General features: G+C 62.6%; 99 protein-coding genes and 1 pseudogene (2 of these 100 cut by a window edge). 41 read left to right on the forward strand and 59 right to left on the reverse strand.

Features of this window, described 5'->3' with window-relative positions:
* The 7 genes from EJ079_RS25565 to EJ079_RS25595 all read left to right on the forward strand — a co-directional run.
* A protein-coding gene (locus tag EJ079_RS25565; RefSeq protein WP_127810494.1) for an SRPBCC domain-containing protein crosses the window boundary here: on the forward strand, positions 1-437 show its 3' portion. 55 nt of this gene lie to the left of the window's left edge; the window shows 437 of its 492 coding nt (coding positions 56-492); its start codon lies beyond the left edge, outside the window; the stop codon is at positions 435-437.
* A gap of 24 nt (positions 438-461) precedes the next feature.
* Positions 462-1,067: an ATP-dependent Clp protease proteolytic subunit gene (locus EJ079_RS25570; protein ID WP_127270740.1), complete on the forward strand. Its 606-nt coding sequence runs from the start codon at positions 462-464 to the stop codon at positions 1,065-1,067.
* Between the two features lie 92 nt (positions 1,068-1,159).
* The gene (locus tag EJ079_RS25575) at positions 1,160-1,456 is read left to right on the forward strand and encodes a hypothetical protein (RefSeq protein WP_127810495.1); all 297 of its coding nucleotides are present in this window, start codon (positions 1,160-1,162) and stop codon (positions 1,454-1,456) included.
* A 712-nt stretch (positions 1,457-2,168) separates the two neighbouring features.
* Positions 2,169-5,090, forward strand: coding sequence for an excinuclease ABC subunit UvrA (gene uvrA / locus EJ079_RS25580; RefSeq protein ID WP_127810496.1), 2,922 nt, complete (start codon positions 2,169-2,171; stop codon positions 5,088-5,090).
* A gap of 29 nt (positions 5,091-5,119) precedes the next feature.
* Entirely contained in the window at positions 5,120-5,590 is a 471-nt protein-coding gene (locus EJ079_RS25585) for a GNAT family N-acetyltransferase (RefSeq protein ID WP_127810497.1), read from the forward strand.
* Positions 5,591-5,613: 23 nt separating this feature from the next.
* Entirely contained in the window at positions 5,614-6,435 is an 822-nt protein-coding gene (locus tag EJ079_RS25590; protein WP_127810498.1) for a DUF72 domain-containing protein, read from the forward strand.
* Between the two features lie 115 nt (positions 6,436-6,550).
* Positions 6,551-7,702 carry a GGDEF domain-containing protein gene (locus EJ079_RS25595; RefSeq protein WP_127810499.1) on the forward strand — a complete coding sequence of 384 codons (1,152 nt, stop codon included), beginning with the start codon at positions 6,551-6,553 and terminating at the stop codon, positions 7,700-7,702.
* 49 nt (positions 7,703-7,751) lie between these two features.
* On the opposite strand, the gene EJ079_RS25600 is transcribed toward EJ079_RS25595, so the two are convergent.
* From EJ079_RS25600 to urtA, 6 genes are all read right to left on the reverse strand, one after another.
* The gene (locus EJ079_RS25600; protein ID WP_081738697.1) at positions 7,752-7,928 is read right to left on the reverse strand and encodes a hypothetical protein; all 177 of its coding nucleotides are present in this window, start codon (positions 7,926-7,928) and stop codon (positions 7,752-7,754) included.
* A gap of 271 nt (positions 7,929-8,199) precedes the next feature.
* Positions 8,200-8,895, reverse strand: coding sequence for an urea ABC transporter ATP-binding subunit UrtE (urtE, locus tag EJ079_RS25605; RefSeq protein ID WP_127810500.1), 696 nt, complete (start codon positions 8,893-8,895; stop codon positions 8,200-8,202).
* Between the two features lie 69 nt (positions 8,896-8,964).
* The gene (urtD, locus tag EJ079_RS25610; RefSeq protein ID WP_127271299.1) at positions 8,965-9,711 is read right to left on the reverse strand and encodes an urea ABC transporter ATP-binding protein UrtD; all 747 of its coding nucleotides are present in this window, start codon (positions 9,709-9,711) and stop codon (positions 8,965-8,967) included.
* A 6-nt stretch (positions 9,712-9,717) separates the two neighbouring features.
* Complete coding sequence (urtC, locus tag EJ079_RS25615; protein ID WP_127810501.1) at positions 9,718-10,950, reverse strand: urea ABC transporter permease subunit UrtC; 1,233 nt, start codon at positions 10,948-10,950, stop codon at positions 9,718-9,720.
* Entirely contained in the window at positions 10,947-12,560 is a 1,614-nt protein-coding gene (gene urtB, locus EJ079_RS25620; RefSeq protein WP_127271301.1) for an urea ABC transporter permease subunit UrtB, read from the reverse strand. Before urtB ends, urtC begins: the two co-directional genes overlap by 4 nt.
* A 108-nt stretch (positions 12,561-12,668) precedes the next feature.
* The gene (urtA, locus tag EJ079_RS25625; protein ID WP_027036733.1) at positions 12,669-13,979 is read right to left on the reverse strand and encodes an urea ABC transporter substrate-binding protein; all 1,311 of its coding nucleotides are present in this window, start codon (positions 13,977-13,979) and stop codon (positions 12,669-12,671) included.
* 309 nt (positions 13,980-14,288) lie between these two features.
* On the opposite strand from urtA, the gene EJ079_RS25630 reads away from it, so the two are divergent.
* Positions 14,289-14,702: a hypothetical protein gene (locus EJ079_RS25630; RefSeq protein WP_127810502.1), complete on the forward strand. Its 414-nt coding sequence runs from the start codon at positions 14,289-14,291 to the stop codon at positions 14,700-14,702.
* A gap of 63 nt (positions 14,703-14,765) precedes the next feature.
* On the opposite strand, the gene EJ079_RS25635 is transcribed toward EJ079_RS25630, so the two are convergent.
* The 3 genes from EJ079_RS25635 to EJ079_RS25645 form a co-directional block, all read right to left on the reverse strand.
* Positions 14,766-16,337, reverse strand: coding sequence for a GMC family oxidoreductase (locus tag EJ079_RS25635; RefSeq protein WP_127810503.1), 1,572 nt, complete (start codon positions 16,335-16,337; stop codon positions 14,766-14,768).
* Positions 16,338-16,383: 46 nt separating this feature from the next.
* Entirely contained in the window at positions 16,384-16,914 is a 531-nt protein-coding gene (locus EJ079_RS25640; protein WP_127810504.1) for a gluconate 2-dehydrogenase subunit 3 family protein, read from the reverse strand.
* Between the two features lie 87 nt (positions 16,915-17,001).
* A complete protein-coding gene (locus EJ079_RS25645; RefSeq protein WP_127271303.1) occupies positions 17,002-17,397 on the reverse strand; it encodes a VOC family protein in 396 nt (131 codons plus the stop codon).
* 208 nt (positions 17,398-17,605) lie between these two features.
* Between EJ079_RS25645 and EJ079_RS25650 the strand changes: the two genes are divergently transcribed.
* Positions 17,606-17,911, forward strand: coding sequence for a ribbon-helix-helix domain-containing protein (locus EJ079_RS25650; RefSeq protein ID WP_127268969.1), 306 nt, complete (start codon positions 17,606-17,608; stop codon positions 17,909-17,911).
* On the opposite strand, the gene EJ079_RS25655 is transcribed toward EJ079_RS25650, so the two are convergent.
* Together EJ079_RS25655 and EJ079_RS25660 are read right to left on the reverse strand one after the other, a co-directional pair.
* Complete coding sequence (locus tag EJ079_RS25655) at positions 17,908-18,618, reverse strand: purine-nucleoside phosphorylase (protein ID WP_127810505.1); 711 nt, start codon at positions 18,616-18,618, stop codon at positions 17,908-17,910. The genes EJ079_RS25650 and EJ079_RS25655 overlap by 4 nt on opposite strands.
* Positions 18,619-18,704: 86 nt before the next feature.
* A complete protein-coding gene (locus tag EJ079_RS25660) occupies positions 18,705-21,278 on the reverse strand; it encodes an ATP-binding protein (RefSeq protein WP_127810506.1) in 2,574 nt (857 codons plus the stop codon).
* Positions 21,279-21,501: 223 nt separating this feature from the next.
* Here EJ079_RS25660 and EJ079_RS25665 point away from each other — a divergent pair, with 223 nt between their 5' ends.
* Positions 21,502-22,245 carry a flagellar biosynthetic protein FliO gene (locus EJ079_RS25665; protein ID WP_127810507.1) on the forward strand — a complete coding sequence of 248 codons (744 nt, stop codon included), beginning with the start codon at positions 21,502-21,504 and terminating at the stop codon, positions 22,243-22,245.
* A gap of 204 nt (positions 22,246-22,449) precedes the next feature.
* Here the strand turns inward: EJ079_RS25665 and dksA are convergent, their stop codons facing one another.
* The gene (gene dksA, locus EJ079_RS25670; RefSeq protein WP_013531862.1) at positions 22,450-22,866 is read right to left on the reverse strand and encodes an RNA polymerase-binding protein DksA; all 417 of its coding nucleotides are present in this window, start codon (positions 22,864-22,866) and stop codon (positions 22,450-22,452) included.
* A gap of 329 nt (positions 22,867-23,195) precedes the next feature.
* Here dksA and EJ079_RS25675 point away from each other — a divergent pair, with 329 nt between their 5' ends.
* The 4 genes from EJ079_RS25675 to EJ079_RS25690 all read left to right on the forward strand — a co-directional run bounded on the left by EJ079_RS25675 (position 23,196) and on the right by EJ079_RS25690 (position 27,018).
* Complete coding sequence (locus EJ079_RS25675) at positions 23,196-23,699, forward strand: histidine phosphatase family protein (protein ID WP_127810508.1); 504 nt, start codon at positions 23,196-23,198, stop codon at positions 23,697-23,699.
* A gap of 63 nt (positions 23,700-23,762) precedes the next feature.
* Entirely contained in the window at positions 23,763-25,241 is a 1,479-nt protein-coding gene (locus EJ079_RS25680; protein ID WP_127810509.1) for a YcjX family protein, read from the forward strand.
* On the forward strand, positions 25,238-26,329 hold the full coding sequence (locus EJ079_RS25685; protein WP_127810510.1) for a YcjF family protein: 1,092 nt from the start codon (positions 25,238-25,240) through the stop codon (positions 26,327-26,329). Before EJ079_RS25680 ends, EJ079_RS25685 begins: the two co-directional genes overlap by 4 nt.
* A gap of 134 nt (positions 26,330-26,463) precedes the next feature.
* Positions 26,464-27,018, forward strand: a complete 555-nt coding sequence (locus EJ079_RS25690; RefSeq protein WP_127398986.1) for a hypothetical protein — start codon at positions 26,464-26,466, stop codon at positions 27,016-27,018.
* Between the two features lie 93 nt (positions 27,019-27,111).
* Here the strand turns inward: EJ079_RS25690 and EJ079_RS25695 are convergent, their stop codons facing one another.
* The 3 genes from EJ079_RS25695 to EJ079_RS25705 form a co-directional block, all read right to left on the reverse strand.
* Positions 27,112-27,378, reverse strand: a complete 267-nt coding sequence (locus tag EJ079_RS25695) for a hypothetical protein (protein WP_127271315.1) — start codon at positions 27,376-27,378, stop codon at positions 27,112-27,114.
* 182 nt (positions 27,379-27,560) lie between these two features.
* Positions 27,561-28,769, reverse strand: coding sequence for an MFS transporter (locus tag EJ079_RS25700; RefSeq protein ID WP_127810511.1), 1,209 nt, complete (start codon positions 28,767-28,769; stop codon positions 27,561-27,563).
* A gap of 60 nt (positions 28,770-28,829) precedes the next feature.
* On the reverse strand, positions 28,830-29,819 hold the full coding sequence (locus tag EJ079_RS25705) for an AraC family transcriptional regulator (RefSeq protein WP_174800327.1): 990 nt from the start codon (positions 29,817-29,819) through the stop codon (positions 28,830-28,832).
* 160 nt (positions 29,820-29,979) lie between these two features.
* Here EJ079_RS25705 and EJ079_RS25710 point away from each other — a divergent pair, with 160 nt between their 5' ends.
* Positions 29,980-31,815 (forward strand): monovalent cation:proton antiporter-2 (CPA2) family protein, encoded by a 1,836-nt coding sequence (locus tag EJ079_RS25710; protein WP_127810513.1) that lies wholly within the window; start codon positions 29,980-29,982, stop codon positions 31,813-31,815.
* 14 nt (positions 31,816-31,829) lie between these two features.
* Positions 31,830-32,375, forward strand: coding sequence for a DUF924 family protein (locus EJ079_RS25715; protein WP_127272684.1), 546 nt, complete (start codon positions 31,830-31,832; stop codon positions 32,373-32,375).
* A 154-nt stretch (positions 32,376-32,529) separates the two neighbouring features.
* On the opposite strand, the gene folK is transcribed toward EJ079_RS25715, so the two are convergent.
* Genes folK through folP form a run of 3 tightly spaced genes read right to left on the reverse strand, consistent with a single transcriptional unit; the run spans position 32,530 to position 34,240 of the window.
* Positions 32,530-33,042, reverse strand: a complete 513-nt coding sequence (gene folK / locus EJ079_RS25720) for a 2-amino-4-hydroxy-6-hydroxymethyldihydropteridine diphosphokinase (protein ID WP_127272685.1) — start codon at positions 33,040-33,042, stop codon at positions 32,530-32,532.
* Positions 33,026-33,385, reverse strand: coding sequence for a dihydroneopterin aldolase (gene folB, locus EJ079_RS25725; protein WP_023813034.1), 360 nt, complete (start codon positions 33,383-33,385; stop codon positions 33,026-33,028). Before folB ends, folK begins: the two co-directional genes overlap by 17 nt.
* Before the next feature lie 3 nt (positions 33,386-33,388).
* Positions 33,389-34,240 carry a dihydropteroate synthase gene (gene folP, locus EJ079_RS25730; RefSeq protein WP_127810514.1) on the reverse strand — a complete coding sequence of 284 codons (852 nt, stop codon included), beginning with the start codon at positions 34,238-34,240 and terminating at the stop codon, positions 33,389-33,391.
* A gap of 124 nt (positions 34,241-34,364) precedes the next feature.
* On the opposite strand from folP, the gene EJ079_RS25735 reads away from it, so the two are divergent.
* Both EJ079_RS25735 and EJ079_RS25740 read left to right on the forward strand, forming a co-directional pair.
* Positions 34,365-35,003: a DUF922 domain-containing protein gene (locus EJ079_RS25735; protein WP_245481734.1), complete on the forward strand. Its 639-nt coding sequence runs from the start codon at positions 34,365-34,367 to the stop codon at positions 35,001-35,003.
* Between the two features lie 204 nt (positions 35,004-35,207).
* Positions 35,208-36,689 (forward strand): MDR family MFS transporter, encoded by a 1,482-nt coding sequence (locus EJ079_RS25740; protein ID WP_127810515.1) that lies wholly within the window; start codon positions 35,208-35,210, stop codon positions 36,687-36,689.
* 3 nt (positions 36,690-36,692) lie between these two features.
* On the opposite strand, the gene EJ079_RS25745 is transcribed toward EJ079_RS25740, so the two are convergent.
* The 3 genes from EJ079_RS25745 to EJ079_RS25755 all read right to left on the reverse strand — a co-directional run bounded on the left by EJ079_RS25745 (position 36,693) and on the right by EJ079_RS25755 (position 38,717).
* Positions 36,693-37,721, reverse strand: a complete 1,029-nt coding sequence (locus EJ079_RS25745) for an NAD(P)/FAD-dependent oxidoreductase (RefSeq protein WP_127269545.1) — start codon at positions 37,719-37,721, stop codon at positions 36,693-36,695.
* Between the two features lie 195 nt (positions 37,722-37,916).
* The gene (locus tag EJ079_RS25750) at positions 37,917-38,237 is read right to left on the reverse strand and encodes a 2Fe-2S iron-sulfur cluster-binding protein (protein WP_056582251.1); all 321 of its coding nucleotides are present in this window, start codon (positions 38,235-38,237) and stop codon (positions 37,917-37,919) included.
* Positions 38,238-38,348: 111 nt separating this feature from the next.
* Positions 38,349-38,717 (reverse strand): Hpt domain-containing protein, encoded by a 369-nt coding sequence (locus EJ079_RS25755; protein ID WP_127269546.1) that lies wholly within the window; start codon positions 38,715-38,717, stop codon positions 38,349-38,351.
* Between the two features lie 272 nt (positions 38,718-38,989).
* On the opposite strand from EJ079_RS25755, the gene EJ079_RS25760 reads away from it, so the two are divergent.
* Positions 38,990-45,298 carry a kinesin gene (locus EJ079_RS25760; protein ID WP_127810516.1) on the forward strand — a complete coding sequence of 2,103 codons (6,309 nt, stop codon included), beginning with the start codon at positions 38,990-38,992 and terminating at the stop codon, positions 45,296-45,298.
* Positions 45,299-45,583: 285 nt separating this feature from the next.
* On the opposite strand, the gene EJ079_RS25770 is transcribed toward EJ079_RS25760, so the two are convergent.
* Genes EJ079_RS25770 through EJ079_RS25785 form a run of 4 tightly spaced genes read right to left on the reverse strand, consistent with a single transcriptional unit; the run spans position 45,584 to position 49,670 of the window.
* Positions 45,584-46,291: an ABC-type transport auxiliary lipoprotein family protein gene (locus EJ079_RS25770; RefSeq protein WP_127810517.1), complete on the reverse strand. Its 708-nt coding sequence runs from the start codon at positions 46,289-46,291 to the stop codon at positions 45,584-45,586.
* Positions 46,272-47,645, reverse strand: coding sequence for an MlaD family protein (locus EJ079_RS25775; protein WP_127810518.1), 1,374 nt, complete (start codon positions 47,643-47,645; stop codon positions 46,272-46,274). Before EJ079_RS25775 ends, EJ079_RS25770 begins: the two co-directional genes overlap by 20 nt.
* Before the next feature lie 14 nt (positions 47,646-47,659).
* Positions 47,660-48,481 carry an ABC transporter ATP-binding protein gene (locus tag EJ079_RS25780; RefSeq protein WP_127810519.1) on the reverse strand — a complete coding sequence of 274 codons (822 nt, stop codon included), beginning with the start codon at positions 48,479-48,481 and terminating at the stop codon, positions 47,660-47,662.
* A 1-nt stretch (position 48,482) separates the two neighbouring features.
* On the reverse strand, positions 48,483-49,670 hold the full coding sequence (locus tag EJ079_RS25785; RefSeq protein ID WP_023810578.1) for an ABC transporter permease: 1,188 nt from the start codon (positions 49,668-49,670) through the stop codon (positions 48,483-48,485).
* A gap of 76 nt (positions 49,671-49,746) precedes the next feature.
* On the opposite strand from EJ079_RS25785, the gene dgcA reads away from it, so the two are divergent.
* On the forward strand, positions 49,747-50,730 hold the full coding sequence (dgcA, locus tag EJ079_RS25790; protein WP_127810520.1) for an N-acetyl-D-Glu racemase DgcA: 984 nt from the start codon (positions 49,747-49,749) through the stop codon (positions 50,728-50,730).
* On the opposite strand, the gene EJ079_RS25795 is transcribed toward dgcA, so the two are convergent.
* On the reverse strand, positions 50,701-51,915 hold the full coding sequence (locus tag EJ079_RS25795; protein ID WP_127810521.1) for an MFS transporter: 1,215 nt from the start codon (positions 51,913-51,915) through the stop codon (positions 50,701-50,703). The two genes, dgcA and EJ079_RS25795, sit on opposite strands and share 30 nt — an antisense overlap.
* Positions 51,916-52,039: 124 nt before the next feature.
* Positions 52,040-52,855 carry a UDP-2,3-diacylglucosamine diphosphatase gene (locus EJ079_RS25800; protein ID WP_127399074.1) on the reverse strand — a complete coding sequence of 272 codons (816 nt, stop codon included), beginning with the start codon at positions 52,853-52,855 and terminating at the stop codon, positions 52,040-52,042.
* A 118-nt stretch (positions 52,856-52,973) separates the two neighbouring features.
* Between EJ079_RS25800 and EJ079_RS25805 the strand changes: the two genes are divergently transcribed.
* The 3 genes from EJ079_RS25805 to EJ079_RS25815 all read left to right on the forward strand — a co-directional run bounded on the left by EJ079_RS25805 (position 52,974) and on the right by EJ079_RS25815 (position 57,557).
* Positions 52,974-53,753 (forward strand): SDR family oxidoreductase, encoded by a 780-nt coding sequence (locus EJ079_RS25805; RefSeq protein ID WP_127810522.1) that lies wholly within the window; start codon positions 52,974-52,976, stop codon positions 53,751-53,753.
* 176 nt (positions 53,754-53,929) lie between these two features.
* Positions 53,930-56,254 (forward strand): NADP-dependent malic enzyme, encoded by a 2,325-nt coding sequence (locus tag EJ079_RS25810; protein ID WP_127810523.1) that lies wholly within the window; start codon positions 53,930-53,932, stop codon positions 56,252-56,254.
* An 88-nt stretch (positions 56,255-56,342) separates the two neighbouring features.
* Positions 56,343-57,557, forward strand: coding sequence for a DUF2865 domain-containing protein (locus EJ079_RS25815; RefSeq protein WP_127810524.1), 1,215 nt, complete (start codon positions 56,343-56,345; stop codon positions 57,555-57,557).
* Here the strand turns inward: EJ079_RS25815 and gltX are convergent.
* The 6 genes from gltX to EJ079_RS25845 form a co-directional block, all read right to left on the reverse strand.
* A complete protein-coding gene (gene gltX / locus EJ079_RS25820; protein WP_127810525.1) occupies positions 57,475-58,848 on the reverse strand; it encodes a glutamate--tRNA ligase in 1,374 nt (457 codons plus the stop codon). The genes EJ079_RS25815 and gltX overlap by 83 nt on opposite strands.
* A 335-nt stretch (positions 58,849-59,183) precedes the next feature.
* Positions 59,184-60,371, reverse strand: coding sequence for a hypothetical protein (locus EJ079_RS25825; RefSeq protein WP_245481735.1), 1,188 nt, complete (start codon positions 60,369-60,371; stop codon positions 59,184-59,186).
* Between the two features lie 249 nt (positions 60,372-60,620).
* Complete coding sequence (locus tag EJ079_RS25830) at positions 60,621-62,426, reverse strand: ABC transporter ATP-binding protein (protein WP_127810526.1); 1,806 nt, start codon at positions 62,424-62,426, stop codon at positions 60,621-60,623.
* 378 nt (positions 62,427-62,804) lie between these two features.
* On the reverse strand, positions 62,805-63,215 hold the full coding sequence (locus EJ079_RS25835; protein WP_127268639.1) for a GNAT family N-acetyltransferase: 411 nt from the start codon (positions 63,213-63,215) through the stop codon (positions 62,805-62,807).
* Between the two features lie 39 nt (positions 63,216-63,254).
* Positions 63,255-64,931, reverse strand: a complete 1,677-nt coding sequence (locus tag EJ079_RS25840; RefSeq protein ID WP_127327284.1) for an NAD+ synthase — start codon at positions 64,929-64,931, stop codon at positions 63,255-63,257.
* Between the two features lie 130 nt (positions 64,932-65,061).
* A complete protein-coding gene (locus EJ079_RS25845; protein ID WP_127810527.1) occupies positions 65,062-65,778 on the reverse strand; it encodes a DNA-3-methyladenine glycosylase I in 717 nt (238 codons plus the stop codon).
* 92 nt (positions 65,779-65,870) lie between these two features.
* On the opposite strand from EJ079_RS25845, the gene EJ079_RS25850 reads away from it, so the two are divergent.
* On the forward strand, positions 65,871-66,434 hold the full coding sequence (locus tag EJ079_RS25850) for a DUF1003 domain-containing protein (RefSeq protein WP_127810528.1): 564 nt from the start codon (positions 65,871-65,873) through the stop codon (positions 66,432-66,434).
* Complete coding sequence (locus EJ079_RS25855; protein WP_127810529.1) at positions 66,431-67,018, forward strand: DedA family protein; 588 nt, start codon at positions 66,431-66,433, stop codon at positions 67,016-67,018. The genes EJ079_RS25850 and EJ079_RS25855 overlap by 4 nt, the downstream gene beginning before the upstream one ends.
* Positions 67,019-67,021: 3 nt before the next feature.
* Here the strand turns inward: EJ079_RS25855 and EJ079_RS25860 are convergent, their stop codons facing one another.
* From EJ079_RS25860 to EJ079_RS25870, 3 genes are all read right to left on the reverse strand, one after another.
* On the reverse strand, positions 67,022-67,609 hold the full coding sequence (locus tag EJ079_RS25860) for a hemerythrin domain-containing protein (RefSeq protein WP_127810530.1): 588 nt from the start codon (positions 67,607-67,609) through the stop codon (positions 67,022-67,024).
* A 40-nt stretch (positions 67,610-67,649) separates the two neighbouring features.
* Positions 67,650-68,009: a diacylglycerol kinase gene (locus EJ079_RS25865; RefSeq protein ID WP_127810531.1), complete on the reverse strand. Its 360-nt coding sequence runs from the start codon at positions 68,007-68,009 to the stop codon at positions 67,650-67,652.
* Positions 68,010-68,090: 81 nt separating this feature from the next.
* Positions 68,091-68,507, reverse strand: a complete 417-nt coding sequence (locus EJ079_RS25870; protein WP_127810532.1) for a GFA family protein — start codon at positions 68,505-68,507, stop codon at positions 68,091-68,093.
* Positions 68,508-68,913: 406 nt separating this feature from the next.
* Between EJ079_RS25870 and EJ079_RS25875 the strand changes: the two genes are divergently transcribed.
* From EJ079_RS25875 to EJ079_RS25885, 3 genes are all read left to right on the forward strand, one after another.
* Entirely contained in the window at positions 68,914-69,984 is a 1,071-nt protein-coding gene (locus EJ079_RS25875; protein ID WP_127810533.1) for a diguanylate cyclase, read from the forward strand.
* A 99-nt stretch (positions 69,985-70,083) separates the two neighbouring features.
* Complete coding sequence (locus EJ079_RS25880; protein WP_127810534.1) at positions 70,084-70,458, forward strand: MbcA/ParS/Xre antitoxin family protein; 375 nt, start codon at positions 70,084-70,086, stop codon at positions 70,456-70,458.
* Positions 70,418-71,185, forward strand: coding sequence for an RES family NAD+ phosphorylase (locus tag EJ079_RS25885; RefSeq protein WP_127810535.1), 768 nt, complete (start codon positions 70,418-70,420; stop codon positions 71,183-71,185). The genes EJ079_RS25880 and EJ079_RS25885 overlap by 41 nt, the downstream gene beginning before the upstream one ends.
* Positions 71,186-71,251: 66 nt before the next feature.
* On the opposite strand, the gene EJ079_RS25890 is transcribed toward EJ079_RS25885, so the two are convergent.
* The 3 genes from EJ079_RS25890 to EJ079_RS25900 form a co-directional block, all read right to left on the reverse strand.
* A complete protein-coding gene (locus EJ079_RS25890) occupies positions 71,252-72,625 on the reverse strand; it encodes a 3-deoxy-7-phosphoheptulonate synthase class II (protein ID WP_127272015.1) in 1,374 nt (457 codons plus the stop codon).
* 136 nt (positions 72,626-72,761) lie between these two features.
* A complete protein-coding gene (gene mfd / locus EJ079_RS25895; protein ID WP_127810536.1) occupies positions 72,762-76,259 on the reverse strand; it encodes a transcription-repair coupling factor in 3,498 nt (1,165 codons plus the stop codon).
* Positions 76,260-76,346: 87 nt separating this feature from the next.
* Positions 76,347-76,634, reverse strand: coding sequence for a succinate dehydrogenase assembly factor 2 (locus tag EJ079_RS25900; protein ID WP_127810537.1), 288 nt, complete (start codon positions 76,632-76,634; stop codon positions 76,347-76,349).
* A 92-nt stretch (positions 76,635-76,726) separates the two neighbouring features.
* Between EJ079_RS25900 and recG the strand changes: the two genes are divergently transcribed.
* A complete protein-coding gene (gene recG / locus EJ079_RS25905) occupies positions 76,727-78,835 on the forward strand; it encodes an ATP-dependent DNA helicase RecG (protein WP_127810538.1) in 2,109 nt (702 codons plus the stop codon).
* On the opposite strand, the gene EJ079_RS25910 is transcribed toward recG, so the two are convergent.
* From EJ079_RS25910 to EJ079_RS25930, 6 genes are all read right to left on the reverse strand, one after another.
* Entirely contained in the window at positions 78,787-79,542 is a 756-nt protein-coding gene (locus EJ079_RS25910) for a DUF502 domain-containing protein (RefSeq protein WP_027036784.1), read from the reverse strand. The genes recG and EJ079_RS25910 overlap by 49 nt on opposite strands.
* A 226-nt stretch (positions 79,543-79,768) precedes the next feature.
* Entirely contained in the window at positions 79,769-81,592 is a 1,824-nt protein-coding gene (gene glmS / locus EJ079_RS25915; protein WP_127810539.1) for a glutamine--fructose-6-phosphate transaminase (isomerizing), read from the reverse strand.
* A gap of 177 nt (positions 81,593-81,769) precedes the next feature.
* Positions 81,770-83,128 carry a bifunctional UDP-N-acetylglucosamine diphosphorylase/glucosamine-1-phosphate N-acetyltransferase GlmU gene (glmU, locus tag EJ079_RS25920; RefSeq protein ID WP_127810540.1) on the reverse strand — a complete coding sequence of 453 codons (1,359 nt, stop codon included), beginning with the start codon at positions 83,126-83,128 and terminating at the stop codon, positions 81,770-81,772.
* Between the two features lie 121 nt (positions 83,129-83,249).
* Entirely contained in the window at positions 83,250-83,393 is a 144-nt protein-coding gene (locus EJ079_RS34010) for a hypothetical protein (RefSeq protein ID WP_245481736.1), read from the reverse strand.
* Entirely contained in the window at positions 83,390-83,713 is a 324-nt protein-coding gene (locus EJ079_RS25925) for a nuclear transport factor 2 family protein (RefSeq protein ID WP_245481737.1), read from the reverse strand. Before EJ079_RS25925 ends, EJ079_RS34010 begins: the two co-directional genes overlap by 4 nt.
* 79 nt (positions 83,714-83,792) lie before the next feature.
* Positions 83,793-84,539 carry a cytochrome c biogenesis CcdA family protein gene (locus EJ079_RS25930; RefSeq protein ID WP_127379876.1) on the reverse strand — a complete coding sequence of 249 codons (747 nt, stop codon included), beginning with the start codon at positions 84,537-84,539 and terminating at the stop codon, positions 83,793-83,795.
* Between the two features lie 173 nt (positions 84,540-84,712).
* Here EJ079_RS25930 and EJ079_RS25935 point away from each other — a divergent pair, with 173 nt between their 5' ends.
* From EJ079_RS25935 to rpmG, 8 genes are all read left to right on the forward strand, one after another.
* Positions 84,713-85,090, forward strand: a complete 378-nt coding sequence (locus EJ079_RS25935) for a hypothetical protein (RefSeq protein WP_127810541.1) — start codon at positions 84,713-84,715, stop codon at positions 85,088-85,090.
* Between the two features lie 368 nt (positions 85,091-85,458).
* The gene (gene topA / locus EJ079_RS25940; RefSeq protein WP_127810542.1) at positions 85,459-88,095 is read left to right on the forward strand and encodes a type I DNA topoisomerase; all 2,637 of its coding nucleotides are present in this window, start codon (positions 85,459-85,461) and stop codon (positions 88,093-88,095) included.
* Between the two features lie 6 nt (positions 88,096-88,101).
* Complete coding sequence (gene rnr, locus EJ079_RS25945; RefSeq protein WP_127810543.1) at positions 88,102-90,420, forward strand: ribonuclease R; 2,319 nt, start codon at positions 88,102-88,104, stop codon at positions 90,418-90,420.
* An 11-nt stretch (positions 90,421-90,431) separates the two neighbouring features.
* Positions 90,432-90,866 (forward strand): DUF983 domain-containing protein, encoded by a 435-nt coding sequence (locus EJ079_RS25950; RefSeq protein WP_174800363.1) that lies wholly within the window; start codon positions 90,432-90,434, stop codon positions 90,864-90,866.
* An 86-nt stretch (positions 90,867-90,952) separates the two neighbouring features.
* Positions 90,953-91,693 (forward strand): NUDIX domain-containing protein, encoded by a 741-nt coding sequence (locus EJ079_RS25955; protein WP_127810544.1) that lies wholly within the window; start codon positions 90,953-90,955, stop codon positions 91,691-91,693.
* Between the two features lie 88 nt (positions 91,694-91,781).
* On the forward strand, positions 91,782-92,960 hold the full coding sequence (locus EJ079_RS25960; RefSeq protein WP_023810543.1) for an MFS transporter: 1,179 nt from the start codon (positions 91,782-91,784) through the stop codon (positions 92,958-92,960).
* 110 nt (positions 92,961-93,070) lie between these two features.
* A complete protein-coding gene (locus tag EJ079_RS25965; protein ID WP_127810545.1) occupies positions 93,071-93,529 on the forward strand; it encodes a hypothetical protein in 459 nt (152 codons plus the stop codon).
* A 153-nt stretch (positions 93,530-93,682) separates the two neighbouring features.
* Positions 93,683-93,850: a 50S ribosomal protein L33 gene (gene rpmG, locus EJ079_RS25970; protein WP_006201775.1), complete on the forward strand. Its 168-nt coding sequence runs from the start codon at positions 93,683-93,685 to the stop codon at positions 93,848-93,850.
* Positions 93,851-94,957: 1,107 nt separating this feature from the next.
* Here rpmG and ugpC read toward each other — a convergent pair.
* From ugpC to EJ079_RS26030, 9 genes are all read right to left on the reverse strand, one after another.
* Positions 94,958-96,019, reverse strand: coding sequence for a sn-glycerol-3-phosphate ABC transporter ATP-binding protein UgpC (gene ugpC / locus EJ079_RS25985; RefSeq protein ID WP_127810546.1), 1,062 nt, complete (start codon positions 96,017-96,019; stop codon positions 94,958-94,960).
* 4 nt (positions 96,020-96,023) lie between these two features.
* Positions 96,024-96,872: a carbohydrate ABC transporter permease gene (locus tag EJ079_RS25990; protein ID WP_127396861.1), complete on the reverse strand. Its 849-nt coding sequence runs from the start codon at positions 96,870-96,872 to the stop codon at positions 96,024-96,026.
* Entirely contained in the window at positions 96,872-97,795 is a 924-nt protein-coding gene (locus EJ079_RS25995; protein ID WP_127810547.1) for a sugar ABC transporter permease, read from the reverse strand. The genes EJ079_RS25990 and EJ079_RS25995 overlap by 1 nt, the downstream gene beginning before the upstream one ends.
* 182 nt (positions 97,796-97,977) lie before the next feature.
* Positions 97,978-99,255 carry a sugar ABC transporter substrate-binding protein gene (locus tag EJ079_RS26000; protein ID WP_127270754.1) on the reverse strand — a complete coding sequence of 426 codons (1,278 nt, stop codon included), beginning with the start codon at positions 99,253-99,255 and terminating at the stop codon, positions 97,978-97,980.
* A 29-nt stretch (positions 99,256-99,284) separates the two neighbouring features.
* A complete protein-coding gene (locus tag EJ079_RS26005) occupies positions 99,285-100,472 on the reverse strand; it encodes a PLP-dependent transferase (protein WP_127810548.1) in 1,188 nt (395 codons plus the stop codon).
* On the reverse strand, positions 100,469-101,203 hold the full coding sequence (locus tag EJ079_RS26010) for a FadR/GntR family transcriptional regulator (RefSeq protein WP_027036801.1): 735 nt from the start codon (positions 101,201-101,203) through the stop codon (positions 100,469-100,471). Before EJ079_RS26010 ends, EJ079_RS26005 begins: the two co-directional genes overlap by 4 nt.
* A gap of 139 nt (positions 101,204-101,342) precedes the next feature.
* Complete coding sequence (locus tag EJ079_RS26015; protein ID WP_127810549.1) at positions 101,343-102,815, reverse strand: FAD-dependent monooxygenase; 1,473 nt, start codon at positions 102,813-102,815, stop codon at positions 101,343-101,345.
* A 493-nt stretch (positions 102,816-103,308) separates the two neighbouring features.
* The gene (locus EJ079_RS26025; RefSeq protein WP_023810534.1) at positions 103,309-104,682 is read right to left on the reverse strand and encodes a PleD family two-component system response regulator; all 1,374 of its coding nucleotides are present in this window, start codon (positions 104,680-104,682) and stop codon (positions 103,309-103,311) included.
* Positions 104,683-104,715: 33 nt separating this feature from the next.
* Entirely contained in the window at positions 104,716-105,087 is a 372-nt protein-coding gene (locus EJ079_RS26030) for a response regulator (RefSeq protein WP_013531932.1), read from the reverse strand.
* A 246-nt stretch (positions 105,088-105,333) separates the two neighbouring features.
* On the opposite strand from EJ079_RS26030, the gene EJ079_RS26035 reads away from it, so the two are divergent.
* Together EJ079_RS26035 and EJ079_RS26040 are read left to right on the forward strand one after the other, a co-directional pair.
* A complete protein-coding gene (locus tag EJ079_RS26035; RefSeq protein WP_024503583.1) occupies positions 105,334-105,633 on the forward strand; it encodes a DUF3572 domain-containing protein in 300 nt (99 codons plus the stop codon).
* On the forward strand, positions 105,630-106,283 hold the full coding sequence (locus EJ079_RS26040) for a hypothetical protein (RefSeq protein WP_127398788.1): 654 nt from the start codon (positions 105,630-105,632) through the stop codon (positions 106,281-106,283). The genes EJ079_RS26035 and EJ079_RS26040 overlap by 4 nt, the downstream gene beginning before the upstream one ends.
* 16 nt (positions 106,284-106,299) lie before the next feature.
* Here the strand turns inward: EJ079_RS26040 and EJ079_RS26045 are convergent, their stop codons facing one another.
* Both EJ079_RS26045 and EJ079_RS26050 read right to left on the reverse strand, forming a co-directional pair.
* On the reverse strand, positions 106,300-107,823 hold the full coding sequence (locus EJ079_RS26045) for a hypothetical protein (RefSeq protein ID WP_127810550.1): 1,524 nt from the start codon (positions 107,821-107,823) through the stop codon (positions 106,300-106,302).
* A gap of 171 nt (positions 107,824-107,994) precedes the next feature.
* Positions 107,995-108,569, reverse strand: a pseudogene (locus EJ079_RS26050) (GNAT family N-acetyltransferase).
* Positions 108,570-108,634: 65 nt separating this feature from the next.
* Between EJ079_RS26050 and EJ079_RS26055 the strand changes: the two are divergent.
* A complete protein-coding gene (locus EJ079_RS26055; RefSeq protein ID WP_127396905.1) occupies positions 108,635-109,963 on the forward strand; it encodes a DNA polymerase IV in 1,329 nt (442 codons plus the stop codon).
* Here the strand turns inward: EJ079_RS26055 and EJ079_RS26060 are convergent.
* Positions 109,960-110,466, reverse strand: coding sequence for a hypothetical protein (locus EJ079_RS26060; protein WP_127396906.1), 507 nt, complete (start codon positions 110,464-110,466; stop codon positions 109,960-109,962). The two genes, EJ079_RS26055 and EJ079_RS26060, sit on opposite strands and share 4 nt — an antisense overlap.
* Before the next feature lie 197 nt (positions 110,467-110,663).
* Between EJ079_RS26060 and EJ079_RS26065 the strand changes: the two genes are divergently transcribed.
* Entirely contained in the window at positions 110,664-111,545 is an 882-nt protein-coding gene (locus tag EJ079_RS26065) for a DMT family transporter (RefSeq protein ID WP_127269138.1), read from the forward strand.
* 10 nt (positions 111,546-111,555) lie between these two features.
* Here the strand turns inward: EJ079_RS26065 and EJ079_RS26070 are convergent, their stop codons facing one another.
* Both EJ079_RS26070 and dnaE read right to left on the reverse strand, forming a co-directional pair.
* A complete protein-coding gene (locus EJ079_RS26070; RefSeq protein ID WP_127270750.1) occupies positions 111,556-112,359 on the reverse strand; it encodes a potassium channel family protein in 804 nt (267 codons plus the stop codon).
* Between the two features lie 67 nt (positions 112,360-112,426).
* Positions 112,427-115,343, reverse strand: the 3' portion of a protein-coding gene (gene dnaE / locus EJ079_RS26075) for a DNA polymerase III subunit alpha (protein ID WP_127810551.1). 611 nt of this gene lie beyond the right edge of the window; the window shows 2,917 of its 3,528 coding nt (coding positions 612-3,528); the start codon falls outside the window, past its right edge — the gene reads right to left on this strand; its stop codon occupies positions 112,427-112,429.

The raw sequence follows: 115,343 nt of genomic DNA on the forward strand, positions 1-115,343 counted from the left end.
TCGAGTTCGAGTACGAGCTTGCCGAGCCGCCGGAAAAGGTCTGGCGGGCCCTGACCGTACCGGAATTGCTGGCCGCCTGGATGATGCCGAACGACATCAGCCCCGAGATCGGCAACCGTTTTGCCTTCGCCGGACCGGACACGCCGATCGAATGCGAAATCCTCGACGCCGAACCCGAGAAGCTGCTGCGCTATTCCTGGCGGGAGCAGCCGGGCGACGCCGCCAGGCAGGGGCCGCTCGACAGTACCGTCACCTTCACACTTGCCCGAACCGTTTCCGGCGGCACGCATCTGCGCATCGTCCATGACGGCTTTGCCCGCAAGACCATGCCTGCCGTCGCCATGGCAGGCGCCGGCTGCCGGGTTTCGCTCGGTGCGAACAGGTCATCTAAGCCAATCGCCGCAAACACGCCTCGCCTCCTGCTTCGCGCGGCCTGAAAACAAAACGGACGGAGAGAGACAATGAGCGGTGTTGCCAGTCTGGTGCCGATGGTCATCGAGCAATCGAGCCGCGGCGAACGTGCCTTCGACATCTTTTCGCGGCTGCTGCGCGAGCGCATCATCTTCATCAATGGCGAGATCAACGATGACATCTCGGCGCTGGTCTGCGCGCAGCTTTTGTCGCTGGAATCGGACAATCCCGACAAGGAGATCTCGCTCTACATCAACTCGCCGGGCGGCGTGGTGACCAGCGGATTCGCCATCTACGATACGATGCAATATATCAGCTGCCCGGTGTCCACCGTATGCATGGGCTTTGCCGCCTCGATGGGCTCGTTCCTGCTGATGGCAGGCACACCGGGGCGTCGGATTTCCCTGCCGAATGCCACCATCCTGCTGCATCAGCCGCTGGGCGGGTTCCAAGGCCAAGCCTCCGACATCCAGCGCCATGCCGAGCGCATCGGCCGGACGAAACGGCACATGGCCGAACTTTACGCGCAGCATTGCGGCCGCAGCTATGAAGAGGTGGAACGCACGCTCGACCGCGACCACTTCATGACCGCCCGCGAGGCCCAGTCCTGGGGCATCGTCGACCATGTTTTCGACACGCGAAAGAAAGCGGCGTAAGCCAGGGTCGGATCGGAGACCGTCCGGCAGTTAGTCGAAGATTTGACGATGCCGGTCTGGTTCCATCGGCGACGCGCCACTATAGTCCTGCGATGACCGACACTCATCAGTCCAGATCATTGCACCGCGTCATCGCCGTTGTAGCGCTCGCCATTGCGGGCCTCATCAGCGGCGCGGCACTTGCCGACGACAGTTCGTCGTCGACGCAAAAAAGCGCCCTTCCCGGCGTAACCGGCGACTACCGCATCGCCAAGCCGGCTCCCGAGCCGGACGATGCGCTGCCAGCCGGCGAGAACGGTACATTCAAGATCGGCGATACCGATGTCAGGATTTCCGGCAGCATCACCGTCGATGTCGGCGCCGGCTCGATCGGGCCGCCGCGCCACTGACAGCGCGTGTCGCGCTGCGCCTGTCGCCCACAAGACAATCCGCACATGAAAACGGCCCCGCCGTGCTTTGCGCAAACGGACGGGGCCTTTTTGGATCTCAAATCCAATTTTACCGGGAGTGTACTGCCGGCGTTTGATTTCGGATGCACCGCGGCATTCAGCCGACGATCCGACTAGTAGTCTCTGATTTTTACGAGAGATGGCAGGTCACGGTTTGCCGGCTGGCGAAAACGCTGAACCCTGGCACTTATGCCTGCCTCGGCTCCAGTGACAACTGGAACCCTGGGGGACGATCCGGTGGCGTCATAGCTCCGCTCCTCTGTCCGTTGCGATTGTTGTCAATTCGAAGCACAAATCGCAAATGCCTGCGGCGTCTCGCAGGCCACCTTTGGGCGGCGAGGCCATCGAAAGACGGCCGGCTTCGTTGACTGCTGGAGACTGCTCCCCTCAGTTGGTGGCGTCAACCATCAATAGCCGGTTACCGAAAAATGTGATCGCCGGGAGGTTACGTGCAAGTCAGTTTTTGCACAGCTTTGTCAGGAGCGTGTTCGGCCTTTGTTCTTTCCGCTTGCCCGTTCACGCGAAAGACGCTTAAACGCTCTCGTCGGGAATTGTGGCGTATCTCGACGTGGCGGCAAAACTACCTACATAGGGGATGGCCGGGAAAACCCGCCATTCCAGGAAATTCCAGATTCTGAGGCGGCGACCGGCTATGGCCGACCATAAATATCTTTCCATTCGCGGGGCGCGCGAACACAATCTGAAGAATGTCGATCTCGACTTGCCGCGTGACAGCCTGATTGTCATGACCGGCCTGTCGGGGTCCGGCAAGTCATCGCTGGCCTTCGACACGATCTATGCCGAGGGCCAGCGCCGCTACGTCGAAAGCCTGTCGGCCTACGCGCGGCAATTCCTTGAGATGATGCAGAAGCCTGACGTCGACCAGATCGACGGCCTGTCGCCCGCCATTTCCATCGAGCAGAAGACCACCTCGAAGAACCCGCGTTCGACGGTCGGCACCGTCACCGAGATCTACGACTATATGCGGCTGCTTTTTGCGCGCGTCGGCATACCCTATTCGCCGGCCACCGGCCTGCCGATCGAGAGCCAGACGGTTTCGCAGATGGTCGACCGCGTGCTGGCGATCGAGGAAGGCACGCGCCTGTTCATCCTGGCGCCGATGGTGCGCGGCCGCAAAGGCGAGTACCGCAAGGAATTGCTGGAACTGCAGAAGAAGGGCTTTCAACGCGTCAAGGTCGACGGCGTCTTCTATGAGATCGCCGACGTGCCGGCGCTGGACAAGAAGTACAAGCATGACCTCGACGTCGTCGTCGACCGCATCGTCGTGCGCGGCGATCTGGCGACGCGGCTCGCCGATTCCATCGAAACGGCGCTGAAGCTGGCCGATGGGCTGGCGGTCGCCGAATTCGCCGACAAGCCGCTCGATTCCAGCCAGACCGGCGAGGATTCGGTCAACAAGTCGAAGAACGAGACGCATGAGCGCATCCTGTTCTCGGAAAAGTTCGCTTGCCCGGTCTCCGGCTTCACCATTCCGGAAATCGAACCGCGCCTGTTCTCGTTCAACAACCCGTTCGGCGCCTGCCCGACCTGTGACGGTCTCGGCAGCCAGCGCGCCATCGATGGCAATCTGATCGTGCCGGACGAGAACATCTCGCTGCGCGACGGCGCCGTCAGCCCGTGGGCGAAATCGACTTCCCCCTATTACGCGCAAACGCTGGGAGCGCTGGGCAAGGCCTATGGCTTCAAGCTTGGCGACAAGTTCAAGGATTTGTCCGAAGAGGCCAAGGAAGCTATCCTGCACGGCACGGGTGAGCGCGAAATCACCTTCCAGTATGATGACGGCCTGCGCTCCTACAAGACCACCAAGACCTTTGAAGGCGTCATTCCCAATCTCGAGCGGCGCTGGAAAGAGACCGAATCCGCCTGGATGCGTGAAGAGATCGAGCGCTTCATGTCGGCCACGCCCTGCCCGGCCTGCAAGGGTTATCGGCTGAAGCCCGAGTCGCTGGCGGTGAAAATCGCCGGCAGGCACATCGGCGAAGTCACCGAGCTTTCCATTCGCAAGGCCGACCAGTGGTTCACTGACCTGCCGGCGTCGCTCAACGACAAGCAGAACGAGATCGCGGTGCGCGTCTTGAAGGAAATCCGCGAGCGGCTGCGCTTCCTCAACGATGTCGGGCTCGACTATCTGACGCTGTCGCGCAATTCCGGCACGCTGTCGGGCGGCGAGAGCCAGCGCATCCGGCTGGCATCGCAGATCGGCTCCGGTCTCACCGGCGTGCTCTATGTGCTGGACGAACCGTCGATCGGCCTGCATCAGCGCGACAATGCCCGCCTCCTCGATACGCTGAAGCACCTGCGCGATATCGGCAACACGGTGATCGTCGTCGAGCATGACGAGGACGCCATCCTGCATGCCGACTATGTCGTCGACATGGGTCCGGCCGCCGGCATCCATGGCGGCGAGATCATCGCCCAGGGCACGCCGCAGCAGGTAATGGCCAATCCCAATTCGATCACCGGCAAATATCTGTCCGGCGCGCTCGAAGTGGCGACGCCCGGCGTGCGGCGTGAAGCGAAGAAGAACCGCCGCCTGAAGATCGTCGGCGCGCGCGGCAACAATCTGAAGAACGTCACCGCCGAAATCCCGCTCGGCACCTTCACCGCCGTCACCGGCGTGTCGGGCGGCGGCAAGTCGACCTTCCTGATCGAAACCCTGTTCAAGGCTGCCTCGCGCCGCATCATGGGCTCGCGCGAGCACCCGGCCGACCACGACCGCATCGAGGGCCTCGAATTCCTCGACAAGGTCATCGACATCGACCAGTCGCCCATTGGCAGGACCCCGCGTTCGAATCCCGCCACCTATACAGGCGCTTTCACACCGATCCGCGATTGGTTCGCGGGCCTGCCGGAAGCCAAGGCGCGCGGCTATCAGCCCGGACGTTTTTCGTTCAACGTCAAGGGCGGCCGTTGCGAGGCCTGCCAGGGCGACGGCGTCATCAAGATCGAGATGCACTTCTTGCCCGACGTCTACGTCACCTGCGACGTCTGCCACGGCAAACGCTATAACAGAGAGACGCTCGACGTCGTGTTCAAGGGCAAGTCGATCGCCGACGTGCTCGACATGACAGTCGAGGAAGGCGTCGACTTCTTCGCCGCCGTGCCCGGCGTGCGCGACAAGCTCGATACGCTGAAGCAGGTCGGCCTCGGCTACATCCATATCGGCCAGCAGGCGACGACGCTGTCCGGCGGCGAGGCGCAGCGCATTAAGCTCGCCAAGGAACTGTCGCGCAAGGCAACCGGCAAGACGCTCTACATCCTCGACGAGCCGACCACCGGCCTGCATTTCCACGACGTCGCCAAGCTGTTGGAAGTGCTGCATGAACTGGTCGACCAGGGTAACACGGTGGTGGTCATCGAGCACAATCTCGAAGTGATCAAGACCGCCGACTGGGTGCTCGACCTCGGCCCCGAAGGCGGCGACGGCGGCGGCGAACTGGTTGCCTCCGGCACGCCGGAAGCCATCGTGCGCGAAAAGCGCAGCTACACCGGCCAGTTCCTCAAGGAACTGCTGGAGCGGCGCCCCGGAGGCAAGCGCGAAGCGGCGGAGTGATCGGACCGGTTGGCGCCTGGAGCTTTTGAATGAAAATCAGAAGAGCGCTTGCCGGTGATCTCCAAACCGTCGTCTCGCTGACGGAAGCGGCCTATGCGCCTTACACTGCACTGTTAGGCGCACCGCCGATCCCAGTCACCGAGGACTATGCGCCGCGCATTGAGGGCGGCGAGGTGTGGGGGTTGGAAAGTGGCGGCGGACTTGCCGGGCTGATCACGCTGGAACGGCATGACGACCACGCGATGATCTTTTCCGTCGCGGTCTCTCCTGACTTTCAGGGCAAGGGCTTCGGCATTGCGCTGCTGAAACACGCGGATGAGCTGACCCGTCTCTGGGGCCTGCCCGAGGTCCGGCTTTACACCAACGCCAGGATGGAGCGGAACATCGCGCTCTATCTGGCCTATGGTTTCCACGAAACGGGTCGCCGGCCCAATCCCTACCGGCCGGGATGGGTGCTGGTCGACATGGCAAAATCGGCCCACGAGAGCACAGCGGCCTGATTTTCTGAACTTGGGAGGATGAGATGAGCACATCGGGAACAATCCGCGCCGGCATGGGCGGCTGGACCTTCGAGCCCTGGGATACGTCCTTCTATCCCGACAAGCTTTCCAAGGCCAAGCAGCTGAACTACGCCACTCGCCAGGTGTCGAGCATCGAGGTCAACGGCACTTACTATTCCAGCTTCAAGGAACCGACCTTCGTCAAATGGGCCAACGAGGCGCCGGACGGTTTCGTGTACTCGCTAAAGGGCAACCGCTTCGTCACCAACCGGCGCGTGCTGGGCGAGGCCGGCGAATCGATGACGCGCTTCCTCGGCTCGGGCGTTGCCGCACTCGGGGAAAAGCTCGGGCCGATCCTGTGGCAGTTCGCGCCGACCAAGAAATTCGATCCGGACGATTTCGAAGCCTTTTTGAAACTGCTGCCGGAAAAGCAGGACGGCGTTGCGCTGCGCCACGCGGTCGAGGCCCGCAACGACAGTTTTGTCGTGCCGGAATTCGCAGCACTTGCCCGAAAATACAAGGCCGCGATCGTCTACGCCGACCATGCCAAATATCCTGATATCGCCGACGTCACCGGCGATTTCGTCTACGCCCGGCTGCAGACCGGTAGCGATGACAATCCCGACTGCTACACGCCGAAAGGCCTCGATGAATGGGCCGCGCGGGTAAAGATCTGGGCGCAAGGCAAGCAGCCCGCCGACCTGCGGCGCGCCGACCCCGCCACCGATGCGCCGGTCAAGCCGCGCGACGTGTTCGTCTACTTCATCACGGAGGGCAAGGTGCGAGCGCCGTTCGGCGCCATGGCACTGATGAAGCGGGTGGACCAGGGTCTGCCGGTGCCCTGACGCTGCGGAATCATGGCATCTTCGCCATCGTCGTAACCTTATCGATACCTCCTTGCTGCATGAATCCAGCTGAACCAGTCGCAAATCTGGGCCGCCGCAGGCAAGGACGAGGGGCATGTCGCTCGACTACACTTCACTTCTGCTGGCTGTCGGTTTTTCCGCTGCCTGCCTGAGCCTGACCTTGTTTGGCATGTGGCTGACCGCTCGCTCGGAAAAGTTCCTGCTGACATGCGCGGTCAGCCTGGTGTTCGTGGTCGGCGATATTTTTTTCTATGACGCCTATATCGATATGCCCGGGCGCCTGCTGGGCATCGCCACGCTGGCTTTCCTCCTGCTCGGTTTCTCGACAATGCTGGGCGCGGCCTACCAGTTCAGAACCGGCGGCTCGCCAGTGCCGCGAACGGCGTTTGGCAGCGCCATTTCGCTGGCCGTGACATTGCCTCCCATGGCTCTAGGCTATGACGGGCTGGGCTTCATGTTCGAAAATGCCTTCGCCGCCTTGCTTCTGTTCGCAACGGCGGTCGAATACTGGAAAGGCCGCGACGAAGCCCCTGCCCTGACAACCGGTATCACCGCGCTCTATTCGGCCACGGCCGCATCCTTTGCTCTCTGCGCCATGGTTTTGGCCTGGGAGGGAAAGCTGGTCCTTGGACATGCGCCAAGCAACTGGGCCGAGGAACTGAGCCTCATCATCGTTATCGCCAGCATGACCGGCATCGGAGCGCTTTCCCTGGCCCTGAACCAAGGGCGTCTGGCCCGGCATCACCGCCACAATGCCCTGACCGACCCGCTGACCGGCCTGCTCAACCGCCGCGCCCTATTCGACCTGCACGGCGATGCGCCGGTCGGTGCCTTCACGGCGGTGGTCGTCTTCGACCTCGACAACTTCAAGGCCATCAACGACGAATTCGGCCACGCCGCCGGCGATGAGGTGCTGAAGGTATTTGCACGGGAACTCGCCAGCAATCTTCGCCCGGGTGATGTCGCCGCGCGCATGGGCGGCGAGGAATTCGCGCTGGTGCTGAAGCGGACCTTGCCCGAAACGGTGGAGGCCACCGCCGAGGCCATCCGGGCAGCTTTCGCCGCGCACCACATCGAAACCGAGACAGGCTCGCTGATATGCACGGTCAGTGCCGGATTTGCTTTCGGCACCAAGGAAGGCCTCGGCTTCGACAAGGTGCTCAATGCCGCCGACAAGGCGCTCTATGACGCCAAGCGCGCCGGCCGCAACCGCGTCACCGCTTCTCCGTTCAAGCGCGCAGGCTGATCGCGTGTGTCAACACCGGCCTCTGATCGTGGCGAGACGAATGCAGCTCCTAGGCCGCCATGACAATCTCATTGAAGGTATCGAGATCGACATAGAAGACCTTGGTGATCTCCTCGATCAGATCGTCGTAATCGCAGCCCTGTGATCTCAAGATGTTGATGGCAGCGATGATATCGACACGTTCGATAAGCCGCCGCTTCTGGTAATCCTCGACGTAACGTTCCATGGCTGTCCCTTAGCCTGTGTGCCCAAACGCGTTTGAACGACAGAGATCGCAGGAGGGAAGCTAGGCAGCCTTGCTTGCGTGAAACTTGCCCGGCATTGGCCGTGCTCCTCGATCTGCGATAAACCAGACTGGTACGGAAGCGGCCGACTCACAAAAGCCTAGGAAAAGACTAGCACGCAGTTGCCGATGCACCAGAGACGCTGGTGCAGGGCCGGAGAAATACTGGACTTGCCAAGGACTTCGGATCGTCAACTGAAGTGCGTTGGCGATTCTAGACCGTCAGGAACTTCCTGACATCAGCACGGTCCAGATCTTCCGCCGGACCGGTATGGACGATCACGCCACGGTCCATGATGTTGACTTCGTCGGCCAACTCGCGACAGAAATCGAGATATTGTTCGACCAGAAGCACGGCGATGCCGGCCTGGTCACGCAGGTAGCGGATGGCGCGGCCGATGTCCTTGATGATCGACGGCTGGATGCCCTCGGTCGGCTCGTCGAGCACCAGCAGTTTCGGCCGCATCACCAGCGCCCGTCCGATGGCGAGCTGCTGCTGCTGGCCCCCGGAAAGATCACCGCCGCGGCGGCCGAGCATCTGCTTCAGCACCGGGAACAATTCGAAGACATGCGTCGGAATGTTGCGGTCGGCCCGTTTCAGCGGCGCAAAGCCTGATTCCAGGTTCTCCCGCACGGTGAGCAGCGGAAAGACCTCCCTGCCCTGCGGTACGAATGCGATGCCCGACCGGGCGCGGTCATACGCCGCGCTCCGGTCGAGCGCCTTCCCCTCGAAGGCAACGCTTCCGCTCGTCAGCCGGTGGTGGCCGACGATCGATCTCATCAAACTGGTCTTGCCGACGCCGTTGCGGCCGAGCACGCAGGTGATCTTGCCGGCGCCCGCCTTCAGCGACACGCCGCGCAGTGCCTGGGCGGCGCCGTAGTGCAGCGTGGCATTGGAAACTTCGAGCATGTCAGCGCCTTTTCCAGAACCGCAGAAACGACAGATCGAAATGATGGAACTGCACCCGCCAGACCATGCTCATCTCCCCAGATAGACTTCGACGACACGCTCGTCGGCCGACACGAAATCGAGTGTGCCTTCCGAGAGCACCGAGCCCTCATGCAGGCAGGTGACCTTGACGCCGAGCTCGCGCACGAAATGCATGTCATGCTCGACGACGATGACCGAATGGTCGCGGGCGATGTCCTTGAGCAGACGAGCGGTTTCCTCGGTCTCGGCATCGGTCATGCCGGCGACCGGTTCGTCGACCAGAAGCAGTTTCGGGTCCTGTGCCAGGAGCATGCCGATCTCGAGCCACTGCTTTTGTCCATGGCTCAGATTGGCCGCCAGTTCGTCACGCTTGTCGCCAAGCCGGATGATGCCGAGAATGTCATCGATCTGCCGCGTCTCGGCGGTCGAGCGGCGATGGAACAGCGCCGGGAAGATCGAGCGCGGTCCCTTCAGCGCCAACATCAGGTTTTCCTCGATCGTGTGGCTTTCGAACACGGTCGGCTTCTGAAACTTGCGGCCGATGCCCATCATGGCGATTTCGGCCTCGTCATGCTTGGTCAGATCGACCTGGCCGTCGAAGAACACGTCGCCTTCGTCGGGCCGCGTCTTGCCGGTGACGATGTCCATCATCGTCGTCTTGCCGGCGCCGTTGGGGCCGATGATGGCGCGCATCTCACCCTTGTCGAGCACCAGCGACAGATTGTTGATGGCGCGAAAGCCGTCGAAGGAGACCGAGACGCCGTCGAGATAAAGGATCGTGTTCGACTTTGACATGGTCGCTCACTCCGCCGGCTGCGGTTCGGGGTTGCTGGCGGACCAGTCGCCGGGCTTGCTCGCCTCGCTGCGAACGATTTTAGCCGGCGTCGGAACCTCGGGGTCGCTGCCGGCTTCCTCGGCAATCGAAGCTGCCCGCAACGCCTTGGCGTTGCCGCGCCAACTGTCCCACATGCCGATGATGCCTTTGGGCAGCAAAAGCGTGACGGCGACGAACAGCCCGCCCAGTGCAAACAGCCAGAACTCCGGTAGCACGCCGGTGAACCAGGATTTGCCGGCATTGACCAGCAGCGCACCGATGATCGGTCCGACGATGGTGCCGCGCCCGCCGACAGCCGCCCAGACGACGACTTCAATCGAATTGGCCGGCTCGAACTCGCCCGGATTGATGATGCCGACCTGCGGCACGTAGAGCGCGCCGGCTATGCCGGCCATGACAGCCGAGACGGTGAAGGCGAACAGTTTCACGTTCTCGGCCCGCCAGCCGAGGAAGCGCGTGCGGCTCTCGGCATCGCGCACCGCCATCAGGAGCTTGCCGTATTTGGAGCCGACGATCGCCCAGGTGACGAAGACGGCAAGTGCCAGCATCACGGCGCTGGCCGCGAACAGCGCCGAACGCGTCGCGTCGGCCTGCACGTTGAAGCCGAGAATATCCTTGAAATCGGTCAGGCCGTTGTTGCCGCCGAACCCCATGTCGTTGCGAAAAAAGGCAAGCAGCAGCGCGTAGGTCATCGCCTGGGTGATGATCGAGAGATAAACGCCGGTGACGCGGCTGCGGAAGGCGAACCAGCCAAAGACGAAAGCGAGCAGGCCGGGCACCGCGAGCACCATGAGGCCGGCGAACCAGAAATGGTCGAAACCGTACCAGAACCAGGGCAATTCCTTGTAGTTCAGGAACACCATGAAGTCGGGCAAGATGGGATTGCCGTAAACGCCGCGCGAACCGATCTGCCGCATCAGATACATGCCCATCGCATAGCCGCCGAGCGCGAAGAAGGCGCCGTGACCGAGCGAGAGGATGCCGCAATAGCCCCAGACCAGGTCAAGCGCCAAGGCGAGCAGCGCATAGCAGAGATATTTGCCTGTCAGCGCGACGATGTAGGAAGGGACGTAGAAGGCGCTGGTGGGAGACACCGCAAGGTTGAGCAGCGGCACAAGGACGGCCACCGCCAGCAGGATGAAGATCGTGATGGCGATGCGGCGGTCCGCGCCGGCGGCAAAGAAGCGTCCCGTGATCATGCTTCCACCGCCCTGCCCTTGAGCGCGAACAGGCCGCGCGGGCGCTTCTGGATGAACAGGATGATCAGCACCAGCACGACGATCTTGCCGAGCACCGCGCCCGCATAGGGCTCGAGGAACTTGTTGACGATGCCGAGCGAGAAGGCGCCGACCAGCGTGCCCCACAGATTGCCGACGCCGCCGAAGACGACGACCATGAAGCTGTCGATGATGTAGCCGCGACCGAGATTGGGCGAGACGTTGTCGATCTGGCTGAGCGCGACGCCGGCAATGCCTGCAATGCCGGAGCCGAGCGCGAAGGTCAGCGCGTCTACCCATGGCGTCCTGATGCCCATCGAGGCGGCCATGCGCCGGTTGGCGGTGACGGCGCGCATCTGCAGGCCCCAGGGCGTGCGCTTCATCACGTAGAGCAGGATGCCGAAGACAGCGAGCGCGAAAACCAGGATCCACAGCCGGTTCCAGGTGATCGCCAACTGTCCGAGATTGAACGAGCCCGACATCCAGGATGGGTTGCCGACCTCCTGGTTGGTCGGCCCGAAGATCGAGCGCACGGCCTGCTGCAGGATCAGCGAGACGCCCCATGTCGCCAGCAGCGTTTCAAGCGGCCGGCCATAGAGGAAACGGATGACGCCGCGCTCGATGATCAGGCCAACAAGGGCCGCGACGAGGAAGGCCAGCGGCAGCGCAATGACCAGCGACCAGTCGAACAGGCCGGGAAAGGAGGTGCGGATCACCTGCTGGACGACGAAGGTCGTGTAGGCGCCGAGCATGACCATCTCGCCATGCGCCATGTTGATGACACCCATGACGCCGAAGGTAATGGCAAGGCCGATTGCCGCCAGCAGCAGCACCGAGCCCAGCGAGATGCCGTACCAGATGTTCTGCCCGGCATCCCAGAAGGCCAGCGTCGAATTGATGTTGGCGATTGCGGTCGTCGCCGCTTGCTTGACCGCGTCGGTGGAATTCGCCTCGACCGAGGTGAGCAGGGAAACCGCATCGCGGTCGCCACGCGCGCCGATCAGGGCAATTGCAGCGAGCTTGTCGGCTTCGGGCCGGTCGGAGACCAGAACGGAGGCGGCACGAGCCTGTTCGAGCAGCGCCTTGACGCTGGCCACGGTCTCACTGGCGATTGCCGTGTCGAGCGGTCCGATGTTTGCGGCGTCGGGAGTCTTGAACATGGTGTCGGCGGCGGCAACACGCACGGCCGGGTCCTTGGCGCCGAGCGTCAGCGTGCCCAACGCATCGCGTATGACGCGACGCAGCGTGTTGTTGACCTTGATCTTGGTGATGCCGTCCTTGGCCGCTTCGCCCGACGCCTCGCCGCTCAACGGGTCGGAAAGCTGGACGCTTTCGCCCGCTTCCTTGCCGACAAACACAAGGGAATCAGCCTTGCGGACATACAGGTTGCCGTCGGCAAGTGCCGCAAGCGGCCGCTCTACCGCCGGATCGCCGGCGGCCGCCAGTTCGTGGACGACGGCCCCGATCTCGGAAAAGCCCTTGGCCGTGGCGAATTTGGCGATGATGCCGCGCAGATCGGCTTCGCCGGCGCCGGAGGACGACAGTGTCGCCAGCAGGAACAACAGCATCAAACCCGTGCGGATCAAGATCATCGGTCTCTGGTAACCCCTGAAGGTTGAAGTGGGCGTCCGGACGGCGGAGGAAGCCGTCCGGACGCGCGCGGTCATGGGCATGGACCTGAAGGTCCAGCCCGGGGAGGATCAGTTCGTGCCCTTGCCGCCGCACTTGCCGGTGGCAACATTGAAGTTGCCGCAGGACAGAGGCGCGCGCCAATCGGAGATCAGGTCCTTGGAATCAGGCAGATAGTCGGACCACTCGTCACCCATCACCAGGCCCGGCGTGCGCGACACGGTTTCGAACTGGCCGTCGGCCTGGATTTCGCCGATCAGCACCGGCTTGGTGATGTGGTGGTTCGGCATCATCGTCGAATAGCCGCCGGTCAGGTTCGGCACCGACACGCCGATCATGGCGTCGATGACCTTGTCCGGATCGGTGGTGCCGGCCTTCTCGACCGCCTTCACCCACATGTTGAAGCCGATATAATGGGCTTCCATCGGATCGTTGGTGGTGCGCTTGTCGTTCTTGATGAACTTGTGCCAGTCGGCGATGAACTTCTTGTTCTCGGGCGTGTCGACGCTCTCGAAATAGTTCCAGGCGGCGAGATGGCCGACCAGCGGCGCGGTGTCGAGACCGGCTAGCTCTTCCTCGCCGACCGAGAAGGCCATGACCGGGATGTCCTCGGCCTTGATGCCCTGGTTGCCGAGTTCCTTGTAGAACGGCACGTTGGCGTCGCCGTTGACGGTCGAGACGACGGCGGTCTTCTTGCCGGCCGAACCGAACTTCTTGATCGCCGAAACTTCGGTCTGCCAGTCGGAGAAGCCGAACGGCGTGTAATTGACCATGATGTCTTCAGCCGCCACGCCCTTGGCCTTCAGATAGGCCTCGAGGATCTTGTTGGTGGTGCGCGGATAGACGTAGTCGGTGCCTTCCAGCACCCAGCGCTTCACCGAACCACCATCCTCGCTCATCAGATAGTCGACAGCCGGGATGGCCTGCTGGTTCGGCGCCGCACCGGTGTAGAACACGTTGCGCTCGCTTTCCTCGCCCTCATACTGGACGGGGTAGAACAGGATATTGTCGAGTTCCGAGAACACCGGCAGCACCGATTTGCGCGACACCGAGGTCCAGCAGCCGAACACCGCCGCGACCTTGTCCTTGGAGATCAGTTCGCGCGCTTTTTCGGCAAACAGCGGCCAGTTGGAAGCCGGATCGACGACGACCGCCTCGAGCTTCTTGCCGAGCAGACCACCCTTGGCGTTCTGCTCGTCGATGAGCATCAGCATGGCGTCCTTCAGCGTCGTCTCCGAAATCGCCATGGTCCCCGACAGCGAATGGAGAATGCCGACCTTGATCGTGTCGTCGGCGGCCTTGACCGGAGCGGACGTCAACAGGCCGGCGGCGACCACACCAGCCGAAAACATTTTTGTTATTGTCGAGAAATTACCCCTCATATTACAGACTCCCAAGCTAGTTGATTGCACCGCAACTCTACAAAGCAACCCCCATGCCAACCGCTCTGGCAATCCCGAAAGGGCACAAATAAATTATAGATATCAGCACCTTGGAATATAGGGCTTACAAAACAAAGAGAGGTGGCCAGAAATCGATTGAGGGAATTTTGCGCAGCTTGCGCAGCCTCTGCCTATTTTTCGATCATTTACCAAATCTGCCTAGATTTTGAACTCACCAGTGCCTCAGGCGACCGATGTTGCGGCGCGGTGCAAAAATAGGGCAAGCTCGCTCTTCAAGCGAGCGACGTCATGGTTTCAGGTATTTCACGTATTTTCATCGGCATACTGCTTCTGGCTGCAGCAACCGTGGCCGCGCGAGCCGATTTCAGCAACGGCAAGATGCCTGACGGCGCCTATCATTGCGAAGTGTACCTGCTTGGCATGTTCCTCAGCCTCGGCGACATCACCATCAAGGGGAACGTCTACAGCGGCCCCGTCTACGCCAGCCTCGGCGTCTTCGGCACCGCGCGGCAGGGCTACAACTACCAAATGGACGCAAACGGCGTGATCTCGTGGCTGGGGCCGCTGGGCGGATATACCGCCGGCGGCAATTCACTGTCGCTGACCCAGGCGACGCTGGACGGCGAAACCGTGCCCTCCTTCGACATCATCATGAAGCAGCCCGACGGCGCCTTCACCGCCTCGACCTGCACCAAGCAGTGAGGCGGCAAGAAAAAGGCGCGGAACCTTGCGGGTCCGCGCCAGCAGTCCGTCGGGAGGATGTGACTAGATCGTCTTGGCCGACATCTGCGCCGCGATATAGTCGGCCTGGCGGATCGCGAGCGACACGATCGTCAGGGTCGGGTTTTCGGCGGCACCGGTGGTGAACTGGCTGCCATCGGACACGAACAGGTTCTTGATGTCGTGCGCCTGGCCGTGCTTGTTGACGACGCCGTCTTCCGCTTTCTCGCTCATCCGGTTGGTGCCGAGATTGTGGGTCGACGGATAGGGTGGCGTCGGGAAGATGCGGGTGGCGCCGACCGCATCGTAGAGTGCCGTAGCCTGCTTGTAGGCGTGGTTGCGCATCGCGGTGTCGTTCGGATGGTCGTCGAAATGCACGTCGGCGATCGGCATGCCGTGCGCGTCCTTCTCGTCGGCATGCAGTGTGATGCGGTTCTCCGCGCGCGGCATGTCCTCACCGACGATCCAAAGGCCGGCCATGTGGTCGTAGTGATCGAGTGCTGTGGTGAACGAGCGCCCCCATGCGCCCGGATCAAGAAACGCTGCCATGAACGGCAGGCCGAGCGACAGCGTCTCGAACTCATAGCCACCAACGAAACCGCGCGATGGATCATGCCGCGCCTCGTCGCGGATGATGCCGGCCATGGTCGTGCCGCGATACATGTGCACCGGTCTGTCGAAGATGGCATAGACCGAGCCGGTGGTGTGACGCATGTAGTTCTTGCCGACCTGACCCGACGAGTTGGCAAGCCCATCGGGGAATTTCCCCGACGCCGAATTGAGCAGCAGCCGCGGGCTCTCGATCGAATTGCCGGCAACCGCGACGATGCGCGCCTTCTGCTCCTGCAGCTTGCCGTCCTTGTCGGCGTAGACAACGCCGGTCACCTTTCCGCTGGCGTCATGGTTGATCTTGATCGCCATGGCATTCGGCCTGACTTCGAGATGGCCTGTCGCCTCTCCCTTGGGTATCTCGGTGTAGAGCGTCGACCATTTGGCGCCCCATTTACAGCCCTGGAAGCAGAAGCCGGTCTGCTGGCAGGACATGCGGTCGTCGCGATCGACCGAGTTGATCGCCATGTTGCCGGTGTGGCATTCCTTGTAGCCGAGCTTGTCGGCGCCGGCCTTCAACACCTTGAAATTGTTGTTGCCCGGCAGCCGCGGCCAGTCATTGGTGCCGGTGACGCCCATCTTGGCTTCAGCCTTGGCATAGTAGGGCTCCATCTCGGCCAGCGTGATCGGCCAATCGAGCAGGTTGGCGCCTTCCAGTTTGCCGTAGGTCGACAGCCCCTTGAACTCATGCTCCTGGAAGCGCAGCGAAGCTCCCGCCCAATGCGTGGTCGAACCGCCGACCGACTTGACGATCCAGGCCGGCAGGTTGGGAAAGTCCTTGGCCACACGCCAGTCGCCCGACGTGGTGCGCTTGTCGGTCCAGGCGAGCTGGCTGAACGAACCCCACTCGTCATTGATGAAGTCTTCGTATTCGTGGCGCGCGCCGGCTTCCAGGATGACGACGTCGACACCCTTCTGGGCGAGTTCGTTGCCGAGCGTGCCGCCGCCGGCGCCCGAGCCGATGATGACGACCACGCCATCGTTGTTCAGATCAAATGAAGCTGCCATGGTTTCCTCCCATGATTTCTGTTTGCGGGTTCAAGAACGACGGGGCTCAGAGCCACTCGATGTCGTCGAAACCGCGCGCGATGTAGCCGCCCTTGGAATAGGACTCGCCCTCGTAACCGAAGATCGGCCACACCTCTTTCTGGTTGTAGAGGCTGACCACGAGGCCACCCCGGATGGCCTGGAAGAACGGCGTCGCCTCGATTTGCTTCAGCACGGCGACGCGCTGGTCCTCCCAGCCAAGGCCGCGGTAGCCGCCGTCACCGGACTTCTTGTCGAGGTCGGCGATGCCATCTTCGAGCATCGCCTTGTAGACGGCGTCCTTGCCGGCCTGCTCGTCATGACCCTTCACGGCAATGGCGTAATATTTGTCCGGAACCTGATCGTGCGGATAGATGTCACGCGCCATCTGGATCAGCGTCGCCATGGTTTCGGGCTTGAGTGCCGATGTCTCCAGTCCCCAGGCATGCTCGGGGCTGATGACGGCGCTGCCTGAGATGACGAGCAGCGCGCCGATGCCGCCGCGTTTGAGAAGCTCTCGACGGGACAGCCCGGGCTTCGCGTCATAGATCGTGACCATTTTATTCCTCCCTGCTTGCTATGTGCGCTCTCTTCAGAACGCCGTTGCTGGCGCGCTGCCCCCGTCAGGGGACGGCTGCGATGTCTCCTATTGGAAGCGACCTCCGCGTTGCAGAACCTCGATCTTGTAGCCGTCGGGATCCTCGATGAAGAAAAAGCGGGCGATCAGCGACCCGTCGCGGTTGAACTCGACGATCTTCTTCGGGTTGAGCCCGAGCGCGCCGAGACGATCATGTTCGCCGTCGAGATCGACGACCGAGACCGCCAGGTGACCGTAGCCGTCGCCGAGCCCGTAAGGCTCCTGCCGATCCTTGTTCACGGTCAGTTCGAGCTCGAACCCTGCTTCGGCATTGCTGAGGTAAATGAGCGTGAATGTCTCGAAATCCAGCCTGTCGGCGACATCGAGCCCGAAGGCGTTTCTGTAGAAATCGAGCGATCGGGCTTCGTCGAGAACCCGGATCATACTGTGGATCGCCTTGGCCAAATCAGTCTCCGTTCTGGTGTGGAGGCGATTATGCGCGGCACTGACAAAAGGTGGTGGCAGCCGGTTACCACGCCCGCAGCCGCGAACGGGACGAAAGTCCGATTGCCGGACCGGCAATTTTGCCCGAGAATGCATGTGGGGACAGGTCAAGCAGTATCAAACTGCACGCCCGTCCACCCAAGACCAACAATCATGGGAGGTTTGTCGCATGTGCAGGGTGTTTGCGGGCCAGGATCCCGAAGGCTATCGCCAGATCAACCGGTCGATTCGCATCGACGGCCACTCGACCAGCATCCAGCTCGAAGCGACATTCTGGGCTTTGCTGGACGAAATCGCCGAAAACCAGGATTTGACGACGCCAAAATTCATTTCGAAGCTTTATGACGAAGCCATCGAGATCAACGGCGCCATCCCGAACTTTGCGTCGATGCTGCGCACCACCTGCGCGCTCTATCTGCGCGGCCATCGGCCGGGAATGGATGAGCAGATGGTGCCGAAGCGGGAGGCTGCTTAGCCCGCTTCCACAGCGACAGCGAGCGCCAGACGGGTCATGTCGGTGAAAAGCGCCTGGCGCTCGGAATAGTCGGTCTGTTCGCCGGTCTCGATGTTGTCGACCACGACACACATCGACAGCGCGCGCGCTCCGAAATGCTGCGATATGCGATATAGCGCGCTGGTTTCCATATCCACGGCCAGGGCTCCTTGCGCCCGCGCAACGGCAAAACGGGCGCGCCCCTCCGGGTGATAGAAGATGTCGCTGCACACCGTCAGGCCGGCATGATGGTCGATGCCGAATTCTACCGCCTTGGCCAGTGACGATGCGAGGAGCGCCGGGTCGGGGCCAGCGGGTCCATAAAGGCCGAAAACCTGGCCGCTCTGGGCGCTTTCCGCCTGTGCCGATTGCGAGATGACAAGGCTGCGCAGTTTTGCCTTTGCGGTCAGGCTGCCGCAGGTGCCGGTGCGGATCAACGTCCGGGCGCCATAATGGTCCAGCAATTCATGCGCATAGATCAGAAACGATGAAACGCCGATGCCCGTCGCCTGAATGCTGACGGGTTTGCCGCCAAACAGCCCGGTGAAGCCAAGCGCGCCGCGGCGGCGATTGATGCAGCGCGGCGCTTCCAGGAACGTTTGCGCCATCCACTCGGCGCGCTGCGGGTCACCCGGCAACAAAACCGTGTCGGCGTAGTCGTCCTTGTCCGCTTCGTTGTGCGGCGTCACCAGTTGCTCCCCTAAGCCTTCCTGCCGTTTCACCCGCAATCATGGCGTTGTCACGGCGTTGTGCAAGGTGGAACATGGGAAAGGCTCTAAGACTCCAGCACGTCCTTGACGATCGTCGCCAGTTGCTTGAGCGAAAACGGCTTGGGCAGAAAGCCGAAATGCGCATCTGCCGGGAGGTTTCTGGCGAATGCGTCCTCGGCGTAGCCGGACACGAAGACGAACTTGATGTCCGGCTGGCGCTTGCGCAATTCACCAAGCAGTGTCGGTCCGTCCATTTCCGGCATGACCACGTCGGAAACGACGATATCGACCTTGCCGCCCAGCGCCTCGAACACTTCCAGCGCCTCGACGCCCGACGATGCCTCGTGCACGGTGTAGCCACGCGAGGTCAGCGCCCGCATGCCGCCCATGCGCACGGCATCCTCGTCCTCGACGAGCAGCACCGTGGCCGAGCCCGACAGATCCTTGGCCGGATCGGCGACCTTTGCCGGCGTCGCCGGCGCATCGCCGGGCTCGCCTGCTTTTTTCGCTTTGGCGATGTGACGCGGCAGGAAAATGCGGAAAGTCGAGCCTTTGCCGACTTCGGAATCGCAGAAGATGAAGCCGCCGGTCTGCTTGATGATGCCATAGACCATCGACAGGCCAAGGCCAGTGCCCTTGCCGACTTCCTTGGTTGTGAAGAAAGGCTCGAAAATCTTCTTCAGCACGTCGGGCGCGATGCCGCTGCCGGTGTCCTCGACTTCGACCACGACATAGTCCGCCGGGGCGAGTTCGCGGTAGGAAAAGGCCTTGCACTCCTCGGCGGTCACATTGCGGGTGCGCACGGTGAGATCGCCGCCCGCCGGCATTGCGTCGCGCGCGTTGACCGCAAGGTTGACGACCACCTGCTCGAACTGCCCGATATCGACCTTGACCGGCCACAGGTCGCGGCCATGATCAACCTTCAGCTTGATGTCGTTGCCGACAAGGCGGGCGAGCAGCATCCTGAGATCGGCGAGTACGTCGGTCAGGTTGAGCACTTCCGGCCGCAATGTCTGCTTGCGCGAGAAGGCCAGAAGCTGCCGCACCAGCGAAGCCGCCCGGTTGGCGTTCTGCTTGATGTTCATGATGTCGGGGAAGGAGGGGTCCGACGGACGGTGATTGGTCAACAAAAGGTCGGACGCCATGATGATGGCGGTCAGCACATTGTTGAAATCATGCGCGATGCCGCCGGCAAGCTGGCCGACCGCCTGCATCTTCTGGCTCTGCGCCATCTGCCCTTCGAGCGCCTTCTGCTCCGTCGTCTCGACGGCGTAGACGATGGCCGACTCCTCGGCGCCCTCGCCACCGGTGCCGTCGGCGACGGCATTGACGTAGAAGCGGATGTGCCGTTCGTCGTTGCCGGGCAAAAGCGTGTCGATCGGCTCGATGTCGGCCTGCCGCTGCTGCGCTTTCTCGAAGGCAGCCGCGAAGGCCGGCCGGTCGCGTTCGTGGATCACCGTGTCGAGCCTTACGCGACGGTCGACGGCGTCGCGATCGACGACAGACGAAAACAGCGACAGGAACGGCGCATTGGTGCGCAGGATGCGCCCATTGTGGTCGACGCCGGCGATCGCCATCGGTGTCGAGTTGAAGAAGCGGGTGAAGCGCACTTCCGAAGCCCGCAAATCGGCAGAGGCATCCTCGCCTTGCGTGCGGTTGAGCACGATCGTGCGTGTCGGCCCGTTCAATCCTTCGCGGCTGGCCGAAACACGGTGCATGAAGCGCACCGGCAGCGCTTCGCCCGTCGTGGTCGTCAGGTCGAGATCGATCACCGCGTTGCGTGTGGTGCCGGGGTCGGCCTTGACCGAGCGGACCAGCGCCATGCCGTCGCCGGCCACGATCTTCGACAGAGACACGGCGCCGGGCGTGAAGCTGGTGAGGTCGATGCCAAGCCATTCGGCGAGCGTGGCGTTGATATAGGTGACGCGGCCCTCCTGGTCGGCCGAAAAGAAGCCGGCCGGCGCGTGGTCGAGGTGATCGATCGCCTTCTGCAGGTCGAGGAAGAAGCGCTCCTGCTCGGCCCGCTCCTGCGAGATGTCGGCAAGCTGCCAGGCCAGCATCGGCAGCCGCTGGCCTGGAACGCTGAAGGCGCGGGCGCGGGCCCGGTACCAGCGGGCGCCAGGCTCGGCACCGGGCCGAATGGACTGTGCGAGCCTAAACTCGCCGTCGCCCGACTGGCCGTCGCGCAGGCCGGACGCCAGGCGATAGATCGTCACCGAGGCTTCGGGGACATCCGAGAGCAATCCCTCGACGGTCTTCAGATCGGCAGCGGACGATGCTCCGGTCATATCCGCATAGGCGCGATTGGCGTAGACGACGCGGCCCTTGGTGTCGGTGACGAGAAGCCCCTGCGACATCGAATCGACGAAGGATTTCGACAGTTCGTCGCCTGTCGAGCGTGGCGTGACCTGCACGAAGCCGATCGCCGTCGCAAACAGAAAGCCGACGCCGATCATCGCCAGCACGCCGAGCATGCCGAGCAGGAAAGGATCGCCGAGGCGCTCGCGGAAAAGCCCGAAGACGATCGCCGCCCCCGTCAGAACGACGATGAAAATGATAAGCCGGGTGACCGCGCCGGGTCGCGTATTCTGGTCGACGATCGGTACCGGATAGAAATCGCCGCGCGCTTCCTTGGCCATGTGCCCCCTGCTCGTGAATTCCGGTGTTCCGACACCCGCCCCTAGCGGGTTGAATCACATTCTCCTAGTCCGGAAAAGGCCTGGGCGGCAAATGTCGGATAAAAATGATGTCTTCCGGGCTTCGGAGTTTTTCTAGCTGTTCACCGGCGTGAAACGCAACTTGCGGTAGCCCGCTGCAACGGTCTAGTGTCTCGTCACTTCCAAGGGCGATCAGGGGAACCCAATGCAATGGCTCGATAGCGTGGCAGGTCCCGGTTATGCCGCAGCATTGCTGTGGACGTTTGCAGCGCTTGTCCTGCTGGTCATCGTTCTCGTCATCATCAAGCTGGTGCGCAACCTGACATTCGGAACCTTCGTCGCCGGTGGCCGGAACCGCAAGACGCGACTGGCCGTCATGGATGCCACCGCCGTCGACAGCCATCGCAGGTTGGTGCTGATACGCCGTGACGATATCGAGCACCTGCTTCTGATCGGCGGCCCGACCGACGTCGTCGTCGAGCGCGATATCCGACTTTCGGCGCTACGCCGGCCGGCATTGACTGGAGACGGTGGCTTGCAGCCGGTCCCGGCCACCGCGGCCCCGGCAGCAACAAGGCCACGTCCGCCGCAACCCGCTCCGCCGCCGGCCAGACAGGCACCCGCTCCACAGCCGGTGAACACGACGCCCGCCCGCCCGCGTCCAACAGCGCGGCCGGCACCTGCACCGAAGCCGGCAACGCAAAGCTATCAGCCGACCAATGTCACGCCGTTGCCGGCCTACGGCTCCGCCAATGCCAACACCGCCCGGCACGCCCCGCCACCACCGCAGCCGGTGCAAGACAGCATCGACGACACGCTGATGAGGGAGCTCGAAGTGTCGCTAGACCAGCCCCGTTCGGGCGGCCCGGTGGGCAAGCCGGCGGCGCCGCAGTCGCTCGACGACGAGATGACCAAGCTTCTCGGCGAACTCTCCAGTCAGAAGAGATGAGCGACGGCCGGGTCGCTATCCCGCGAAACATCGCCGCCGGTCCGCTACCGAACCACCTCGTCCAAGCGCAAAATATCAAGGGTTTGCGGCCTTCGCGCGCCTCAGAGCGGTGGATGCCGCACCAATAGAAATGGCCGGAAAACCGGCCATTTTCAGGATCGAGTTCGTTCGGGACAGCCGGCCGTGCGCCGCCGGCCTTGACCTTCAGTCGTCGCGATAGACTTTTTCGCGGCGCTCATGCCGCTCCTGCGCTTCGATCGACAATGTCGCGATCGGACGCGCATCGAGCCGCTTCAGCGCGATCGGCTCGCCGGTCTCTTCGCAATAGCCGTAAGTGCCTTCGTCGATGCGCTGCAGGGCGGAGTCGATCTTTGCAATGAGCTTGCGCTGACGGTCACGGGCCCTGAGTTCGATGGCACGGTCGGTTTCCGAAGAGGCGCGATCGGCCAGATCGGGGTGGTTGGCGTTTTCTTGCTGCAGGATTTCCAGTGTTTCGCGCGCTTCGCGCAATATGTCATTCTTCCAGGTGACGAGCTTTGAGCGGAAGTAGGATTTCTGCCGCTCGTTCATGAACGGCTCGTCTTCGGAGGGTACGTAATCGGCGGTAACGATGTCGTTCATTCGACTCACCCAAACTGCCCCAAATTTGGCGCCTATATATTCGTCGTCCGACGCCTGCACAAGCGCAATCGGCCGCTGTTTCACGCAATTGTTAAAGTACCCCGCCACGGGTCTTTGCAGCCGCGTACGGTCGCTTTGGTACAAACTCCGCCGAGACACTTTGGATCCGGTGGCACATGCTTTCCGAGATCGGCCGTGATCCCGGGGCGAACGCAAGCGCCTTTGCAGCAAGCAGCATTGGGTGATTCGCTGTGTCTGAAGAGCACGGGCATTGTGCGCAACGCCGTTCTCGTGGCTAATCCCGGGAGGCTTCGGCATTCGGAGGTTGGGTGAGCAGGCTTTATCTGTTGCGACATGCAAAGGCTGGCTGGGCACTGCCCGGTATGCGGGATTTCGATCGCCCGCTCGACGCGTCCGGCCGTTCCGATGCCGAAATGATGGGCGCCGCCATGCGCTCCCGCCTCTATGTTCCGGACCGCACGCTCTGCTCCAATGCCAAACGCGCCAAGGAGACGCTGGAAAGCCTGGCCGGCCAGACCGACACCGGCCGGGTCCTGTTCTTCGACGCGCTCTACAGCGCGGACGCGGCCGGTTACCTCCACCTTATCCGCGACAATGGCGGATCGGGCTCATTGCTGGTCATTGGCCACAACCCGATGATGGAAGACCTCACCATGGCAGTTTCGGGCGACGGCGACGAAACCGCGCGGGCCACGCTGAACCACGGGTTTCCGACCGCGGGCCTGGCGGTCGTCCGCTTCGACGGCGATCTTGCCAGCGCCGCCCAAGGCGCCGGCTATCTCGAAGCGTTCCTGACGCCGGCCGATCTCTGAAGCCATTTCAAAGCCTGGTTGTAGAGCCTATATCGGACGGACCGAAGTCCGAGAGAGCATATTTTGGCATCATCGCTGACCACCTTCACCGACGAGGCGAGGATTGCCCTCGACACGCTGTCAGGCCGCGCCACCGGGCTTTTTTCCCCATCGCTGCGCCTCGGCGTGACCGGATTGTCCCGCGCCGGCAAAACGGTGTTCATATCGGCCCTAGTCCACAATTTGATCCATGGCGGCCGCCTGCCGCTGTTCGAGGCGCAGAAATCTGGGCGCATCGCCCGCGCCTTCCTCGAGCAGCAGCCCGACGACGCGGTGCCGCGTTTCCAGTACGAGGACCACATCGCCGCCCTGGTCAACGATCGTGCCTGGCCCGATTCGACGCGCGCCATTTCGGAACTGCGGCTGACCATCGAATATGAATCGGCTTCCGGCTGGAGCCGCATGTTTTCTTCAGGCAGACTGTCGGTCGATATCGTCGATTATCCCGGCGAATGGCTGCTCGATCTGCCCCTGCTCGGCAAATCCTTCGCCGATTTTTCGCACGAAGCCTTTGAAATGGCCGTTCTGCCGGTGCGCGAGGACCTGTCGCAGGCTTGGCGGGCGCTGTCGGCTGGGATCGATCCGGACGCCGATGCCGACGAGATGACGGCGCGCCGCCTGGCCGAAAGCTTCGCCGCCTATCTGAAGGCCTGCAAGCTCGACGAGCGGGCGCTTTCGACTTTGCCGCCCGGCCGTTTCCTGATGCCGGGCGATCTCGAAGGCTCGCCGGCACTGACTTTCGCGCCCCTGGCCGGGATCGGCGACAGGCGTCCGCGCGCAGGGTCGCTGCACGCCATGATGGACCGGCGCTACGAGGCCTACAAGACCCATGTCGTCAAACCCTTCTTCCGCGAACACATCACCCGCCTCGATCGCCAGATCGTGCTGATCGACGCCATGCAGGCGCTGAACGCCGGCCCCGGCGCCATGGCCGACCTGGAACGCGCGGTAACCGAGATCCTTAGCTGTTTCCGACCCGGCCGGGGCAGTTTCCTCACCGACCTGTTCTCGCGGCGGATCGACCGCATCCTGGTTGCCGCGACCAAAGCCGACCATCTGCATCACGAAAGCCATGACCGCCTGCAGTCGATCGTGCGGCGGCTTGCCGACCGCGCCGTGGCACGGGCGAATTTCACCGGCGCCGACGTCGATGTGGTCGCCATGGCGGCGGTGCGCGCGACGCGCGAAGGCACCGTCAAGCAAGGCCGAGAGACGTTGCCAGTCATTATCGGCACGCCGATCGCCGGCGAGAAGATCAACGCCGAAACCTTCGATGGAAAAACTGAAACAGCCATATTTCCTGGTGATTTACCGGAGAAAATTGATGCGGTTTTTGATCTTTCGGGAGCCGATCACAAGCAGGATGCCGCGGACCCTGCAATCCGCTTCGTCCGTTTCCGTCCCCCAAAGCTAGAACGCACGGCCGAAGGTATCACCCTGTCGCTGCCGCATATCAGGCTCGACCGTGCCTTGCAGTTCCTGATCGGAGATCATCTGGCATGACCGCGCCCCGCAAGCCGGCAGCGTTCCGCATCGAGCCGGAAGCCGAACCAAGGCAAGAGGAGCCGCAGGCGCGCCGTGCCCAGGCCGACATCCAGCGTAAACCCCGCGCGATGAAGACCGATGTCGCGATGGTCATCCCGGCGGAAGTCGATGTCTTCGACGAGCCCGACTTCATTGCCGCGGAGCCGCCGCCGGCCATTGCCCCCAGGAAGCGTTCGCTGCTCGGCAGCATCTTCTTCGGCGCCTTTGGCGTGCTTGTTTCGCTGGCGGTCGGCCTATGGACCGACGAACTCATACGCGACCTCTTCGCGCGCGCCGAATGGCTGGGCTGGCTGGCGGCGGGCATGGCCGCCATTGCCGTGCTGGCGCTTGTGGTTATCCTGATTCGCGAATTCCTGGCGATCGCCCGCCTCGCCGAGGTCGAAAAGCTGCAGAAGCGTGCGCTCGACGCGATCGCCCGCGACGATCCCAAGGCGGCACGATCGGTCGTCGACGAATTGTCGGCCTTTGTCGCGGCCAAACCCGAAACCGCGGCCGGCCGGCGCGCGCTGGCCGAACTGCGCGGCGAAATCATCGACGGCGGCAATCTCGTGCGCCTGGCCGAGGCAGAAATTCTGGGCCCCCTCGATGCCAGGGCGAAGGTGATGATTCTCGAAGCCGCCAAACGCGTTTCGCTGGTGACGGCGGTCAGTCCACGCGCACTCGTCGATGTCGCCTATGTCGTGTTCGAGGCGGGGCGGCTCATTCGCCGTCTCTCGGAACTCTATGGCGGGCGGCCCGGAACGCTGGGTTTCTTCCGCCTGGCGCGCAGCGTGCTGGCGCATCTGGCGGTCACCGGCTCGATCGCCGTCGGTGACAGTTTCGTCCAGCAGATCGTCGGCCACGGCCTGGCCGCGCGCCTTTCGGCCAAGCTTGGCGAGGGCGTCGTCAACGGCATGATGACGGCGCGCATCGGCATCGCCGCGATGGAGACGGCGCGACCCCTGCCCTTCAGCGCCGCCAAGCGTCCCGGATTGGGCGACTTCCTCTCGGCGCTGACATCGTTCGCAACCAGGAAAGACGGTGAAACGACCCGATCCGGCAAGTGAGCCGGCTGGAGTGTCTGGATCTTCGGAATTGTTACCGGACTGCTTTGCGGCGGCCTCGCGGTGACGAAGCATTAACCAATCTTGTTCATGGTCAGACGGGTTCCAAACAGCATCTTTGTTGCCGGGTGTCGTCGATGAAAAGCGTAATTCTATCCAGCGTCCTGCCCCTGGCAACGGTGATTGCGGCAGTCGTCGGCCTTGCCGGAGTGGCCTCTGCGGCGGAGCCGGACAAGCAGTTCTTCCAGGCGGCAGAAGGCAAGTGGATCGGACCCGGCGAAATTGTCGCCGGCAAGTACAAAGGCACCAAGTTCAACTGCAGCTTCACCGGCTCGACGCCCGACGGCAAGGTCGGCATGTCGCTCGACGGCGGCTGCCGGGTTGGCATGTTCACCCAGCAGATGTCGGCCAAGATCGAGCGCAAGGGCCGCGAGGGCTACAAGGGCAGCTTTATGGGTGGCGCGGCCGGTTCCGGCCTCGACATCATCGGCGGCAACGTCGTCGATCCCCGCAAAGTGGTCTTCACCATCAACCGCAACCAGCTCCGCGGCGTCATGCAGGCTCGCATCCCTGACGACAATTCGATGACAGTGACTATTGCCGTGCGCGTCGACGACCAATTGGTGCCGGTGATCGGCATGAGCCTGAAGCGCGTCGACGCAGTCGAAGTCGGCTCCATCGCGCCGAACTGAAAAATCCGAAAAAAAGGCGGCGACCCAACGGTCACCGCCCTCTCCCTTGACCAATCGAATCAGGCGCTTAGGCCTTGATCTCAAATCAGGGCGTTAGCCTTTGATTGTGGCCGTCAGTTCGTCATAGGCCTTGCAGGCGTCGGCCAATGTCGTAGCGCCCTGATACTTGGTTGTCACCGCCTGGACCTTGGCCGTCAGATCAGCCGCTTTGGACGGGTCCTTGGTAATCGCTTCCTGCAGCGCGGTAGCCATGTCCTGCGCCTTCTTGGTCGCGATTTCCGCCGTGCACTCGGGCGCCTTCGAGCAAGCCGAACCGGCAAGCACCGCCAGGCCGACGGCAACAAACAAAAACTTCTTCATGTCAGTCATCTCCTCAAAAAGGGCGCGACTTGATCGTCGATCACCCTCCAATGGCCGAAGCCGAGCGTCCTTAGCCTTCGATTGCGGCAAGATGCAACGTGTTCCCGGCCTCAACTTGTGTATCGCGCCTGCAACATCGGCGGCGGCCCGGATTCAGGCTATTTTATCGGCGGCAGCAAAGTTCAGCTGCGTGGCTGCAGCAGCGCCAAGACGGCGGTCGATGCGGCAAGGACAGCAGTCAGAGTCAAAGGCCCGGTCGCGCCATAGGTGTCCACGACATAGCCGCCGACAACCGCGCCGATGGTGATGGCAATTTGGAAAGAGGTGACCATCAGGCTGCCCGCTGCCTCCAGCGCATCAGGCGCCGCGCGCGACATATTGGTCGGCAGCACCACCGGCGCCATGCCAAAGGCGAAACCCCACAGCGTAACGAAGCCGAAGGCAACGCCGATATGCGAGCCCCAAAGCAGCAAAGTAAGTGCCGCAACCGCCATCAACGCTGCGGTGACTGCGAGGGCCATGTGGATGTTGGTGTCGGCCATGCGGCCGCCGGCAACATTACCGATCACGGCAGCGATGCCAAACCCGAGCAGAGCCAGGGCAATCGGTCCGGTTGTAAGGAGTGTCACCTGTTCGAGGAAGGGACGCACATAGACCGAGCCGGCAAAATGCCCCGTCATCAGCAAAACAATGGCCAGCATGCCGAGTTGGATGCCGCGCCGCCGGGTCAGCCGAAATACATCTGCAAGGCTGTTGCTTGCCGTTGCAGGCAAGGTCGGCAGGCTGAGAAGCTGCAGCAGCATGGCAAGCGCGGCCAGCCCCGCCGTCATGGCCATGGCACTGCGCCACCCAATCCAGTCACTGATCAGCGCTCCCATCGACGGTGCGGCAATGGTGGCAAGCGAGACGCCGAGGGTGACGATCGCCATGCCCCGACCTGTCGCATTGGCGCCAACCAGCCTCGCCACGACGGCGACCGAAAGTGCCCAGAAAGCGCTGAGAGCGATGCCCAGCCCGGCCCGGCCCAACAGCAACAGCCAGAAATCGGTCGCCAGCGCCGCCAGGATATTGGAACCGACCGCGAGGGCGCTGAGACCAACCAGCACCGCCTTGCGATTCAAGCGGCCGATGAGAACATTGCTCAACATGGCCGTCACAGCGCCGACGGAAGCGGTGGCGGTGACGACCTGGCCGGCCGTCCCCTCGCTGATGCCGAGATCGCGTGCCATTGGCGTCAGCAGACCTGCGGGCAGGAATTCGGCCGACACCAGGGCAAAGCTGGTGGCCGCCAATGAAATGACCGCGAACCAGTTGGCTGCGCTCCATGCGGCTGGTGCATCGGCATCAAGGCCAATCGCGGCGTCTTCAAGCTGTAATGTTGTGTCAGTCACGGAAAGATCTCCAAAGTTTGGAGGTCTTAAATAGGCGAGTCCGCTCGGATGATATGTATCTTAGAATCCGAAATTCATATCCATTCGTCCGGGAATTGTGCGGCGCACAACGCCCGGCGAGACATTGGTGATGCGCTTGAACGCGCGCGCGAAGGATGCCTCGGAATCATATCCCAAACGGGTAGCGACTTCGGCAACCGACAAGCCGTTTTGGCCCAGCAATTCGCGGGCAAGCTGCATGCGCAGGCGGGCGAGATAGTGTGCGGCACCCTCTCCCAATACCGCACTGAAACGTTCGGCGAAAATCGAACGCGATTGGCCTGCCACGCCGGCCAGGCTTCCCAGCGTCCAGTTGTGGCCGGGGTCGCGGTGCATGGCCGCCAAAGCGCGGCCTATATGGGGGTCGCGGATGGCTGCGAGCCAACCGGTGGTCGAGGCTCCGTTGCAATTGACCCAGCAGCGTATGAGCCGGGCCGTCAGCAAGTCGGCCATACGCGACAGAATCGTGGCGCTGCCCATCTGCGGTTGCGAGGCCTCCACCGTCATGGCCGCCAGCAAAGGACCGACGACCGGGTCATTGCCGGCCACGTCGCAACCCTTGATGACAGGCGGCATCAACGTGATCAATGGGTTGAGCGCATAGGAATCCAAGGCCATGGAGCCGCAGAAAAGGGTGCTCGTCGCGCCCGTTCCTTGCCGCACCACTTCGCAGACGTTGCCCCCCAACTTGATCACCTTGCAACCTTCGAGCGAGTCCCCTGCAACGTCCGGCGCGCTCGCCAGCCGATGGGCGATGCCTTGTGGCAACAGCACCAGATCGCCATCGCGTAACTCCTGCCAGCCTTGCGATTCAGTATGAATCCAACACGGGCCCTGGCCGACAAAGTGAAACCGAAGCAGCTGTTGTTGCGGAAAGTCTATGCTCCATGGGTGCCGGAGCTCGCAGCGGCCATAGTTGACACCACTCAAGCGAAAGTCTTGCAGAACTTCGCTGAGCGCATCCATCGGGATATGTGGCGTCGAAGACCGCCGGGACGAATAGTCAGGCATATACCTGATATAGATGCCGAACGTCCGGCAGGCAAGCGGGGACCGTTGTTCCACAAAGTAAATCGTTGCAGCGGCACCCTACCCCTCCCGGCAGATTTCTCGCCTTGCCTCCCACTCCAACTGCATGCAAGGAGTTCTGCTACACACAGGGACAAGAGGCATGGCGGCGGAAGCATCGGGCAGTGATCTGGTTCAGGTGGTGGCACTGCTTGCTGCCGGCGTCGTTGCCGTTCCGATCTTCAAGCGCATGGGCCTTGGCTCGATCCTCGGCTATCTGGCCGCCGGCGTGGTGATCGGTCCGTTCGGCCTCGGCGTCTTTTCCGAATCGGAAGCCATTCTTCATGTCGCCGAGCTCGGTGTGGTGATGTTCCTGTTCATCATTGGGCTGGAAATGCAGCCGTCGCGGCTGTGGGGCCTGCGCCGTGAGATCTTTGGCCTCGGTGCGCTGCAGGTCGGCGTCTGCGCGCTGCTGTTGACCGGTGTCGGCATGGCCGGAGGGTTTCCGATCGCGCAATCCTTCGTCGCCGGCGCCGGCTTCGTGCTGACCTCGACGGCGATCGTCATGCAGCTTCTGGAGGAACGCGGCGAGATCGCTGCACCGAAAGGACAGCGCATCGTATCGGTGCTGCTGCTCGAGGACCTTGCCATCGTGCCGCTGCTGGCGCTGATCGCGTTCCTGGCGCCCGGCGGTGCCGACACCAGCCTGATGGAGCGGCTGACCGAAATCGGCATCGGCCTTGCCGCAATCGTCGGCCTGGTGGTGGCCGGCCGTTATCTGCTCAACCCGTTCTTCCGCATCCTGGCGGATGCCCGTGCCCGTGAAGTGATGACGGCGGCGGCACTTCTGGTCGTCCTTGGGTCCGCCCTCGCCATGCAGCTCAGCGGCCTGTCGATGGCGATGGGTGCCTTCCTGGCCGGCGTGCTCTTGTCCGAATCAACCTTCCGCCACCAACTCGAAGCCGACATCGAACCCTTCCGCGGCATCCTGCTTGGCCTGTTCTTTCTCGCGGTAGGCATGTCGCTCGACCTGCATGTGGTCGCGGCGAACTGGCGGCTGATCGCCATCTATGTCGTCGCCTACATGGTGATGAAGGCATTCGGTATCTACATCGTCGCCCGCATCCTGAAATCAGGCCACCGCGAAGCCCTGGAGCGCGCGGTCTTCATGGCACAAGGCGGCGAATTCGCCTTTGTCCTTTACTCGGCGGCCGCGGCGGTCGGCATCATCGACGGCCAGGCCAACGCGACGCTGACGGCGATCGTCATCATCTCCATGGTACTGACGCCGCTGGCCATCATCGCCTTGCGCTATCTGACGCCGCGTGACGAGCAGTCGCTCGACGGGGTCGATGTCGCCGATGGCCTGACCGGCAGCGTGCTGGTCATTGGTTTCGGCCGCTTCGGCCAGATCGCGAGCCAGCCGCTGCTGCTGCGCGGCATCGACGTCTCGATCATCGACAATGACGTCGAAATGATCCAGGCGGCGGCCGATTTCGGCTTCAAGGTCTATTATGGCGACGGCACGCGACTGGACATCCTGCATGCCGCCGGCGCCGGCCGTGCGCGCGCCGTGCTGATCTGCGTCGACAAGGCCGATGTGGCTGTTCGCATCGCGGAGCTCATCAAGGCTGAGTTTCCTTTGCTCACCGTGCTGGCCCGCGCTTTCGATCGTGGTACCGCGCTGCAGCTCATTCGCGCCGGCGTCGACTACCAGCTGCGCGAAACCTTCGAATCCGCACTTGTTTTCGGCGGCTCGGCCCTGGAATCGCTGGGCGTCGATCCCGAAGACGTGGCTGAAACGATCGAAGACGTCAGGCGCCGCGACACCGATCGCTTCGAAACCCAGCTTGCCGAAGGCATTCGCGCCGGACAGCGCTTCCTGAGAGGCAATATCGGTACGCCGATTCCGACACCGCTCTCCACGCCGCGCCGGCCTGGTCAGGCACTCAATGAAGAAACCGCGGGTGTGCTGCACAAGTCCGAACCCGCCGATTGAGCAAGGAATTAGGCATGGAATTGGACAGCAGGGCCCTGTCGGTCACCAAATTCTGGCGCGATGCCGGCGAGGATGCCTGGTTCGAGAAGAACGAGGCATTCGATGCCGAGTTCCGCGACCGCTTTCTCGGCCTGCACTACGCCGCCGCGCGGCGTGAATGCGACGACTGGCTGGAACATGCCGAAGGCGCGCTGGCGCTGATGATCCTGCTCGACCAGTTTCCGCGGAACTGTTTTCGCGGCACCGGCCATATGTACGCGACCGATCCGCTCGCCAGATATTTCGCGGAGAGGGCGATCGCGGCTGGTCATGACCTGGCACTCGAGGAAGAACTCCGCGTTTTCCTCTACCTGCCTTACGAGCATTCGGAACTGCTGGCCGACCAGGACATTTCGGTCGAACTGACGCAGGCCTGGGCCGAGCCATACCTGAAGTACGCTGTCGAACACCGCGATATCATTCAGAATTTCGGCCGTTTTCCGCACCGAAACAAGATGCTTGGCCGCGAAACCACCCCGCAGGAGCAGACGTTCCTGGATGGCGGCGGTTTCTCCGGTTAAAGACCCCGCTCCAAGGTGTGTTGAGATTCAGGTCAGGCCGAGTCGAAAACGGTGGGTTCCGAGAACCGGAGCGGAGCGTACATTTGGGTACGTGAGCACCGGAAGCGCAGGAACTCGCCGTTTGCAGGCCGGCATCACCTGAATATCAACGCACCTAGGCCAACCACCAATCCCGGCCGGAGGACAATCGCTCGATGCCTGAAGTATCGACGGCGACCAGGCGGTCGGTGATGCTGCGACCGCTGACAACCAGGCCGGGCGCGATCTCGGCCAGCGGCGCCAGCACGAAGGCGCGCTCCAGCATGCGCGGATGCGGCACCTCCAGTCCGGTCTCGTGGATGACGCGGTCGCCGAACACCAGAATGTCGATATCGATCAGCCGCGGCCCCCAGCGCTCCTCCCGGACACGCTTCAGCTTGCGCTCCGCATCGAGGCAGAGGTCGAGCAAGGCACGCGGTGCAAGCACGGTGGAAATTTCGGCGGCCGCATTGAGAAAATCCGGCTGATCGAGCTTGCCCCATGGCGGCGTGCGATAAAGCGAGGAGACGCCGGTGACGCGCGTATCCGCGTCGGCATCCAGCATGCGCAGCGCCGCGCCCATGGATTTCGCCGGATCGCCAAGATTGCCGCCAAGGCTGAGATAAACGGTACTATTCGGGCCAGACAACGGTCACCTCGACATAATCGAGCACGCCGGGCACCGGTGCGTTCGGCTTGCGCACCGTGATCTCGGCTTTCTTTATCTGCGGAAAACGCGCCGTCAGCGCACGGGCCACTTCGAGCGCCAGCGACTCGATCAGAAAACGGCGCTGCCCGGTGATGATCTTCTCAATGACGGTGAATGCAATGCCGTAGTGGACTGTATCCTCGATCGAATCCTCGGCAAGTGCGCGGCCTGGATCGACGGTGAGAACAGCATCGACATAGAAGCGCTGGCCGAGCCTTTCCTCCTCGTCCAGCACGCCGTGCCGGGCAAAGAAAGCGCAGTTCTTCATGCGGATGACATACATCGCTCAGTTTCTCGCCTGGTCCGTCCGACGCGCCAGCATAGCATCCGCGAGCGCCAAAGCGTCCACGTTGAATGCGACATCGTGGACGCGAAACAGATCGGCGCCCTGGAGCCTCAATATAACGCTGGTCGCCGCTGTTCCGACCCCTCTGTCGGCGGCATCACGGCCGGTGACCGTGCCGATGAAGCGTTTTCGCGACGTACCGGCCATCAGCGGCAGGCCGAGGGCATGCAATTCCGAAAAGCGTGCCATCAGGTCGAGATTTTCCTCCGCCGTCTCCTTGGCGAATCCGAAACCGGGATCGAGCACGATACGATCGTCGGCGATGCCGTTCTGGCGGGCGATTTCCAGCGACCTTCGCAGGAACGTCAGTTGATCGGCAATCGCATCCGGCAGCTTCTGGCGATCCCGCCCAGTATGCATGATGACAAGCCCCGCGCCGGTGTCGGCGGCGACACGCGCAATCTCGGGCTCGCGCTGCAAACCCCAGACATCGTTGACGATATGCGCGCCGCCGGCTACCGCCAGCCGCGCCGTGTCGGCACGATAGGTGTCGACCGAAATCAGCACCTCGCTCACGCCCGCCAGCGCTTCGATCACCGGCAGGATGCGCTCCTGTTCCTGGCTGGCCGATACCGCGGCAGCACCTGGGCGCGTCGATTCTCCGCCGACATCGACAACCAGTGCCCCTTCCCCGATCATGCGGCGCGCCTGGGCCAGCGCCTTTTCAGGGGCGTCGAACTGGCCGCCGTCGGAAAAGCTATCGGGCGTGACATTGAGGATGCCGACGACCACGGCCTTGCCGCCAAGGTCGAGATGGCGTCCATGCGCCAACTGCCATCGCCGGGCCGTCATTGCTCATCGACCATGGAGTTCATCAATCATGTGTGATCCCTGGCGGATCAATTTCATTGCGCCGGCAACGGCCGTAAAGCAAGGTGATCGAAGAGGCAACATGATGAAGCGAGCCATGCTTGGCATGAAAAGACGGTCCCTGGGCGTGAAACGATCCTTGGCTTGCGCGCTGCTGCTCGCCATGACCCCGCTTCCGGCGGCGACCGCCAATCTCGTCAAGACGTACAGCTATTTCGCCATCGGCGGCAGCACCCTCGACGATATCGAGGCACAACTCTCCAAACGCGGGCCGGAGGTGAAAAGTACCGGCAACCGGCACCCGGGCGCCACGCAAATGGCCTTCACCACCCGTGTCAGCTATGCGCAGACGCCGAATTCCTGCCGGATCGCCGACGCGGCGGTGACCGTCAAAGTGAAGGTGATCCTTCCCGAGTGGCGGCGCCCGCGCAAGGCCGATGCCGATGTCAGGCTGTTCTGGGATACGCTGTCCGCCGACATCAAGCGCCATGAGGAGCGCCATGTCGAAATCGCCAAGAACCATGGCGGCGAACTCGAAGAGGCCTTGAAGGCCACCTACCCGCAAAAGAACTGCGACGCCGCCAAGGCCAAGGCGGCAGCCATCACCGCGGCTGTTCTGGCCAGGCACGACCGCGCCCAGCTTCAGTTCGACCGCGTCGAAAGCGTCAATTTCGAAAGCCGCATCTTGCGGCTGCTGCGCTACCGCATGGAGCGCATCGGGAATGGCCGACTGCCGCCGGCCTGAACGCACCCGAACTGAAAGCCAAAATCGCCGAAGGTAGTGCCAGATTCGAAAAACTTTCGAGCCCCTGTCGAAACCGGCCTATATGGGACGAAATATGTCAGGCTCGCCAGACGCGAGCTTAAAACACCAATGCGATCCAAACGGTCAAGAAACCGGAACGGCTGAACAGGGCCGGTCAAATCGCAAGCTTATGGATGAACGATCATGGACCAGGCTGTCGATAACAAAACGATGGCGGAAACCGGCACGCCGATAACAGATAGCGAAAAGAACGCCATTATTGGCGGCGTTCTGTTGTCGATGCTGTTGGCGGCACTCGACCAGACCATTGTTGCGCCAGCCATGCCGACCATTGGGCATGCGCTCGGAAACGCACACTATCTGCCATGGATCGTCACCGGTTATCTCCTGACCGCTACCGCCGTGGCCCCGCTCTACGGCAAGATTTCCGACGTCTACGGCCGCCGGCCGACTGTCTATGCCGCGATCCTGATCTTTTTGGCGGGATCGCTGGTCAGTGCGATGGCTCCCAACATGTTTGTGCTGGTTGTCGGGCGGGCGATCCAGGGCGCAGGTGGCGGCGGCTTGTTCGCTTTGACGCAGACCGTCGTCGGCGATCTCGTTCCGCCGCGCGAGCGGGCACGCTATGCCGCCTGGTTCTCCGGAACATGGGCTGTCGCCAGCGTTGCCGGTCCGTTGCTCGGCGGCACTTTCGCCGAGCACCTGCACTGGTCACTGATCTTCTGGATCAACATTCCGCTTGGTGTTCTTGCGATGGCGATCATCAACAAGCCGCTCAAGAAACTGCCGGTTGCCGCAAAGCGCCATCGCATCGACGGCCTGGGCGCGTTGCTTCTGATCGTTGCCACGGCGCTGCTGCTGCTCGCATTGAACTGGGGCGGCAGCGCCTATCCCTGGATTTCGCTTGAAGTCATCGGCGTTCTCTGCGGTTCGGCGATTTTCTGGGGCGCTTTTGCCTTGCGGCTTATGCGAGCCGCCGAGCCGCTCATCTCACTCGAAGTGCTTGGCAATCCAATCGTTCTGGCGGGCACGCTTTCGATGTTCCTGCTTCAGGCCGCAAGCGTCGGCATGGCTGTGTACCTGCCCGTCTATCTTCAGGCGGTGCTCGGCCTGTCGGCCGCAGAGTCGGGCATCGCGATGCTCGGGCTTCTGCTGGGGACCGTCGGCGGCGCGGCATTCAGCGGGCGTGTGATACCGCATTTCTCCCACTACAAGCGCATCGCGATGGTGGGCGTCGTCTTCAGCATGCTGTGCCTCTGCCTGCTGGCCGTCGTCGCAGGATATGCAACGCTGCTGGAGGTAGAGGTCTTGACGATCTGCATCGGGTTTGGAACCGGAACGACGTTTCCGGTCACCACCGTGTCGGTCCAGAACGCCGTCGATCGCGTGCATCTCGGCGTCGCGACGGGCGTGCTGACATTCCTGCGTTCGCTTGGCAGTGCGCTTGGTGTCGCGATGCTCGGCGCGGTCGCTCTGGGCTACGGCTTGCCACTTGCCGGTGAAGGCGTGCGGATCGTGGGCCATAGCGCGACGGTCGAGCCGTTCGTGATGATCTTTGCCGTCGCCGCCGTTACATTGCTGCTGGGGCTGATCACGCTGACGCTGATGCCCGAAAAGGAGCTTCGCGGTTACGCCGACAATGCGGCGCCCATCCTCGCCGAGTAAGCTTCAGCCGGAGACGCCGAGCTTCTTCTGCAGGCTGGTCGATGAGGTCGTGTACTGGAAAACGATGCGCTCGCCGGGGCTGATGATGCGCTTGGCGGCCTGCGCCATCAGCGCCACTTCGTGGAAGCCAGACAGGATCAGCTTCAGCTTGCCCGGATACCAGTTGATGTCGCCGACCGCGAAGATACCGGGCACCGATGTCTGGAACTTCTCGGTATCGACCGGAATAAGGTTCTCGTGAAGGTTGAGACCCCACTCCGCGATCGGTCCGAGCTTCATGGTCAGGCCGAAGAACGGCAGCATGCGCGTGCAAGGCACCTCGACATCGCCGTCAGGTCCCTTGATGGTGGCCGATGACAGTTGGCCGTCGGCACCGGTCAATCCGGTCACCTGCCCGACCTGGAACTCCAGCTGCCTCATCTCCTGCATGGCATACATCTTGTTGACGCTGTCGGGGGCGGCACGGAACTCGGGCCGCCGGTGCACAAGCGTCACGCTCTTTGCCACCGGCTGCAGGTTCAGCGTCCAGTCGAGTGCCGAGTCGCCGCCGCCGACAATAACGAGGTCATGGCCGCGAAAATCCTCCATCCGGCGCACCGAATAGAAGACGCTCTTGCCTTCATAGGGCTCTATGCCGGGGATCGGCGGACGCTTGGGCTGGAAGGAGCCGCCGCCGGCGGCAATCACCACCACCTTGGCCTCGAACACCTCGTTTTCGTCGGTGGTGACGCGAAAACTGCCGTCCTCCAGTTTTTCCAGGCTGGAAACCATTCGGTTGTAGCTGAAATCAGGCTTGAACGGCGCGATCTGCTCGAGCAATTTGTCGACCAGCCCCTGCGCCGAGATCGAAGGCCAGCCTGGAATGTCGTAGATCGGCTTTTCCGGATAGAGCTCCGCGCACTGGCCGCCCGGCCGATCGAGAATGTCGATCAGGTGGCATTTCATGTCGAACAGGCCGAGCTCGAACACGGCAAACAGGCCAACCGGTCCTGCCCCGACAATAAGCACGTCTGTCCTGATAATGTCGGTCATGCCTGTGCCTCGCTGCGCATGACCCCGAAAATCGGATCGATTTTCGGAAAGGATCATGCGCAAATAAAAGTGCTACAGCGTCCTTTGCGCGTCCAAGAGGACGCGCGGCGCTGTAGTGAAACAGCAGGACACTGCATGACCATCGCTCCGCTGCCAAGCCGCAGCGGGAAAAATCAGTTGGCAAAGATACTGCGCTTATCCCTGACGGGCAGGCACCCGCACAATGAGACCGTCGAGCGCGTCTCGCACCTTGATCTGGCACGACAGCCGTGAGTTAGGCTGGACGTCGTAAGCGAAGTCCAGCATGTCCTCTTCCATCGCTTCCGGCTCGCCGACTTCAGCCGTCCAGGCTTCGTCGACATAGACGTGACAGGTGGCACAGGCGCAGGCGCCGCCGCATTCGGCTTCGATCCCGGGCACGGCGTTGCGGATCGCGTTCTCCATGACCGTAGAGCCGTTCTCGGCGTCCATGTCGAAATGCGTGCCGTCATGGGCAATGAAAGTCAGCTTGGTCATTTGTCACCTGAAGGGAGTTCCAGCCGAGATAATCACTCCGGCTGACAAGTCAACTGCCGCATGAAAGCGCCGCCCGATGACGTTTTTCCGCAAATCGGGTTCAGCGCGGATTCAGCGGTTGATGGCGGCGATGAAATCGCGCACTTCGTCGATCAGCATGCCAAGCCGTTTGAGCGTCTGGCCGTCTTCCGGCCGGTGCTCGATCTCGGTGGCGCAATCGGCGATGGCAAAGGCGCCGACGCCCCGTGCCGAACCCTTCAATCCATGGGCGAGCAGAAGCCGATCCTTGATGTCGGCGTCGACTATTCTGTCGCGCACGGACAGCGCCTGCTGTACAAACAGCGCCAGCACCTCTTGCTCAAGGCTGCGGTCACCCATCGTCTGGCGGGCAAGGTGTGCCAAATCGACCGGCCGTGACCGCCTTGGTCCGGATACGTCGCCCCCGGGCATTGAGAAGGCAATGCCGCTTTCGCCACGCATGAACTCGAACTCCGTTTCTTCGATTCGCCCAAAAACCTAGGCGAATCCAATGGACAACGGGTTAATGAATGGCCGGGAAAAATGTTGCCAAAGCGGCGCCCAAATCACAGTTCCGTTAACCTTATATTTAAAGTTTTACGTATCCCGCGGAATGCATGTTTTCTTTACCCCCCTGTGTCATTACGATACGAGGGGTCCATTTTCAGCCTCCTGCGCGGGGCAAGACAAACAGAATTATAAGCCCGCGGCAGCTAGTACAGGGTAGCGAAGGCATGGCAAAGAAACCAACGACGACGAGAACTCTCGACAGCGACGTGGCCAGGGAACTGGAAAAGGCGCTCGATCTCGACCTCAGCAACGAGATGGGCAACGGCGACCTCGACATCGCGGCTTCGATGGAGGATCTGGAAGCTCAGATATCCCAGGCGGCCGACGAGTTGGCGCGCGAGGGACGCAATCATAAGCCGGAACAAAACCCGGAGCCCGTAGTCAATCAGAACCACGCCGCGAAACCCGCGCCCAAGGCAAAGCCTGCCGAATTGCGCCCCGTGGAACCGCGCAATGGCGCCCAGCCCGCTGGTTTCGCACCGGCCAATGACGATCGCCAGAAGGACTATAAGACGCTCCTGCACAGCCTCAACAGGCGTGCCTCGAACACCATTTACTGGGTCGTCGCCTTCGTTTCGCTCGCCTGGTTCGCTGGCGCCGGCGGTTTGGCCAATCTGCTTTTCGGACCGAGCATCTGGAGAATCCGTACGCTCGACCAGTTCCTTGCCCGTCCGGAGCTGATCGGCCTTGCGGTCGCGGCCATCGTGCCCGTCATCCTGTTCTGGGCCTTCGCCGCCATGATTCGCCGCGCCCAGGAAATGCGCATCGCCGCACAGTCGATGACCGAAGTGGCCTTCCGCCTGACTGAGCCGGAAAACCTTGCCCAGGATCGCGTCATGATGATCGGCCAGGCCGTTCGTCGCGAGGTCGCGGCCATGGGCGAAGGCATCGAACGCACGCTTGCCCGCGCGGTCGAACTGGAAACGCTGGTCCACAGCGAAGTCAACCAGATCGAACGCTCCTATTCCGAGAATGAATCCCGCATCCGCTCGCTGGTCGACGGGCTCGGCAGCGAGCGCGAAGCCGTCGTCACCCATGCCGAGCGCGTCCGCGCTTCGATCACCGGCGCGCACGAGACGCTGAAGGACGAGATCGGCGCCGCCTCCGACATCATACGCGACTCGATCCTCAATGCGTCGACCAAATTGTCGATGACGATCACCAATTCCGGCGACACGCTGATCGATCGCATCAACGAAAGCTCGATGTCGATCTTCGATTCCGTCGAAGGCCGGCTCGATTCGATCACCGACCGTCTGTCGACCTCGGGCGAGGCCTTCGCCAGCCTTCTCGACACCCGCATTGCCAAGCTGACGGACACCACTGACGGCCTGACACGGTCGTTGACCGATCTGCTCGACGATCGCACCACCGGCATGGTGTCGCTGCTTGGCGGCGCCGCACGCACCCTCAATTCCGAATTCGAGGCCAGCCTCAACGGCATCGAGCGGACGCTCGCCGAACGCGGCCAGGCACTGATCAGCGAGTTCCAGACGCGCGCCGAGGCGCTGGACACCGGAACGCAGAAGCTCAATGCGGCACTCGAGGCCCGCGCCCGCCAGATCAACGAAACGCTGGTCGAGCGCGCACGCGAAATCGCCCATACCTTTGCCGAGAGCAAGGACACGCTGTCGGCGATGATTGATCAGGGCAAGACCCAGATCGGCGCCGACATGGCCGACATCGTCACCTCGACCTCCTCCATGCTCGAAGCCCGCGCCAGCGACTTCGCCGGGCGCATGGAGGCCGCGCGCCATGTCGTGTCGCGTTCGTTCGACAGCGACATCCAGCGGCTCGCCGACGCCCGCGTCGGCATCGAGGAAGCCGTCGAGAACCACAGCAGGAAACTGTCCGAAAGCCGCGAGCGCATGGCCGCGGCCATGGAGGCCGACCTGGCGAAGTTCGCCGAGGGCCGCGCCGGCATCGATGCGGCGGTAACCAACCAGGTGCAGAAGCTGGCCGAAGGCCGCAGCCTGATCTCGCGCGCTCTCGAAGAGGACCTGCGCAAGGTCAATGAATCGCGGGCGGCCATCGATGCATCGCTCGGCAGCCATCTCGAAAGGCTGGAAGAAGGCCGCAACAGGCTCTCCACTGCCCTAAACGAAGACTCCGGGAAACTGGTGCAAGCTCGTACGATTATTGATGAAATGGTCGCGGGCCATGTCGGTAAGCTCGCCGAGGGCCGCAACATTCTGTCACGCGCCCTGGAGGCCGACCTCGGCAAACTGTCCGACAGCCGCGCCAGCATCGACGGTCTGGTCGCCGGTCAGGTCGAGAAGATCGCCGAGGGCCGCGCCGTGCTCGCCAAGGCGTTGGAAAACGACATCGTCGGCATCAAGAGCCTGATCGAAACCCATTCCGCCAAACTGGCGGAGGACCGCACGCAGCTTTCCCATTCGCTCGACAGCGATCTGTCCGGAATACGCGGCCTGATCGAAAGCCACTCGGGACGGCTGGCCGAGGACCGCGGCCTGCTGTCCCAGACGCTTGAGGCCGACCTTGCCAAGCTGGCTGAAAGCCGTTCGAGCATCGACGGTCTGGTCGCCGGTCAGGTCGAGAAGCTGGCGGAAGGCCGCGACATTCTCAAGCGCGCGCTGGAATCCGATCTGAACACGATCAAGGGCGTCATATCGAGCCAGTCGGAAAAGCTGGCCGAGGATCGCGGTCAGCTTTCCCGGGTCCTGGAAGCCGATCTGCAGAATGTGAACAGCGTCATCGCCGATCACATGAACAAGCTCGTCCAAGACCGCTCCGCCCTGTCGAGGGCCCTTGAGGATGACCTCGCCAAGCTGGCCGACAGCCGTTCCAGCATCGACGGGCTGGTTGCCGGTCAGGTCGAGAAGCTGTCCGAGGGCCGAGATATCCTGCGGCGTGCTCTGGAATCCGACCTCAATGCGATCAAGGGCACCATTGCCGACCAGTCGCAGAAACTGGTCGATGACCGGGCACAGTTCGCCCGGGCGCTCGAGGCTGATCTCGAAAGCGTCAACGGCCTGGTCAACAGCCATTCCGAAAGGCTCGTGCAGGACCGTTCGACGCTGTCGAAAGCGCTTGAAGCCGACCTCGAAAACGTCGGCGGCCTCGTCAACAGCCACGCGGAAAGGCTCGTCCAGGAGCGCTCGACCCTGTCGAAAGCGCTTGAGGACGATCTCGGCAAGCTGGCCGAGAGCCGCTCCAGCATCGATGGCCTGGTCGCCGGCCAGGTTGAGAAGCTCGCCGAGGGCCGCGATGTTCTCAAGCGCGCGCTGGAAGCCGACCTCGCCAAGCTGGCCGAAAGCCGCTCCAGCATCGACGGCCTGGTCGCCGGCCAGGTGGAGAAACTGGCCGAGGGTCGCGACATTCTCAAACGCGCCCTCGAAACTGACCTGCAGAAGCTCACCGAAAGCCGCGGCGATATCGACAACATCATCGCCGGGCATGTCGGCAAGCTCGCCGAAGGCCGCAATATGCTGACCCTCGCGCTGGAAGACGATCTCGGCAAGCTGGCCGAGACCCGCAAGGATGTCGACCGCTCGCTGTCGGGCCACATCGACCAGATCGCCGCCAGAAGCTCGGACATCTCTGCCGCTATCGCAGGCGATGTCGAGAAGATCGAGCAGGCATTCAGCCGCCAGACCGGCATCATCGAGGAGCGTGCCGGCACCATGGAGCGTGCGCTCTCGACAGGCGTAGACAACGTCCGCGCCGTGCTCGAGAAGAGCGCCGTGTTTGTCGCCGGCGCCCTGCGCGAAAAGGTGCTGGAAGTCACCAGCACCCTGCACGAGCAGGCCGGTGCCGCTTTCAGCGACGCCGACCGCAAGATCGCCGAGCGCGCCGAGCAGACGTCCGCCGCCCTGCTGGCGCGGGCCGAAGACATCGCCCGCACCTTCGAGGATGCAGACCGTCGCCTCCACGCTCGCGCCGAAGACACGTCCAACGCCTTGCTTGCTCGTGCCGACGATACGTCCAGCTCGCTGCTGGCCCGCGCGCATGAAACCGCCGATCAGCTGGCCGCTCGCGCAAGCCAGATCGCCGGCACCTTCGACGCGGCGGATCAGAAGCTGGCCGCCCGTGCCCAGGAAGCCGCCGATCAGCTGACTGCCCGGGCCCAGGACACCGCGGATCATCTGGCCGCCCGTGCAAGCGAGATTGCCGGCACGTTCGATGCGGCCGACCAGAAGCTGGTTGCCCGCGCTATCGAGACCGCCCAGTCGCTGGCCGCGCGTGCCGGCGACATCCTGCGCAACTTCGAAGGCGCCGACCAGCGGCTCGGCATGCGCATCGGCGAATCGGCCGAAGCGCTTGCCGCGCGTGCATCGGACCTTGGCCGCATCTTCGATGCCGCCGACCAGCAACTCGTCTCGCGCATCGCCGAAGGTTCGGAAGCGCTGTCGAGCCGTGCCTCGGAAATCGGCCGTATCTTCGACGAGGCGGATCAGCGTCTGGTGTCGCGCATCGCCAGCAGCACCTCCACGATCGGCGAGCATGCCGAGACGATCGTCGGTGCCTTTGCCGATACCGAGCAACGGGTTGCCGAACGCGCAAGGCGGACCGGCCAGGAAATGGCCCTGCATGCCCGCGAAATCGAGCAGGCGCTTGCCGGTGCGGACGAGCGTTTCGCGTCGAGTGCCGCGGCCGCGGCAGCCCGTGTCGAAGAGCAGGTCTCAGGCGTCGAGAACCGCCTCGCCTTCACAGCCGAGACGATGGGCCAGAAGCTCAACGAACAGGTGTCGAATGCCGAGGCGCAACTCGTCTCGCGCGCCAATGTGATCGCCGAGACCTTCACCGCGGTTGGCCAGCATATCGGCCAAAGCACCAACGATGCCGCCAAGACGATCGGCGCCAACACCCGCGAACTCAACACCATGCTCGCCGCACGTTCGGCCGAAATGTCGAAGATCCTCGACGAAACCGCACGGCCCCTGGTCGAGCGCTTCGCCCAGGGCGGCTCGGACCTGCAAAAGAGCATGGAAGAGGTCACCGAACGCGCCACCGAGAAGCTGCGCAGCGAGAATGCTGCGCTTGTCGACGCGCTCGCCAGCCGCACCGCCGAAACCTTGTCGGCGGTCGAAGGCGCCCGCTCGTCGCTGTCCGACAGCGTCGCTGATCTCATCGGCCGCATGACCAAGTCCAGCTCGCAGCTCGGTCAGTTGATCGACCAGGCCGCGGTCAATCTCGGCCAGGTCGATGAACGCCTGAGCGGCAGCACGCAAAGCTTCGCCGCCACCACCGAGAAGGCCGCGCAGACCTTTGCCAGCTCGGCACGTCTGGTCGATTCGAACACGACAAGGCTGACGGAACTGTCGTCGTCCACCTTGCGCGAGGTGGCGTCGATTGCCACCAAGTTCGACGAGCACAGCCGCCTGCTCTCCAGTGCTTCGGACCTGTTGAGCTCGGCCCAGAGCAATCTCGAACACACGCTCGAACGGCAGTCGTCGCTCGAAGACCTCGCCGTCGGCCTGGTCAAGAAGTCGGAGGATCTCGAAAGGGTCATGCGCTCGTTCGAAAATCTCGTCGGCCAGACACTGCAGAACGCCGAAGGCAAGACGATGGAGTCGGCCGACAAGATCCGCAACGCCATCACCGACGTCGTTGACTCGGCAACCAAGCGCTTTGCCGATGCGACCGAGGAGATGCGGCGCACCGCGGGCTCGATCAAGAGCGAACTCGACCTGACCCGGGCCGAGCTCAAGAAGGGCGTCATCGAAATGCCGGAAGAGGCAAAGGAATCGACCTCGGCCATCCGCCGCGCCGTTTCCGAGCAGATCAACGCCCTGAAGGAGCTTTCGGACATCGTGGCCAAGTCCGGCCGCGGCGGTGACGGGTCCGAACCACGCAACCTGCGTCCGGCGCCGCAACCGCCGGCCGCACGCGCTGCCGAGCCGCCGCGCCGCGCACCGGCACCGCAGCCGGACCTGCGCACGCCTCAGGCGCCCTTGGGCGGCCCTGCATTGCGCGGCACGCTCGACCTTGAGCGTCCTGCCGAGGCGGCACCGCGTCCGCGCGGCGATGCCAGCGCCCGCACGCCCCAGGGCGGATGGGTGCGGGATCTGCTGACCGCGGCATCGAACGATGAGGACCTCAGGTCGGCAGCCCCTACGGCCCCCGCGGAAGCGCAGCGCGCTACCCCTGCCCAGCGCTCGCCCCTGCATGTCGTGGAATCGCTGAACTCGCTCTCAGTCGATATCGCGCGTGCCATCGACCACGAGGCTTCGATCGAGCTGTGGAACCGCTACCGGCGTGGCGAGCGTGACGTGTTCACGCGGCGGCTCTACACACTGAAGGGACAGCAGACGTTCGACGAGATCCGTCGCAAGTATCAGGCGGAAGCCGAGTTCCGCGCTGCTGTCGACCGCTACTGCGACGATTTCGAGAAGCTGCTCAAGGATGTCTCGCGCAACGACCGTGACAACATCATGGCGCAGACCTACCTGACGTCGGACACCGGCAAGGTCTACACCATGCTGGCCCATGCGAGCGGCCGCCTGCACTGAGCGGGCGACGAGGATAACAATCGGTCGGCGCCGCCCCTCATCCGCCTGCCGGCACCTTCTCCCCGTATAGTGACGGGGAGAAGGAGATGGCCGCACTCCCGGCGCCCATTCAGCAACGTCGGCGATTGGCGAAATCTTCGGCGACAACGTCTTTCTCCCCGTCGCTATACGGGGAGAAATGCCCGGCAGGGCAATGAGGGGCGGCGCAAACCAAAGATCTTTAGTCGATCCGCTGTGCGACGTGGTTTCAACGCGACGCACGATCGCTTTGAAAGCTCGGCCGGCTCAGATCACCGAATCCGTCCAGTGCACGATCTGCCCGGCGGCGTCGCCGAACGCCTTGTCGAGCGCGCTGACATAGGCAGGATTGCCGCTGCCCGAGACGGGTGCGGCTGCGGTGAAGTTCTTGGAGGCACGGACCTCGCCGTTGCGATCGTTCAGGATCCGCACGAACAGATCGACCTCGGCATGTTCGCCGCCGTCGACACGCACCTCGAAGGACCGGATTTCGACGATCACCTGATAGTCGATCGCCAGGCCCTCGCCCGGCTTGCCGACGCCGGCAAAGCTGCCTGAACGCTGGAAGGTCTCGGCCAGCCGCGCCTGCACGATCAGCGGCAGCCGGTCGGCCCATTGCGCGCCCTTGAGATACTGGATCGACCGATCCGACGGCTTGATGACGATGTTCTGGCTGTCCAGCGCCTTGAGCGCCGACGGCTGCGCGATCAGGATCTGGCGGCGGCTATGGCCATGCGCGTCGACCGAAGGCGCTGACAGTTCGAACGTATCGAGCGGCGCGGGCTTGCCGCCCAACGCCGCGCAGCCGGCCAGCGTCAAGGCAAGCAGTGCCGCAGCCGATGTCAACCCGCCCGTTTTCACCCACACAGACTTCACGCGCGATCCCCGTTGTCCCCGGATCGTAAGATCGACCCGCTTTCGCGGCTCATGTTTCTGGGGCGCGCCGTCGCCGAAGTCAACGCCGCGCCCTGCCATCGAATTGCCGAACCTCGCCGTCGCCACCCGAAAGGATGCGCTGCGGATTGCGGCTGAGATCGGTCACCGCCTCTTCGATGCGGCTGATCGAACGGCGGCTGTCCTGCACCAAAGCCTCGACGTTCGAAAGTCCCTGTCCCGAGAAGCGCGCCAGATTGTCGGTGATGACGCCAAGGCGGGCATTCAGCGTGTCGGCAACCTGCTTGAACGACTTCAGCGTCGCCCTGGCATCCGCCATCACGCCGTCGGCCTGCCCCGACCCGAGCAAGGTATCGACCCTGGCAAGAATGCCATCGACGCGCACCGAGGCATCGTTGAGCCGTTGCGCGAGCTGCTTTGCGTCCTTGATCGTCTGGTCGATGTCGTCGGCCCGGTTGGCGAACTTGTGGGTCACCTCCGCGATGTCGGCGGCGGCCTTGTCGGCGCTCTCGCTGGCCTTTTGGATGTTGGCGAGCGCCGAGCGCACTTGTGCGGGATCGATACCGTCGAGCACGTTGTCGACCTTGGCCAGCGTGCCTTGCGTCCGTTTGGCGAAATCGTTGACCGACCCCACGGCCGTATCGACGTTCTTGATTACGCCGTCGAGCTGCTTCGACGTCTCCTTGAGGTTACCGGTGACCGCGTCGACATTGGCGACGATGCTCTTGATCTTGTCCTTGTCGACGGCGTTGAGAAGGCCTTCGGCTGCTTTCAGCGTGCCGTCGAGTTTGCCGGAAACGCCTTTCAGCTCATCCGCCAGCGTGCTGGCGGCGGACAGGAACTTGTCGATGCCGTCCGAATTCTTGGCCAGCGCATCGGAGAAGGTCTGGACATTCTGGACGGTCTGCGTCAGCGGCCCGCGAACGTCCCTGGTGAAGCCTTCGAGCTCGGTCAGCACCTTGTCGGCGCGGGTGAAGATATTCTGCGCCGTCTGCAAGAGGTTGGTCACCGCCGACGGATTGGCGACGATCTCGGCGACCTTGCCTTCCTTTTCCGCCTGGTCGAGGAGTTTCACTTCCTTGGGGTCGGCGCCCTTGAGCTCGATGTTGGCCTGCCCGGTCAGGCCGGCAAGCCCGATATCGGCTTGCGTCGATTTGGTGATCGGCGTCATGCGGTCGATCTCGGTATCGGCGATGGCAACCGTCGGATTGTCGACGTCGATATAGACGCGCTTGACGTCGCCGACCTTGACGCCGTTGAACAGCACGAAACTGCCGCGGCCAAGCCCGGACGCAGAGCCCGGAATGCGCACGCGCAGCAACGTCGTCTCGCCCTTGTCGCCGATGGCCGCCGTCCAGTAGACGAAGGCAAACGCCGCCAGGATCGCAGCCAGCGTGAAGATGCCGACAATGACGTAGTTGGCTCTGGTTTCCATTGTCCCACTTATGGCTATGCGCGCGCCGCAAGATCAAGTTGCCGGGCGCGTTTTCCGCGGAAATAGGACTTTACCCACGGTTCCTCGCTCTTCAGCATGTCGTCGATGGTGCCTTCGACCAGCACTTTCTTCTTGCCGAGCACGGCCACCCGGTCGCAAGCGGTGAACAGCGTGTCGAGATCGTGCGTCACCATGTAGACGGTCAGATCCATCGTATCGCGCAGCTTGACCACCAGCTCGTCGAACTCCGCCGCGCTGATCGGATCGAGGCCCGATGTCGGCTCGTCGAGGAAGACGATGTCGGGATCGAGCGCGAGCGCCCGGGCCAGCGCGGCGCGCTTGATCATGCCGCCGGACAGTTCGGACGGGAATTTCTGCGCTGCATCGGGCGGCAGCCCGACCAGCTCGATCTTGAGCATCGCCAGTTCGTCCATCAGCTTTCGCGGCAGGTCGAGATATTCGCGCATCGGCACCTGGACGTTTTCCTGCACTGTCAGCGCCGAGAACAGCGCGCCGTGCTGGAACAGCACGCCAAGTCGCATGTCGATGCGCAGACGCTCGGCATCATCAGCTTTCTCGACATCGACGCCGAACAGCTTGATCGTACCCGACTGCTTGCGCGTCAGGCCGAGAATGGTGCGCAGCAGAACGGATTTACCAGCACCCGAGGCGCCGACAAATCCAAGGATTTCGCCGCGCCTTATGTCGAGCGACAGTCTGTCGAGGATAAGCTTGTCGGCGAAGGACACGCTGATGTCGTGCGCGGATAGCACGATGTCGCCCTCGCCCGCCTCATCCGCCAATGCGCCCGCCCTTTTCCTGTTTCGCAGCTTCATCTCAGAACTCGATCGCTGCGTAGAACATGGCAAAAAGTCCGTCGAGGATGATGACGACGAAGATCGACTTCACAACCGAAGCGGTAACATGCTGGCCGAGCGATTCGGCGCTGCCGCCGACCTTCATGCCTTCGACCGAGGCAATCGTGCCGATGATCATGGCCATGAACGGCGCCTTGATCAGGCCGGCAAAGATGGTGCTGAGATCGATGGCGACGCGCAACCGGTCGATGAAGGCGGCGGGCGGGATGTCGGAATAGAGCCAGGCAGCCAGTATGCCGCCGCCGAGTGCGGCGAAATTGGCGATGATGGTCAGGCACGGCAAGGCGATGACCAGCGCCACGAGCCGGGGAAAGACCAGGACGCCGATCGGGTTGAGCCCGATGACCTTCAGCGCGTCGACCTCCTCGCGCATCTTCATCGAGCCGATCTCGGCAGTGATCGCGCTGCCGGAGCGGCCGGCGATCATGATTGCCGTCATCAGCACGCCAAGCTCGCGCAGGATCAGCACGCCGACCAGGTCGACGACGAAGATATCGGCGCCGAAATAGCTGAGCTGATAGGCGCCTTGCTGGGCAACGATGGCGCCGACGATCGCCGACATCAGCACCACCACCGGAATGGCGCCGACGCCCATGCGGTCGATCTGGTTGAAAATCGCCGCCGGGTTGACGGCATGGCCACGGCCGAGCTTCATCTGCGCGCCACGGATGGTGGCGCCGAGGATGTTCATCGAGGCGAGAAAATCGTCGCGCATCTCGTAGACCCGGCGGCCAACCGCCTCCAGCGCGCGAATGACGATGTTGGGCGGCCGCGCCGGGCCGGATTCGGGTTCGCGCCGCACGGCCTCGCCGACAGCTTCGAGCAGGATCGAAGCGATCTCGCTCTGGCCTTGCATCTGGATCTCGACGCCCTTCTTCTCGAAGGCGCTGACCAGCCGGTCGATCAGCCAGGCGCCGGCGGTGTCCATCTTCTCGATCTTGGAAACATCGAGCGCCAAGGTTTTGAAGCCGCTTCGCTTTTCGATCTTGCGCATGTCGGCGTCGATGAGCGCGACGGTCCTTGTGGTCCAGATTCCGGAGAAAGCGCAGCCAAGAACGCCGTCCTCCTCGCCGATCGCCACACGCGGTTCGTGGTCAGCCTCCCCTGCGGTCGTGCCGCTTGCGTCGCGCTTGCCGATGGTCAACATGGCGTCCTGTTTAGCCTGACGGGTCTGACCTGTCGATTTGCCGACAACGCTTGTCGCATAGCAGGAGCAGAAAAATATGGCGCGTGTCATTTCGGTCGAGGCCGAGCGTTTTCCCATCGCCGGAACCTTCACCATTTCGCGAGGTTCCAAGACCGAAGCCGAAGTGATCTCCTGCACGATCGGCGAGGGCGGCCACCTCGGCCGTGGCGAATGCGTCCCCTACAAGCGCTATGGCGAGACCATGGAGGGCGTGCGCGACGCGATCGAGGCCATGCGCGGCCGGATCGCCGGTGGCATCGGCCGGACCGCCTTGCTTGATGCGATGCCGGCCGGAGCCGCCCGCAACGCCATAGACTGCGCTCTGTGGGACCTGGAGGCAAAGCTCAGCGGAACCTCGGTAGCAGTCGCGATAGGTGCTCTTCCCTTGCAGGCGCTCGAAACCGCCTACACGCTGTCGCTGGACGAGCCGGAGGCGATGGCGGCGCAGGCTCGCGCCAATGCGGCGCGGCCGCTGCTCAAGGTCAAGATCGGCGGCGACAACGACATCGCCCGCATCCGCGCGGTCAGGCAGGCAGCGCCAGACAGCCGCATCATCCTCGACGCCAATGAGGGCTGGAGCGACGACAACATCGTTGCGAACCTCGCCTTTGCCGCCGAACAAGGCATCGCGCTGATCGAGCAGCCGCTGCCGGCCGGTCATGACGAAATCCTGCGCCATATCGCCCATCCCGTGCCGATCTGCGCCGATGAAAGCGTGCATGAGGCTGAGAATCTCGAAGCGCTTGTCGGTCTCTACGATGCCGTCAACATCAAGCTCGACAAGTCGGGGGGCCTGACTGCGGCACTGGTGCTGCGCGATCGCGCCCGCGAACTCGGTTTCGGCGTGATGGTCGGCTGCATGGTCGGCACGTCATTGGCGATGGCGCCAGCGGTGCTGCTTGCCCAGCATGCCGATTTCGTCGACCTCGACGGTCCGCTGCTGCTTGCCCGCGACCGGGTACCGGGCCTTGTCTACCAGGGATCGCTGGTGTCACCGCCCGATGTGGCGCTGTGGGGCTGAGCGCGCTGCAAGGCCGATCAGCACGAGGCCGATCAAGGCGATCGGGATCATGGCAAAGAAGCCGTCCACGCCGAGATGGTCGTAGAGCGGGCCGGACGCCAGCGTCACCACCGCCATGAAGAAGCCGTTGGAGAAATAGGCAATGCCTTGCGCGGCACCTGTCCGCTCCTCGGAGACGGTTTCGCCGATCATCTTCTGCAGGCCGATCAGCCCAAGCGCCACCGAGACCGAGTGCAGCGACTGGACACCGAAGAAACCGGGAATGCCGAGGCCGAGCGGCCAGACCAGCGGAAAGGCGATCCAGCGCACGATGGAGCCGATCCCCGCCATCACCATGATCGACACGACGGAGAACCGGTCAAAAAAGCGGGTGAACATCATGAACATGCAGACTTCCGACACCACGCCCCAGGCCCATAAGAGACCGACAACCGAATCGCTGAGGCCGATCGATTTCCAGTAGATGGAGACGAAACCGTAGAGGAATGCGTGGCTGGCGGTTATGACGCCGACGCCGACGGAAAAATACAGGAAATACGGGTTGAGAAGCTTCGGCGCCGAATGCTGGATATCGGTGGCCGACAGCGGTGAGGCGCGCCGCGGACGGCCTAGACGCGGCGCCAGCAGGCCAGCGGCAAGGGCCGCGGCAAACGCCGCCAGAATGATAACCGGAACGGCCTGCGAGCCGGTTGCCGACAGAATGAAGCCGCCGGCGACATTGGCGCAGAGATAGGAGATCGAGCCCCATTTGCGCATGCTTGTGTAGTTCGAACCGAAGCGGCGGACACCCGAAAGCGCCAGCGAGTCGGCGATCGGCGAATGCGGCGTCCAGACAATGGTCAGCGCCAGTGAGACCGCCAGCACCATCGCATAGGTCGGCGGCAGGAAATAGCCTGCCGACAGGAGCAGTGATGCAGCCATCAGCGCGACATAGACATCGGCGCGGTCCCTGGCACGGTCGGCCAACGCGGTCAGTAACGGCGTCGTCACCACGCGCAGGAACATCGGCGCCGCCAGAATGACGGCGATCTGCTCGGCGTGAAAACCCTTGGCCTGCAGCCACAGTGGAAAATAAGGCAAATGGGTTCCGAGCGGCACGTACAGCGTCGCGAAGATCAGGCTCATGCGCAGTTCGAAATGGCGCGGCTTGACGAGTTGTTCGGGCGAGAGCTGCGGCAGGGCCATGAATCGATCCAATCGCGCTGTATTCGACCGGACGGCAACGCGTGTCGATCCCTTAACATGGACGAAAACCGGACGAAACCGGTTGGACTAATTGATCGATTCCGAAGCCTGAAAAGACTTCGGACTATGCCGCCTGCCCTACCCGGTCCTTGATGAGCAACGGGACAAAGGGCTCGTCCGGCGCTTCTGGCAGCACCTGCGCCCAGGTCAGGATTTCCATGCGGCCGTCAAAATGCTCGACCACGGCCGTGCAGCTTTCCACCCAGTCGCCGGTGTTGATGTACTGGACATCGCCAAAATTCTCGATGACGGCATGATGGATGTGGCCGCAAATGACGCCGTCGACGTGTGAACGACGCGCCTCATCCGCAAGCATGGTCTGGAACGAGCCGATGAAGTTCACCGCTTTCTTGACGTTGTGCTTGGCCCAGGACGAAAACGACCAATACGGCAGGCCGAGCAGTTGCCGCAGCCGCGTCACCACGCGGTTGACCAGCATGGCCGCGTCATAGGCATGGTCGCCGAGATAGGCCAGCCAGCGCGCATTGTGGACCACGGTGTCGAACTGGTCGCCATGGATGACGAGCAGGCGCTTGCCGTCGGCGGTCTCGTGGATGGCACGGTCGGCGACGACGATGCCGCCGAAATGCACGCCCTGGAACTGGCGGGCGAACTCGTCATGGTTGCCGGCGATGTAGGTGATGTTGGCGCCCTTGCGCGCCTTGCGCAGCAGTTTCTGCACGACGTCATTGTGGCTTTGCGGCCAGTGCCAGCTCCGCCGCAGCCGCCAGCCGTCGACGATGTCGCCCACCAGATAGATGATATCGGCATCGTGATATCGAAGGAAATCGATCAGGAACTCGGCCTTGGCCGCCTTCGAGCCCAGATGGACATCGGAAATGAACATGCTGCGGAAAGTGCGGGGCTCTTGGCCGGACATCGCGATTTCACCGTTGCTTTCGCGAGCCTATGCCCCGATTCATGCAACAACCGTATGACGGTTGCGATTGGTCCAGCCGAAGGACTAGCTTGCCGGCCAAATCACAGGAGAAATCGTCATGGATCTCGGTATCCGCGGAAAGAAGGCCATCGTCTGCGCTTCGAGCAAGGGACTTGGGCGCGGTTGCGCCATGGCGCTGGCGGAAGCCAGCTGCGATGTCGTGGTCAACGGGCGCAATGCCGAGCTGGTGGCGAAAACCGCCGCGGAGTTGCGCGAGCGATATGGCGTCACGGTGACGGAAGTCGTTGGCGACGTTTCGAAGCCGGAGGTGCAGAAGGCGCTGCTCGCGGCTTGCCCCGAGCCGGACATCCTCGTCAACAACAATGGCGGCCCGCCGCTTCGCGATTTCCGCACGCTCGATCGCGAAAAGATCCTCGAAGGCGTCACCCAGAACATGGTGACGCCGATCGAGCTGGTCCAGGCTGTCCTTGACGGCATGGCGGCGCGCGGCTTCGGCCGCATCGTCAACATCACATCGCTGTCGGTCTATGTGCCCATTCCCGGCCTCGACCTGTCGTCCGGCGCGCGCGCCGGCCTGACCTCGTTTCTTGCCGGCGTGGCCAGAACGGTGATCGACCGCAACGTGACCATCAACAGTCTTTTGCCGGGCAAGCTCGACACCGACCGGCTGCGCGGCCCGCATGAAGCCGGCAGCGTCGAAAGCCCTAAGGCCGCAGCCGCGCGCAAGACCCGCATCAGCGCCGACGTTCCGGCCAAGCGGCTCGGCACGCCGGAAGAATTCGGCCAGATCTGCGCCTTCCTGTGCTCGGTCCATGCGGGCTATCTGACCGGGCAGAACATACCGGTCGATGGTGGTCTCTACGTCAGCGCCTTTTGATCAACTTGTCCGTGAAACTGTAGGAGCCGTCCGTTAGAGAATCGGCATAAGCATTTGATCATTAGCAACTTTCTACGCGCCGCCGGGTAAAGCTGCCGGCGCGTCAATTAGCGTCGCGAAAAACCACGGCTGCATGCTAAAAGGGAATCTCAGCCAGATTTCGAGGGAGCGGCCGCATGGAAGGCGAGAGCAAAAAGACGGCACGTTCGGACCTCGACGAAGCCGCCCTCTACTTCCACAAGCACCCAAGGCCGGGAAAGCTCGAGATACAGGCGACCAAGCCGCTCGGCAATCAGCGCGACCTCGCGCTCGCCTATTCGCCTGGCGTCGCCGCCCCTTGCCTGGAAATCCGCGACGACCCGGCGACCGCCGCCGACTACACCGCACGCGCCAATCTGGTCGGTGTCGTCACAAACGGATCGGCGGTGCTCGGCCTCGGCAATATCGGCCCGCTGGCCTCCAAACCGGTCATGGAAGGCAAAGCCGTCCTGTTCAAGAAGTTCGCCGGTATCGATGTCTTCGACATAGAGATCGACGCGCCCGGTATCGAGCGCATGGTCGAGACGATCTCGGCGCTCGAGCCGACTTTCGGCGGCATCAATCTCGAGGACATCAAGGCGCCGGAATGCTTCGAGGTCGAGGAACAGTTGAAGGCCCGCATGGGCATACCGGTGTTCCACGACGATCAGCACGGCACCGCCATCATTGTCGCCGCCGCCGTGCTCAACGGGCTGGAATTCGCCGGAAAAACCATATCTGACATCAAGATCGTCACCTCCGGCGCCGGGGCTGCCGCCCTTGCCTGCCTCAACCTGCTGGTCTCGCTCGGCGCCAAAGTCGAAAACATCTGGGTCACCGACCGTTTCGGCGTTGCCTACAAAGGGCGGACCGACGAGATGGACCGCTGGAAAGACCCTTATGTGAAGGACACCGAGGCGCGCACGCTGGCCGACGTCATATCGGGCGCAGATGTCTTCCTCGGCCTCTCGGCGGCAGGCGTGCTGAAGCCGGAACTGCTTGAGCACATGGCGCCAAAACCGCTGATCCTGGCGCTGGCCAACCCCAATCCCGAGATCATGCCGGAAACGGCGCGTGCGGCGCGTCCCGATGCGATGATCTGCACAGGCAGGTCCGATTTTCCCAATCAGGTCAACAACGTACTGTGTTTTCCTTACATCTTCCGCGGCGCGCTCGACTGTGGTGCCAGCGCTATCAACGAGGAGATGAAGATGGCGGCGGTCCGCGCCATCGCAGCCCTTGCCCGCGAGGAACCTTCAGATGTCGCTGCCCGCGCCTATTCCGGCGAGACGCCGATCTTCGGCCCTGAATTCCTGATCCCTTCGCCCTTCGATCCACGCCTGATCCTGCGCATAGCGCCCGCGGTCGCCAAGGCGGCCTGCGACACCGGTGTCGCGACAAGGCCGATCACCGATTTCGCCGCCTATATCGACAAGCTGAACCGCTTCGTCTTCCGCTCCGGCCTGGTGATGAAGCCGGTGTTCTCGTCAGCCAAGGCATCGAGCGCCAAGCGCGTCATCTATGCAGACGGCGAGGATGAGCGCGTGCTGCGCGCCGCCCAGGTGGTGCTCGAGGAAGGCATCGCCGAGCCGATCCTGATCGGCCGGCCGCACGTCATTGAGGTGCGCCTGAAGCGCTACGGCTTGCGCATCAAGCCCGGTGTGGATTTCGGCCTGATCAACCCGGAAGACGATCCGCGCTACCGCCATTATGTCGACCTTCTGATCGAACTCGCCGGCCGGCGCGGCGTCACGACGGAAGCCGCGCGCACCATGGTGCGCACCGACAACACGGTGATCGCAGCACTTGCGCTGAAACGCGGCGATGCCGATGCAATGGTTTGCGGCCTCGAAGGCCGCTTCGAGCGGCATCTGCGCAACGTCACCTTGATCATCGGCCCCCGCGCCGGCATCAAGGACCACGACCTGTCGACGCTTTCCATGCTGATCTCGCAGCGCGGTATCATCTTCCTGACCGACACCCACGTCTCCGTCGACCCGACGGCGGAAGAAATCGCCGAAATGACGGTGCTGGCGGCGGAAGAAATCCAGCGCTTCGGCATCGAGCCGAAGGCAGCGCTGCTCTCGCATTCGGATTTCGGCTCGCGCGATTCGCCCAGTGCCCTGAAGATGCGGCAAGCGGCGGCGATCCTGGCGCGCATCGCGCCTGACCTTGAATGCGATGGCGAGATGCATGCGGACACTGCTCTGTCGGAGCACCTGCGCCAGCGCGTCTATCCGCATTCGAGGCTGAAGGGCGAAGCCAATTTGCTGGTGTTCCCCAACCTCGATTCGGCCAACATCACGCTGACGGCGCTCAGAACCATGATGGATGCGCTACACGTCGGGCCGATCCTGCTCGGCACGGACATGCCGGCGCACATATTGACGCCGTCGGTCACCTCGCGCGGCGTTGTCAACATGACGGCGCTTGCCGTCGTGGAAGCCGCCCACAAGGCACAGGCGGTCGTCAATCTGGGCTGAACACGGATTTCGCGGTAAACTGCAGTTAACCGCGAGCACGGTAGCCTTGCGGGCTAACAGTCGGATTTGGCAGGCGGAGTTTGGGCGGATGGCAAGCGGAGGGTGGAAGCAGGCGCATGCTGCCGTGCTGCTTGGCCTCCTGTTGTCCGCAAGCTGGGGGGTGGCCGAGCCACAGGCTGCTTCGCGGGTCTGCCGCCAGCTGGAAGCCGATCTTGCCGCGTCCTCGCGCGGCGGCGGTGGCGGTCCGGCGCTGATCCGGAAATACGATTCCGCAATTGCGAGGCAGCATGAGCAGATTTCGAAAGCCCGCGGCCAGGCGAGCCGGGCCGGATGCGGATTTTCGCTGTTTGGCCGCAACCTCAATCAATGCGCCGGGCTAAACGCCACCATCGATCGCATGAATGCCAATCTCGACGCCTTGCAGAACAAGCGCGAGCGGCTGGCCGGCGGCGGCTCGCGCCGCGACCGCGGACGCATCCTGGCGGCGCTTGACGCCAATGGCTGCCGCGACGACGCCGTTGCGCCTCGGCGGGCGCCTTTGCAGGAAGCCAACCGCGAGGGCGGCAGCGCAAACCTGTTCGATCAGCTTTTTGGCGGCAACAGCCAGCAGCTCGATATGCTTGATGAGCCCAACCAGCCCGACGATCCCGGCGAGGAGCGCAATGTCCGCCGTGTGCTCAACCAGCCCGGCATACCCGATTTTCCGAGCGTCGGCGGTGAGTTCCACACCTCCTGTGTGCGCACCTGCGACGGCTACTTCTTCCCGATGTCGAACTCGGCCTCGGCAGGCGATTTCGAACGCGACCAGAAGAATTGCGAATCGAGCTGCCCCGGCACCGAGATGCAGGTTTTCTATTCGCGCGGCATGGACGACGATTCGGCCTCGATGACGTCCTCCGTCACCGGCCGGCCCTACAGCGAATTGCCGACCGCCTATCTCTACAAGCAGCCCGATATGTCGCGGCCGCCGGCTTGCGGCTGCAACGCCGCCGCGCAGGGTTTTCAGATCATCGCCGGCAACCCGCCGAATCCGGAACAGTTGCAACCCGAGACGGACTCCGCACCGTTCATTCCGGTGCCGATCTCCAAACCGGATCCGGGTGCCGATCCCGAAACGCTGGCCAATCAGGAAGGCGGGCTCGACCGCGAGGCGATCAAGCGGCTTTCCGCCAAGCCGGTGACGTCGCCCGTATCCGCGCTGCCGCCGGAACAGCGCAAGGTCAGGGTCGTCGGGCCAACGTTCCTTCCCGACCCATCAGCGGCAATAGATCTGCAAGCTCCGGCCCCGAAGGCAGTCCGGTAAGGGCTGTCCTGAGCGGCATGAACAACGCCTTGCCCTTGCGGCCGGTCGCTTCCCTGATCTTGCCCGTCCAGTCCTTCCAGATCGTCGCGGTCCAGGGTTCCTCCGGCAACAGGTCGAACGCCTGTCGAAGAAAGTCGTGGTCCTCATCGGAAAATTCCGGCTTCTCCTGCGGTCCGTCGCGCAGGATACGCCACCAGTTGACCGCATCGGCCAGCCTGTCGAGATTGCCGCGCACCGCCAGCCAGAACGGTTCGGCCTGCTCGCCGGAGACGCCGAGCACGATCAGACGGTCTTGTGCCTCGGCGAACGGCATGTGGTGCAGCAGCGACCGGTTGAGCACGAACAGCTCGTCCGGATCGAACTTGGCGGCGGATTTCGATGTCGCCGCCGGATCGAAGCGTTCGGCGAGTTCGCCCATCGTCGGCACCGCCGCGACATTCTCCGAAGTGCCTACCAGGACGGCCAATGATGCGACGGCCATCGGCTCGATGCCGTCCTCGCGCAGGCTTTCGATCGAGAGTGCGCCGGTGCGCTTCGACAAGCCCTCGCCCGATGCGGTGGTCAGGAGATTATGGTGGCCGAACACTGGCGGCTCGGCAGCCAGCGCCTGGAACAAGGCGATCTGCACGCCGGTGTTGGTGACGTGGTCGTCGCCCCGGATGACATGGCTGACGCCCATCTCGATGTCGTCGACGACGGAAGGCAGCGTATAGAGATAGGTGCCGTCCTCGCGCACAAGGACCGGGTCGGAAAGCGAGGCCAGATCGACGGTTTCCTCACCCCGCACCAGGTCGTTCCAGTGCATTTCGGTGCGTTCCGGCTGTTGTGGATCGCCTGAGAAATTGGGGAGGAGAAACCGCCAGTGCGGCCTGCGGCCATCGGCCTGGTATTCGGCGATCTGCTCGTGCGTCAGGGTCAACGCCTCGCGACCATAGACCGGTGGCAGGCCGCGCGTGCGGCGCACCTTGCGCCTGAGATCGAGTTCCTCCGGCGTTTCATAGCAGGCATAGAGAACGCCTGCCGTCTTCAGCCTCTCGACCGCCGCGTCATAGACTTCGAAGCGCCGCGACTGGTATTCGGTGGCGTCGGGAAAAATGCCCAACCAATGCAGGTCGTAGAGGATGGCGTCGGAAAACTCCTGCTTCGAGCGCGCAATGTCGGTGTCGTCGAAGCGCTGGATGAATCGGCCCTTGTTGTTCATGGCAAACAGCCAGTTGAACAGAGCCGTGCGCGCATTGCCGATGTGAATGCGGCCGGTCGGCGACGGGGCAAAACGAACGGTAACTGTCATGAACGGGGCGTACCGGATGCTTTTGTGGTTGACAAGACGCGCCCCCGCGCTGGCCGGCAGACATAGAACATGGCGGCTGGAATGAAAAGACCGGACGGTGGACGCCTCCGACTGCGCCCAGACCGGCGGTGCCCATTTTGTGCCGGCAGCTTTTCACGATAGGAATTTTTTCTTGACTCGGTGCCCTCAGCTATGGTACATATTTGGCTATGGTGCTGATTTGCGCCAGCGACCCGCCGCACAGGCGGGTTTTTCGTTTGATGCTCCGTCAGCCAACGCGTCGGCGAAGGCTCCGAAGGAACCCATTAACCCAAGTTTGTAGCGCTTGAAGGCGATCAGCGGCCGAAATCATCGGAACTGAGGCGGGTCCAGCGGTCGCCCACCAATCCACCGATAAAGATGTCGCCGGAGCGGACCGCTTCCGTGACCTCGGCGATCCGCGAGCGGACCATTGTTCCCCCGGCATAGCGGAAGAAGACATTCTTGTAGCCAAAGAGTTGAGGTATGAATTTGGTCTGCGTCTGTCCGGTGATGCCCACGCAGCCCATCTCCCATGCGGCGGCGACAAGCGCATCCAGCGTCGCGCCCCAGTGCAATCCGGATGCCTGGATCTGCAACAGGTTCGCCACGCCGCCGGCTTGACCATAGAAGGCATAACAACCGAGCATTTTGCCCGTTTCGTCGTAGGTCCCACCGAAATGAAGGGGGCCGTCGGCCCGCTTCTCGGCCGCCAGCGCAAGCAGCCGTGCAAGTTCCCCATCCTTCCAACTCGGCCGAAGAGCGTAACCAGACAGGAGGGTCGGCAGCTTCTCGGCGAATTGAACGGCATCGATCGGCTCACGATGGGTGCGATGCGACGATGAATGGACGACGGGGGGCTCGAACCTTTTCTTCGCAAGAGCATCGAATGCTCTCGCGCATGGATCGAGTACAAGGCGAGGCACGCCAGGCCATTTACGGTGCATTGCGGAGGCGGCCATCGCCGCCGGCCGGAAAACATATGTCCATCCCAGACAATGCACAGGAAGGAGTTGGTACTTCATCGGGCGCGCGAAGGCCAAGGATGTCCGGTTGGCCGAATCGGTCAGCTGCAGATCGAATTCGCCTTGATGCAAGGCACGCAGCAATTGGGGTCCGGCCGAGCCGTCATCGGTGCCGGGGTCGGCCATGAGCGGCCCGATGATCGCCGCGTTCAATGGCGCTCCATTGAGCTCGTAGCGGGCTTTCAGAACGCCGAGGAATCCACCCAGACGACCCTGCCGGTTGATCTGGACAAGAGCGTTGCTTTCCCCGGACTGGCCAGCAGGGTCGAGGTAAATCTCTCTCATATACGCGGCCGTCTCCGCGATCGCGCGATCGAGGAGATGACGCCGCCGCCGGCGAAACTTCGTCAGGAAGAGTGCGGCGACGCGCTCGAGATCTTCGGCAGCCAGCGGCCGAACCGAGCCATGCTGAGATTCCAGCACTGACGGCGCAGCCAACTTCTCCTCGGCATTTGCAGAAAGATGCATCGTGAAGAACACCCGTGGGTTGCCCTCCATCGGATATATATCAACCAATGGTAGAAACAACGTATCTCGGTCAGTATGATGAACAGAGGTCTCAAGACTTACTATCCGGACAGGGCTTCACAGGCAAATCAAGTCGGCCAGCATCGATGCGCTGATCGGCGGGTTGGCCGCGGCCTTGCGATCGCATGCCCTGCTCCAGCCCGCTGGGCTGACCGTGCCGGACAGAGGCGGCCTCCGGCCGAAGCTGGAGGCCGCCTCAATTCAGCTCACAAGTCCCTTGGTCAGTTGCAATGCCTGGCGCTCGAACAGGCGGCGGTAGATGCCGCCTTTCAGCCGGATCAGTTCATCATGCGAGCCTTCCTCGACGATGTTGCCGCGATCGAAGACCAGCAGCCGGTCCAGCGCCCTCACCGTCGAAAGCCGGTGCGCGATGACCAGCGTCGTGCGGCCGACCATCAGCCGCTCCATCGCCTGCTGGATCAGCACCTCCGATTCCGAATCGAGGCTCGATGTCGCCTCGTCGAGGATCAGGATGCGCGCATCGGCAAGGAAGGCGCGCGCGATCGCCACGCGCTGACGTTCGCCGCCCGACAGTTTCACGCCGCGTTCGCCGACCAGCGTGCCATAGCCCTTCGGCAGGTTGGTGATGAAGTCATGCGCACTCGCCAACTTCGCGGCATGCTCGATCTCATCTTGCGTAGCACTCGGCCTGGCATAGGCGATGTTTTCGGCCAGCGACCGGTGGAACAGGATCGGCTCCTGCTGAACGATGGCGATCTGCCCGCGCAGCGAGGCTTGCGCCACCTGCGAGATGTCCTGGCCGTCGACCAGTATTTTCCCCGCATTCACGTCATAGAGCCGCTGGATAAGCTTGACGAAGGTCGTCTTGCCCGATCCCGAATGGCCGACCAGCCCGACGCGCTCACCCGGCGCGATATCGACCGAAAAGTCGCGGTAAAGCGCCGATCGGTGATGGCCATAGTGAAAGGTCACGTTGTCAAAGCTGATCCGTCCTTCGGTGATCCGGATCGGCTTGGCGCCGGGCCGGTCCTCGATGCCGAGCGGTTCGGACTGGAAATCGACCAGCTCTTCCATATCGTTGATGGAGCGCTGCAGGTTGCGGATATGCGTGCCGATATCCCTGAGATAGCCCTGCAGCACGAAGAGCGAGGTCAGCACGAAGGCAACGTCGCCGGCGCTCGCCTGCCCCCACGACCACAGCATCAGCGCCAGGCCGATCACCGCGGCGCGCATGACCAGCAGCAGCACCCCTTGCGTGGTGCCGTTGATGGTGCCGCGCACCCAGGTGCGCCGTGTACGCGCACGCCATTTGGCGACGACCTTGGCCAGTCGGCGTTCTTCGCGCTCCTCGGCGCCAAAGCCCTTGACCACGGCGTTGCAGCTGACCGCGTCGGCCAGCGAGCCGCCGAGGCGGGTATCCCAGGTGTTGGCGAGCCTTGCCGCCGGCGCGACATAGCCAAGTGACAGCAGCGCCGTCACCGTGATGAACAGCACCGAACCGGCAGCAACGACCGCCCCCATCAACGGCCAGAACCAGCCGAGCAGCAATGTCGAGCCGACCAGCATGACGATTGACGGCAGCAGCGCGATGAGGATGGTGTCGTTGAGCAGGTCGAGCGCCCACATGCCGCGCGTCACCTTGCGCACGGTCGAGCCGGCAAAGCTGTTGGCATGCCAGTCGGTGGAAAAGCGCTGGACGCGATGGAAAGCATCGGCGGCGATGTCGGCCATCATCTTCAAAGTCAGCTCGACGATCCCCATGAACGCCAGGTTGCGCAACACGACGCCGGCCAGCGCGAGCGCCATCAACATCGAGAACGCCGTCATCGCGGCATTCCAGGCAATCGCGTCGGCGCCGGCGCTGCTGGCGACGGCGTCGACCAGCCGGCCGGAGTAGAGCGGCGTCAGCACATCGGCCAGCGTCGACAGCAGGAAGCTGCCCATGATGAGCGAGAGCCGCCAGGGCTGACGCCGCCAATGAGTGAGCGTGAAGCCAAGAACGCTGCGAAAGGCGCTCGCGCGCAAATCGATCTTGAAACGAGCCATGATGTCATTCGGGCACAAACGAGCCCGATCCCAGTAGGTCGAAAATTGAAGAAGCCGCGCAAGGAGCCAATGAGTGCCCGGAAGCGGAGTGGCATATTTGGCGTATCGCCCAAATCGGGCGGCGATCGGCATCGGCATAAGCCTGTGCTCGGTCCGGCATCGGCATGAAGGGGAAACCTTCGCGGAGCGCCGGATGAGACCTAGGCTTCGCGGCCTCGCATTACCATGTGAAATACTGCCATTCGGACCTCCCGCAAGACAATTGCGGAGGTGTCCTTATAGAGACGCTCCGATGCATCGCCAAGACGAGTTCACGCCAAAAGTGTATCTGGTCCAACCACTGCGATTATTTTGCAACAACGGAGCAAGCCGCGCGCCTCATTCAGGAATGCGATCCAAGCGCATGTAGCGGCCATCGGTCGATGGCTTGAACCCAAGCTTCTCATAGACGCCGTGTGCGTCGCTGGTCGACAGGCTCCAGTGGAAAACAGTCCTGACTTCAGGATGATCGATAAGGGCCTGCACGAGCCGGCTGCCTATGCCTTGCCCGCGATGCCCGGGCCAGATGATGATGTCGGCGAGATAGGCGAACACCGTGCGGTCGGTGATCGCGCGGCCGAAGCCGACTTGCCTGCCGTCGACATAGGCGCCGACGCAAAGCGAATTGGCAAAGGCGCGGCGATGGACTTCATCAGTGCGTCCAGCGCCCCAATAGCTTGCCATCAACAGGTCCGATGTCGCACGGAAATCGATCCGTGACATGTCGAAGCTGATTTCACAATCGGGCATGGCTGTCTCCGGTCGCGCCGCCGCGTGCGCTTTCGGTACCTAGCTGCGATCCCTGAACCGGTTGGTGATGGGATAGCGGCGGTCGCGGCCAAAATTCTTTTTGGTGATCTTTACGCCCGGCGCAGCCTGCCTTCGCTTGTATTCTGCGATGTAGAGCAGGTGCTCGATGCGCGTCACCGTCGCCCGGTCATGGCCGCGCGCGACGATGTCGTCGACACCCATCTCATTTTCCACCAGGCATTCGAGGATGTCGTCCAGCACCGGATAGGGCGGCAGCGAATCCTGGTCGGTCTGGTTCTCGCGCAATTCCGCCGATGGCGCCTTGTCGATGATGTTTTTCGGGATCACCTCGCCCGAGGGCCCGAGCGCGCCCGGCGGCACGTGGCTGTTGCGCCAGCGCGACAGCGCGTAGACCTGCATCTTGTAAAGGTCCTTGATCGGATTGAAGCCGCCATTCATGTCGCCATAGAGCGTGGCGTAGCCAACCGACATCTCGCTCTTGTTGCCCGTGGTGACGACCATCGAGCCGAACTTGTTGGAGATCGCCATCAGGATGGTGCCGCGCGCGCGGCTCTGCAAATTCTCCTCGGTGATGCCTTCCTTGGTGCCTTCGAACATCTGCGTCAGCGCGTGCAGGAACCCTTCGACCGGCTCGAAGATCGGCACGATGTCATAGCGGCAGCCGAGCGCACGGGCGCAATCCTCGGCATCCTTCAGCGAGTCCTTGGAGGTGTAGCGATAGGGCATCATCACCGCGCGCAGGCGTTCCTCGCCGAGCGCATCGACGGCCAGCGCCGCGCAGATCGCCGAATCGATGCCGCCGGACAGACCAAGCACCACATTCTTGAAGCCGTTCTTGTTGACGTAGTCCCGCAGGCCCAGCATGCAGGCGCGATAGTCGGCCTCCTCCCGGTCCGGGATTTTCGACATCGGCCCTTCCGAGCAGACCCAGTGATCCCCTTGTCTTTTCCAGGTGGTGATGTCGACCGCTTCCTCGAACTGGCTCATCTGGAAGGCAAGCGTCTTGTCGGCGCCAATGGCAAACGACGCGCCGTCGAAGATCAACTCGTCCTGCCCGCCAAGCTGGTTGGCATAGATCATCGGCAGCCCGCATTCGATGACCTGGCGGATGACGACCTGGTGGCGGACATCGATCTTGGCGCGATAATAGGGCGAGCCGTTCGGCACCAGCAGGATTTCCGCCCCGCTTTCGGCCAGCGACTCGCAGATATCGACGTCGCCCCAGATGTCCTCGCAGATCGGAACTCCGATGCGCACGCCGCGGAAATTGACCGGCCCCTGGATCTCGGGGCCGGCCTGGAAGACGCGCTTCTCGTCGAACTCGCCGTAGTTCGGCAGATCGAGCTTGTAGCGTTCGGCGATGATCTTGCCGCCATCGGCGAAGACGATCGAATTGTGCGTGCCGCTCTTGCGCTTCAACGGCGTGCCTATGATGACGCCGGGACCGCCATCCGCGGTGTCGGCGGCAAAGTCCTGTGCCGCCTTTTCGCAGGCTTTCAAAAAGGCCGGCTTCAGCACCAGATCCTCCGGCGGGTAGCCGGCGAGGAAAAGCTCGGTATAGAGCACGAGATCGGCGCCCTGACGTGCGGCATCCGCCCTCGCCTCGCGGGCCTTGGCGAGATTGCCTGATATGTCGCCGACAGTCGGATTGAGCTGGGCGACGGCGATGCGCAGAATGTCGAGCTTCTTGGTCATGCCTGCTGACTTAGCGCGGCAAAATTGCCCGGGCAATGGCGTTCGTTTGGACCAATTCGGACCGAATGACGTAGGTCAATCGTGTACGGACCGATCGACCTACTTCAATCGTGGCGAGACGAGCCGGGTCTCAGTCGTCGCCCATATATTCGCGCAACGCTTGCGGCGAATGATTCTCGCCGATCGACATCGCCAGGATGCGTGAAATATGCCGGCGCGGCAGGCCTGTCTGCACCACCCACTGGTTGATCTGTGCCTGGATCTTGTCGAGGTCCCTCTTCGAGGTCGGGCTTTCGGCGATGTCGAGGCCGGCGTCGCGCAACGCCGCGGCCATATCGCCCGAGATGACGAACGCATCCCAACCTAGCCAGCGCAGGAAATACTGGCCCGTATTGCCGCCCAACCGGCTGCCATGCTTGCCGAGCCAGGCCATCAGCCCGATCTGGTCGTCCGCCGGCCAGTTTGCGAGGAATTGGCCGAAGCCGCCATATTCCTTCGACACGCGCTCGACGAAGGCGGCGTTGTCGCGCACGGATCTGATCTTCTGCGGGTTGCGCACGATGCGCTGGTCGGCCGTCAGATCGTGCCAGAAATCATCGGGCTGGAACAACAGCCGCTTCGGCTCGAAGCGCAGAAACGCCTCCTCGAAGCCCGGCCATTTCTGCTCGATGACGCGCCAGACGAAACCGGCGGCGAAGACGCGTTCGGCCATAACAGAGAGAATGCGGTCATCGGCGATGTCAGCCACGGCGGCATTGTCAGGCGCCGGACCCAGCAGCGACGTCAGTTCCTCTTCGCCGCCCTTGCGTTTTGCGGCCCGTGCGCGAATTTTCTTGAAATCGGCCATTGGTCCCTCGGCAACTGGAATCAATCTAACACTTCCCGTGTGAGCCGGCAGCCTCTACCTCTTACGGCAAGCCAAAGACCCTGGAGATGGCCATGAACAAGACGATCGACGACCTGGCGAACCGCTGGCTCAAGCGGCGGCCGGACGGCCTCAGCCAGCTCGAAAGCCGGGTGCTGCAATCGACGCTCGAACGCACCACCATCTCGCGCGACACCAACAAGGCCGTCGCCTTCCACCAGACCTTCGGCGACCGGCTCGCCGACACGATCGCCCGCATCGGTGGGTCATGGTCCTTCATCCTGACCTTCATCGCCTTTCTGATCCTGTGGACATCAGCCAATGTCTGGCTGCTGTCGCGTGACGCCTTCGATCCCTACCCGTTCATCTTCCTCAATCTCGTTCTGTCGATGGTCGCCGCCTTGCAGGCGCCGGTGATCATGATGGCGCAGAACCGCCAGACCGAACGCGACCGCATCGACGCCGCCCACGATTACGAGGTCAACCTGAAAGCCGAGATCGAGATCATGGCGCTGCATGAAAAGCTGGATGAACTGCGCCACGGCCAGATTCTCGGTATGCGCGACGAGATCGTGCAACTGACCGAAATGATCAAGCGGATCGACGAAAGGCTGTCTTCGCAGCGGTCGGCTTCATGACCGACGCGATCCATCATTTCATCGAACAATACGGGCTGCTCGCGGTCTTTATCGGCTGTGTCGCGGAGGGCGAAAGTGCCGCCATTCTTGGCGGTTTCTTCGCCCACCAGCAGGTCTTCGTCCTGTGGCCCGCGGTTCTTGCGGCGGCGCTCGGCGCCTTCGTCGGCGATACTTTCTTCTTCATCCTCGGACGAAGCTTCGCCGACCATCCCTATGTCGTCAGATTGCGCAAACGGCCCGGCTTCCGCCGCGCCTTTCGGCTGCTCAACACCCATCCCGACATTTTCGTGCTGTCCAACCGCTATATCTACGGCATGCGCCTCGTCGGCGGCATTGCAGCCGGGCTTTCCAACATCGCCGCGCCGCGCTTCGTCATCCTCAACGCGCTTTCATCGGCGGTCTGGGCGGTGCTGTTCGGTACGATCGGTTATGTCTTTGGACTTGGCGCCGAGCACGTCATCGGCCAGGCGTTGATGCATCACGAACGGTTGCTGATCGGGCTTGGCATCGGCTTGACCGTGGCCGTTCTGGCATGGCTCGTCGCCCGTCACATCGCCAGCAAGGAACGCGCCAGGGAGGGCTGATCGTCAATCCACGCCGAGCGCCCGGTCCCCCCGATCGAGGATAAGCGGGATGATCAGGTCTTCCTCGTCGGCAAGATGCCTTGTCAGCATGGCGATCAGCCGGCTGTTTTCGTCGGCATAGGCGTCGGCGGCAAAGCGCTGTCTGTCTTCGCTCTCCTGAAGCGTCTTGATGAACGCGTTGGCGGCTTCGGCATTACGCTCCAGCCCTTCATGGATGGTGTGATGGTCGGCATCGAGAATCTCGAAGCCGTGCTTCAAACGGGGCTCGGCCTTGGCGAAGACCGGAAAATATTGATAATCCTCGACGTTGTGGTGACCGTCGAGGTTGCCTAGAAAATGATTGAGGCGGGGCGCGAACCAGCGCGCGAAATCAGGCGCCGTCAGCCGTCCCTCACGGTAGTCGCCGATGCCGTTGGCCAGCATGCCGCCAAGTTCGCGGAACATGTCGTGCCGCTGCAGCCACATATTGGCGATGCCGTGGATATTGGCATGATCCTGCCAGTTTTCACGCGGATATTTCTCGGCCAGCCAGCGCAGATCATCCGGCAGGCCCACGCGTTCGAGAAGCAGAAAATTGGCGGCCCTGGCCATGACAGTCTCCTTTGGTGACTGGCATATAGGCATCGAAAGGCTAGATCGGTACCCCGGTGATCCGCTCGATGATGGCGATGCCCCAGACGCCGGCGACGATGAGCACCGAAATCAGCACCGCCAGCGAACCGCAATCCTTGGCCAACTGGATGTCGACATTGAACTCGCGGCTGAAAGCGTCGCATGCCGCCTCGATGCCGGTGTTCAGCACTTCGACCATGATCAGGAGCAGCACGGCGCCGATCAGCAAGGCATAGCCGCGCCACGAGATCGAAACGAACCAGCCGAGCGGCAAGGCAAGCGCCAGCAGCATCAGCTCCTGCTGGAAAGCCTTCTCGCTGGTGGCCAGCTTGCGAAACGCCCGCACCGAATTGAAATAAGCATCGATCAGCCGCTGCATGCCAAACCCCTTTGCGAATCACCGGCACGGGATAATGCAATGGCTGGCCAGATCAATGGAATAAGGTGACTTGTCCAAGATTCATTCAGCAACCGGTATGGACGGTGTCGACTTTTCAAACTGTGGCAGCCCGTCGTCGATCGAATAATAGTCGCCCTTATCACCGACGAAGATATGGCATTCCCCCTCAAGACCTGTCGGCTTGTCGAACGATCCCGCCATGACCGAAACGTAGTCCTGGTCTCGCGGCTTCCAGAACAGCACCGATCCGCATGCCTTGCAGAACCCACGCCTGGCGAAGGTAGAGGCTTCGTACCAGGTGATACTTTCCGTGCCCTCGATCACGATGTCGGCGTTGGCAACATTGGTCGCGGCATAGAAATGTCCGCTCTGCTTGCGGCATTGCGAGCAATGGCAATAGACGACGCCACGCAGCGCCTCGTTCGTTCTGAAGCGGACGGCTCCGCACAGACACGATCCCTGGTGACCATCACTCACGTCGATCCTCCTTGAAGAAAAGTGCCGGGCATGGCTTAGGATTCCAGCTTTGCCGCGCAAGCACGCAAGCAAATGCGACATGTGCTGGCGTGGAGAATCCGAAATTCGGTTTCATTTTCAAGAGTGCGATGTGCGAATCGCGAATTCAAGCCGCCGCACCGGCGTTGTTTCCAACTGTTGGATGCACGGACTAAGGCTTTTACAGCCCGCAGACAGAGAAAACCCGCTGAACCTCTGCCAGTTAAGGAAACTTTAGCGACGGCGCATTTATGGTCACCTGCAAGCGAAGGCCGTGGGTGGGGACGCATCCCTTCGCAAGTTGTTCGAAGCGTCGGTCGCATTCCCCAGGGCTCGGCGACAAAGGGAAACCGCGAATTCCGCGGAGGATCCGAGGGGAAGAACCAAGATGCAGCCGGCAGCTGTCCCGACCGAACGAAGCACCGACATCGCAGCCACTGTTGTCGCGACAATGCGCCAATTGGGCGTGCTCGGCCTGCCGCGCAATTACGAGATCTTCTATGAGGCCCTGAGCGGCACCAATCGTGAACTCAGCCTGGCCGTCGTTTCGCTGACCAGCCGGCCGACACAGGATGAACTGGATCAGATCGGGCGCACTTTCTTTGCCCACAACCATGGCCCTGGCATAGTCGAGCATGCCAGAGACGTCATTGCCAGGGAGCTCGAGGAGGTTGCTTCGCTGCTGCGGAGCGAGCGCAGCCACATCGAGAAATACGGCAGGATCCTCGATGAGACATCGAGCGGCCTCAGCGGCCGCAGCCTTCTCTCCCAGGATCTCCTGCAGAAGATCGCCAACGCCATGGCGGTTGCCACCAATTCGACGATCGATCACGGCCGGCAGGTGGCCTCGACGCTCAGCGACAAGACGGCCGAACTCGAAAGCGTCAAGTCGAAGCTTGAGGAGTACAAGCGGCTGGCCGACACCGATCCGTTGACGCATATCTGGAATCGGCGCGCCTTCGACAAGGAGATCACCAGGATCTACAACAGCAGCAGGGGTATCCTGTTCAACGCCCTGGTTCTTGTCGACATCGACCGCTTCAAGGATATCAACGACCGCTATGGCCATCCGGTCGGCGACAAGATCATCCAGAGCATCGCCGATATTTTCCAGACCAGCATTCGCGGCGACATGTTCGTTGCCCGCACCGGCGGCGAGGAGTTCGCGCTGATCATCGAGGGCGCCAGCGAGGACGCCACCTATGACGTCGCAGAGCGTATTCGTGCCCTGATCGAGCAGACGCCGTTCACCAGCAGCCAGACCGGCGCGAATTACGGCACCGTCACCGTCTCGATGGGTATCTGCATGGCTTCCGAAGCCGAAGGACCCGAAGATCTCTACACCAAGGCCGACCGGGCGCTCTATCGCTCCAAGGTCAGCGGCCGCAACCGGGTCACCAAGCACTCGACGATGGCAGGCCGGGCCGGCAAGAGCTGGCTGCTCTACAAGAAGGACTGAGCTTCTTCCGTCGATCGCTTCGGCGGATTGTTTTGCATCCGCCCCTTTCCATATGAATTTTTGTGGCCTATATTTTCCACAGAAATAGGAAGGGCCGCGATGCAACCTCAAACCGCTGCCAAGACAGCCGAAAGCGCAGTGCTGACCAAGGCCACGCTGCGCGCGGCCGATCTGCTGGACATCACCGCCAGGATGCTGGCCTCGGTGATCGGTGTTTCGGAGGCCACGGTTTCGCGCATGCGCAGGGACGAATTCCTGCTCGAGCGCGGCACCAAGCCATTCGAGCTTGCCGTGCTGTTCGTCAGGCTGTTCCGCTCGCTCGATGCCATTGTCGGCGGCGACGCGGTCGTCGCCCGGGCATGGCTGAAGAACGTCAACGCGGCGTTCGACGCCGCTCCGCTTGAAAAAATCCTCACCATCACCGGGCTCGTCGATGTCATTGCCTATCTGGACTCCCGACGCGCTCTCGTCTGAGACCGTCGGCATCGACGGCAAATACTGGCGCATGGTCGAAGCGCAGCACCATGTCTCGACGCTGAAAATCGTCGACACGCTCGACGAGCAGGCGATGCTCGAAGACCTGATCGAGGAAACCAAGCCGCAAATCCCAATTGAATGCCGCCATCTCCACTATCTCCTGGCGACGCCCTTTCGCTACGGCTCGGTCTATCCGCACGGTTCGCGTTTCCGCCGCGCCGGCAGGACCAAGGGCGTCTACTATGCGGCCGAGACCATGATGACCGCGGTTGCCGAAATGGCCTTCTACCGGCTGCTGTTCTTTGCCGAGTCGCCCGGAACACCATGGCCAAGCGACGCCGCCGAATACACGGCCTTTGCCGCCGCAATCAAATGCGCTGGAGCAATCGATCTCACCCGGCCGCCGCTCGATCGTGACGCCGCTGCATGGGCACATCCGACCGACTATGCCGCTTGCCAAGCCATTGCCGATACCGCCCGCGAAGCCGGGCTGGAGGCGATCCGCTACCGCTCGGCACGTGACCCCAAGGGCGCCAACATTGCGCTGCTGACCTGCCGCGGCTTTGCCAAGGCCAAGCCGATGGAGCCGCAGACCTGGCGGATCCGCCTCGGCGCGTTCGGCGTGCAGGCGATCTGCGAATTTCCGGAAAAACGGATCGAATTTGCCAGAACCGCCTTTGCCGATCCCCGTCTAGCCGACTTGCGCTGGGAACGCGGGCACTGAATCAACCAAAAGAAAAGCGCCGGATTTCTCCAGCGCTCTTTTATCAACGTTCAAGCCGAAACACGCTTAGCCGTTGACCGCCTGCTTGTGCTGCACCGGGTGGCTCTTCTTCAACAGATCCGAGACCAGGAAGGCCAGTTCGATCGCCTGGTCGGCGTTAAGGCGCGGATCGCAATGGGTGTGGTAGCGGTCCTGCAATTCCTCGGCGGTGATGGCGCGCGCGCCACCGGTGCATTCGGTGACGTTCTTGCCGGTCATTTCGACATGGATGCCGCCCGGATGCGTGCCTTCGGCGCGGTGCACCTCGAAGAAGGTCTGGACCTCCTTGAGAATGCGGTCGAACGGCCGCGTCTTGTAGCCGGCGGCCTCGATCGTGTTGCCGTGCATCGGGTCCGACGACCACACCACGGAGCGGCCTTCCTTCTGCACCGCGCGAACCAGCTTCGGCAGATGGTCGGCGACCTTGTCGGAACCGAAGCGGGCGATCAGCGTCAGCCGGCCGGGCTCGTTCTCGGGATTGAGCAGGTCGATCAGCTCCAGCAAGCCGTCCGGCGTCAGCGAAGGACCGCATTTCAGCCCGAGCGGGTTCTTGATCCCACGGCAATATTCGACATGCGCATGATCGGGCTGGCGGGTGCGGTCGCCGATCCAGATCATGTGGCCCGAGGTGGCATACCAGTCGCCAGAGGTCGAATCGACACGCGTCAGTGCCTCCTCGTAGCCGAGCAGCAGCGCCTCATGGCTGGTGTAGAAATCCGTCTCGCGCAGCGCGTAGTTGGTTTCCGAAGTGATGCCGACGGCCTTCATGAAGTCCATCGTCTCGGTGATGCGGTTGGCGAGAGACTCGTATTTTTCGCCCTGCGGGCTGTCGGACACGAAGCCGAGCATCCAGCGGTGCACGTTCTCCAGGCTGGCATAGCCGCCTTGCGCGAAGGCGCGCAGAAGGTTGAGCGTCGCCGCCGACTGGCGGTACGCCATCTCCTGGCGGGCGGGATCCGGAATGCGCGACTTCGGGTCGAATTCGATGCCGTTGATGATGTCGCCGCGATAGCTGGGCAGCGTCACCTCGCCCTTGGTCTCGTTGTCGGACGAACGCGGCTTGGCGAACTGGCCGGCAACGCGCCCAACCTTCACCACCGGCTGCGCGCCGGCGAAGGTGAGCACCACGGACATCTGCAGGAAGACACGGAAGAAGTCGCGGATGTTGTCCGCGCCATGCTCGGCGAAGCTCTCGGCGCAATCGCCGCCCTGCAGGAGGAATGCGTCACCGGCGGCGACAGAAGCGAGCTGCTTCTTCAGCTTGCGCGCCTCACCGGCAAAAACCAGCGGCGGAAAGGTTGCGAGCTGGGCCTCCGTGTTCTTCAGCGCGGCAAGGTCCGGATAGGCAGGAACCTGCTTGATCGGCTTTGCTCTCCACGAATTCGGCGACCATTTCGTCATCGCTGCACCCAACGCTCTTTCCGGCAAGCACCCTCGCCTGCCATTTCCCGCCCCTATATGGGATGGCGGCTCCATACACGAAGCCGATTTCCTATTCTAGACCGGAATTCAAGCGCTGGCGAATGGCCTGGGCCGGCTACGCCGCCTTCTCCACCAGCCGCGCCAACTGGGTCATGATGACCGCGGAGCCCGCCAATCGCTTCTCGGGGGTTGGCCAATCGCGCACGAAGACGACGCTGTGGTCCGGCCGGATCTTGGCCAGCGAGCCCTGCTCGCCGATGAACCGGACGAGCCCGACCGGGTTGGAGAATTCGCGCTTGCGGAAATGGATGACGACGCCCTTCGGCCCGGCGTCGAGCTTCTCGACATTGGCCTTGCGGCAGAGCGCCTTGATGAAGACGATCTTGAGCAGATGCTTGACCTCGTCCGGCAGCGGGCCGAAGCGGTCGATCAGCTCGGCGCCGAAAGCGTCGATTTCCTCGGTGTTTTCGAGATCGCCAAGCCTGCGGTAGAGCGCCAGCCGGAGCTGCAGGTCCGGAACATAGCTTTCCGGGATCATCACCGCCGTGCCGACGGCAATCTGCGGCGACCAGCCGCCATCCTGGACCTCGCCGGAATCCTTCACCTCGGCAACGGCTTCCTCCAGCATCTGCTGGTAGAGTTCGAAGCCGACCTCCTTGATGTGGCCGGACTGCTCTTCGCCGAGAAGATTGCCGGCGCCCCTGATATCGAGGTCGTGGCTGGCGAGCTGGAAGCCGGCGCCCAGCGTATCCAGCGATTGCAGCACCTTCAGCCGGCGCTCGGCGGTGTCGGTCAGCTTGCGGTTGGCCGGCAGCGTGAACAACGCATAGGCGCGCACCTTCGAGCGACCGACGCGACCGCGTAACTGGTAAAGCTGCGACAGGCCGAACATGTCGGCGCGATGGATGATCAGCGTGTTGGCGGTCGGGATGTCGAGACCGGATTCGACGATGGTCGTCGATAACAGCACGTCGTACTGGCCGTCGTAGAAGGCATTCATGATATCGTCGAGTTCGCCCGGCGGCATCTGGCCATGTGCCACCGCCACCTTCAACTCCGGCACGGATTCCTTCAGGAAATCATGGATTTCCGAGAGATCGCTGATGCGCGGCACCACATAGAAGGAATGGCCGCCGCGATATCGCTCGCGCAGCAGCGTCTCGCGGATGACCAGGGGATCGAACGGCGAGATGAAGGTGCGCACCGCCATTCGGTCGACTGGCGGCGTGGCGATCAGCGACAGCTCGCGCACCCCGGTCAACGCCAGTTGCAGCGTGCGCGGGATCGGTGTCGCCGAGAGCGTCAGCACGTGCACGTCGGTCTTCAAATCCTTCAGCCGCTCCTTGTGCTTGACGCCAAAGTGCTGCTCCTCGTCGATGATCAGCAGGCCAAGGTTCTTGAACGAGATCGCGGAACCAAGCAGCGCGTGCGTGCCGATGACGATGTCGACCTGGCCCTCGGCGATGCCTTTCTTGGTCTCGGCCAGTTCCTTGGCGCCGACCAGCCGCGACGCCTGGCCGACACGGATCGGCAGGCCGGAGAAACGCTGCGAAAAGGTCTTGAAATGCTGGCGCGACAACAATGTCGTCGGCACCACAACTGCCACCTGAAAGCCTTCCATCGCCGCGATGAAGGCGGCACGCAGCGCCACTTCGGTCTTGCCGAAGCCGACATCGCCGCAAATCAGCCGGTCCATCGGCTTGCCGGCAGCAAGATCGTCGCGCACCGAATCGATGGCCGTCTGCTGGTCGTCGGTCTCCTCATAGGGGAAGCGGGCCGCGAACTCGCCATAGAGGCCTTCTGCCGGCACCAGTGGCGGTGCGGAGCGCATCTGCCGTTCGGCGGCGATGCGGATCAGCTGCCCGGCCATGTCGAGCAGGCGCTTCTTCAGTCGCGCCTTGCGCGACTGCCAGGCGCCGCCGCCAAGCTTGTCCAGCGTCGCCTCGGCTGTGTCAGAACCGTAGCGCGACAGAAGCTCGATGTTTTCCACCGGCAGGAACAGCCGGTCGTCACCGGCATAGTGGATTTCAAGGCAGTCATGCGGTGCGCCGACCGCTTCGATGGTACGCAGGCCGATGAAACGGCCAATGCCATGATCGGCATGGACGACAATGTCGCCGGCCGACAGCGCCGAGGCCTCGGCAATGAAGTCCGAGGGACGCTTCTTGCGTTTCGAACGCCGGATCAGCCGGTCGCCCAAAATGTCCTGTTCGGCGACGACGACCAGTTTTTCGGTCTCGAAGCCGGATTCGAGCGGCAGCACGGCCAGGGCCGCCTGACCGGGTTCGAGCTTTTCGGCTTCCGCCAGCGTCGCCACCTGCTTGAGGTTGCCTAGATGGTGTTCGGCTAGGATCTGGCCAAGCCGGTCGAGCGAGCCTTCGGTCCAGCCGGCGATGACGACGCGGCGGCGCGCCGCGCGCTCATCGGCGATGTGTTTGACGACGACATCGAACACATTGGCGTTCGGATCGGCGCGCTCCTCGACGAAGCTGCGGCCGTGGCGTGAGCCGGCGTGATAGACCTTCTTGGCGCCAACTTCGGGCGCGTCGAATGGCGTGAAGTCGATCGCTTCACGCGGCCCGAGCGAGGCAATCAGGTTTTCCGGGGAGAGATAGAGCAGGTCCGGTGCGACCGGCTTGTAGGGCACGGCGTCCTTCAAGGCACCGTCCGCCTGCTTCTTGCGCGCCTCGTAGTGATCGAGGATCAGCGTGTGGCGCTCGGCCAGCGCCTCATGCGCCAGATGGTCGAAGATGACAGGCGTGTCAGGCAGATAGTCGAACACCGTCTCCAGCCGTTCGTAGAAGAACGGCAGCCAGTGCTCCATGCCGGCGAAGCGACGCCCTTCGCTGACCGCCGCATAGAGCCCATCGTCGCGCTGTGGCGCGCCAAAAGCTTCGATGTAGGAGCGGCGGAAGCGGCTGATGGTTTCGGGCGTCAGCGCCACTTCGCTCATCGCCTGCAGCGCCATCGACTTGCGCTGACCGGTGGTGCGCTGCGTGGCGGCGTCGAACACACGGATCGATTCCAGCGTGTCGCCGAAGAAGTCGAGCCTGAGTGCTTCGGTCCAGCCGGGCGCGAACAGGTCGAGAATGCCGCCGCGCACTGCGAACTCGCCGATGCCACGCACGGTCGGCACGCGCTCAAAACCGGACGTTTCCAGCCGCGACACCAGTACGTTCATGTCGATCTGGTTGCCGGGCCTGGCGTGGAACGTCTGTGCCTCGACGAGATCCGCCGGCGGAATGCGTTGCAGCAGCGCATTGGCGGTGGTGAGGATGACGGCGCGGTGCGGCTTCTTCGCCAGAGCGATCATGGCGGTCAGCGCATCGAGGCGCTTGGCGGCAGCATCCGAACCGGGCGAGACGCGGTCGTAGGGCAGACAATCCCACGCTGGTAGTTGCAGCACCGGCAGGCCGGGGGCAGCAAAAGACAGCGCCTCAACGATCGCCGGCAGGCGCTGACCGTCGCGCGCGACGAACAGAACCGGCTTGTCGGGCGCGATCTCGAGTGCCGCCTGCACCAGCGCAAAGGCTTCGTAACCGTCGGCGACGCCGTCGACGATGAACTGGCCGGCGCGGCCTTTCGGCAAACCGATGGTGGGAATGAGGCTCATGAAATCACGGTCTTGTTCTATCGCAACTCCGAACGGAAAACCGCTTCGCACTTTTCCTGGAATTGCTTGTGTTCAGGATGTCGTTGTTCAAAATGTCATGGAGTGGCGGAAAGCCAGGATCTTTTGCAGGACGGCACAATCGATATCGGCCGGAACCGGGCGTTCGCCGGTGACCATGGGCAGGAATTCGGTATCGGGAATGTCGAGGAGCCTCTCATATTGGTCGATTTCCTCGGCCGTCAAGGCGCCGATCTCAGCGTCGGCGAAAGTGCCGAGGATCAGGTCCATCTCGCGCATGCCGCGATGCCAGGAGCGAAACAGAAGCTTGCGGCGGTGCACGTCCAGCCCCTCGCTTGATCTCGTCGTTCCGGTCATCGTACCGCATCCTTGCTTGCTGCGGCGCATATAGCGTGGATAGAAGGGGCTGTCAGCCTTGCGCTGCCGCCATCGCAACATAAGCTGACATCATGCGCCCGACCAACCTCGATCCCTTGTTTGTCCCGATCACGTCGCTTGCAGGCGTCGGACCGAAAGTCGGCGCGCTGATCGAGAAGGTTGTCCCGGCCGATCTGGGTGACCGCCCCGCCCGCACGGGCGACCTTCTGTTCGTGCTGCCGCACACCGTCATCGACCGGCGCAGCCGCCCGGGCATCGCAGGATCCGCGGAAGGCCAAATCGTGACGCTGGAGGTGCGCATCGACCGCCACCAGCCGCCGCCGCGCGGCAACAGGTCGGTGCCTTACCGCGTCTTCGCCCATGACGACACCGGCGAGATCGCGCTGACCTTCTTCCATGCTCACGCTTCCTATCTCGAAAAGGCGATGCCCGAGGGCGAGCATGTCGTGGTCTCGGGCCGCATGGAATGGTTCAATGGCCGCCCGAGCATGGTCCACCCCGACCATATTGCGCTGGCCAGCGAGGCGGAAAACCTGCCGCTGGTCGAACCGGTCTATCCCCTGACAGCCGGGCTCTCGGGCAAGGTGCTGCGCCGGGCGATCGGCCAGGCGCTGGCGCGTGTGCCTGAATTTCCCGAATGGCAGGACGGCGCCTTCATGCGCCGGCACACCTTTGCGGCCTTTGCCGATGCGCTCGCCCGCATCCACAATCCGGCCGACCCGATCGACGTCGCCATCGACGGCGCCGCCTGGCGGCGGCTCGCCTATGACGAGTTGCTGGCGGGCCAGGTCTCGCTGGCGCTGGTGCGGGCAAAAGTCCGCAGGCTGTCCGGGCGTCCCCTGGTCGGCGACGGCCGCATCGTCGAAAAACTGCGGACTGCACTGCCCTATTCGCTGACATCGAGCCAGGAGTTCGCGCTGGCCGAAATCAATGCCGACCTCGCTGATCCCGAGCGCATGCTGCGGCTTCTGCAGGGCGATGTCGGCTCCGGCAAGACGGTCGTCGCGCTGCTGGCCATGGCGCGCGCCGTCGAGGCCGGCGGCCAGGCAGCACTGATGGCGCCGACCGAAATCCTGGCGCGCCAGCATCTGGCGACCATCACGCCGCTCGCCGCCAAGGTCGGACTGCGCATCGCTATCCTCACGGGCCGCGAAAAGGGCCGCGAACGCGCGGACACGCTGGCCGGTCTGGCGAGCGGCGAGATCGACATCGTCGTCGGCACCCACGCGCTGTTCCAGGAGACGGTCATGTTCCACGACCTGGTCTTCGCCGTCATCGACGAGCAGCATCGCTTCGGCGTCCATCAGCGGCTCGCCATCACCGCCAAGGGCGACGCGCCCGACATGCTGGTGATGACGGCCACTCCCATCCCCCGCACGCTGGTGCTGACCGCTTTCGGCGACATGGACGTGTCGAAACTGACGGAAAAACCGGCCGGCCGCCAGCCGATCCGTACCGTTACACTGCCGCTCGAGCGGCTCGACGAACTGGTCGACCGCATGGTGGACGCCGTCGCCAGCGGCCAGAAGATCTACTGGATCTGTCCGCTGGTCGAGGAATCCGAAGAAATCAAGCTGATGTCGGCCGAGGACCGCTTCGCGTCGCTGAAACCATTGTTCGGCGACCGTATCGGGCTCGTTCACGGCCGCATGAAGGGTGCCGAGAAGGACGAGGCGATGCGTGCCTTCAAGCAGGGCGAGACACGCATCCTGATCGCCACCACCGTCATCGAGGTCGGCGTCGACGTGCCGGACGCCACCGTCATGGTCATCGAGCACGCCGAGCGCTTCGGCCTGGCCCAGCTGCACCAACTGCGCGGCCGGGTCGGGCGTGGCGACAAGCCCTCCTCCTGCGTGCTGCTCTACAAGGACCCGCCTGGCGAGACCGCAAAACGCCGGCTGTCGGTGATGCGCGAGACCGAGGACGGGTTCCTGATCGCCGAAGAAGACCTGAAGCTGCGCGGCGAAGGCGAATTGCTGGGCACCCGCCAGTCTGGCACGCCGGGTTTCCAGGTTGCGCGCATCGAGGCGCATGCCGACCTTCTGGAGGCCGCCCGCGACGATGCCAGGCTGATCCTGTCGCGCGACCCGGAGCTGCAATCGCAGCGTGGCGAGGCGTTGCGCCTGCTGCTTTATTTGTTCGGCCGCGACGAGGCCGTGCGGCTCCTGCGCGCCGGCTGAGCCAGGGCGGCAACCGACGGGTTGGCGAGCATCCCTTCGATCGGCTCGCCATTCACGACAACCATTTGCTTGACCTCGGGCGCCACCAGCCCGGCCGACACAATCAGCTTGGCGCCGTCCTCAATCGTCATGTCGAGCAGCACGATGTCCGACTTCGGCACATACATCAGGAATCCGGTGGTCGGGTTTGGCGTGCACGGCATGAATACGGCAATCAGCGGATCGCCTTCCTGGTCGAGCTTCTGGTTGATCTCGGTTTCCTTCTCGCTGGCGACGAACACCAGCGACCACACACCCTTGCGCGGATATTCGACCAGTCCGACTTGGCGGAACATGTCGCCCTTGTTCGACAGCACGGTCTCGAAAATCTGTTTCAGCGAGCCATAGATACCGCGCACCAACGGCATGCGGCCAAGCAGGCGCTCGCCGAAATTGACGATGGCGCGGCCGACGATGTTGGCCGTCAGGAAGCCGATCAGCGTGATCAGGATGAGCGCCACGATCAGCCCGAACCCCGGCACAGGAAACGACAAATAGGTGTCAGGGCTGTAGCGGGCCGGAATATAGGGTTTCACCCAGGAATCGACCCAACCGATGAATGACCAGGCGATGTAGGCGGTGATCGCCAGCGGCGCGCAGACGATGAAGCCCGTGAGGAAATAGTTCCTCAGCCGGGTCACGCCGGAAGTCTTGGGAGCGTCGGACATGATTCACCGGAGGTGCTATTTCGACGCGACATTAGTGAACCGCCGTCCAGTTTGGAACTGCGAAGTCTTTAAAGAGCCGATTATGCCGCCACTTCCAACGGAGCAATCCAAACGGAAGCAGCATACGTTCACGATTAGCCGAAAACATCCTTCCTTTCGTCATCCACGGGCGGAGCAAGGAGCGAAGCGACGCGGCGCAGACCCGAGGATGACGAAAGGATGAGAGCTATTCCACCGTCACCGATTTCGCCAGATTGCGCGGCTGGTCGACGTCGGTGCCCATGAAGACGGCGGTAAAATAGGCCAGCATCTGGATCGGCAGCGCGTAGATGATCGGCGAGATGATTTCCGGCACGTCCGGCAGGATGATCGTCTCCATCGTCTTGACGCTCGTCAGCGCCGCACCCTTGCTGTCGGTGATCAGGATGATCTTGCCGCCGCGCGCCGCCACTTCCTGCATGTTCGAAACGGTCTTTTCGAAAATGTGGTCGTGCGGCGCAATGACGATGACCGGCATGTTCTCGTCGATCAGCGCGATCGGTCCATGCTTCAGCTCGCCGGCCGCATAGCCCTCGGCGTGGATATAGGAGATTTCCTTGAGTTTCAGCGCGCCTTCCATGGCCAGCGGAAAGTTGGTGTCGCGGCCGAGATAGAGCACGTCCTTGTAGCGTGAGAGTTCACGCGCGATCCGTTCGATCTGCTCTTCAAGCTTGAGCACCTGATTGGCATAGCGCGGCGCTTCCGAAAGCGCGCGCACCAGGGTCTTCTCTTGTTCTTTCGAGATTGTCCCGCGCGCCACGCCGGCCCGCACAGCAAGCGATGCCAGCACCGAAAGCTGGCAGGTGAACGCCTTGGTCGAGGCAACGCCGATCTCCGGCCCGGCGAGCGTCGGCAGCACGACATCGGATTCGCGCGCCATGGTCGATTCGCGCACATTGACGATCGCGCCGATCTTCATGCCGGCCTTGCGGCAATAACGCAGCGAGGCCAGCGTGTCGGCAGTCTCACCGGACTGCGAAATGAAGAACGCCGCGTCGTTCTTCGACAATGGCATTTCGCGGTAACGGAATTCGGAGGCGACATCGATGTCGACGGGCAGGCGCGCGTAGCGCTCGAACCAGTATTTGCCGATCAGGCCGGCAAGATAGGCGGTACCGCAGGCCGAAATCGCCAGCCGGTCGATTTTGGCGAAATCGAAAGGCAGGTCGAGCGGCTTGGAGACGCCGCCGACAAAATCCAGATAATTCGCCAAGGTATGCGAGATCACTTCGGGCTGCTCATGGATCTCTTTCTCCATGAAATGGCGCCGGTTACCCTTGTCGACCATGAAGCTGGTCGAAAGCGACTGCTGGCGCTTGCGGTCGACCTTTGTGCCGTCGATGTCGAAGATGGCAACGCCGTCGCGGCGCACCACCGCCCAGTCGCCATCTTCGAGATAGGTGATCGAATTGGTGAACGGTGCGAGCGCGATGGCGTCGGAGCCCAAAAACATCTCGCCATCGCCATGGCCGACAGCCAAAGGCGGACCATTGCGCGCGCCGACGATCAGGTCCTCGTCGCCCTTGAACATGATGGCCAGCGCGAAAGCGCCTTCCAGCCGCTTCAGCGCCTGGTGCGCGGCCTCGACCGGCTTCAGCCCTCTGGCGAGTTCGCGCGCCACCAGATGGGCGACGACCTCGGTGTCGGTCTGCGAGGAGAAAGAATAGCCATCGCGGATCAGTTCTTCGCGCAATTCGGCGAAATTCTCGATGATGCCGTTATGGACGATGGCGACACCGTCGGAAAAATGCGGATGCGCATTGGTCTCGTTGGGCACGCCGTGTGTCGCCCAGCGTGTGTGACCGATGCCGATCGTACCGTCGAGCGGCTCGTCCTTGAGCCGGCGCTCGAGGTTGATCAGCTTGCCTTCGGCGCGGCGGCGAGCAAGCTGGCCGTGCTCGATGGTGGCGACGCCGGCCGAGTCATAGCCGCGATATTCCAACCGCTTCAGCGCATCGACGATGAGCGGCGCAACCTGCGAGTGGCCGACGATTCCAACGATACCGCACATGCAGACAGCCCCCGATTCCCCGTGGAAAACCAGCGCTATTTAGGGATGGCCGGCCTGCCGCGAAAGTCACATTGCATTTCGTCCCGTGTAACGGAACGCTCATTCTTGTCGATGCACCATGACAGACCGCTCTTGCAATCCGGTTACTGCAATCGTTCGGTTTTTTGCGGGCTGGTCTTACTTTTTCTTCGCAGCCGCGGCCGAAGCAAAGCGTTCGCGCAATTCCTTGCCCTTGCCCGGGATCGTCTTCTGGCGAGCACGGCCGAAGGCCAGCGCATCGTCGGGCACGCTTTCGGTGATCACGCTGCCCGAGGCGATGTAGCCGCCCTTGCCGATGGTGACAGGTGCCACCAGCGACGAATTGGAGCCTACAAAAGCGCCCTCGCCGATGTCCGTGAAGAATTTCGAATAGCCGTCATAATTGCAGGTGATGGTGCCGGCGCCGATATTGGCTCCCGCGCCGACGCGGGCATCGCCGATATAGGTCAGATGGTTGACCTTGGCGCCCTCTTCGATAACCGCCTGCTTGACCTCGCAGAAATTGCCGACCTTGGCCTTGTCCCGGAGATCAGCACCCGGCCGCAGTCGCGCGTATGGCCCGACATCGCAATTGGACGCAATGGTGGCGCCTTCGATGTGGCTGAACGCATGTATCTTGGCGCCCGTCGCAATCTTCACACCCGGACCGAACCAGACATTGGGCTCGACGATCGTGTCAGTGCCGATCTCGGTGTCGTGCGAGAAATACACGGTCTCCGGCGCGATCAGCGTCACGCCCGACAGCATCGCTTCATGCCGCCGGCGCGCCTGCCATATGCCCTCGGCTTGCGCAAGTTCGGCGCGGTTGTTGATACCGAGTGCGCTTTCGAAGCTGGCTTCGGTGGCGACGACATCGAGGCCTCGCGCACTGGCGATCTCGACAATGTCGGTGAGATAATATTCGCCTTTGGCATTCTTATTGCCAACCTGATCGAGCAGCGTCAGCACGTGGGCGCCGGCCACCGCCATCATGCCGGCATTGCAGAAGCCGATCTTTCTTTCCTCCTCGGAACAGTCCTTCTCCTCGCGGATGGCCACCAATTTGCCGTCCTTCTCGATCAGCCTGCCATAGCCGGTCGGGCTGGGCGGGCGGAAGCCGATCACGACGACGGCGGCGCCCTCGGCCAGCTTCAGCCGCGCCACGGTCAGCGCATCGGCGTCGATCAGCGGCGTGTCGCCAAACATCACCAGGACGTCGTCATAACCCTTTGATATCGCATCGCGTGCGGCCAGCACGGCGTGCGCGGTGCCAAGGCGCTTCTCCTGCACGAAAGTCTCGGCCTTCGGCGCGAACTTTGCCGCAGCCTTGCGCATCTCGTCGGCGCCATGGCCGATCACCAGCGCCTGGCTGCCGGCGCCGGCGGCTTCGGCTGCCTTCACCACATGGGCGACCATCGGCAGGCCGGCGATCTGGTGCAGCACCTTCGGCAGCACGCTCTTCATGCGCGTGCCTTCGCCGGCGGCAAGGATGACGGACAGGCAGGATCTCTGGCTCATGGAAGGGACAACCATATGAAAAGGGTTGGGAATCAAAGCATGCTAGCAGTGGCGCCTTGCTTCACCAATGCGGTTAAATTTCGGTGAGATGGCGGAGCAGCTGACTCTTAATCAGCGGGTCTTAAAACGGAATTCGGCAGTCAGCACACCTACAACAGGCCGTGTTTCTGAATTCCGCCTGCTCGTCACCTGATGTCCAGCCAAACACCTTCAGCTTGCCGTCACGCTTTTCGACGAGATAGTTGACCGCAAAGTCGATGGTCACGGGACTCCCATCCTTGCTTCATAGTCACCGGCCCAGTTTACCTCAGCCACGCAATGGTCCTGGTCGACAGGTGTCACAGAGACCTCCTTGCAGGTCATCCTCTTGCTGCCGAGGGCACGATAGGCCTCAAAGCCCTTCGTCATGATGGCCTTCAACTGCTCGCCATTCTCGCCAACCATGACCGCTGCCGGCGTCACCGAGACAAAACCGGCCGAATACATGTCCGCGACGTCGTTGAGGTCGACGGTGTCGGCGATCGCGTCATTGTAGATTTTCTCATAGACCTTGAAGAATTTTCGCACATCCGCCTTGGCTACCATTCTCGCCTCCCGGCTCGAAAAAGTGTTGATCAACGGTACTGCAAATGCGGGCTGCCGTGCATCGTTCCGCCGACGCGACCTACCCCAGCCGCCCCAGCACCGGGAAATTTTCCAGCAGCCAGTAAGACACCGTCTGCACGCCGCCGGTGAGGAAAAACACGCCGGCGACCACCAGCAGCGCGCCGATCGCCTTTTCGACCCGGCCGAGATGAACGCGGAATTTGCCGAGGAAGCGCATGAAGGCGCCGGAAAACAGGGCGGCGATCAGGAACGGGATACCCAGCCCGAGCGAATAGGCGGCGAGCAGCAGCGCGCCCTCGCCCACCGTCTCGCGGCCGCCGGCCAGCGTCAGGATCGGACCGAGCACCGGACCGATGCAGGGCGTCCAGCCGAAGGCGAAGGCCAACCCCATGACATAGGCGGCGACGGCGCTTGCCGGCTTGCCTTGCGACTGGAAGCGCGCCTCGCGTGAAAGCAGCGGAATGCGCAGGATACCGAGGAAATTCAGGCCCATGAGGATGATCAGCACACCGGCGCCCATCGCCAGCGGCTCCTGCCAGATACGCAGCAGCCGGCCGATGGTCGAAGCCCCGGCGCCAAGCGCGACAAAGACGGTCGAGAAGCCGAGCACGAAGGCGATCGAGGAATAAAGCAGCGCGCCGCGCGCGCCTTCACGCGCTGTCGCACCCGCATTGCCGCGGAAATCGTCGACCGAGACGCCGGCCATATAGCAGAGATAGGGCGGCACCAGCGGCAGCACGCAAGGCGACAGGAACGAGATCGCTCCCGCCCCGACCGCGCTGACATAGCCGATGTCCAATGCCATTTCCAGGAACTCCACTGTCGTGTCGCTGATATAGCGACGCGCAGCCTTGTCCACCAATCACCATTGTGTTGGCAAGATCATGCTTGCCGGGGAAGAAACGGCAGCCCCTGGGCGTTGACACAGCGAGGCCGCGATTTCCCGCGCGTCTCCAGATACCAGTCAGGGAGATTTCCATGAAAACCATAACCGCAGGACTGGCAGCGCTTCTGCTCAGCACCGCCGCATCCTTCGCCGCCGACGCGTGGAAGGAAGCCGAGGTCAATGGCACCAAGATCTACACCGACGCCAACGGCATGACGCTGTATACCTATGACAAGGACGAGAAGGGCAAGACCAATTGCTACGACAAATGCGCCACCAACTGGCCGCCGCTGAAAGCCGAAGCCGGCGCCAATGCGGACGACGAATGGACCGTTGTCGACCGCACCGACGGCACCAAGATGTGGGCCTATGACGGCAAGCCGGTCTACACCTTCATCAAGGACAAGATGCCCGGCGATGTGACCGGCGACGGCGTCGGCGAAGTCTGGCATATCGTCAAGGCCGACTAAGATACTCAATATATTCACGCCTGATGGCGGAACAAGGCTGGTCGCCAGGCATCGCTCTATGCAGCCGGCGGCCAGCGTCGATCAATTTGCCACTGGCGTCGCCCCGATGCCACTGCTCCAGCAGCTTTCCGCGACTCGGCGAAAATGAAAACCAGTCGTTTCCGCTGACTTGAGACCACCATCTCCCTTTCCCAAATTCTGTGATTTTCTCTATACACTCTAAGAGTGTATTGCAGCAGACCGGCCCGCAATTTGGGCGCTTCCCCTTGACCGGATGCAAAAGCGCGGCCATGTGAGCGACAAATAGAACGAGATTTCGTCGCGCGCAGCGGAATTCTTCTGCCGCACCACAGCTGATATGAGACCTCATGGACGTCGTCGTCGTCGAATCGCCGGCCAAGGCGAAGACAATCAACAAATACCTCGGCAAGAACTACAAGGTTCTGGCCTCGTTCGGCCATATCAGGGATTTGCCTGCCAAGGATGGTTCGGTGCGTCCGGATGAGGATTTCGCCATGTCCTGGGCGGTCGACACCGCCTCGGGCAAGCGACTCGCCGACATCGCCAAGGCGGTCAAGGATGCCGATGGCCTGATCCTCGCCACCGACCCGGATCGCGAAGGCGAAGCCATTTCCTGGCACGTTCTTGAAGTGCTGAAGCAGAAGCGCGCGCTGAAGGACAAGCCGGTCAGCCGCGTCGTCTTCAATGCCATCACCAAATCGTCGGTGCTGGAGGCAATGGCCAATCCGCGCCAGATCGATGCGCCGCTGGTCGATGCCTATCTCGCCCGCCGGGCGCTGGATTATCTCGTCGGCTTCACGCTGTCGCCGGTGCTGTGGCGCAAGCTGCCGGGCGCCCGCTCGGCCGGCCGCGTCCAGTCGGTTGCGCTGCGCCTGGTCTGCGATCGCGAATCCGAGATCGAGCGCTTCATCCGCGAGGAATACTGGCAGATCGCTGCACTGCTGGGCACGCCGCGCAACGAGAATTTCGAAGCGCGGCTGACCGCCTTCGATCGCAAGAAGCTGCAAAAGCTCGACATTTCCAACAAGGCGCAGGCCGACGACATCAAGTCGATGCTTGAAGGCGCGACCTTCAAGGCGGTGTCGGTCGAAGCCAAGCCGACCAAGCGCAATCCCGGCCCGCCCTTCACCACTTCGACGCTGCAGCAGGCCGCCTCATCGGGCCTGGGCTTCTCGGCCAGCCGCACCATGCAGGTGGCGCAACGCCTCTATGAAGGCATGGAGATCGGCGGCGAGACCACAGGTCTCATCACCTATATGCGAACCGACGGCGTGCAGATGGCACCCGAGGCGATCGACGCCGCACGCGACGCCATTGCCAAGGAATTCGGCGCAAAATACCTGCCGGAAAAGCCGCGCCAGTATACCGCCAAGGCCAAGAACGCCCAGGAAGCGCACGAAGCGATCCGCCCGACGGATTTCATGCGCACCCCGGCATCCGTCAGGCACTATCTCGATTCCGACCAGATGCGGCTCTATGAGCTGATCTGGAAGCGCGCCATCGCCAGCCAGATGCAGTCGGCCGAGATCGAGCGTACCACCGCCGAGATCGAGGCGGTCAACGGATCGCGCACCGCTGAGCTGCGTGCCATCGGTTCGGTCGTTCGCTTCGACGGCTTCATTGCCGCCTACACCGACCAGAAGGACGACGATGCGGAAGACGAGGAAAATCGCCGCCTGCCCGAAATCCGCGCCGGCGAGCAGCTTGCCCGCCAGGCGATCAACGCGACCCAGCACACCACCGAGCCGCCACCGCGCTATTCCGAAGCCTCGCTGATCAAGAAGCTGGAAGAACTCGGCATCGGCCGGCCTTCTACCTATACGGCGATCCTGAAGACGCTAGAGGACCGTGACTACGTCACCATCGACAAGCGCCGGCTGGTGCCGCAGGCCAAGGGCCGGCTGCTGTCGGCCTTCCTCGAAAGCTTCTTCAAACGCTATGTCGAATACGACTTCACCGCGTCCCTTGAGGAAAAGCTCGACGAGATTTCCGACGGCAAGCTCGCCTGGAAGGACGTGCTGCGCGATTTCTGGAAGGATTTTTCCGGTGCCGTCGCCGACATCAAGGAACTGCGCGTCACCGACGTGCTCGACGCGCTCAATGAAGAACTGGCACCGCTGGTGTTCCCGACGCGGGAGGACGGCTCCAATCCGCGCATCTGCCCGAAATGCGGCACCGGCAATCTGTCGCTGAAGCTTGGCAAGTTCGGCGCCTTTGTCGGCTGCTCCAACTATCCCGATTGCTCCTTCACCCGCCAGCTCGGCGATGCCGCCAATCCCAATGGCGAGAATGGCGGCGGCGAGGACGGCACCAAGGTGATCGGCAAGGACCCTTACACGTCAGAGGAAATCACGCTGCGCAGCGGTCGCTTCGGCCCCTATCTGCAGCGTGGCGACGGCAAGGAGGCCAAGCGTTCCAGCCTGCCCAAGGGCTGGACGGCCGAGTCGATCGACCACGAAAAGGCGCTGGCGCTGCTGTCGCTGCCGCGCGATGTCGGCCAGCATCCGGAAACCGCCAAGATGATCTCAACCGGGCTTGGCCGCTACGGCCCGTTCGTGCTGCATGACGGCACCTATGCCAATCTCGAAAGCATCGAGGACGTGTTCTCGATCGGCCTCAACCGCGCCGTATCGGTGATCGCCGAGAAGCAGCTGAAGGGCAAGGGCGGCCGCAATGGCGGTACTGCCGCGGCGCTGAAGGAGCTTGGCGACCATCCGGATGGCGGCGGCAAGATCGTCGTGCGCGACGGCAAATACGGGCCTTACGTGAATTTCGGCAAGGTCAATGCTACGCTGCCCAAGGGCAAGGATCCGCAGTCGGTGACGATCGAGGATGCGCTGGCATTGATTGCCGAGAAAGAGGCCAAGGGCGGCGGCGGCAAGAAGCCGTTCCGAAAGGCAGCCGCGGCCAAGGCCCCGGCGACCAAGAAAGTGGCAGCCAAGAAGCCGGCTGCGAAGAAGCCGGCCGCGAAGAAAAAAGGATAGGACAGCGTGGCGCGCAAGATCACCGGCAGAACCCACGGCGATCCGCGCACCGCCGACACCAGGGCCAAGGTCAAGGACGACTACCGGCCCTCGCGTGACGAAATCCTGCGCTACATCGCCGAAAATCCCGATCGCGCCGGCAAACGCGACATCGCCAAGGCGTTCGCACTGCGCGGCGACGACCGCATCTGGCTGAAGGATATTTTGCGCGACTTGCAGGACGAAGGCGTCCTCACCAAGGAGCGCAAGGGGTTGGCTCGCGTCGGTGCCCTGCCCCATGTCACGGTCCTCGATATTTTCGACCGCGATGCCGATGGCGTGCTCTTGGCCCGTCCTACCGAACACACGGCCAATGGGCCGCCGCCCATCGTCTCCATCCGCCTGTCGCGCAGTGGCAGTGGACCGGCGCCCGGCATTGGCGACCGCGTGCTGGCCAAGACCTTTCCGGCCGACGACACGAACGTCGCCCTGGGCGGCCCCGCCTACACCGGGCGGGTGGTGAAGATTTTCGAAAAACGTACCGATGCCGTGCTCGGTGTCTTTCGCATCTTGCAGGACGGCACCTTCCGCATCGAGCCGGTGGAACGGCGCCAGCCCGAACTGATCGTCGACAAGGAATTCCAGAACGGCGCCAAGAACGGTGACCTGGTGGAGGTCGAGCCGGCGCGGGCTTCCCGCTATGGGCTGCCGAGGGCCAAGGTGCTCAACGTGCTGGGCTCTCTGACCAGCGAAAAGGCGGTCTCGATGATCGCCATCCACGCGCACGACATTCCGCATATCTTCCCGGCCGACGTCATCGCAGAATCCGAAGCGGTCAAGCCGGCGACGCTGGATCACCGCGAGGATTGGCGCGACCTGCCGTTGATCACCATCGATCCGGCCGACGCCAAAGACCATGACGACGCCGTCTTCGCCACGCCGGATCTCGACGAGAAGAACCCCGGCGGCGTGGTTGCCACTGTCGCAATCGCCGACGTCGCCGCCTATGTGCGCTACGGCACGGCGCTCGACCGCGAAGCATTGAAGCGCGGCAATTCGGTCTATTTCCCGGATCGCGTCGTGCCGATGCTGCCCGAGCGCATCTCCAACGATCTCTGCTCGCTGCGGGAGGGCCAGGACCGTCCGGCGCTCGCCGTGCGCATGGTTTTTTCAGCCGAGGGCCGCAAGCTCAGGCACTCCTTCCATCGCGTCATGATGAAGTCGGCGGCAAAGCTCGCCTACCAACAGGCTCAGGCGGCAATCGACGGCGCGCCGGACGACAAGACAGGTCCGATCCTCAAAACCGTGCTGAAGCCACTGTGGGACGCCTATGCGATCCTCAAGCGCGGCCGCGACGGCCGCCAGCCGCTCGAACTCGACCTGCCCGAGCGCAAGATCGTGCTCAAGCCGGACGGCACCGTCGATCGCGTCATCGTGCCGGACCGGCTCGATGCCCATAAGCTCATCGAAGAATTCATGATCCAGGCCAATGTCGCGGCGGCCGAAACGCTCGAGGCGAAGAAACAGGAACTGGTCTATCGCGTCCATGACGCGCCATCACTGGCCAAACAGGAATCGCTGCGCGAGTTCCTGCAGACATTGGGCCTGTCACTCGCGCGCGGCGCGCAGATGCAGCCAAGCCAGTTCAACGGCATTTTGGAGCGCGTGCGCGGCGCCGACAATGAAGGCCTGGTCAACGAAGTGGTTCTGCGCTCGCAGAGCCAAGCCGAATACTCGCCAAAGAACATCGGCCATTTCGGTCTCAACCTCCGCCGCTACGCGCATTTCACCTCGCCGATCCGCCGCTATGCCGATTTGATCGTGCATCGCGGACTTATTGCCGCACTCGGATTGGGTCCGGGCGGGCTGACGCAGGACGAAGCGGCACGGCTCGAAGATGTCGCCGTGCTGATTTCCGGCACGGAACGCCGCGCAATGGCGGCCGAGCGGGACACGGTCGACCGTCTGATCGCCGTCTACCTTGCCGAACGCGTCGACGACCGGTTCGATGCCCGCATCTCCGGCGTCACCAAGTCAGGACTATTTGTCCAATTGCCGCAGTACGGCGCGGATGGTTTCATCCCGGTGTCAACATTGAACGGCGATTACTATATATACGACGAAACGGCCCGCTCCCTGTTCGGAGAACGCTCGGGCAAAGGCTACCAACTCGCGGACCGCGTCGAGGTCCGTCTCATCGAGGTGGCGCCGATGGCCGGGGCGATGCGCTTCGAGATGTTGACCGACCCGAAGCCTCTGCCGGGCTCCAAGCGGTCGTTTCACAAGGCCAAGGGCCGCGCTCGCGCGTCGCAATCGCGACCGGGTTCGCGCGGCAGGAGACGATGATGACAACAGCCATGGAAGAACAGGTTTTCGGCGGAGAACATCACTCGGGCCGGACCGCGCGCCCGCTGTGGACGGCGATGAAGCGCGGCCTGCTCGGCCGCTGCCCGCATTGCGGCGAAGGCAAGCTGTTTCGCGCTTTCACCAAGACCGTCGACACATGCAGTGTCTGCGGCGAGGAATTGCATCACCACCGGGCCGACGACCTGCCCGCCTATCTGGTCATCGTCATCGTCGGCCATGTCGTGCTGGGCGCCTTCATGGGCGTTGAGGCCACGTCGACGCTGTCCACATGGCAGCACATCGCCATCTGGGTTCCGCTGACCATCCTTTTGTCGGTTGCGTTGCTGCAGCCGATCAAGGGTGCCGTCATCGGACTGCAATGGGCCTTCTATATGCACGGCTTCGGCGGCGAGCACGACGTGATCGAGCCGCATCCCGGAGCCTAGGCCGCAGCCAAGAATGCTGCCTGGCGCAACATACCGACCGTGAAAGGCCACTTTCGCTTGCCAGAAGTTTCCGCTAGGTCCTGCGCATGGACGGTATGACCAAGGCGGAAGTCGACAGGATCGAGCGGAGCATGATCGCTCATAGCGACCGGCCAATTCGCCCGCGCGACGCGGCAACCCTCATCCTGCTCGACCGCAAGGACGATGACGTGCTGGTTCTGATGGGTCGCCGTCATGCCGGCCACGCCTTCATGCCGGGCAAGTTCGTCTTTCCCGGCGGCCGCACCGATCCGGCCGACAGCCGCATACCGGTCGTCGCCGCATTGCACCCGGAGCAGGAAGCCAGGCTGATCGCCGGACCGGGCCGCACAAGCGCCGCACGAGCCCGCGCCATCGCCCTGTCCGCCATCCGCGAAACCTATGAGGAAGCCGGGCTGCTGATCGGCCGCAAGGGTGCTTTCGCAACCTCCAGGTCCGATTGGCAAGGCTTTGCCGAACACGGCGTGCAACCCTCTCTCGACATGCTGCGCTTCGTTGCGCGCGCCATCACGCCGCCCAACCGCGTGCGCCGCTTCGACACCCGCTTTTTCAGCGCCTGGCGTGACGACGTCGCCGTCGAACTGCCCGGTGGCAGTCCCACCAACGAGCTCGAAGAGCTGGTCTGGCTGCCGCTCGCCAAGGCCAGGGAAGCCGACATACCCGACATCACCCGAATGATCCTGGACGAGCTGGAAAAGCGCCTCGCCCATGATCCACTGTTGCGTCCAGGCGGACCCGTGCCCTTCTACCGGCTTGTCCGCAGACGCTTCACCCGCGAACTTCTCTAGAGCAATTCCAGGAAAAGTGTGACGCGGTTTTCCCGGAAAAGCGCTCAGCACTTTCCTTAGATCAAACAGGCAGAGTATTCAGCATCCCATGACGGTCGATACCCAACCACAGGGCGACGAACGCGTACACTGGCTGCCGATGGTGGCGGCGATCTCGTCGATCAGCGTCGTCGGCATCGCCATCGGCCTCGGCATGCCGCTGCTCAGCGTCATCCTTGAAACGCGCGGCCATTCGGCTTCGATGATCGGCCTCAACACCGCCGTTGCCGGCCTCGCCTCGATCGCCGGTGCGCCGCTGGCTACTCCGCTCGCCATGCGGTTCGGCGTTGCCTGGACCATGATCGCCATGATCGCCGCCGGCGCGCTGGCCTTTGTCGGCTTTCATTTCGCACCCGATTTCTGGATGTGGTTTCCACTGCGCATCGTGCTGCACATCGCGCTGACGGTGCTGTTCATCCTGTCCGAATTCTGGATCAGCACCTCGGCGCCGCCGCACCGACGCGGCCTTGTGCTGGGCATTTACGCCACTGTCCTGTCGCTCGGCTTTGCCGCCGGACCGTGGCTGTTCGCCCATCTCGGCAGTTCCGGCTTCAGGCCGTTCGGCGTCATCATCGCCTTGGTGACGCTGGCGGCGATACCCGTGCTGGCAGCACGCAACGAGAGCCCCTCGATCGCCTCGGATGGCGAAACCAGCAATTTCCTGCGCTACATCTGGCTGGTGCCGTCGGCGACCGCAGCCGTGCTGGTGTTCGGCGCGGTGGAAACCGGCGGCTTTGCGCTCTTCCCGATCTATGGTAGCCGCATCGGCTATTCCGAGGCCGATGCGGCCCTTCTGCTGACCATGATCGGCCTCGGCAATGTGTTGTTGCAGATCCCGATCGGCATGATCAGCGACCGCGTCAGCGATCGCCGCTACCTGCTGATTGCCTGCGCCACGGTCGGTCTTATCGGCACCGTCTTCATGCCCTTCTTCGCCCAGAATTGGCATTTGATGGCCGCGCTTCTGTTCGTCTGGGGCGGCGTCGTCGCTGCCATGTACACGATCGGCCTTGCCCATCTCGGCTCGCAGCTTTCCGGCCATGAACTGGCGTCGGCCAACGCCGCCTTCGTGCTGTGCTACGGTGTCGGCATGGTGCTCGGCCCGCAGGCGATCGGCATCGGCATGGATGCGTTCGGCCCGTCCGGCTTCGGCTGGTCGCTCGGCCTGTTCTTCGCCGCCTATATCGCTTTGGTCGCCGTCAGGTTGGTTCGCAAGATCCTGCTGTAGCGCAACTGCCGCCAGCCCTGCATTTGGCGCGCACGGTGGCAGGCTGCTGACACAACCGTGTCAGGAGCACAGGGCTAAAAGAGTGTCCCAAAACACTTGAGGACACTTCCATGATCGACAGCGGCTTTGAAACCACATCGCTACGAATGACACTGCTTCTGCTCGTGACCTTCCAGGCTCCGGCCGCCGACGTCGACCGCATCATGGATGCTGTGGTGGCGATTGCGCCGCTGGCCATGGGCAAATATGACCGCAATGCCTATCAGTCGGCGCACGGCATCGAACGCTACAGGCCGCTTGACGGTGCGGCCGCCGGCGCCGAAACCGAATTGCGGCGGCGGCCCGGCACGGTCGAGGTTTCCTTCGAACTGCCGGACGACCAGGGGCTGGCCGCCCGCGTCGTCGAGGCGATTTTCCAGGCCCATTCCTACCAGGAACCGGTGATCCGCATTCAACCGATTCTCGCCAGCCGTTCCAAGGGACTGGACGACCGCGCCAATCCGAATCGCTGGTGGAACACGACCGGAGACTGGAAGAAGGTTGCGTCACCGGCGACGGAAACCGCATGATTTCCGTTCACCAGCAGGCTCAGGGGGGTCGCACTAGGCTTGCCGGGCTTGACTTTCCGGGCGCGTTCTTTATGTGTCGCGCCAAGTTTCCCGCGTCCGGGTGTTTCCCCGTGCTCCAGCGGCCAAAACCCCACGAACAAACGGACTGATATCATGGCCAAAGCCGCAAACATCAAGATCAAGCTTCTGTCGACCGCCGACACCGGTTTCTTCTACGTGACCAGCAAGAACAGCCGCACCAAGACCGACAAGCTGTCGTTCCGCAAGTACGACCCGGTCGCCAAGAAGCACGTCGAATTCAAGGAAACCAAGATCAAGTAATCTGGTTTCCCGCTGCAATGCCGAAACGCCGCCCAATGGGCGGCGTTTTTCGTTTATAACCAGTTGATTTCGTTGCACGTGAGCAGAGACTGCAGCCAAAAGGATTGACCCTTCGCCAAGGTTGCGGCACCCTTCGCCGTGGGTTGGGTGTCATGAACAAGGCGCCTATGGATGTCGAAGAAGGTGAAAGCTGCAATCATTGCAGCCCTTGTCGCTCTGGTTGCTGGCTTCGCCGTCAGCAACGGGCTGATAAGCCAGCAGACGGCCGATGAGATCAAGGCCAGGACTGACCAGGTTCTGAGTGAGGAAGAGGCCGCACCGCCTGCACCTCAGCCTGACAGTCCCGCCGCGCCTTCCACGGAACCCCCACCGCAGGCTCCGACCCCTCCCGCCGCCGCACCCCCGCAAGGATCACAACAGGGTCAATGAAGGAGCCCCGCCGGTATTGGCTCCTCTCGTGCGATCGTGCCGCCTTGAGTGTATCGTTTTAATACAATCGGCGATTGGTAGACTTGCACCACGGATAGGCAGTTAGTTTCAGCGTCAGGCAAAAAGGGGGGAAATGCCTCGCACTGGGAGAAAACGATGTCCGTACAAAAAGGCGACTTTCGAACCAACAGAGCCGACTACGTGATTGCCGCGATGCATGGCGGAGTGACCGCCGACGACAGCGTTCGAGACGAGAACCTGGCAAGGAGAAAGAAGTCCCTTTGGCTGAAGGAGCGGCGATCGGCCAAGTCGGCTGAGAACCCGTTGGACAGTTCGCCGCTGTCCAAAAGAAGCCCTCGCGGTTAGCGGTCTACAATCCACTTCCGCGATCACACCATATCCGCACACAACCCACTCGCCCATATTGCAGGCGCCGCCGTCGGTGTTGACTAACTCCGACGGCGGCCTAATTCGTGGCGAAACGACCTCCGTTCTTTTGAGAAGACGGCGGGACTAAGGTCTTGCGTTGTAGACGCAAAGGTCCGAGTGGTCCTGTTAGGTTCCGGAAATGTCTGTTGGACGTTCCGCTATTTTATCCAATTGAAATGTAGCGTTACCTGTATTTCCCGCCCGACATCGGCGCCTCATACGGCTGCCCGCCGCCCGGCTGAGTCCCCCTCAGCCGATGCGATCACCGCTTTTCAGATCGAACAGATGCAATTGGTCTGGTTCGACAACCAACCTCACCTCGTCGCCGGGCTTCACGCCGGCACGGCCCATGGCAAAGACGCAAAGCTGCTGGCTGGCCAGCTTGACGTAGAACTGCGTCGAAAGGCCGAGAGGCTCGACCACACCCACCTCCCCCTTCAACGCGCCCTCATCCGCCAACTTGATATGCTCGGGCCGCAGACCGACGGTGATGGCGTCACCGTCCGTCAGCGGCAGGCCTTCCGGCAAGCGCAGCACCTGGCCATCGGCCAGTACGGCCTCACCACCGTTGCGAACCATCGCCGGCAGGAAATTCATGCCGGGGGAACCGATGAAACCGGCGACGAACATGTTGGCCGGCCGATCATAGAGATCGAGCGGTGCGCCGACCTGCTGGATCAACCCGTCATGCATGACGACGATCCGGTCGGCCATGGTCATCGCCTCGATCTGGTCATGCGTGACATAAACCGATGTCGTCTTCAGCTGCTGATGCAGCGCCTTGATCTCGGCGCGCATATGGACGCGCAGCTTGGCGTCGAGGTTCGACAGCGGCTCGTCGAACAGGAAAACCTTGGGATCGCGCACTATGGCACGCCCCATGGCGACGCGCTGGCGCTGGCCGCCGGACAGTTGCCGCGGCAGGCGCTGCAGGAACGTGTCGAGCCCGAGCCGCTTGGCGGCGCCGTCCACCCTGGCGTCGATCGTCGTTTTCTCCGCCTTCTTCAGGAGCAGGCTGAAGCCCATGTTCTTCGACACGTCCATATGCGGATAGAGCGCGTAGGACTGGAAAACCATGGCGATGTCGCGGTCCTTGGGTGCCACGTCGTTGACCAGCCGCTCGCCGATGCGGATCTCGCCACCGGAAGCCTCCTCCAGCCCGGCGATCATGCGCAAAAGCGTGGACTTGCCGCAGCCTGACGGCCCAACCAGGACGACGAACTCGCCATCGGCGATTTGAAGGTCGACCGCGTGTAGGACACGGACGGCGCCATAGTCCTTGCGGACCTTTTCGAGCGTAACAGAGGCCATCGATCTATCCTTTGACGGCGCCGGCGGTCAGGCCGGTGACGAGATAGCGTTGCAGGAAGGCGAAGAAGATGCAGACCGGGATCAGCGCCAGGATGGATGCCGCCATCATCTGTCCCCAGTCGACGGCGAACTTGCCGATAAAGGTGAGCAGGCCGACGGCGAAGGTCTTCTGGTCGTCGCTGGAAATCAGCATCAGCGCGAACAGAAGCTCGCTCCAGGCGGCGGTGAAGACGAAGCCGAGCGTCGCGCCCATGCCGGGCAGCGTCAGCGGCACGATCACCTTGCGCATGGCCTGCGCGCGGGTGCAGCCGTCGATCATCGCGGCCTCTTCCAAATCCTTGGGGATGCCGTCGAAGAACGACTGCATCAGGAAGGTGGCAAAGGCCGTGTTGAAGGCGGTGTAGATGATGATCAGCCCGGTCAGGCTGTTGATCAGGCCGATCTGCCCCATCACGCGGTAGATCGGCGGAATGACCATCACCAGCGGAAAAGTCTGGGTGAGCAGCAACATCAGCGCCAGGGCTGCCTTGCCGCGAAAGGTGAAGCGCGACATGGCATAGCCGGCGAGCGTGGCGATGATCGTCACCAGTGCCGCCGTCGAGACCGAGACGATGACGCTGTTGAGGAAATAGCGCGGAAAATCGGTCGTCTCGAGCACGGTGACGAAGTTCTGCAGCGTCATGTGCGATGGCCAGAAGGTGATGCCTTCGGAATAGAGCAGCCGCTCCGGCGTGACCGAGATCTTCAGCGTCCAGTAGATCGGGAACAGGGAAAAGAACACGTAGGCCGCGATTGCCGCGTAGAGGCCGATGCCGCCGAAGAAGCGCTGCGAGGCTGTGCGTCCTGCGATCATCAGACGTGCCTCACCAGCGTGCGACGGATGCCGATCAGGGCGATCGCATAGGCGATGAGCAGGATCAGCAACAGCACCGCCACCGCCGAGGCATAGCCCTTGTCCAGCGATTTGAAGGCGCTGACATAGATGTAGACCGGCACCGTGTTGGTCGAGCCGGCCGGCCCGCCCTCCGTCATTACGAAGATCAGGTCGGCGAAGGTGGCGATCCAGATGGTGCGCAACATCACGGTGATGGCGATGGTCGGCGCCAGAAACGGCAGCGTCACCTTGGTGAAGCGCTGCCAGGGCGAGGCTCCATCGATAGCCGCTGCCTCATGCAGTTCCGATGGAATGGATTTCAGTGCCGCCAAGAGGGTGATGGCAAAGAACGGAATGCCGAACCAGATATTGGCGACGATCGGCCCCCACATGGCGGTAGAGGGATCAGACAGCACATTGGTTGGCTGGGCTTTCAGCCCCAACGCAAACAGCCAGTGCGGCAGCGGGCCGATGATCGGATTGAACAGCCAGGCCCAGGTCAGGCCTGACAGGAAGGACGGCACCGCCCAAGGCAGGAAGACCAGGGCTTGTACTGCCTTGCGGCCGCGAAACGGCTTGTCGAGCAGGAGCGCCAGGCCAAGGCCGAGGAAGAACTGGAAGAAAAGGCTGGCGACGGTCCACCACAACGTGTTGACCAGCGCCTGCCCCAGCACCTGATCCGACAGCATCGACTGATACTGCCCGAGCCCGACATATTCGGACTTGAACGCTGAGAATTTGCGGAAGGAGTAGCTGATGCCGATGACCAGCGGCACCAAAAGCACGACGACCAGCAGGATGATCGCCGGGCTGAGATAGAGCCATGGCTCGATGGCGGTGTGGGATAGCCGCTTGCGACGCGGCTTGCCGGCGGATCGTATTTCGGACACGGCGTAGGTCATTGGCTGAGGATCGGCTCCCTGGAGCGGCGTCTGGAACAGCGTCCTTCTCCCCGTTCACGGGGAGAAGATGCCGGCAGGCAGATGAGGGGCAGCGCGAACAATCGAGGCATAGCGCCGCCCCTCATCCGACCCTATCGGGCCACCTTCTCCCCCTAGAACGGGGAGAAGGAAAAAAGAGGCGCTTACTTCTTGTTCTTCGCCAGCCAGTCCTGCTGTTCCTTGGTCAGGAAGGCAGCCCATTGGTCGGCGACGTCCTTGGCCGTCTTCTGGCCAAGCAGCACTTCCTGAAAATTCTTGATCGCCACCTGGTCGACGAAATTGCCGAGGTTCTCCAGATGCGTCGGCGGGGTGACCATTTCATATTTGGAGCTGTCGCTGAGCTCCGTGAACCAGCCCTTGAACTGCTCCGTCTTGAAATGGGGATCCTGGTCGGCGCCGTTGTGGATCGGGACGACGCCGACTTCCTTGGCCCATTCCAGATTGTCCTTCGGCGACAGAAGCGTCGCCATCAGCTTCCAGGCGTCGTCCTTGTGCTGCGAGTTGGCAAACATCGCCCAGCCGGCATAGCCCAGCGTCGGATAGGATTTGCCGCTCGGCCCGACCGGCAAAGGCGCCACGGCGAAATCGTCCGCGCTCATCTTGTCGGCGATGCCGAGCAGCGCGTCCGGATCCTGGTTGAGCATGGCACAGGTGCCGGAATAGAAGCCGGTGACCGTTTCGTTGAAACCCCAGCTCACCGCATCCTTCGGCGCCAATCCGTCCTTGTACATGTCGGCCAGCATCTGCAGGCCCTTGACCGAGCCTTCTTCGTTGATCGTCGAAGTGCCGTCCTCGTTGAAGTAGCCGCCCTTGCCGGCAGCAATGTTCATGAACATGTGCATGCCGTTGAAGGCGCCCGGCCCGCCGCGCAGGCAGTAGCCGTACTTCCCCGGGAGCGCGGAAATCTTCTTGGAATCGGCGATGAAATCGTCGAGCGTCGCCGGCGGTCCGTCGAGGCCGGCCTCCTTGAACAGCTTCTTGTTCCAGAACAGCGCGTTCACATAGTAGCCGTAGGGGATCATGAACTGAGTGTTGTTGACGGTCGAGCCGAACTGCTTGGCGCGGTCGCCGAGCGTCTTGGCATCATCCCATTTGGCCATATAGGGGCCGAGATCCTCGAGCTGGGCATTGTTGGCATAGAGGCCCATCCAGCGTTCCGGCATTTCGACGATGTCAGGCGTATCGCCGGCCTGCACCATGGTCAGAAATTTCTCGAACGCCTGGCCCCAGGGCAGCGAGATAAGCTCGACCTTGATGCCCGGATTGGCTGTTTCGAATTCGGCGATCTGCTTCTTCAGGAATTCGGTGCGCGGCGGGCTGGTGATGACTTCGACCATTTTCAGGGTCGAGTCGGCCACGGCATTTCCGGCGGAAATCGCCAGCCCCGCAACGGTGGCCAGCATGACGGTCAGTTTTTTCATGTTCAAGACTCCCATTTTGAACCCGCTTGTTATTTTCTGGCTTTTTCGAAGGCCTGGGCGACGTCAGCCCACAGGTCTTCGACACTCTCCAATCCGACATTGAAGCGGATGGTTCGGGGGCTGACGCCGAAGCGCGCCATCGAATTCAGGCCCGGCGTCTGCTCCAGCGACGCCTTGGCCGGTACGACCAGGCTTTCATGCCCGCCCCAGCTGACGCCGATGCGGAAATATTTCAGTGCGTCGACGAAGACGGGGATGTCGATCTCGTCCGTCACCTCGAAGGAGAACAGACCGGCATAGCCGGCCAGCGTCGCCTTGCCCGGGTGGTTCGAATAGATGGGGTGGTTGACCCGCTCGACACTGGCATGCGCCTTCAGCCGTTCGGCGATGGTCAGGCCGCTCTTCATGTGGTGCGGCAGGCGCAGCGGCAGCGTGCGCAGGCCGCGCAGCAACAGCCACGCCTCGAACGGTGACAGCTTGCCGCCGAGATAGGAATAGGTCTGCTCGTTGATGTGCTTGATATGAGCAGCCGAACCCGCCACCACGCCCGCGACGGTGTCGCTGTGGCCGCCAAGGTATTTCGAGGCCGAATGCAGCACCAGGTCGACGCCATGCGTGATCGGCTTCTGGAACACCGGCGTCGCCCAGGAATTGTCGATCGTGGTGACGATGCCCTGTTCCTTGGCCAACCGTGTCAGATGCGCGATGTCCTGCAACTCGAACATCATCGAGGTCGGGCTTTCCAGATAAAGTAGCTTGGCGCCGGGAAGTGCCGCCGCGACCGCATCCGGGTCGGAGCCGTCGACATAATCGACCTTGATGTTGAGCCGCGGCAACAACCGCTCGAACAGCCGGTAGGCATCGCCATAGCAATTGCGCACCGCCACGATGCGCTCGCCTGCCCCAACGAACGCAAGCACCGTGGCGCTGATCGCCGCCATGCCACTGGAAAAGCCGCGCGCTGCTTCTGCGCCTTCGAGCGCGGCGACACGCGCCTCGAACTCCATCACCGTCGGATTGTCGCCACGCGAGTAGATCGGCTGCTTTCGTTTGCCGGCAAAGGTATCGGCCATCTCGGCATAGTTGGCGAAGGTGAACAGCGAGGTCTGGTAGATCGGCGGCACCACCGCACCGCCGGGAAACGGTTCGTCATGCGCCAAAAGTGTTGCCGCCTCCAAGAGATAGTCGTGATCGAAACCGGATGGATGCTCGTTCATGTCTGGCTCGAAAGTTTGAGTTTGGCCGCACCGCGCTTGAGATCGTCCTCGACGGTGGCGATCAGCTTGAGCGCTTCGGCGCGGGCGCCCTGCGGGTCACGGGCTGCGATGCATTCGTAGATGGTGCGGTGATAGGGAAAGCTGGCATGGCCGAAATCGCGAACGCCGAGCGGATGCTCCCAGAAGCGGTGGAACAATTCGTACATGGCGGCGATGATCTGCTCGAACAGCGGATTACCCGAGGCCCGGTAAATCGCCTGGTGGAACTCCCAATCCTCTTCCGACGACATGCCGTCGCGCGTGCGGAACGCCTGCTCCATGATGTCGAGCTTGCGTGCAATCTCGGCGATGTCGGCCTGGCTGGCGCGTTCGGCGCAAAGTGCTGCGGCCTCCGCCTCCAGCGCGCGGCGGATCTCCATCGTCTGCATCAGGCTGGTGAAATCATTGCCGCCCGCCAGCGTCAGCGGCATGTGCAGCATATCGTGTGAAACAGCCGCCTTGAGATAGGTGCCGCTGCCCTGCCGGCGCTCGACGAGGCCGAGCCCTTCCCAGCGTGTCAGTGCCTCGCGCACGGTGTTGCGGCTGACCTTCAGCCGCTCGGCCAGAATGCGTTCGGTTGGAAGCCGCTCGCCCGGCTGCAAGGCCTCGGCGCGAACAAAGCCCACCAACGCCTTCAGCACGGCGTCGTCGCGCGCCGTGGTCTGAATGGGTGGCAGGCTGTTCTGGTCCACATTTCCTCCAAGTGGTCCAATGGTCCAACCAATTTCTGCACAGAAGGAAGCTCCTGTCAACCAACTGTCAGGAGCACTGTCGGAGGGAGGGACGCGATACTCTCAAGGCGATCGCGCGGTCGCGCTTCGATCGTGTCTGCTAACCTGCGGTGGCAGGCGGCCCGAACCAGGTGGTCAGCGCGTCCACCAGGCCCTGTTGGGTTCCCGCCCCGGCCCAAGCCACATAACCATCGGGCCGGATCAAGACCGCGTCGGGCGAAACGACCGTCCCGAGAGCCGGGAGGTCCCAGATACCGGCGTAACCGGCGTCGATCTGCCGGACCCGATCAGCCCAGGACGCGATGTCCAGCCTGCCGGGCTCACCGAGGTTGAGCAGCACGGGCCGCGCGTCGTGCAGCAAGGTGAAGACCCGCAACCGTCCGCCGGCGGTGGTCAGATCGAGATCTGGCATTCGCCGCCCAAGCAGTGGATGCCCCTCGCCAAGGTCGTAATGAACACCCAAACCAGACATCTCCGCGGCGATTTTCTTGCGGGGTTCATCCATGCCGAGCAACTCGGCAACGGTGTCGGCCAAGGCCTTGCTGCGGTCATCCGTGCGGCGAAGCGCAACCTGCGCCATCGTGTTGCGCAACACGCGGGCGGCGACCGGATGGCGCTCGGCGTGATAGCTTTCGAGCAGGCTTTGCGGCGATGTCCCCTTGATGATTTGGGCCAGCTTCCATCCAAGGTTCACCGCATCCTGCACGCCGATGTTGAGGCCCTGTCCGCCGATCGGCGGATGGATGTGCGCGGCATCACCCGCCAGCAGCACGCGCCTGCCGCGATATGCGGTGGCCTGGCGCGTCATGTCGGTGAAGCGGGAGAGCCAGGTCGGGCTGTGGACCCCGAAGTCGGTGCCGTAGACGGCAGTCAGCGCCTCGCTGAGCTCGCGCAGGGTCGGTTCGCCGCGCGCCTTCAGGCGGGGCTCCGTCAGCACGACGCCAACCTTCTTGCCGCCCTCGATCTTACCCAGGGCATGAATTCCGGAGGCGTTGCTGCGGAAGCCCCATGCCGGTTCTTCCGACATTTCGACCTCGGCAATCATCCAGCTCATCGTCGGATCCCATCCGGCGAACTCGATACCGGTCGCCTTGCGAATGGTGCTGCGGCCTCCGTCACAGCCGACCAGATATGCGGCCCTCAGGCGGTGACCGGTGGACAGTTCGACGTCGACGCCGCTGTCGTCCTGGGTAAACCTCGTAACCTCGTGTCCGCGATAGATCGGTACCTTCAACTCGCCGACCCAGTCGGCCAGGATGCGCTCGATGTGGTTTTGCCGCAGCGCCAGCAGATAATTGTGGCGCGTGGGAAAATCGCTGATGCCTAACCGGATCATGTGGAAGCCCACGGACGGCGATATCTGTCCCTGTGAAAGAAACCGATCCACAATTCCGCGCTGGTCGAGCACCTCAAGAGTGCGCGCATGCAGGCCGCCTGCGCGCAATCCTGCCAATTTCTGATCCGGTCGCCTTTCGAAAATGGCAACGTCCACGCCTGCCAGCGCCAGTTCGCCTGCCAGCATCAATCCCGTCGGACCACCCCCGGCGATCACAACCGCATGATCTGAAATCATTATCATAACTCCCGTTTTCCGCACCTGGCTTGGGTCGCGGTTTTACGGGAGGAGCCGGGTCTTGCCGCAAGCCCCTTGTGCGCCATATCTATGAAATGGAAGGGTGCTCTTCCCCTCATCGTTGGCTGCTCTCAAAGCGAACCTGTGTTGGAACGGCTAGAACGCAGATTCTTCCGTGCTTTAGCACGGAGTTCTGATGTTCTTTTGGAGAGAAGGGGGCCGGTCGGCGTTTGGCAGCGGTACGAGGAGGCCACTATGTGCCAGCGCCGGCCGGCCGACCCCACGGACCCAGGAGATGCGGCGGACCTGAGCATCATGGGGTATTCCCAGGATCGGAGCCGGTTTTCTATCCTCGTGCCGGCTTCGTCTTGGCCTGCACAGTTGCGCAAGAGTTTATGAAAATCAACAGTTTCTTAACCAAGGCTCGCGAATCGCTTGGATTAAGGTAAACGGGTAACCCTGTCGGGTTGACAGGATAATCGGGGCTGGATCGCTACGCCGCCTTGGCGACGACGCGATTTCGGCCGCCGCTTTTGGCTTCGTAGAGCGCGAGATCGGCACGCTTCATCAGCGCCGCCACCGTGTCCACGCCCTTCAGCACCGACGACACGCCGACGCTGACCGTGACTTCGATCGCCTTGCCGTCCTGCCCGATGGCGAAAGCCGCCTGGGCGATTTCGGCGCGAATGCGCTCGGCTACCTTCTCGGCCACCGCGCCCTCGGTGTCCGGCATCACCACGACGAACTCCTCCCCGCCAAAACGGCAGGCAAGGTCGATACCCCTGACATTCTTGCGCAGCCGTCGTGCGAATTCCCGCAGAACCTCGTCGCCGCCGTCATGACCGTGCGCGTCGTTGATCGCCTTGAAGCGGTCGAGGTCGGTGATCATCACCGACAGCGGCCGGCGCCGCGCCACGGCGCGATCGAACAGCGTCTGCAGGTGGCTGTCTAGATAGCGGCGGTTGTGCAGCCCGGTCAGTCCATCGGTCACCGCCATTTCGATGGTTTGGGTGACGCTGGCGCGCAGCTGGTCGTTGTAACGCTTGCGGCGCACCTGGGTGCGCAGCCGCGCCGTCAATTCCTGCTGGTCGATCGGCCGCATCAGATAATCATTGATGCCGAGTTCGAGGCCGCGGATGATGCGTTCCTCCTCGCCCTCCTCCGCCAACAGGATGATCGGCACGAAACGGGTGCGATCGAGCGAGCGCAACTGCGAACAGAGCCTCAGCGGATCGAAATCGGCGAACGCGGTCGAGATCATCACGCATTCATAGGACGTCTCGGCGGCCTGGAAGAAACCGGCATGCGGATCATGTGTGACGTCGAGATCGGCCCGGTCGCGCAGCATCTTCTGGATGCGCTCGACGGATGATTTGCGTTCGTCGATCAAAAGCACCTTGGGCGTCGTGTCCTCGGATGCGAAATTGCGGCTGAGCAACTCCTCGATGCCGATGTTGCGCGTCGTCGAGGCGCGCAGCCGCAACTCGTCGGTGAGCGACTTCAGGCGAACCAGGCTCTTGACGCGCGTCATAAGCTGCAGGTCGTTGACCGGCTTGGTCAGGAAGTCGTCGGCACCGGCCTCGAGCCCGCGGACGCGGTCGGAGACCTGATCGAGCGCGGTGATCATCACCACCGGAATGTGCGATGTCGCCGGATCGCTCTTCAGCCGCCGACAGACCTCGAAGCCGTCCATGTCCGGCATCATCACGTCGAGCAGCACGACATCGACCTTGCCGTTCTCACAGGTCTCGATCGCATCCGGCCCGTTGGTGGCGGTCAGCACTTCGAAATATTCGGCCAGCAGCCGCACTTCCAGCAGCCGCACATTGGCAGGGATATCGTCGACGACGAGGATCCGCGCAGTCATTTCACAAGGCTCCGGCTCGGCTGAAGGGGCACATCACGCATCGCCCAGATAGGATTTGATGGTTTCGATGAAACGCGGCACCGAGATCGGCTTAGAAATATAAGCCTCGCAGCCACCCTGGCGGATACGTTCCTCGTCGCCCTTCATGGCGAAGGCGGTCACCGCAATGACCGGGATGACGTGCAGTTCGTCGTCTTCCTTCAGCCATTTGGTCACTTCAAGCCCCGACACTTCAGGCAATTGGATATCCATCAGGATCAGATCCGGCCGGTGCTGGCGCGCCAAATCGAGCGCTTCCAGACCGTTTCGGGTGCGCACGGTCTCGTAACCGCTTGCCTCGATGAGGTCCCGAAAGAGCTTCATATTGAGCTCATTGTCTTCGACGATCATAACCTTCTTCGGCATCGATTTCCCGTCCCGGCTGCCCTTCCGCTTCGAAGGCAACCGTCATGCGCCCATGTCTGAACGCATCAAACCCTGCTTCACTTTACGGCAATATGATTGACGAAACGGAAATCCGCGGCTGGAAAACAGCGCGAATTCCACCTCGTCCCCTGCGCGTCCAAAGGGCGCGCCACGCTCTAATGGCTTGCCGCAAGCAACTCTTGCCATTACTGCGGGAGAGACTCATTCCACACACCGAAGGTAGTGATGGCAAACGCAGCGTCAATGCGCGAAGAAGCGGAATCGATTGCCGTGAAGGCCCTGGGCTTCGTCGCCTCCGATCCGGAGCTTCTGCCGCGCTTTCTGGCAATCACCGGCATAGAGGTCCATTCGATCCGCAAAGCCGCCAGCGAGCCGGGTTTTCTGGCCGGTGTCCTGCAGTTCATCCTCGCCCACGAGCCGACTCTGATGCGCTTTGCCGAGGAAACCGGCACCCCGCCGGCGGCTGTCGGCAAAGCCTTGCGGTCGCTGCCGCTGGGCGACGACAACCACGAGCATTCCATATGAGCGATGATCCGGAAACCGCGCGCCAGATCGAAGAACTGGCAGCCGACGACCGACCCTTGCTTGTCCTCGATGTCGACGATGTCGTGCTCGAATTCATCCGACCGTTTCCGAATTTCCTCAAGGCGCGCGGCTATGGCCTGACGCTGGCCTCGTTCCGGCTGACCGGCAACATCGCAGAGACCGCCAGCGGCCGCCTGATCGAACAGCCCGAAGTCACGGCACTGCTGGCCGATTTCTTTGACGCGCAAGCCGATTGGCAAAACATTACTGACGGCGCGTCAGAAGCCCTGGCAGGGCTTGGCGATCGCGCGGAAATCATCTTGCTGACGGCCATGCCGCACAAACACCGTGCCGTGCGTCGCGTCCATCTCGACGCGCTTGGGCTGAGCTACCCGCTTCTGACCACTGAAATGGCCAAAGGACCGGCAGTGGCCAAGCTTCGCGGCAAGGTCGGCCGACCGGTGGTCTTCGTCGACGATCAGCCGCACAATCTGGCGTCGGTACGGGAATCGGTCGCCGACGCCGAACTGTTCCACCTGATGGCCGACAATTCGCTGCGCGCATTCCTGCCGCCGGTGACGGACGATGTGGTCGTCGTCCAGGACTGGCACGAGGCAGCGCCCAAGATCGCAAGCGCGCTGGGGCTCTGAACTCCAGCTTCAGGGTTCAGTTCGCACCTGCGCCGCCGCTGTCGTCTCCGCTGTCATCGGCGCCGTCACCATCATCCATGCTGTCGTCCACGGCCGGATCGGCGGGCTTCAGCATGACGCCATTGACGGTGACCGAGCCATCGGCCTTGGCATTGACGATCCATTCCAGCCGGCCATCGGGCAGCGTCTTGCCAAAGCCCTTCGCCATGAGAGCGACTGGCACGTATTGGCCAACCTCCGGTTCCGACTTTGCCGCTTCCTGCAGGCCTTCGACAAGCTTGTCGAAGCCGGCGACATCGACGGTTACGCTTCCTTCGGGCTTTTCGCCTGGGAATGTCATCTCGCCTTCCAGCGCGATCTCCGTGTCCTTGTTCTTCACGGTGCTGTGGCCAAGCACGACCTTCGGCATCTTGGCCAAGAAGTCGACTTTAAGCTGCTCGCCGAATTCGGCCGACAGAGGCGGATTCTTATTGAGATCAAAGGCTTCGATCGCCTTCTTCGCCATGCTGTCGAGATCGATATTGGCGCCGCCAAAGTTCAAATCGACATCGGTGGGTAACAACCCCACGCTCCAGCTCGGCAGAAGCTGGGTCGGCACGCTCAGCCCCGATGCCTTGATGCCGTACGTGATCGTCCCGTTCTGGGCCACGCCATCGGTGCCGAACACGGTGCTGAGCTGGGTGGCGCCGAAATTGCCGACCGGGCTTTCCACCGCAAAATCCTTGAAACCGTAGGTCCCGTCGATACGCTGCCAAAGCGGCAAGGCGGCGAGCAGAAGCGATTTGAGCTGCGCCTGGTTGGCCTTCAGCGTCGCCTCGTCCTCGTTGGCCACCGCAAATGCCAGGAGATCGAGCAATGGCTTGGTCCGCACGCCCTTGCCGCTGGCTTCGACCGACAGTTCCGGCGACCTGACGCTGACCGGGAATTTCAACCCGCTCTCCGGATCGTCGAAATTGATCGCTTCGACAAAGCTCGACACCTTTTGCGAGGTTGTGAAATCGACGCCCCCGGCCGCCGACTTGGTCGCGGCAACGGTCGCGACGCCGGCGCCCGTGCTGGCTTCCATGCGCTGCTTGGCATCCTTCGATGCCATCGTCACGCCGGCCATCGAGCTGGTGCCGCTGGTAAAGGCCGCCAGATTTGGATCGTAGACGCCCGAACCCTTGCCGTCCTTGATCGAAAACTGAGTGCTTTGCAGCCCCTCGGGTCCATTGAACTCGAAGGAGGCGGTTTGGGAGAAATCCATGGAGACATCCCAGGACCCGTCGCTGCGCGGCTTGACCATCAGGGCATAGGGCGCGAAGTCGAACTTCAGCAGTTTCTGGTCCAGAAACGATGCGGCAAGTGCCTTGAAATCGAACAGGATCCTGTAGGCGCCACCTTCAAGCGAAACCTTCAAAATGCCTTTGTCGATGGCCTGCTTGCCGACATAGCGGGACAAGTCGTCGGACAATTGCTTCGCACCCTGACTGTCGACGGTCTGACCGAACGCAGGCGCGCTCAACGCAAGGAGGAAAACGAATGGCAGGGCACGGTTCACGCGAATTCTCCGTTTGACCTAATGCATGTCGCCCAAAGTGGGTCCTGGTTTGGGAGAACGACATGCATAAACAAAACCCCAAAGCGCATGCGCTTTAGAAGGTACGTCCGTCTGGTATGAAATTACTGCTGCAACCGCAAGGTGAGATCAACAAGCCACGAGCGGACCTCATCAAAGCACCAGCCGCATCAGCGGGCGGCCGGCCTTGCGTTCCACCAGCCGCTCGAAACCCGCCTTCTCGAAGATCCGCGACGAGCCGACGAACAGGCCGATCGAGCGCGAATCGCGAGACAGGTCCATCGGGCACGCCTCGAGCAGCCGGGCTCCATTCTGGCGGGCGAAATCGATGCCGCCTTCGACGAGGCGATGCGTGATGCCCCTGCCGCGCGCCTTGGCGCGGATGAAGAAGCAGGAGATCGCCCAGACGCCCGGATCCGCGGCGTCGGCAGGATCGACCGGTGCCGAGCCCTGCCCTGATTGTTCCATTCGGGTACGTCGGCGCGCGGTCCCATCTGCATCCAGCCGACCGCCTGGCCATCCTCGAATGCCAGCAGTCCGGGCGGCGGGCCGGCCTCGATACGCGCCTTGATGTGGTCCTTGTTGCGTTCCCGGCTGCTCTCGCGGCGCATCGCCGGCGCCAGCCGGAAATGCGTGCACCAGCAGCCGTAGCAGGCGCCTTGCTTGCCGAAGAGGTCCTCGAATTCAGCCCAAAGCTCGGGTGCAAGCGGCGCTATGGTCGTGCTCATGCGTTCTCCCCGGGCCAGCCTTGTCGCTGGCCTTGCACTGTCGTACCATTGCTTCTGTTCTCTTTATGTTCGCAGCGATGGCGGCCCCTGTCAACAATCCCGATCACGGCTTTTGCCGCGACTGCCTGACGTTTCAGCGCAGCCAGGCGCGCCGCTGCGAGCGCTGCGGTAGTCCTCGGCTTGTGCGTCATCCAGAGCTTTACCGGCTGCATCTGGCCCATATCGATTGCGACGCCTTCTATGCGGCGATCGAAAAGCGCGACAATCCGGCGCTCAAGGACAAGCCGCTGATCATCGGCGGCGGCAAGCGCGGCGTCGTCTCCACCGCATGCTATATCGCCCGCATCCAAGGCGTGCGCTCGGCCATGCCGATGTTCAAGGCGCTCGAAGCCTGCCCGGAGGCGGTGGTCATCAGCCCCAACATGGAAAAATACGTGCGCGTCGGCCGCGAAGTGCGCGCCATGATGCAAGCGCTGACACCGCTGGTCGAGCCGCTGTCGATCGACGAGGCGTTTCTCGACCTCGCCGGCACCGAACGGCTGCACGGCCTGCCGCCCGCTGTGGTGCTGGCGCGCTTCGCGCAGGCCGTCGAGAAGGAGATCGGCATCACCGTTTCGGCCGGCCTGTCCTATTGCAAGTTCCTCGCCAAGATTGCGTCTGACTTTCGCAAGCCGCGCGGTTTCTCGGTCATCGGCGAGGCCGAGGCAGTCGGCTTCCTCTCGGCGCAGCCGGTGACCATGATCTGGGGTGTCGGAAAGGCATTCAACGCCACGCTGGAGCGTGACGGCATCCGCACCATCGGCCAGTTGCAGCAGATGGATCGCGGCGACCTGATGCGCCGCTACGGCACGATGGGCGACCGGCTCTACCACCTTTCGCGCGGCGAGGACGTCCGCCGCGTCGATCCCGACCAGGATGCCAAGAGCGTATCGGCCGAAACCACCTTCGACACCGATATCGCGTCGCTGGAGGAACTGGTCGCGGTTCTCAGGGGCCTTTCGGAAAAGGTCTCGGCACGGCTGAAAAAGTCAGGCATTGCCGGGCGCACCGTGGTCTTGAAGCTGAAGACCCAGGATTTCAAGCTGCGCACGCGCAATCGCCAGCTCGGCGATCCGACCCGGCTCGCCGACCGCATCTTTCAGACCGGGGTGGAGCTTCTGCGCAAGGAAACCGACGGCACGAAGTATCGGCTGCTTGGCATCGGCGTCAGCGACCTCTCGGACGACGACAAGGCCGACCCGCCCGATCTGGTCGACATCCAATCGCGCAAGCGCGCCATGGCCGAAGGCGCCATCGACGCCCTGCGCGACAAGTTCGGCCGCAAGGCGGTGGAAACCGGCTACACATTCGGCAAGGGCCGCCACACCCATCCGCCGGAGCCGCTCGAGGATTAGGTGCGCTGCAGATCAATCCTGCTCGTCACCACGCTCTTGCCGGTTTTCGGGTCGGTGTCGATGACGGTCAGCCGCATGCCCTTCTCGCCGCGTTTCTCGACCTTCATCTGCGCCCTTCGGTCGCCATTGACCTCCTTGGCCCAGCGAATGCCCAGGTTGATCGCGTTGCCCGAACGGCTGCCGTTAAGCTGCGCCGGTCCCGTGCGAGAGCCGACATAGGTGCCGCTGTATTTGGCACCGCTGGCCTTCAGGTCCGCGCTGATGGCGCGCGTGACCACGACAAGTCCCCGGCAATTGCCGTCGAGCGACAGGGAGGTCGATGTCGCGTTCGAGCTGAACGTGCAGGACACGTTCACGGTCGGCGCATCGGTGGTGACCTTGACGATACCCTTGCCGGCGAAATTGCCCTTGAACGCCTGGAGAAATTGGGCCTCGTCGGCATGTGCCGCGCCTGCCGCAACCAATAAGCCGCCGGCAAGCGCGAATTGCGCGAAGGATCTCATTGAAGCTCTCCTTGTCGATCTTGAAAAAGGCGGGACGGTCCGCGAGCACGGCTGACCACCGGAACTCAACGCCACTTGCCGTTTCAGGTTCCGCCCGCCACACGACTGTTTTACAACATCCAGCCAGTCGCGACTGGCCCAGAAGAATGCCTTGTGTAGCGATTGCGGCAGAAGCCCTCGCCTGCGACACAGCGCGAATGGCACCCACCCCCTCGATCCCCAAGGCCGCGTTCTGGATGGCACTGTCGATCGCTTCCTTCCTTGGGATGACGGTCGCCGGCCGAGCCACGACAGCGGAGCTCAACGTCTTCCAGGTGCTTGAGTTGCGCTCTGTGATCGGCTTCTTCATTCTTCTGCCGCTGGTGATGATGAGTGGCGGTTTTCGAGCCATGCGCACGCAGCGCCCCATTGCCCATATCGCCCGCAACGTCATCCATTACACGGGCCAGGCGGCCTGGCTCTACGCCCTCACTTTGATCCCGCTGGCGGTGCTGATCTCGATCGAATTCACCACGCCGATCTGGACAGCTATCCTGGCGGTGATTTTTCTGGGTGAAAGGCTGAACCGGCCCAAGCTGGCAGCGATCGGGCTGGGGCTGATCGGCGTGGTGATCATCGTGCGCCCCGGTGTCGGCTCGGTCGACCCTGGACATCTCGTCGTGCTGGGTGCCGCGGCCTGCTTCGGCATCTCGGTGGTCACGATCAAATCGCTGACCCGGACTGACAGCGTCGTGCGCATCATCTGCTGGATGCTGATTATCCAGTCGATGGTCGGTCTCATCCCGGCGCTCTATACGTGGCGCAATCCGCCACTGGAGCTATGGCCGTGGATCGTGCTGATCGCTTTCACCGGCATGTCGTCGCATTTCTGTATGGCCCGCGCGCTTGGCTATGCCGATGCGACCATCGTCTCGCCGATGGATTTTCTGCGCGTGCCGCTATCGGCGCTGATTGGCTGGCTGCTCTATAGCGAGCAGATCGATGCCTTCACCGCCGGCGGCGCGCTGCTGATCCTGATGGGCAATCTGCTCAATCTTCAGCGCAGGGCTATAAAGCCGGCCGAAGTGGCGGCGTCGTAGTACCCGGCCGTCAGTTCCCTTCGTCGGGTATGTTGAGAAGATGACCGCAGGCTTTGCAATGCACGGCGTCCGGCTCGTGCCGCCGCAAGCCGCACTGCGGACAGGGAAACAAAACCTTGGCTGGCCGGAAGATCGCCTGAGCCAGTCTGACAAACAGCGATATGCCGATGATCATGGTGACGATTGCGGTCAGCTTGCCGGCTATGCCCGGCAGCACGATGTCGCCGAAGCCGGTCGTCGTCACCGTGGCGACGGTGAAATAAAGCGCGTCGACATAGTTTTCCAGACCGGCGCCAGTGCGGAAGAAGAACGTGTAGACGAAGCCGGTGATGACGAACAGGAAGGTCAAAAGGTTGATGACCGCGTGGCTGGCCTCGCGCCACGGCCTCAGGCCGCGCATCTCCAGATGCCGCCAGAGCGAACCGCTGCGCGACAGCGACCACAGCCGCAGGATGCGCAGGAAGGCGAGATTGGCGAACGCCGTCGGCATCAGCAGCGTCAAAAGGATGAAGACATCGACCCACGACGTCGGCTGCTTCATCAGCCGCAGCATGTTTTTGGAGGCAAGCAGCCGGGCGACCAGATCCGCGGCGACAAGCGCGGCCGCCGAATAGTCGAGCCAGAGGAAGGACGGCTTGTCCTGAAGAACCGGCGTCGCGATGAAGAAGGCGATGATGGCGAGGTCGATGACGACGGCCACCAGTTGGAACCGGAAAGCGGCCGGCGTGCGCCCATGATAGAGCCTGCGCAGCCTGTCACGCAGCCGCGCCAAGGCTGAAACCGCCTGCGACCCGTTCCTCTGCGCCGGCTTCATACTGACTGCGCTGGCGTTCGCGGCAGCGACCGCCCGGCTGACCGCCGCGCGCGAGAAAGAGCGGGGGTCACACCAGCTCCACTTCGACCACACCCGGCACCGCGCGCATCGCCGAAGCGATCCGTGGCGAAATCCGGTAGCGGTTCGGCAACTCGATTTCGATTTCCCCCTCGCCCTCTTCCTTGATCAGCACGAAGCTGACCTGGCCTTCGCCCCTGACGGTCAGTTGGCCGGCCAGCGTGTTGATCGGCGAGGCGTTGCGCACGAAGATGCGAAGTGCCTTCTGGATACGGCTTGCCTCGTCCTCCAGCGACTGCACTGAGTTGATGCGCAGATTGACGCCTTCCGGCCTGTCCTCGGCGGCAACGGTGATGACCACGGAGCGGCCGGCCTCGAGCAGATCTCGATATTGCGCCAGTCCTTCGGAAAACAGCACGGCTTCGTACTGGCCGGATGTGTCGGAAAAGGCGATAACGCCCATCTTGTTGCCGGTGCGCGTCTTGCGCTCCTGCTTGGACGTCACCGTGCCGGCCAGACGGCCGGCGGCGGCACCGCGTTTGACGGCCGCCGAAAACTCGGCCCAGGTCTGAACCCGCATCTTCTGCAGGGCTGCCTTGTACTCGTCGAGCGGGTGCGCCGAGAGATAGAAGCCGACCACCTGGAATTCACGGTGCAGCCGGTCGGCGGCGAGCCATGGCTCTGTCGCCGGCAGATTGAGTGCCTGCGACTGAGCGCCGAGCGAAGCGCCGAAGATGTCGTGCTGGCCGGAAACCGCGTTCTGCTGCGCCAGCGACGCCAGTCCCATCATGCGTTCCACGCCCGACATCATCGATGCGCGGTCATGGCCGAAGCAATCGAGCGCGCCGGCCATGATCAGGCTTTCGAAGACGCGCTTGCCGACGATCTTGGGATCGACCCGCTCGCAGAAATCGGCGAGGTTCTTGAACGGCTTTTCGCCACGCTGGGCAACGATGTGCTCGACCGCCGCATCGCCGACGCCCTTGAGCGCTGCCAGCGAATAGTAGATGCGGTTCTCACCGACCTCGAAGGGGCGAAAGCTCGACATCACCGAAGGCGCCAGAACCTCGATGCCAAGGCGCAGCGCGTCCTGGCGGAAATCGGCCAGCTTGTCGGTGTTGCCCATGTCGAGCGTCATCGACGCTGCCAGGAACTCGACCGGATAATGCGCCTTGAGATAGGCGGTCTGGTACGAAACCACCGCATAGGCGGCGGCGTGCGATTTGTTGAAACCATAGTCGGCGAACTTGGCCAGCAGGTCGAAAATGAAATCGGCTTGCGGCTTGCCGACGCCACGCTCGACCGCGCCGGAGACGAAGCGCTCACGCTGCTTGTCCATCTCGGCGCGGATCTTCTTGCCCATGGCGCGGCGCAGCAGATCGGCTTCGCCGAGCGAGTAGCCGGACAGCTCCTGCGCGATCTGCATCACCTGTTCCTGGTAGACGATGACGCCTTGCGTCTCCTTCACCAGATGGTCGATCTTGGGATGGATCGACGCCATCTCCTCCTCGCCATGCTTTCTGGCGTTGTAGGTCGGAATGTTCTCCATCGGACCGGGGCGGTAGAGCGCGACCAGCGCGATGATGTCCTCGATGCAGTCGGGCCGCATGCCGATCAGCGCCTTGCGCATGCCGGCGCTTTCCACCTGGAACACGCCGACCACTTCGCCGCGCGACAGCATGGCGTAGGTCTCGGGATCGTCGAGCGGGATCGTTGCCAGGTCGATCTCGATGCCGCGCCGGCGGATCAGCTTGACCGCCGTCTCCAGCACGGTCAGCGTCTTCAGGCCGAGGAAGTCGAACTTCACCAGCCCGGCCTGCTCAACATATTTCATGTTGAACTGGGTGACGGGCATGTCCGAGCGCGGATCGCGGTACATCGGCACCAGTTCCGACAGCGGCCGGTCGCCGATGACGATGCCGGCGGCGTGCGTCGAGGCGTGGCGGTAAAGGCCCTCCAGCTTCTGCGCCATGTCGAGCAGCGTCTGGACGATCGGCTCCCTCTCGGCCTCTTCGGCAAAACGCGGCTCGTTGGCGATGGCGTCGGCGAGCTTGACCGGATTGGCCGGGTTCTGCGGCACCATCTTGGAGAGCTTGTCGACCTGGCCATACGGCATCTGCAGCACGCGGCCGACGTCGCGAAGCACGGCGCGGGCCTGCAACGTACCAAAGGTGATGATCTGGCCGACCTGGTCGCGGCCGTATTTCTGCTGGACGTAGCGGATGACCTCTTCACGCCGATCCTGGCAGAAGTCGATGTCGAAGTCGGGCATCGACACGCGGTCGGGATTGAGGAAGCGCTCGAACAGAAGCGAGAAGCGCAACGGATCGATATCGGTGATGGTCGTCGAATAGGCGACCAGCGAGCCTGCGCCCGAACCGCGGCCAGGCCCGACCGGGATGCCTTGCGCCTTGGCCCATTTGATGAAGTCGGCAACGATCAGGAAGTAGCCGGGAAACTTCATCTTGGTGATGATGCCAAGCTCGAAATTCAACCGCTCGCGGTATTGCTCGACCGTATAGCCTGATGTCGGGCCATGCATGGCGAGGCGCGCGTCGAGCCCCTCATGCGCCTGGCGGGCCAGTTCGTCGGCTTCCGCCTGCACCGCGACGTCATTGTCGGCGACATCGCCGCCGGTGAAGCGCGGCAGGATCGGATTGCGGTTTTTGGGATAATAGGAGCAGCGCAGCGCGATCTCGACAGTGTTGTCGATCGCCTCTGGCAGATCGGCAAAGAGCCTGGCCATATCGGCCTGGCTGCGCAGGAAATTGTCCGGCGACAGCCGGCGACGATTATCGGCGGCCACGACCGATCCTTCGGCGATGGCGATCAGCGCGTCATGTGCGTCATAGTCGTCGCGAGAGGAAAAGAACGCCTCGTTGGTGGCGACCAGGGGCAATTCATGCGCATAGGCCAGATCGATCGAGGATTTCTCGATTACGCGATCATAACCGGAAACCCGGTCC

Source organism: Mesorhizobium sp. M7A.F.Ce.TU.012.03.2.1 (genome assembly GCF_004006095.1).
In the GTDB taxonomy this organism is placed as follows: domain Bacteria; phylum Pseudomonadota; class Alphaproteobacteria; order Rhizobiales; family Rhizobiaceae; genus Mesorhizobium.

Coding starts and splice junctions, on each gene's coding strand:
- EJ079_RS25570 (WP_127270740.1), top strand. CDS start 462: ATGAGCGGTGTTGCCAGTCTGGTGCCGATGGTCATCGAGCAATCGAGC.
- EJ079_RS25575 (WP_127810495.1), top strand. CDS start 1,160: ATGACCGACACTCATCAGTCCAGATCATTGCACCGCGTCATCGCCGTT.
- uvrA (WP_127810496.1), top strand. CDS start 2,169: ATGGCCGACCATAAATATCTTTCCATTCGCGGGGCGCGCGAACACAAT.
- EJ079_RS25585 (WP_127810497.1), top strand. CDS start 5,120: ATGAAAATCAGAAGAGCGCTTGCCGGTGATCTCCAAACCGTCGTCTCG.
- EJ079_RS25590 (WP_127810498.1), top strand. CDS start 5,614: ATGAGCACATCGGGAACAATCCGCGCCGGCATGGGCGGCTGGACCTTC.
- EJ079_RS25595 (WP_127810499.1), top strand. CDS start 6,551: ATGTCGCTCGACTACACTTCACTTCTGCTGGCTGTCGGTTTTTCCGCT.
- EJ079_RS25600 (WP_081738697.1), bottom strand. CDS start 7,928: ATGGAACGTTACGTCGAGGATTACCAGAAGCGGCGGCTTATCGAACGT.
- urtE (WP_127810500.1), bottom strand. CDS start 8,895: ATGCTCGAAGTTTCCAATGCCACGCTGCACTACGGCGCCGCCCAGGCA.
- urtD (WP_127271299.1), bottom strand. CDS start 9,711: ATGTCAAAGTCGAACACGATCCTTTATCTCGACGGCGTCTCGGTCTCC.
- urtC (WP_127810501.1), bottom strand. CDS start 10,950: ATGATCACGGGACGCTTCTTTGCCGCCGGCGCGGACCGCCGCATCGCC.
- urtB (WP_127271301.1), bottom strand. CDS start 12,560: ATGATCTTGATCCGCACGGGTTTGATGCTGTTGTTCCTGCTGGCGACA.
- urtA (WP_027036733.1), bottom strand. CDS start 13,979: ATGAGGGGTAATTTCTCGACAATAACAAAAATGTTTTCGGCTGGTGTG.
- EJ079_RS25630 (WP_127810502.1), top strand. CDS start 14,289: ATGGTTTCAGGTATTTCACGTATTTTCATCGGCATACTGCTTCTGGCT.
- EJ079_RS25635 (WP_127810503.1), bottom strand. CDS start 16,337: ATGGCAGCTTCATTTGATCTGAACAACGATGGCGTGGTCGTCATCATC.
- EJ079_RS25640 (WP_127810504.1), bottom strand. CDS start 16,914: ATGGTCACGATCTATGACGCGAAGCCCGGGCTGTCCCGTCGAGAGCTT.
- EJ079_RS25650 (WP_127268969.1), top strand. CDS start 17,606: ATGTGCAGGGTGTTTGCGGGCCAGGATCCCGAAGGCTATCGCCAGATC.
- EJ079_RS25660 (WP_127810506.1), bottom strand. CDS start 21,278: ATGGCCAAGGAAGCGCGCGGCGATTTCTATCCGGTACCGATCGTCGAC.
- EJ079_RS25665 (WP_127810507.1), top strand. CDS start 21,502: ATGCAATGGCTCGATAGCGTGGCAGGTCCCGGTTATGCCGCAGCATTG.
- dksA (WP_013531862.1), bottom strand. CDS start 22,866: ATGAACGACATCGTTACCGCCGATTACGTACCCTCCGAAGACGAGCCG.
- EJ079_RS25685 (WP_127810510.1), top strand. CDS start 25,238: ATGACCGCGCCCCGCAAGCCGGCAGCGTTCCGCATCGAGCCGGAAGCC.
- EJ079_RS25690 (WP_127398986.1), top strand. CDS start 26,464: ATGAAAAGCGTAATTCTATCCAGCGTCCTGCCCCTGGCAACGGTGATT.
- EJ079_RS25695 (WP_127271315.1), bottom strand. CDS start 27,378: ATGAAGAAGTTTTTGTTTGTTGCCGTCGGCCTGGCGGTGCTTGCCGGT.
- EJ079_RS25705 (WP_174800327.1), bottom strand. CDS start 29,819: ATGCCTGACTATTCGTCCCGGCGGTCTTCGACGCCACATATCCCGATG.
- EJ079_RS25710 (WP_127810513.1), top strand. CDS start 29,980: ATGGCGGCGGAAGCATCGGGCAGTGATCTGGTTCAGGTGGTGGCACTG.
- EJ079_RS25715 (WP_127272684.1), top strand. CDS start 31,830: ATGGAATTGGACAGCAGGGCCCTGTCGGTCACCAAATTCTGGCGCGAT.
- folB (WP_023813034.1), bottom strand. CDS start 33,385: ATGTATGTCATCCGCATGAAGAACTGCGCTTTCTTTGCCCGGCACGGC.
- folP (WP_127810514.1), bottom strand. CDS start 34,240: ATGACGGCCCGGCGATGGCAGTTGGCGCATGGACGCCATCTCGACCTT.
- EJ079_RS25735 (WP_245481734.1), top strand. CDS start 34,365: ATGAAAAGACGGTCCCTGGGCGTGAAACGATCCTTGGCTTGCGCGCTG.
- EJ079_RS25740 (WP_127810515.1), top strand. CDS start 35,208: ATGGACCAGGCTGTCGATAACAAAACGATGGCGGAAACCGGCACGCCG.
- EJ079_RS25745 (WP_127269545.1), bottom strand. CDS start 37,721: ATGACCGACATTATCAGGACAGACGTGCTTATTGTCGGGGCAGGACCG.
- EJ079_RS25750 (WP_056582251.1), bottom strand. CDS start 38,237: ATGACCAAGCTGACTTTCATTGCCCATGACGGCACGCATTTCGACATG.
- EJ079_RS25755 (WP_127269546.1), bottom strand. CDS start 38,717: ATGCGTGGCGAAAGCGGCATTGCCTTCTCAATGCCCGGGGGCGACGTA.
- EJ079_RS25760 (WP_127810516.1), top strand. CDS start 38,990: ATGGCAAAGAAACCAACGACGACGAGAACTCTCGACAGCGACGTGGCC.
- EJ079_RS25770 (WP_127810517.1), bottom strand. CDS start 46,291: ATGGCAGGGCGCGGCGTTGACTTCGGCGACGGCGCGCCCCAGAAACAT.
- EJ079_RS25775 (WP_127810518.1), bottom strand. CDS start 47,645: ATGGAAACCAGAGCCAACTACGTCATTGTCGGCATCTTCACGCTGGCT.
- EJ079_RS25780 (WP_127810519.1), bottom strand. CDS start 48,481: ATGAAGCTGCGAAACAGGAAAAGGGCGGGCGCATTGGCGGATGAGGCG.
- EJ079_RS25785 (WP_023810578.1), bottom strand. CDS start 49,670: ATGTTGACCATCGGCAAGCGCGACGCAAGCGGCACGACCGCAGGGGAG.
- dgcA (WP_127810520.1), top strand. CDS start 49,747: ATGGCGCGTGTCATTTCGGTCGAGGCCGAGCGTTTTCCCATCGCCGGA.
- EJ079_RS25795 (WP_127810521.1), bottom strand. CDS start 51,915: ATGGCCCTGCCGCAGCTCTCGCCCGAACAACTCGTCAAGCCGCGCCAT.
- EJ079_RS25800 (WP_127399074.1), bottom strand. CDS start 52,855: ATGTCCGGCCAAGAGCCCCGCACTTTCCGCAGCATGTTCATTTCCGAT.
- EJ079_RS25805 (WP_127810522.1), top strand. CDS start 52,974: ATGGATCTCGGTATCCGCGGAAAGAAGGCCATCGTCTGCGCTTCGAGC.
- EJ079_RS25810 (WP_127810523.1), top strand. CDS start 53,930: ATGGAAGGCGAGAGCAAAAAGACGGCACGTTCGGACCTCGACGAAGCC.
- EJ079_RS25815 (WP_127810524.1), top strand. CDS start 56,343: ATGGCAAGCGGAGGGTGGAAGCAGGCGCATGCTGCCGTGCTGCTTGGC.
- gltX (WP_127810525.1), bottom strand. CDS start 58,848: ATGACAGTTACCGTTCGTTTTGCCCCGTCGCCGACCGGCCGCATTCAC.
- EJ079_RS25830 (WP_127810526.1), bottom strand. CDS start 62,426: ATGGCTCGTTTCAAGATCGATTTGCGCGCGAGCGCCTTTCGCAGCGTT.
- EJ079_RS25835 (WP_127268639.1), bottom strand. CDS start 63,215: ATGCCCGATTGTGAAATCAGCTTCGACATGTCACGGATCGATTTCCGT.
- EJ079_RS25840 (WP_127327284.1), bottom strand. CDS start 64,931: ATGACCAAGAAGCTCGACATTCTGCGCATCGCCGTCGCCCAGCTCAAT.
- EJ079_RS25845 (WP_127810527.1), bottom strand. CDS start 65,778: ATGGCCGATTTCAAGAAAATTCGCGCACGGGCCGCAAAACGCAAGGGC.
- EJ079_RS25850 (WP_127810528.1), top strand. CDS start 65,871: ATGAACAAGACGATCGACGACCTGGCGAACCGCTGGCTCAAGCGGCGG.
- EJ079_RS25855 (WP_127810529.1), top strand. CDS start 66,431: ATGACCGACGCGATCCATCATTTCATCGAACAATACGGGCTGCTCGCG.
- EJ079_RS25860 (WP_127810530.1), bottom strand. CDS start 67,609: ATGGCCAGGGCCGCCAATTTTCTGCTTCTCGAACGCGTGGGCCTGCCG.
- EJ079_RS25865 (WP_127810531.1), bottom strand. CDS start 68,009: ATGCAGCGGCTGATCGATGCTTATTTCAATTCGGTGCGGGCGTTTCGC.
- EJ079_RS25875 (WP_127810533.1), top strand. CDS start 68,914: ATGCAGCCGGCAGCTGTCCCGACCGAACGAAGCACCGACATCGCAGCC.
- EJ079_RS25880 (WP_127810534.1), top strand. CDS start 70,084: ATGCAACCTCAAACCGCTGCCAAGACAGCCGAAAGCGCAGTGCTGACC.
- EJ079_RS25885 (WP_127810535.1), top strand. CDS start 70,418: ATGTCATTGCCTATCTGGACTCCCGACGCGCTCTCGTCTGAGACCGTC.
- EJ079_RS25890 (WP_127272015.1), bottom strand. CDS start 72,625: ATGACGAAATGGTCGCCGAATTCGTGGAGAGCAAAGCCGATCAAGCAG.
- mfd (WP_127810536.1), bottom strand. CDS start 76,259: ATGAGCCTCATTCCCACCATCGGTTTGCCGAAAGGCCGCGCCGGCCAG.
- EJ079_RS25900 (WP_127810537.1), bottom strand. CDS start 76,634: ATGACCGGAACGACGAGATCAAGCGAGGGGCTGGACGTGCACCGCCGC.
- recG (WP_127810538.1), top strand. CDS start 76,727: ATGCGCCCGACCAACCTCGATCCCTTGTTTGTCCCGATCACGTCGCTT.
- EJ079_RS25910 (WP_027036784.1), bottom strand. CDS start 79,542: ATGTCCGACGCTCCCAAGACTTCCGGCGTGACCCGGCTGAGGAACTAT.
- glmS (WP_127810539.1), bottom strand. CDS start 81,592: ATGTGCGGTATCGTTGGAATCGTCGGCCACTCGCAGGTTGCGCCGCTC.
- glmU (WP_127810540.1), bottom strand. CDS start 83,128: ATGAGCCAGAGATCCTGCCTGTCCGTCATCCTTGCCGCCGGCGAAGGC.
- EJ079_RS25925 (WP_245481737.1), bottom strand. CDS start 83,713: ATGGTAGCCAAGGCGGATGTGCGAAAATTCTTCAAGGTCTATGAGAAA.
- EJ079_RS25930 (WP_127379876.1), bottom strand. CDS start 84,539: ATGGCATTGGACATCGGCTATGTCAGCGCGGTCGGGGCGGGAGCGATC.
- EJ079_RS25935 (WP_127810541.1), top strand. CDS start 84,713: ATGAAAACCATAACCGCAGGACTGGCAGCGCTTCTGCTCAGCACCGCC.
- topA (WP_127810542.1), top strand. CDS start 85,459: ATGGACGTCGTCGTCGTCGAATCGCCGGCCAAGGCGAAGACAATCAAC.
- EJ079_RS25950 (WP_174800363.1), top strand. CDS start 90,432: ATGGAAGAACAGGTTTTCGGCGGAGAACATCACTCGGGCCGGACCGCG.
- EJ079_RS25955 (WP_127810544.1), top strand. CDS start 90,953: ATGGACGGTATGACCAAGGCGGAAGTCGACAGGATCGAGCGGAGCATG.
- EJ079_RS25960 (WP_023810543.1), top strand. CDS start 91,782: ATGACGGTCGATACCCAACCACAGGGCGACGAACGCGTACACTGGCTG.
- EJ079_RS25965 (WP_127810545.1), top strand. CDS start 93,071: ATGATCGACAGCGGCTTTGAAACCACATCGCTACGAATGACACTGCTT.
- rpmG (WP_006201775.1), top strand. CDS start 93,683: ATGGCCAAAGCCGCAAACATCAAGATCAAGCTTCTGTCGACCGCCGAC.
- ugpC (WP_127810546.1), bottom strand. CDS start 96,019: ATGGCCTCTGTTACGCTCGAAAAGGTCCGCAAGGACTATGGCGCCGTC.
- EJ079_RS25990 (WP_127396861.1), bottom strand. CDS start 96,872: ATGATCGCAGGACGCACAGCCTCGCAGCGCTTCTTCGGCGGCATCGGC.
- EJ079_RS25995 (WP_127810547.1), bottom strand. CDS start 97,795: ATGACCTACGCCGTGTCCGAAATACGATCCGCCGGCAAGCCGCGTCGC.
- EJ079_RS26000 (WP_127270754.1), bottom strand. CDS start 99,255: ATGAAAAAACTGACCGTCATGCTGGCCACCGTTGCGGGGCTGGCGATT.
- EJ079_RS26005 (WP_127810548.1), bottom strand. CDS start 100,472: ATGAACGAGCATCCATCCGGTTTCGATCACGACTATCTCTTGGAGGCG.
- EJ079_RS26015 (WP_127810549.1), bottom strand. CDS start 102,815: ATGATTTCAGATCATGCGGTTGTGATCGCCGGGGGTGGTCCGACGGGA.
- EJ079_RS26025 (WP_023810534.1), bottom strand. CDS start 104,682: ATGACTGCGCGGATCCTCGTCGTCGACGATATCCCTGCCAATGTGCGG.
- EJ079_RS26030 (WP_013531932.1), bottom strand. CDS start 105,087: ATGCCGAAGAAGGTTATGATCGTCGAAGACAATGAGCTCAATATGAAG.
- EJ079_RS26035 (WP_024503583.1), top strand. CDS start 105,334: ATGGCAAACGCAGCGTCAATGCGCGAAGAAGCGGAATCGATTGCCGTG.
- EJ079_RS26040 (WP_127398788.1), top strand. CDS start 105,630: ATGAGCGATGATCCGGAAACCGCGCGCCAGATCGAAGAACTGGCAGCC.
- EJ079_RS26055 (WP_127396905.1), top strand. CDS start 108,635: ATGTTCGCAGCGATGGCGGCCCCTGTCAACAATCCCGATCACGGCTTT.
- EJ079_RS26060 (WP_127396906.1), bottom strand. CDS start 110,466: ATGAGATCCTTCGCGCAATTCGCGCTTGCCGGCGGCTTATTGGTTGCG.
- EJ079_RS26065 (WP_127269138.1), top strand. CDS start 110,664: ATGGCACCCACCCCCTCGATCCCCAAGGCCGCGTTCTGGATGGCACTG.
- EJ079_RS26070 (WP_127270750.1), bottom strand. CDS start 112,359: ATGAAGCCGGCGCAGAGGAACGGGTCGCAGGCGGTTTCAGCCTTGGCG.